The organism is Vibrio sp. HM8-C, assembly GCF_058630515.1.
The window spans coordinates 57,672-141,950 of record NZ_JBMMKS010000014.1 but is presented as its reverse complement, the minus strand read 5'-3'; the positions used below and the strand labels follow the sequence as shown (position 1 = coordinate 141,950).

The following is an 84,279-nucleotide window of genomic DNA, read 5'->3' as shown; positions in this document are numbered from 1 at the left end:
TGATTTTCATCAACGAGTGCCCACACAGATTGATAGGTTTAAATTGTTAAAGAGCTTGGTTTTGCGAGTCATTCCTCTCAAAACGGACGGTCATTTTAGCGAGTAAACATTCAGAGTCAACCACTTTTTTAGTTAATTTTCTTTAGGTTAAGAAATTTAACTTTCCGTCATATTTCCCAACATTCTTTCATTCAGAATTGCTGGTCAACGGAGGCGCATTATAGGGAGGAAAAAAAAGTTGGCAAGAGGAAATCAGCCTAAAAACCAAGTTTTCAGACTGATTGATTAATAAAGACACAAATCGAGTTTTATATAGGCGATTTCACCACAAATAAGCTTATAGAGCCTCTAGCTTTTGCACTCGCTGGTTTAATTTGGCAATAGAGTGACGTACTTCTTCAACTAAATTGAGATATTTGGCTTCATCGCTATGGCGATAGGCAATCTTACCGTTGATGAAACTCGCTTTAATATAAGAAGGCTCTCCCGCCATTATTGGAGACATTGATAAATCGTGGCAACCAGACAAGCGCGGTTGGTTTAAATCGTATAAGACAATATCCGCTGCTTGACCTACCTCGATTGTTCCTACACCTCTCAAACCTAAAATATCTGCGCCACCTTTACTTGCCCAAGTAAGTACTTGTTCTAACGTTGTAGCTTTAGGACCGTTTTGCGCTCGATGAATCAGCCAAGTCAGGTTCAGTTCTTGAAGCATAGAACCCGATTCAGCCGATGCAGAGCCATCCACACCAATAGAAATTGGCATTCCGGCTTTAGCCATGTTAATCACTGGAGCGATACCACTACCCAATCGACAATTAGACGTCGGACAGTGCGCGATACCTGTTTTTGTTTCAGCTAATAGCTTTATATCCTGCTCTGTCGCTTTGACTAAGTGTGCAAACCAAACATCTTCGCCTAGCCAATCACAGCTTTGTGCGAATTCAACAATGCCCTTGCCATATTTAGCCAACGACTGCTCATTGTCGAAATCTACTTCTAACATATGTGAATGCATACGTAACTTGTGGCTTCTTGCGTATTCAGACAATAAGCGTAAGTCACTCGGCGTTGCTGAATGAGCAATTGTGGTTGGGGCGACCACCAGCTTACGCATGGCGAAATCCCCCTCTTGGTGATAACGAGTACGGGTTGATTCCAAACGGTTTATCATCAACTCAACGGATTCTGGTTCAACGCCTGCTTTCGCTAACCCCTTATGAGTTCCTTTAACTGTCGCACCACCTCGACATAAGACCAGCCGAATACCCATTTCATCTGCGGCTTGCCAAACCGCCTCTTCTAATTCCATTGAAGAATTAGCGTGGTAAAGATAATGGTGGTCAGCACAGGTTGTCGCTCCAGAGCGTAACAACTCATAAAACCCAAGCTTCGCCGCTGAATACATAATCTCCGGCGTAATCTGTGGCCAGTAACGATAAGGGACACTGGCTAACCAGTCACCCAATCCGTCATTAAGTCCTGCGGGTATGCCCTTCAAAATAGACTGTGCAATATGATGGTGTGTGTTGACAAAGCCGGGATAGATAACGCAATCACTTGCATCGATAACGTCTTCGCCTTGCTGAGGCAATAAGTTTTGTCCTAGTTCAACAATCAGACCATCGTGGATACGTATATCTTTAATATCTTGCTTAGGCGAAAAGACACTGTTGGCATTCTTAATTAAGTAGTTCATCAAAGCTTCCTTTTAAGTAAACCGATTTTGTTTCATCGGTTTATTCGCTTTTGAGCAATGTCCCAGAGTTTGATTACTCTTAACCGCTTCTACTCATTTAACATACACAAAACATTATCTGTTCTGAGCATTAATTTTTAATGTATACAATGCAAATTGCAGACCAGTCCCACACCCTCAGTACTTGCAAATTTTGCTCGTCATTCTTGCACCAATATTGAGCCAAGCCTACTTGCAATGCATTACAAAGGTGCAATTGCATACAATATTTATCCAATCACAGTTAAACATTGTATACAAAGAAGACTATTACCGAATCCTCTGCAAAGCCCATCTGTTAACGGTTGGTTAGTGTACAGTTAATAACCAAATCGCTAGTTTGAAATTTATGGCACACCGATTGCTCTGTAATCATCGGAAGTGTGAGTAGAAGCGGTTAGATGCCAATGATGGTGTCGGGACATTGCTCATAGTTAGCGAAAAGATGCAGCCCACATAAGTTGCACTTTAGAGTGAAAAGGAAGACACGGAGTAACTATGAAAACTATTTCGAAATTCAACAAACTAAGCCTGTCGCTATCTTTGCTACTTACATCAGCAAGTAGCTTCGCAGCAGATAAAGTCACGTTTCAACTTGACTGGCTTCCTGGTGGCGATAAAGCACCTGTTTACGTAGCAGTTCAGCAGGGATTTTTTGCAGAGCAGGACCTAGACGTTACCATCCTTGGTGGTAAAGGTTCGACCGACGCAATTACTAAAATTGCTACAGGTACAGCAGATATTGGTTCAGCAGACATTGTTTCGTTGTTAGTGGCGAAAGCAAATGACAACGTGCCAGTTAAAGCTATCTACTCACTATTTAGTAAAGCTCCTTACGCGTTTTATGTTTTGGATACTTCAGGTATCAATTCAGTAAAAGACGTTTCAGGTAAAACTATTGCTACTTCTCCGTTCACTTCTGCGAACGTATTCCTTCCTTTAATGCTTAAGAAAAACGGCATTGAAGAACAAAGTGTCAAAGTATTAAAAGCAGATCCAGGCGCGCTTAACCCAATGCTGATCACTGGTCAATCTGATGTGATGATCTCTTGGATGACTGACCGTGTTAAAAACGAACAGCAAGCCGCTGAAGCAGGTAAAAAACTTACTGTGTTGCCTTGGTATGACGCTGGTCTAGAGTTCTACTCATCTTCGATTATTGCTAGCGAAAAATTCATGGCTAAAAACCCTGATGTGGTGAAACGCTTTGTTAAAGCTTACGCCAAAGCAGTGGAATACACTTGGGCACATCCTGAAGAAAGTGGCGCTGACGTAACGAAAATGGTTCCAGAAGTGGATGCCAAACAAGCAGCTGACACCATCAAGTCTATCCATGGTCTAGTGTTGAACGAAGTTTCACAACGTGACGGTGTTGGTCAGTTTACGCCATCTCGTCTGAACGAAACATGGAAATGGACAGCAGAAGCTCAAGGTTTAGATCTCAGCAAACTGGACCCAGAAACAGCAGTTGATCGTCAGTTTTACGAGGGAGTGAACTAATGCAACCATTTGTTTCGTTCAAGCGTATAGGTCATACCTATAACTCTGACAAACATTCGGTTACGGTTCTCAACGATGTCGACTTCAATGTTGAAAAACATGAGTTCGTCGCCATCGTTGGTCCTTCAGGTTGCGGCAAGTCTACCTTGCTGCGCCTACTGTCAGGGTTAATCATTCCAACACAAGGTGAAATTTCCGTTTTTGGACACCCAGTAACTGGACCACGTGAAGACATCGGTATTGTTTTCCAAAAACCAACGTTACTGCCATGGAAAAACATCCTCGATAACATTCTGTTTCCACTTAAACATAAGTTTAATTATGTCAGCCAGAAAGACCGTCAAAATGCACAAGAGCTATTGAACACGGTTGGACTAGCAGGTTTTGAAAACAGTATGCCTGACCAACTTTCCGGTGGTATGCAACAGCGTGTGGGTATCGCACGTGCATTACTGCTCAATCCAGACATTTTGATCATGGATGAACCTTTCTCGGCTTTGGACGCATTAACGCGCGAGGAGATGGGATTTGAACTGCAAAAAATCTGGATGGAGAAACCAAAGACGGTTCTGTTCATCACTCACTCGATTTCAGAAGCAGTATTGCTCGCGGATAAAGTACTGGTTATGGGACCTCGTCCAAGTACCGTGCTAGAAGAGATCAAAATCGATCTTCCTCGACCACGCAACATACATACTCTTCAAGACGCTAAGTTTGGTACTTACACCAACAAAATTCGCGAGTATTTCTATCGTTCAGAAAAAAGCGACTCAGCAAGCAGTGAAGAAATGGAAAGTAAGAATAACGACAACGTTGAGCCGATTCGTAAAACCGTCGCTTAACGGCACTTGTCTAAGGGAATAGATATGAAACGATTGTTTTCTCAATGGTCACAAAACTGGCTGCCACTGATTGCAATATTAGCGATCATTCCTATCTGGGAAGCCATTTGTAAAATTTTCTCCGTACCAACGTTTATCTTGCCAGCGCCTAGCGATATCGCTATCGCTTTCACTCAGGTACCAATGGAACGTTGGCTCGATAACCTATGGGCAACTTTGCGTATAGCGTTATTAGGTTTTGTTATCTCGTTCTTGATTAGTATTCCTCTTGCTATCTTGATGGTGAACTCGAAGTTTCTCACTCGTGCATTGTTTCCAATTCTGGTGGTGATCCAATCCACACCTGTGGTGGCTATCGCTCCACTACTGATTGTGATTTTAGGAACGGGTGATGCGCCGCGTCTGACGATCACTTGCTTAATTACCTTCTTCCCTCTAGTGGTTTCAGCAACGACAGGGATGCTAGCAACACCGCCTGAACTGATTGAGTTGTCTCGTTCACTCAGTGTGAAAAACAGTAAAACCATTTGGCAAATTCGCCTACCTTACGCTATTCCTCACATTTTCAGTGGTGTGAAAGTTGCTATCACGTTGGCAGTTATTGGTTCGGTTATTGCTGAGTTTGTCGCAGCTGAAAAAGGTCTAGGTTACTTGGTTCAGTTTTCAACGTCTTATTTCAAGATCCCACAAGCTTTTGCAGCTCTGGTGTTCCTATCTCTAGTCAGTATGTTGCTGTTCAAAGCCGTTAGTTGGGTGCAAAAAGGTTACTTCTCTTGGAGCCTGACTGAAGAAGAAAAACAACGTTAAGTGCAAAACAAACAAGGACAAGAAATGTTTAACCAGGAAACGGATTTTAGATTTTTACGCTACAGCTTCTCTTTGGCAGAAGATGCAAAAGCGAGGGGCATTCACCCATTTTCAGCGGTATTGGTCGATGAACACGGAGAAATTCTGTTGGAAGAAATCAACGGTTATCTACCGGATTTCGATATGACGGGCCATGCGGAGCGAGTGATTATGACGCGTGCAAGCAAGCTCTATCGCCCAGATTTTCTTAACCGCTGTACTTTGTATGTATCTGCAGAACCTTGCGCGATGTGTGCGGGTGCCATTTATTGGGCAGGTGTTGGACGCGTAGTCTACGGTCTGAGCGAAGCCAAACTAAAAGAGTTAACCGGCAATCATCCAGAAAACCCAACCTTGGCACTTCCATGCCGAGTGGTTTTTGAATCAGGTCAGCGTGAAGTGGAAGTCATCGGTCCGCTGCTTGAAGACGAAGCTGAACAAGTCCAACACGGAGTTTGGTAATAACTCTCGATGAATTAACCTACAAATATTCAATTTGCTCTAACTGGTTAAAGCAACACTTTGATTAGAAGGAGCAAGTAACGGAGTAGAAGCGGTCTGTAATACCAAGAATAAGGTTCTTGGCTTATTGCTGGACATTGCTCCAATAACAAGCAAATGCTTAATTGGAGAAAACAATGAGTCAATCATATCTTTTAGACGAACTTAACTTTGAAACAACCATCGGTGGCAAAGGGTTAGAAACCAGTGACACCGTGATCCCTATGATCAACTTGCATGACTTTGATAATCGCCGAGAAGAGATCACCGAACAACTTTGGAAAGCCGCAACAGAAGTTGGTTTTTTCCAACTGGTTGATCATGGTATTACTTTAACCGATATCGAAAAATCCTTTAAGTTAAGCGAACAATTCTTTGCACTTCCTATCGAAGAAAAGCAACAGTTCCCTTTAAAAGAAGGGTTAAATGCGGGCTGGGAATTTAAACAGCAAGTTCGTCCGTCAACCGGTACAGCCGATCAAAAAGAGTCTTACCAAATCACTCTTCCTCATATGAGTGACCTGTGGCCAAGCAATGAATTAGTGGAAGACTTTGAATCACACCTTCTTTCATTTGAGCATCAAGCTTGGCAATTGGGTATGAAGATCCTCTCTTGCTTTGCCGACAAACTAGGCTTTGAGCGTGACTTTTTCACTAAAGCGCATCAAAGAGAGTCTGAAAATTACCTTAGCACTTTGCGTATGCTTCACTACTTGCCAATGAAAGAAGTTCCGCAAACAGGTACTTTCTGGCGTGCAGGTGCCCATACCGACTTTGACTGCTTAACCATGGTATTCCAACAAGAAAACCAAGGTGGATTGCAAGCAGCTGCAGGTAAAGATGCGAAAGAGAATCTGGTGTGGAGCACTGTTGAACCTAAAGCGGGAGTGATTACGTGCAATATTGGAGATATGTTGATGCGTTGGAGTGATGATTTGCTCAAATCAACTCTGCACCGCGTACGTATGCCAACCGCTGAAGAAAACCAAGATTCACGCTACAGCATGGCGTTTTTCTGCCAAGCAAACCGCGACCAAATCATTCAAGGACCAAAGAAAGTTTACGAGCCAATCACTGCGCAGGACTATTTGAAAATGCGCATTAACGCTAACTTTGCTAAATGATCTTAACCCAGTATTTGGGTTGATAGATGAGCCCTATAAACTCAATACGTAGGAATACAAAAAAGCCATGCTTTCGCATGGCTTTTCTACGATTATCTTTCGAAAATTACTGACTGGCGATGATATTGCCATCTCGAACACCAAGTTGGATCGGTTTGCCCGGTAAGAATTTTCCAGACAGAATCGATTTCGCTAACGGGTTCTCTATATTCTGTTGAATCGCGCGTTTCAATGGACGAGCACCGTAAACAGGGTCGAAGCCCACTTGAGCAATCAGCTCCAATGCTTCTTCGTTAACCGCTAACTCGTAGTCTTTTTCAGCTAAGCGCTTATGTAAACGTTCCAACTGAATAGAAGCAATAGATTTAATATGTTCTCTGCCAAGCGGATGGAACACTACCGATTCATCAACACGGTTTAAGAACTCAGGACGGAAATGTTTGGTCACGGTTTCCATCACCCGCTCTTTGATACCCTGATAATCCAGTTTTGCGAAGTTTTCCTGAATGCTTGAAGAGCCTAAGTTCGATGTCATAATCACGACCGTATTACGAAAATCCACCGTACGACCTTGACCGTCAGTCAAACGACCATCATCAAGCACTTGCAACAAGATGTTGAACACATCTGGATGCGCCTTTTCCACTTCATCTAACAAGATTACAGAGTAAGGTTTACGACGAACCGCTTCTGTTAAATAACCGCCTTCTTCATAACCCACATATCCCGGAGGTGCACCGACCAAACGAGCCACAGAGTGTTTCTCCATAAACTCGGACATATCGATACGAACCATCGCGTCTTCGCTGTCAAACATAAAGTGAGCCAACGTTTTGCAAAGCTCGGTTTTACCCACACCAGTTGGACCTAAGAATAGGAACGAACCAATCGGTTTATTAGGGTCAGACAATCCGGCACGGCTACGACGAATCGCATTCGCCACCACTTCAACCGCTTCAACTTGCCCAATAACACGTTTATGCAGAACGTCTTCCATGCGAAGCAATTTCTCTTTTTCTGCTTCCAGCATTTTCGAAACAGGAATACCCGTTTGCTTAGACAGCACTTCTGCAATCTCGGTATCTGTCACTTTGTTGCGTAGTAGAGTCATCTCTTGCATTTCAGCTTGAGCTGCAAGATCAAGCTGCTTTTCCAGCTCTGGAATACGACCGTATTGCAGCTCAGACATACGGCTTAAATCACCTGCACGTCTTGCAACCTCTAAGTCCATTCGAGCTTGTTCAAGTTCCGTTTTAATGTGCTGAGTACCTGATAATGCCGCTTTTTCTGTTTTCCAAACTTCTTCTAGTTCAGCGTATTCACGCTCTTTTAGCCCCAACTCTTCGTTGAGAATACTTAAACGTTTTTCGCTGGCTTCATCCGTTTCATTCGACAGCGCTTGCTGCTCAATTTTCAACTGAATGATACGACGTTCCAGTTTGTCCAACGCTTCTGGTTTCGAGTCGATTTGGATACGAATGCTTGAAGCCGCTTCGTCAATCAGGTCAATCGCTTTATCTGGTAACTGGCGATCTGACACATAACGATGAGACAGCGTTGCTGCCGAAACAATCGCTGGGTCAGTAATCTCTACGTGATGGTGAAGTTCGTAACGCTCTTTCAAGCCGCGCAAAATTGCAATGGTGTCTTCCACGCTCGGCTCATCCACCAGCACTTTTTGGAAACGGCGCTCAAGCGCAGGATCTTTCTCGATGTATTGACGATATTCATCAAGCGTTGTTGCCCCTACACAGTGAAGCTCACCGCGCGCAAGTGCAGGTTTGAGCATGTTGCCTGCGTCCATTGAACCTTCGCCTTTACCCGCACCCACCATGGTATGCAGCTCATCGATGAACAGAATGATGTTACCTTCTTCTTTGGCTAACTCATTCAACACCGATTTCAAACGCTCTTCGAACTCACCACGGTATTTTGCACCCGCCACGAGCGCGCCCATATCAAGGGATAAAACGCGGCGTCCACGTAATCCTTCTGGCACTTCGTTATTAATAATGCGCTGTGCCAAACCTTCAACAATTGCCGTTTTACCAACGCCCGGTTCACCGATGATCACAGGGTTATTTTTGGTACGACGTTGCAATACTTGAATGGTTCGACGGATCTCGTCGTCACGACCGATAACAGGGTCAAGTTTACCCTGCTCTGCTCGCTCAGTAAGATCGATAGTAAATTTTTCCAGAGCCTGACGCAGCTCCTCCGCATTCGGGTCATTCACTTTCTGACCACCGCGGATCTTTTCAATCGCATCTGAGATTTTTTTCTCAGTTAAACCAAACTCTTTAAGAATTTGACCAAGCGGACCGCGATCTTCAATCGCAGCCAAAAGATAAATCTCAGAAGATATGTACGAGTCTTGGCGCTTTTGAGCCACTTTGTCACACAGGTTGAACAAAGTACCTAAGCCGCTAGAAAGCTGTACATCACCGCCGATCCCGCTCACTTTTGGTAAACGATCTAACGTTTCCCCCAGTTTAGAGCGAAGCTGCATGACATCGACGTCAAGCATGGTCAGCAATGGACGAATTGGGCTGCCATTTTGATCTAGCAGCGCAACCATCAGGTGCACAGGTTCGATGTATTGGTGATCTCGCCCAAGTGCGAGTGACTGGGCGTCGGAAATCGCTATTTGAAATTTGCTGGTAAATCTGTCGAGACGCATAACAACCTTCCTAACCTCAACTGAGATGAACTAATTACGTTAGGAAAGATGGTTACATACGCACCACTTTTCAAGGTGGCGAAGGAAAGTTTTTAGAGATTGCTAATTTTCTGCAATCCAGATGAAGGTAGCTTGTCTGCCTGTCACGCCATCGCGGCGATAAGAATAAAAACGCTGTGAATCTTGGTAAGTGCACAATCCGCTGTCGAAAACCTGATCGATTCCCAGTTTAGCCATGCGTAAACGAGTCAAGGTAGCCATGTTTGCCAACCACTTACCGTTTTGTTTACCCGGCACAAATGCTTCTTCTGCTTTTGAGTCGTAATCTAAAAATGCTTGTAAAACATCTTCGCCGACTTCGAATGCTTCAGGACCAATGGCAGGACCGAGCCATAGCATCACATCATCAGAAAATTGCTTAAGCGCATTTTCAACAATGCCTCCTGCTAAACCACGCCAGCCAGCATGAACAGCAGCAACTTGTGTTCCAGATGTGTTAGTGATCAACACTGGTAGACAATCGGCAGTCATTGCAGAACAAACCACATTCGGTGATGAGGTAATTACACCATCGGCATCGAGCACATCATTTGTTGGCTCAGAGACATTCAACACTAGTGTTGAGTGAGTCTGGTTAAGCCACACGGGCGAGCTCGGCATCTGAGTTTGTTGCAGTAATAACTCTCGATTACGTTGCACAAGAATAGGATCATCCCCGACATGCATTCCTAAATTCAGTCCTTCGTAAGGCGCTTTTGATAAGCCACCAATACGAGTTGAAGCCAGAGCTTTGACTTGTTTAGGCGCATTCCAGTTAGGTGTGATCCAATTCATGTTAGAACCCTTCAGGATTAATACTCTTCCGTTTTGTTCTGCTGTGCGTCTGCGCGTAGTGCTTCAGTCATGATAACCATGTCTTCTGGCACTGGTGCGTGGAACTCCATTTCTTCACCAGTCACAGGGTGATTGAAGCGCAACATAACAGCGTGCAGAGCTTGGCGATCAAAATTACGGATCATATCCGTTAACTCTTGTGACGCGCCTTTAGGAATACGCGCACGACCGCCGTATGCAGTATCACCTAGTAGAGGGTGCTGCAGATGCGACATGTGAACACGAATCTGGTGTGTACGACCCGTTTCAAGACGAAGACGAAGACGTGTATGCTCGCGGAAATGTTCAGCGACGCGATAATGTGTTACCGCAGGTTTACCCATTGGTGATACAGCCATCAGTGTACGTTTAGTTGCATGACGACCAATAGCTTTGTCGATCATGCCACCAGCTGTCATTCTGCCAATCGCAATCGCTTCGTATTCACGGGTAATGTTACGTTTTTGCAGTTCACGTACTAAACGAGTTTGCACAGGAACGTTCTTCGCCACTACCATCAAACCAGTGGTGTCTTTGTCTAGACGGTGCACAATACCCGCGCGTGGTACTTCTGCGATTGGTGGATAGTGGAATAACAGCGCGTTAAGCACTGTGCCATCTGGAGTACCAGCACCAGGGTGAACAACAAAATCACGAGGTTTGTTGATAACGATAATGTCGTCATCTTCATAAACGATATCTAATGGGATGTCTTGCGCTTCCCAACGAACTTCATCTTCAAGTTCAGCCTGCACAGTAATCTCTTCGCCGCCCATCACTTTCGTGCGCGGTTTAGTGACAACTTGTCCATCTACTGTTATTTTGCCGTCAAGTAACCACTCTTTCAGACGTGAACGAGAAAAATCGGCGAACAATTCAGCCACAGCTTGATCTAAACGTTGACCAAGCTGGCTATCTTTTACTGTTTGAGTTAATTCAATCTGCTGAGCCATATCGAACTTTTTTAAAAACCGTGAGACTAATACTCACTAGTATGGATAAAATAATGGCCGCTATTGTATCTGTTACGAAAGAGAAAGTAACCAAACGATTTTGAGGAGCCCTGTTGTTCGAGCTAAAACAAGAAACTATTTTTCTGGCTTAAAACAGTTGCTCCAGCTTTAAGATGCTTTATTTTCAAGGAACCCACTCCTGACATGAAATACCAAACTTTATCAGGCTTACTTGCACTATCACTGTTATTTGGATGTTCAAGTAAAGATCATATTGTCCCTGACGTACCACCTTCCGAGCTATACACAGAAGCTCAATCATCATTACAAAGTGGTAATTGGTTAACAGCCATAGAGAAACTTGAAGCTTTGGATTCTCGCTATCCATTCGGTGCTTACTCTGAGCAAGTTCAACTTGATCTGATTTATGTCTATTACAAAAATGACGATCTTGCTCTTGGTTTGGCAACTATCGAACGTTTTAGCCGTTTAAATCCGACTCATGAAAAAATGGACTGGGTTCTGTATATGCGCGGTCTGACACACATGGCTCAAGATCGTAACTTTATGCACGACCTGTTTAACATCGATCGTAGCGATCGCGATCCTGAACCAGTAAAAGCCGCTTTTGCAGATTTCAAAAAGTTACTACAGCGTTACCCAGACAGCCCATATGCAGAAGATTCGCAACGTCGAATGTTTGCTCTGAAAAACCGTCTTGCGGAATACGACTTAGCGACTGCGGATTTTTACTTACGCAGAGAAGCGTGGATTGCAGCGATTAAACGCTGTCAGGAACTGCAAAAAACTTACCCTGACACTGAAGCAGCAAGAAAGTCGCTCCAAATTCAGCTAGAAGCCTATCAACAATTAGGGCTTGAAGATTCTATTGCACGCACAGAGAAACTGATTGCGTTAAACCCTGAAGAGTAATTGCGAATCCCTTCAAATGAGCCACTGTTTTTTACAGTGGCTTTTTTTCGTTTCAATTTGCTGATTTCTCCTTTTGTTCATAAGCTTATCTTTATTCACACCGATTGATATGAATGCAAAGGAGCTGTATTTGCGTTGGTTATATCGTGGTCTAATAAGCCTGCTTGCTTTGCTTATTAGCCTCCCCGTAAGCAGTATTGAACTATCGCCATTAAGCGATAAGCCCTACAAAGGTGACTGGCCAGTTCTTAAAGAAAAAGGCGTCATCCGTGTTGTTGTATCTGCTGATTTAGGCTTTTATTACGTAGAGGCTGGACGCCCAAAAGGTATCGGTGCAGAACTGCTCTACCATTTCGAAAAGAGCCTTAAGAAACAAGCTCCTTATGTCCATATTCAGATCATTCCTGTTCTGAGAGACGATCTTATTCCTTCTGTCGAATCAGGCTTTGCTGATCTTGCTGTCGCTAACCTCACGATTACACCAACTCGTTTAAAGCAAGTGGATTTTAGTAACCCTCTCACCAAAGATATTCAGGAACTGATTGTTACTAACAAAAGCTACCCAGATATCATTAGCCTGACGCAATTAACGGGCAAAGATATTTGGGTCAGAGCCAGCTCTAGCTATCTGGAAAGTTTGGAAAAGATCAACAGCTCACTGATTTTGCAAAATTTAAAACCGATAAAAGTTCATTACGTTGAAGAGGCACTACAAGATTACGAGTTACTAGAAATGGTTAACTCCGGACACATCCCAGCAATAGTACTCGATAACCATAAAGCCGAAATGTGGCTGCATGTTATGGAAGACATCAAAGCGCATACCGAACTGCCGTTAAGAGAAAATGCCCAAATCGCATGGGCTATGCGTAAAAACTCCCCGGAGCTGAAAAAAATCGTTAACGGATATTTGAGAACAGCAAAATCAGGCACCTTGTTGGGGAATGTTATTTTCAGCAAATACATCGACGATACACGCTGGCTAACTAAAGCACTCAATCCAGACAAACTAAAACGTCTCGATGAACTCGCAAAAATTTTTACTGAATACTCCAATCAATACGATTTCGAGTATCTGATGATGGCAGCACAAGGTTTTCAGGAGTCGGGGCTAGACCAGAGAAAAGTGTCACACAAAGGTGCAATTGGCATCATGCAAGTATTGCCCAGTACAGCCAAAGACAGAAACGTCAATATCAAAAACATCGATAAAGTTGAGAACAACATACACGCAGGCGTGAAATATATGCGCTTCATCAAGGACCGATACTTTTCAGATCCAACAATAAGTAAAGATGACCAAGTTTATTTCGCATTGGCCGCATACAATGCAGGTCCAGCGAACATCGCCAGAATGCGCCGCCTAGCCAAGAAGCATGGTTTTAACCCCAACATTTGGTTCAAAAATGTAGAAGTAATTACCAGAAGGAACATAGGTGCAGAGCCCGTTACTTATGTTGCAAACATCAGTCGCTACTACGTGGTGTACAAACAACTTGAACAGTTAAAACAAGCCAAAGAAGAAAGTTTGACAGCAACTTTAAATGCAATAGAAGGTATAGATTCAGGAGCAACGAACGTAGAAATGAAAGCAGAGTGATAGCAATCGCAAAAATATGTTGTTCAGGAAATAGTCAGAAGTGATTAAAGGGCCGAATTAACTCCCTAAAAATGGATGAATTTTCAGTAAGCTACCTTTCTAAATTTAGTCATAAACAACAAAATCTCAAGCTTTTTTTGCCCCTTACAAGACAACATTTTGCGGAAGATCACGTTTAAAAACGATCGGAATTAACCCACAAAAAATAGTGATATAAATCACTATTTTTTATTTAGGAATGGGTAATCTGGAGTTAACCCATGAGGGATGACACAGAGGAAAAAGCATTATGAAAATGAATATCACTGGTAAAAACATCGAAATTACCTCTGCAATCCGCGACCACATTGAGAGCAAATTAAAAAAACTAGAGAAGTGGCAAGTCGACATCACAGGTTGTCAATGCAGCTTTAGTGAAGAACCAAACAAACAGATGAAGTTTGAAGCAACAGTTACGGTACCAAAAGGACAATTAGTTGCTTCCGCGATTCACGAAGATCTATATGCAGCAGTGAACGAAGTTGAACAGAAACTAGAACGCCAACTAAATAAACTTCGTCATAAGCCAGAAGCAAGACGATCTGAAAAACCAGAATTGGAAGAAGAAAGCGAATAATTAATAGATTAGAAAATAGCGCCTGCGGGCGCTATTTTTTTGCTTGACGCTCTATGCCGCCTTGCTTATTGTGGGACTACCTTAACGACTTACTCGAAAATAATGACAAATACTCAACTGTTCTTTTTTGACTTCTTTTTTCTCCAATAACCTTTGGAGGCTAAGTCGTTTAAGAAAAAAAAGTCAAAAACGAACAGAAAGCCTCCCACTGGGAGGTTTTTTTATAAGGATAATTTTCAATGACAGACAGACAGTACTCTCTCGATGAGATTCGTTTAAGACTCAACGAGCTTGATGACCAATTATTAAGCCTGCTATCAGAACGACGTAAACTCAGTATTGAAGTAGCCAAAAGCAAAGTAGAAACATCAAAACCCGTTCGTGATGCCGTTCGCGAACAACAGCTTTTGGTTAAACTGATCAACTCAGGCAAAGATAAATATCAGCTTGATGCTCAATACATCACTAAGCTTTTTCACACCATCATTGAAGATTCCGTACTGCTACAACAAGCTTACCTACAAAACTTAGCTAATCCGCAGAGCAGAAAGCCTCTAGCTCGAGTCGCATTCCTTGGCTCCAAGGGCTCCTACTCTCATCTTGCGACTCGTGAATATTTCAGCCGCAGAAACACAGAGCTGGTTGAACTCAACTGTGACCAATTCAAAGAAGTGACCAAAACAGTGGAATCGGGTCATGCTGACTATGGTGTTCTTCCAATTGAAAACACCAGCTCAGGTTCAATCAATGAAGTTTATGACCTACTTCAGCACACAACTTTGTACATCGTTGGTGAAATCACGCAACCGATTGAACATTGCTTGGTTGCAACCAAAGACATTCGCTTAGAAGATCTGAAGGTTCTTTATTCTCACCCCCAACCTCATCAGCAGTGCAGTGAGTTTTTAAGTCGCTTGAAAGGCGTGAAGTTAGAAACATGCGCCAGCACAGCAGATGCTATGAAGAAAGTTCAACAACTGAATCGCAATGATGTTGCTGCTATCGGTAACTCTTCAAGCGGTAAACTGTATGGACTTCAGGCGATTCAAAGCAATATTGCCAACCAAACAGAAAACCACACTCGTTTTATCGTCGTTGCACGTAAACCGGTAGAAGTGTCAACGCAAATCCCAGCGAAAACAACATTGATTATGTCAACGTCTCAAGAAGCTGGTTCTCTAGTTGCGACACTTTTGGTACTTCAACGTTTTGGTATCAATATGACCAAGCTAGAGTCTCGTCCAATCATGGGTAATCCTTGGGAGGAGATGTTCTATGTGGATTTGGAAGCGCATCTTGATTCTGAAAACATGCAGCAAGCTTTAGGTGAGCTCACCAAACTAACCAAACATCTCAAAGTTCTTGGTTGTTATCCGAGTGAAAACATCAAACCTACACAAGTACGTTTAAGCTAACGAAGTGCTTATATATCAATTAAAGTGCGGTTATTTAGCCGCACTTTTTTTATCCTGACTCACCGAGTTTGACCTAAGTTGCATATTAGAACTTTATGATACAGAAATAGTTATACAATTCAGTTCAGATCAATTAGTGTGCTATTGAGTGTTTTGAAAGTGAACACAGGGAAAACACAATTGCTTAAAGTCATATAAGGCGCATTATTTGTGGTGAAGATAGGACGACTCATCTCCCTTATGCTCAGCGCTACTGGTCTCAGTAGCCATGTCATTGCTTCAGAGCTAAACATCTACCTTTGGGAAGACACCATTTCTCCACGGGTCATTGAGGCATGGAACAAAACTCACGATACTAAACTCAATTTCTATCATTTTGACAATGACGATGAACGCAGTTTACTCATGCTCAGTAGTGAACAAATCCCGTTTGATGTCGTGATTTTAGATAACGTTTCTGCACAACTTTTCTCTCATCAAGAAACCTTTGAAGATCTCTCCACCTTTAGCGCCAATCAATATAATGGCGCCATGTGGCAACAAGCCTGTGGTACACACAGTATTCCTTATTTCTGGGGATACGTCGGTATCGCTTACCGCAAAAGCAAAGTATCTAAACCACCGACTCAGTGGCGAGAGTTAGTGGATATTGACGAAAATATGAAAGGTCACGTCGGCCTGATACAGGACAGTATAGAAACGTTACTTCCGGCACTCTATAGCCTGAACCTCTCACCACTCACCGCTTCAGTCAAAGAATTGAAGCAAGCATATGAAAAAATGGAAGCGGCGACACCAGATATTCTGACCTACGAATACGCACTGAGTTATGTTCGCAGCCACAGCAACAATGATGGCTTGTATATGTCGTTGAGTTACAGTGGCGACCAGTTTTCTCTCAACCGCTATTTTGAGAATAATGACTGGGACTTTGTACTACCTGAAGGCAGACCTTATATCTGGGTCGATTGCTTAGCCGTAAACAACGCTTCACAAAACAAACAACAAGCTAAGTTGTTCCTTGAGTTTTTAATGCAGCCAGAAATTGCGGCAATCAATGCCCAAGACATTAAAGCTGCAACGCCCAATGTTAACGCGATGGCGTTCATGCCAGAGAGCTACATTAAAGACAAAACCATATTTCTAACTGATGATTTGCTAACGCATAGCATCATTGATAGTCAGCTTTCTTCATCCAATTTGAGTCAGCGGGCAAAAATCATAAACAGCCTGATCAAACAACATGAAGCTAAACCATAGAATTCTCTTACTCATCGCTCCGGTGATCATCATAAGCTCGGCTGTTTCTGGCTATCTTATTTACGACAGCCAGAAAGATGCGCTCGTCAAGCGTATGGACAGCTACTTACAACTTGATATGGAGAAGCTTGCTAGTCATTTCCGACAGACGAAATCTCTTGTCAGCAGCTATACCTTTACTCTCGCAAACAGTGACATTATTCGTCACTACTTCGAACACAGTAATAATCCTTATCGTGAGTTAGAACTGGCTGAAAATATTGAAAAAACCTTCAATGTAATGAAATCAAACGAAAGAGATTCTGTTGCTCTTTCGATATTGGATGGGGATAAAGACATCCTCTATTTCGCAGACAACAGCGAAGATCCATTCAGCAAGATTGACCCTACCGTTTTCAAGTTTGTGAAGAATCGTTTTAACCAAACCTTGAGAAGGTCTGATATTAGCTACACCGAAAACTCCAGCGGCGATGGAGTGTTAGTTCGTTACGATGTATTAGACACTCGTACTCTTGATACTCCACTTAGCTATAACCGAGACAGAATCTTCTTTATTGTCGTTTACGTTGTATTGGATGAATTCAATGCACTACGTAACAAATTGGAGTTTGATAACCAGAGTCCGATTTTCTTTAGTAAAAGACCGCAAGGGTTCCCTGAAGGATTAACTCAAAGCGTTGAGCTTCAACCAGGCATGTTTGCAACACTCTCGCCAGCCCCAATGCTGATGCGAAATAAACTCAATGAAATCAGACAAAGTTTAGTCGCGGCTTTTGGCGGTTCAGCGCTGTTTAGTCTGATTTTATTGCTGTACTTGCTGTATAGACACGTGATTAAGCCTATATCTCGCTTAGATAAACAGCTTCAGGAAGTCGAGAACAAACAAAGAGACAACATAGAAAAGCTCCGTTCGAATGACGAAATTGGACGTCTTTCTTCACGTTTCTACGATATGTACAACGAATTAAACAATACCTACCAAGAAACCAAAACCTTGGCGGAATTTGACCACCTCACCAAGCTATCAAACCGTTATCAATTTCAGCTTCAAGCTCAAATAACGCTTAGAGAATCACCAATGAACAGCCACGTTCAGGTGCTCTATATCGACTTGGACAATTTCAAATACGTTAATGATAAATACGGTCATCAAGTGGGTGACTCGTTGTTGATAAGCTTTGCCGCTCACGTGCGCTCGCTTTCTGAAGAGTTCAATCAGAATCAACATGTCTACAGTCTTGCGGCGCGCCTATCGGGCGATGAGTTTGCGATTTTGATTTGCGCTCCAAGCCGTCTGTCTGACTTTGCAGAAGAATTTTCGAATCGCCTACTACAACCAATTCAGGAGCACCACGATTCTCCACTGGGACGTTTTCCGATTACAGCCAGTATCGGAATTGCAACCTATCCGATGGATGGGGTCGATATTGAAAGTTTACTCATCAACGCTGATACCGCTATGTATCAGGCAAAAAGCGCTGGCAAAAACCAGATAGCCCACTACTCAAAACAATTAGATCAGCAAGTTCAACGCAGAAATGCAGTGGAACGAGCTCTGAGAATGGAGAATTTTGATCAAGAGTTTACTCTGGTTTACCAACCTTATTACTCCTGCAGCAACATGGAGATAGCTGGTTTCGAGGTACTGCTACGTTGGGATTCCGAGCAACTCGGCGAAGTTTCACCAACAGAGTTTATTCCGATTGCAGAACAAACAGGTCTGTTTGGTAAAATTGACCGTTGGGTTATTCGTCATGCATTTGAAGAGTATTCCACGCTGTCTAAAAGCTTTGATTATCCGATACACATCTCTATCAATCTCTCGTCTGCGGAACTTAACTCTGTTGATTTAGCCGACTACATCCGCGAACAGGCGAGCAAATACAAGATTCGTCCTCGTTGGATCGATTTTGAGATCACAGAGACATTCGCTGCCGATTCCAAAGCGATCCCTCTGTTGTATGACTTAGTCGATCAAGGCTATAGCCTGACGATCGATGATTTCGGCTCTGGCTATACCTCGATTGTTCAGTTAGTCCAATACCCGATTAAGCGTATCAAGTTCGATCAAGGATTCTTGGAAACCATTATAGAAACGGGTAAGCAGTCTGTACTTGAGCCGCTTATCCAACTCTGTCATTCTCAGATGATGAAAGTCACGGCAGAAGGCATTGAGAGTCATGAGATGCAGCAATGGTTAACACGTTATCACTGCGACTACATGCAAGGTTTTTACTTAGCACCGCCAATGTCTCTACGTGAAATCCAATATTGGAACAATGACGAAACAGAAATCAGTTATGAAGAATGTAATTATCGCTTCTCTTAATCCTGCCAAAATTAATGCAGTAAAGAGTGCTTTTGAATCCGCGTTTCCTGACCAAACATTTCACTTTCAAGGTATCAGCGTACCGAGTGAAGTAGCGGATCAACCGATGACAAATGAAGAAACCAAAGCGGGTGCGTTAAACCGCGTGCGAAATGCCAAACAAGAAATCAGCACTGGTGATTACTATGTTGGGCTAGAAGCTGGCATTGAAGGAAATGTGACGTTTGCTTGGATGATTATTGAATCCAATACTCATCGAGGAGAATCTCGATCTGCGAGTTTAATGTTACCGCCAGAAGTGCTTAACAAGTTGCAACAAGCCAATGAACTTGGCGATGTGATGGATGAAGTATTCGGCACCGATAACATCAAACAGAAAGGTGGTGCGATTGGGCTATTAACTCAGCATCAACTTACCCGTAGCTCGGTCTATCATCAGGCATTAATACTGGCTCTGATTCCATTTACCAATCCTGAGCACTTTCCTGCTAACTTGCATTAGGTCGGAAGATATCAGCGACAAAAAAGCCAGTCATAAGACTGGCTTCCTACTATTTGAGGATCAACTGACTCAGCGTCTCTTTTTCTTGCTCTGAGCGAGATTTCAGTTCATTCGAACCACGAGTAATGGTTGCAATACCAACACCGAGCATCTGGCTCACTTGACGCTGTGACATCTCGCCCTTGAGTAGCTCACAAAAGATGTTTACGCGTGCAACAAGCGCTTCTCTTTCATCCGGCGTCATTAACATCGTTAATAACATCTCATGTTGATCGTTATCTGCTGCTTGTTTAACTAAATCAATTAATTGAGACCAATCACTGTATTGTGGTTGTTGAGACATAACTGTACTCGTTAAGTGATACACTCTCGCTATTTTAGTGATACCTCGAAGATAATCAATATTTTGTCTTCAACTCATTTTCATTGAGAAACTCACCTTGCAGTCCCATCAAATCTCGGTAATAGGTTTCAAACATCAATATGTTTTGCACATAACCACGAGTTTCTCTAAATGGTATCGCCTCAATGAACGCATAAGCGTCAAGCTTTCCTTGAGTTTGTTCACGCCATCTATCCACTCTCTGCGGCCCAGCATTGTAGGCTGCAAAGGCAAAAATGCGGTTATTGTCATACTGCTCTAGCAATCCGTTTAAATAATGACTGCCAATTTCAATGTTCTTACCTACTTCATACAAATCATCTGCGCCACTGTATGTGAGCTGATACTTCTTAGCGGTGTACTTGGCGGTAGCTGGCATAATTTGCATAATCCCGCGAGCCCCTACTGGCGAACGCGCTTCCGAATCCATGGCACTCTCTTGACGAGCTAAAGACATCAGCATGATTGGGTCAATACCGTGTTTATTGCCGTAAAAATTAAACCACCATTGATGAGCCACAGGAAAACGTAACTGTAGGTTATCCCATAAACTTGCTGATATTGAAGCTGTAACCGTTAAGTGATACCAGTGTTGGCTAGATGCATAAGCCGCGAGCATCTCTTTATCACTTTGATTGACTCGGTCTAACAACCAGTTCCATTCGCTCTTTGCTGCCGCGATTTTATCTCTATCAATCAGTTCTTGAATGCGTTCTAAGCTTTTTTGATAAGGCTTAACCTGATTAAAATCCAGTTCAAAGCTACTTTTCGGATACTGAATAGACTGTTTTACAATTTTGGCCGCAGCCACACTGTAAAAATTACGTTGGCCAACAATAGCAAACAAACGCTGCATACCTTGTTCCACGTGGCCATTTTCAATTTCGCTACGTCCCAACCAATACTGCCAGCGCTGAGATTTAATTTCCTCTTCTGGTAAGCGATTTATCCAGAATAAAACTTCCGTCCAATCAGCTTTTCTCAATGCTACACGAATACGAGACTCTGTAAGCGTGACGTTATCGCCCATAGCAATCACTTTATCTCGCCAACGGATAAGCTTTTCATCTTCAGTGTCCATTAAACGCAAAGCGATAAACTGCTCAATTTCTGCTTTCTGCTGAGCTGTCCATGCCGGTTTCTTGGCCACTTTATCCACTAGAGGCTGCGTTTTTTCACTGTTTGAGCGAGCAAGCTTTTCGAGAGCAAATTGTGCCTGCTGAACGGATAAGGGATCAGAATATTTATTGGCAAAACTCACTACAGTTTCAGGTTTGTCATAAAGCGCTAGCATCGCTTTACCTTTCTCCTGATACTTGGTCGAACTCAGCTTTTTAGATAAATAGACCATTAAACTTCGGTTTCTGCCGTCAAACGCCAGCAACATACGTTTAAAAATCAGCTCATCATTGAGGCTGCCTGATTTTTCCCAAGCGTTAAACAGTGGATCACATGCATCTGCAATGCTTGCGCCACTCATCCATAATTTATTAGCACCACTAAACGCTTTTTCACGTTTACCTACCTGCAAATGTGCATTGTAGTAGTGGCATTGATAAGTCTCACCATTGGGCTCGGACGTTTGGAATTGCAACAACGTACTCCACTCTTTTTGCTGTGCTAAAGCATCAAGATAAGGAGCACTAATACGACCGGAAAAGGGAAATTCTTTATGCCCGTCGATAAAAACTCTGACGGTGATCGGTGGCTTCTTACCAATATCGATGAGAAATGCCCGATAGTCTAAATACGGTGTCAGCGGGTAGCTTGCAAGTTTAGGTCTCGCCGTTTCAAACTGAGAGACATTCTTGTCATCTAGCCACTCCTGAGCTTGATCGTAAAGATCACGCTGAGCATTGAGATCGATAGAGTCTGAAAACGCTGTGCCGCTAAACAATGAACTGAAAGCAATCATTGAAAACAAAATACGAGACGGCTTTGAAGAATGCATGGGCGCCATGAACTCTAATCCTTTACTGAGTACTACTTACTATCCATTACGCTAATTCTAGTGACAAATGTAAAGGGGGTGGATGTAAAGTTGATGTGAATAATGTGACATAAATAATAATTAACTAATATATACATTCACACGACTAATAATCGCCTATTTATTACCTTTGAAATCGTATAACAAAGGGCTTAAGCCCCTAGTAACAAATGCCATAACTTTGGTATAGAATAGCGACTTTATTCTGAAAGATAGATTAGGAACAATCGGCAATGGCTGAATACGTATATACCATGTCGCGGGTGAGCAAAATCGTCCCGCCTAAGCGTCAAATTCTAAAAGACATCTCTCTAAGTTTCTTCCCAGGTGCCAAAATTGGTGTTTTAGGTCTAAACGGTGCGGGTAAATCTACCCTACTACGTATCATGGCCGGTATCGATAAAGACATCGATGGTGAAGCACGTCCACAACCAGGACTTAAAGTAGGTTATCTACCTCAGGAACCCGTTCTTGATGAATCTAAAACAGTTCGTGAAGTGGTTGAAGAAGCTGTTGCAGATGTTGCTGGCGCACTAAAACGCCTAGATGAAGTTTATGCAGCTTACGCAGACGAAAACGCAGACTTCGATGCTCTTGCAAAAGAGCAAGGTGAGCTAGAATCACTGATTCAAGCTAAAGATGGTCACAACCTAGAAAACGCTCTAGAGCGTGCTGCTAACGCACTTCGTCTACCTGAGTGGAATGCAAAAATTGCTGTTCTATCCGGTGGTGAGCGTCGCCGTGTTGCTATCTGTCGTCTGCTGCTTGAAAAGCCAGACATGCTATTACTCGACGAACCAACCAACCACTTGGATGCAGAGTCGGTAGCTTGGCTAGAACGCTTCCTAGTTGATTACTCGGGTACTGTTGTGGCTATCACGCACGACCGTTACTTCCTAGATAATGCTGCTGGCTGGATTCTGGAACTTGACCGTGGTGAAGGTATTCCATGGCAAGGTAACTATACTTCTTGGCTAGAGCAAAAAGATGAGCGTTTGAAGCAGGAATCTGCACAAGAAAGTGCTCGTCAAAAAACGATCGAGAAAGAACTTGAGTGGGTACGTAAGAACCCTAAAGGTCGTCAGGCAAAATCTAAAGCGCGTATGGCTCGCTTTGAAGAACTACAAAGCGGCGATCACCAAAAACGTAACGAAACTAACGAACTCTTCATCCCGCCAGGTGAGCGTCTAGGTGACAAAGTTCTTGAAGTTCGTAACCTGACTAAGTCATTCGATGATCGTGTACTGATCGATAACTTATCGTTCAGCATGCCTAAAGGTGCGATCGTCGGCATCATCGGTGCTAACGGTGCCGGTAAATCAACATTATTCAAGATGCTAAGTGGCGTTGAACAACCAGATTCAGGTGAAATTGAATTAGGTACAACAGTTAAACTAGCGTCTGTTGATCAGTTCCGTGACAGCATGAACGACAAGAACACTGTGTTCCAAGAGATTTCTGAAGGCGCAGATATTATTAAGATCAACAACTTCGAGATCCCTGCTCGTGCTTACTGTTCTCGCTTCAACTTCAAAGGCGTTGATCAACAGAAAGTAATTGGTGAATTGTCTGGTGGTGAGCGTAACCGTGTGCACTTAGCAAAACTGCTAAAAGCTGGCGGTAACGTACTGTTACTCGACGAACCAACCAACGACCTAGACGTAGAAACACTACGTGCTCTTGAAGAAGCACTACTAGAGTTCCCTGGTTGTGCAATGGTTATCTCACACGACCGTTGGTTCCTAGACCGTATCGCTACACACATTCTAGATTACCGCGATGAAGGTCAAGTGAACTTCTACGAAGGTAACTACACAGAATACATGGAGTGGTTGAAACAAACGCTTGGTGCTCAAGCTGCTGAACCGCACCGTATCAAATACAAACGTATTTCGAAGTAATTGCATAAAATTCAAGGCCGCTTTCATAGCGGCCTTTTTTATCTCGATAGATAATCTCATCCTGAGTGGAATAGCTTCAAGTAGAAAGAAGGATTCGTGAATCAGGTTTCTGTTCAATAGACTATCCTTTGCTATGCTTTTGAGTAGGCTTACTGAGAGATAAACTTATGATTGAACGTCGACGTTTTTCACGCATCATCTATCAAGCACCAGCTACGCTGACTCAAGGCAACTATCAGCTGACAACCTGCATTCAAGATTTATCATTAAAAGGTCTATTGCTATGGGCGGTGGATGAGCCCGAACTCGATACCAACAGCATTGTGGACGTGACCTTTACCCTCCCTGACAGTGATATTTCGATTAACCTCTCAGCAACGCTCATCATGCAAGATGAACGTATTTTGCATCTAAAAATTGACCACATTGATATTGAAAGTGTTGGGCATTTACGTCGCTTAGTTGAATTGAATGTAGGCAGTGATGAACTGCTACACCGCGAACTTGAGCACTTGGTGGATTTAGCTGACTATGTTGATTAGGAGCAGACTAAGCTGATCAATAAAAACTTTTGGTTAATCAATACGAACAAAAAAGCGCTGACTAATAGGCAGCGCTTTTTTAGGTTCTTCTAGTTATTCACTTTAGCTTGAATGAGGACGGTGAATAGAGTCATTCGCTTGTTTCAACAGATTCTGGCTCTCGGTCATAAACTGCTGAGAGTAATCACCAAACCACTGGCTTACCTGCTCAAAGCTTTCAACAAATCCAGCTTTATCTCGGCTTTCAATCAAACTCACGGCTTCACCGAAACTACGTTGGAAACGCTGAATCATTTCAATGTTTTCGTCAGACGATAGAATAATATCGCCGTAAAGATTTGGATCTTGGCCAAACAAACGTCCAACCATTGCCAACTCAAGACGGTAAATTGGCGAGCTTAATTTCAGTAGCTGAGCAAGATTTGGCTTCACTTTAGATAAGTGGTAACCGTAAGCAAATGAAGTAAAGTGGCGTAATGCCTGAATCAACGTCATACCGTGATCATGCTCTTCAGCATCGATATTACACAGGCTCGCTCCCCAAATAGAGAACTGCTTTAGCAGCCATTCATACTGCTCTTTACCACGTCCATCACAGTGAACAATGACCTGTTTCGCCAAGCTAGGTACATCTGGACCAAACATAGGGTGAAGACCAACCACTGCTCCTTTGTGAACCGCCATCATAGCTTTCAAAGGCTTAGATTTGATGGACGTTAAATCACACAAAATGCAATCTTCCGGCAGATTGTTAAGCTTCTCTATCACACCAAGGGTTTTATGAATTGGAACGGTGACCACAACAAGACCAGCATCTTTCAATAACTCATCTGCTTTGCCCCAATCTTGACTGCCAAGAACTTTCACTTGGTAACCAGATAGTTTGAACATACGTCCAAACAATCCACCAAGTTGACCATTACCACCAATGATGACAACTGAACGCAACTCAGGGTTTAAACACTTAAAACCTGAGTCTTTTTCACTGGCATAAGATTCACGCATGGTACGACGAAGAATATCTTCAATTAATTGCGGTGGAACACCTTGCTTCTCTGCTTCTTCACGACGTGAAGCCAGCATTGCCGCCTCACGATCTGGAGCATAAATAGGAAGACCGTGTTGGCTTTTGACCTCACCCACTTTTTCCACCAATGCTAAGCGACGTGCAAGCAGCTCTACCATCTGCTTATCAACAGCATCTATTTGATCACGCAATTCATTCAATTCAACAGCCATGGTTAATCCTTTTTATCCTTTCAGGCGGTTTTCTAGAAACGGAGTCAGCTCTCGGTGAGCTTTACGTAATAGTGCCTCAGTTGAATCCCAATTAATACATGCGTCAGTGATTGAAACGCCGTACTTCATCTCACTAATTGGTAGATCTGAAGACTGATTGCCTTCGTTAATGTGGCTTTCGATCATCAAACCTATGATTGAGCGGTTACCTTCGCGGATTTGGTGAATCGCATCTTCCGCCACAAGAGGCTGACGACGGTAATCTTTACGTGAGTTCGCGTGGCTACAGTCGATCATCAGCGCTGCATCTAGCCCTACTTTTGCTAAATCTTCTTCGCACTCAGCCACTGAGACTGAATCATAGTTGGTTTGCTTACCACCACGTAGAATCACATGACCATTCTCATTGCCTTTTGTTGTGAGTAATGCCACGTTACCTTCACGGTTGATCCCCATGAAACGGTGGCTTGATGATGCAGCCTGCATAGCGTTAATCGCCGTTGAAAGACTACCGTCAGTACCATTTTTAAAACCGATAGGCATTGATAAACCACTTGCCATTTCACGGTGAGTTTGAGATTCCGTGGTGCGCGCGCCAATCGCAGCCCAGCTAAAGGTATCCGCTAGGTATTGTGGGCTAATAGGATCAAGTGCTTCTGTGGCCAATGGAATACTCATCGCAGCCAGATCCACCAGCAATTCACGACCAACATGAAGACCGTGCTCGATATCGAAAGTGCCATCAAGATGTGGGTCGTTAATTAGCCCTTTCCAGCCTACCGTTGTACGTGGTTTTTCGAAGTAAACACGCATAACAATGTAAAGCTGATCGTTCAGCTCTTCTGATAGTGCTTTAAGACGTTTCGCGTACTCTTTCGCCGCCTCCACATCATGGATAGAACAAGGGCCACATACCACTAACAAACGATGATCGCGTTTATGGATAATATCTGCGATAGTTTGACGAGATTCACGAATGAAGCGGCGGCTATCATCACTTAAAGGTAATTTCGCTTTTAACGCGTCTGGTGTGATCAATATTTGTTCATCAATTATATTGATATCACTCAATTCACTTTTTTTCATCTCGCTACCTGTATTTAAATCTTTACACTATATTTCTGTACTTAAGTACAAACCGAATAGAACACAACTTAACAGGCTAAAAAAAGAATTCAAGTGTAAATTTAAAAAAACACGTACGTAAATATTTATTTACACAAATAAATTAAGCGCTTTTGGTCACTGAATGCGATTAAAACGTGTTTTATTGCTGATAACTTTCATAAAATACCCTTAATCACAAACCTTTGCTTGATTGGCTGGACTATGGATTTGATCCTTTCTTTACTACAACAGATGTGTGTCTACTTAGTTTTAGCTTACATGTTAAGTAAGACGCCACTCTTTCTTCCGCTGCTTAATATCTCCAGCCGCATTGATCATAAGATAAGTGTCTATGCCCTATTTTCCCTATTTTGCATTATGGGCACCTACTTCGGTCTGCAAATTGATGACGCCATAGCCAATACCCGAGCCATCGGCGCGGTAATGGGAGGTCTGTTCGGTGGACCTGTGGTTGGTTTCTTCGTTGGGCTAACGGGGGGAATTCACCGCTACACTCTAGGTGGTTTTACCGATTTAGCCTGTGCTATTTCCACTACGGCAGAAGGTCTTATTGGTGGTCTGCTACACACCTATTTACTGAGAAACAGTAAAGGGCGACTGGTTTTCAGCCCGAGCATTGTCTTTGCTGTGACTCTGTTTGCTGAAATTATTCAGATGCTGCTGATTCTTATCGTCGCCAAGCCGTTCGATGAAGCCTATGATCTTGTTTCGACTATTGCTGCGCCAATGATCATTGCAAACTCAGTAGGTGCAGCACTATTCATGAGTATCCTACAAGACAGAAAAACCATATTCGAAGAGTATTCAGCCACCTTTTCTCGCAGAGCATTAAACATCGCAGAGCGCTCTGTCGGTATCCTCGCGCAAGGTTTTAACCCTAAAAATGCAGACAAAATTGCGCGAATCGTTTATGAACTGACGAACGTCGGCGCAGTCTCCATTACCGATAGAGAAAAGATTCTCGCTTTCGTCGGTATTGGCGACGACCACCATAAGCCGAATACTCCGATATCCTCTCAAAGCACTCTAGATGCGATTTCAGGCAATGCCATCATCTACCTTGACGGTAAAGAACAACCTTACCAATGTTCGTTATCACCGACCTGTAAGCTAGGCTCGGCACTTATCATTCCTCTTAGAGCGGGTGACAGAGTGATTGGCACCATTAAGCTTTATGAGCCAAAGCGTAAGCTGTTCTCAACCATCAATATGTCTATGGCACAAGGTATCGCTCAGTTACTTTCAAGCCAGATTCTTTATGGTGAGTATCAACAGAAACAGATTCTGCTTTCAAGGGCAGAAATTAAGCTGTTACAAGCACAGATCAATCCGCACTTCCTTTTTAATGCACTCAACACCATTAGTGCGGTGATTCGCAGAGACCCAACTAAGGCTCGTGAACTAATCCAGCACTTGTCGCAGTTTTTCCGTAGTAACTTGAAACAGAATATTGAAACCGTGACACTTCGCGACGAAATCGCCCATGTCAACGCCTACCTGACCATAGAAAAAGCCCGTTTCAGTGACCGACTCGATGTAGAGATTGATATTGATAGCTCCTTGCTAGAACGCAATGTGCCTACTTTTACTTTGCAACCTTTAGTAGAGAACGCAATCAAACACGGTACTTCCAACCTGCTTGAAGATGGCAAAGTTCGCATATACAGCGAGCAGACAGATAATGGTTACAGAGTGGTTGTGGAAGACAACGCAGGCAGCTATCAACCACCTAGTGACGATCATGACGGGTTGGGAATGCAAATAGTCGCCAAACGACTGGCCAATAAATTCGGTGATGACTCAGCTCTGAAAATCGAAGTCGAACCGGGACAATACACACGAATGAGCTTCCTCATTCCCAATCAAGAAAATTCTTAATTTAGAAAAGAAGTAAGGGTTTAGAATGCTTTCAGCACTGGTCATTGACGACGAACTTTTCGCCCGTGAAGAACTAACAGAATTACTTGAAGAGAGCGGCGAAATTAATGTCGTTGGACAAGCGAATAACGCCATTGAAGGCCTTAAGAAAATAAACCAACTGAAACCTGATGTGGTATTCCTTGATATTCAGATGCCTCAAATCACAGGCATTGAAATGTTGAGTATGCTTGACCCTGATACTATGCCCAAAGTTGTGTTCGTTACCGCTTATGACCAATATGCTTTGCAAGCGTTCGAAGACAATGCGTTTGATTACTTACTGAAACCGATTGAAATTGCACGCTTGAATAAAACCATTCAACGTCTGCAACGTAGCACAACTCAGAAACAAGACTACTCACCCATCGCGCCAACCACCTTGGACCAAGTACCATGCATTGGTTTAAACCGCATCGTGATCATTCCAACCACAGAGGTTGAATACGCGTTTACTGATATTAGTGGTGTGCATGTTCAGACCCATAACCAAAGAGCCACCAGCCAACTTACGCTGAAAATATTGGAAGAAAAAACGCAGCTTCTGCGCTGCCATCGCCAGTATTTAATTAATCTCAAAGCGATTAAAGAGATAAAGCTGCTTGAAAATGGATTAGCGGAAATCATTACGCGTTCAGAGCACAAAGTGCCCGTCAGTCGTCGATACTTAAAAGAGCTAAAAGAGAAACTCGGATTTCATTAAAAAAGGCTCCTTATGGAGCCTTTTCTTTGCTGTACAGATCGCATGCTAATTAGCTGTGCTGTTCTATGATTCGTTGCATCGCAGACACAGCTTGCTTCCACTGTTCCGCTGATTTTAAATCTTGATAGCTAAAGTTCTGTTTCTTCAGCAGTTGATTAGCTTGATCAACCTCAACAATCGCTAAGTTATCCAGCACTTCAACGGCAGCTTCACGCTTATTGCACATTAAAATCATGTCGCAGCCTGCATCAAGCGCTTGTTGTGAACGCTCTGCAGGCGATCCCATGATTGCAGCGCCTTCCATACTTAAATCATCAGAGAAGATAATGCCTTTGAATCCCATATCTTGGCGTAAAACCTTTTTCAACCAATAAGGTGAGCCACTAGCAGGCTGGTCATCAAAATGCGGGTAAATAACGTGAGCAGGCATCATGGCATCAAGAATTCCAGCTTCAATCTGAGCTTTAAAAATCGAAATATCATCGCTGATAGCTTCACGCTCATCATAAGGAGTTTCTAAATGAGAATCCGCAATCACCGCACCATGTCCAGGAAAGTGCTTACCTGTTGTCGCCATACCTACAGATTTCATGCCTTGCATAAAAGCACTGCTGTGTTTAAGTACTGTTGCGACATCTTCACCAAACGCACGGTTGCCAATGGCACGACATTCAAAGCCTTTATCAAGCACTGGCGCAAAACTCAAATCGACATCGTGAGCAATCAGCTCCGCAGCCATTAACCATCCACCTTGCTTTGCTAACTCTGCGCCGTTTTCGCACTTCGCATACAATTGAGCGGCTGGGATTTTACTGAAACCTTCGCGAAAACGCTGAACTCGACCACCCTCTTGATCAACACCGATTAAGATAGGACGCTTTGCTGCTTGGCGAATCGCTTTGTTTAATGCCAACAACTGTTGATTGTCGTGGTAATTGCGAGCAAACAATATGACGCCACCAACCGTAGGATGCTGCAAAATTTCTCGATCTTCTGCGGTCAATTCATAGCCTTCCACATCAAGCCATAACGGTCCCATTATTTCTCCTAAGTTCAAAATTTGTCACTGCGAGTGAGGTTATTCAGTTTATTTTTCAATTACAATGAGTTTGTTTAGATATGACGGCGAGATTACATAATGAATGAACGTGAACTGTATATAGGAATTATGTCTGGAACGAGTTTGGATGGTGTCGACACCGCTTTGGTGGCGATACAAGACGATAAAATCGAACTTATTGAGCACGACTTCTTTCCATTTCCTGCAGATCTCAAATCTCGCGTGTTGAATATTTGTATTGGTCAGGCAACTCACTTACCGGAAATTGGCGAGATCGATCATGAGCTTGGTCATCTGTTTGCTGATGCTGCATTGGCTCTGGTTGAGAAATCGAACGTTGATAATCAACAGATTCGAGCTATTGGTAGCCATGGACAAACCGTTTTCCACCAGCCTAATGGAGCCAAGCCATTTACGATGCAACTCGGTGACAGCAACATCATCGCAGCTAAAACGGGCATTACCACCGTTGCAGATTTCAGACGTAAAGATATGGCATTGGGCGGTCAAGGTGCTCCTTTGGTTCCTGCTTTTCACCACACTATTTTCCAAGTTAAAGACTCCTGTGTTGTGGTACTTAATATCGGTGGCATCTCGAACATCTCAGTTCTTAAACCTAATGGTGAAGTAGTTGGCTACGACACAGGTCCGGGCAACATGTTGATGGATTCGTGGTGTCAACTTAACTGGAATGAGAGTTATGACAAAGACGCCTCCAGAGCCAAACAAGGCAAAGTTATACCTGAATTGCTAGAGCATTTTTGCCAAGAATCTTACCTACATGAGCCCGCTCCGAAGAGTACTGGGCGCGAGTTATTTAACATGCCTTGGTTAGAACAACATCTCGAAAACACCCATTACTTACCAGAAGATGTTCTTCGCACTTTGTGTGAATTTACTGCTGTAACAATTTGCGAAGAAGTAGCAAAGTTCACGATCGGGTCACAACCAGAATTGTTAGTCTGTGGCGGTGGAGCGCAAAACCCACTGCTTATGGAACGAATTCAGTCTCTTCTACCAAACTGGGCAGTTGCTCCGACGATGAGTAAAGGGGTGGACAGTAACTACATGGAAGCCATGGCATTTGCATGGCTTGCTCAGCGCAGAATGCATAATTTACCAAGTAATTTGCCGGCGGTTACAGGAGCCTCTCGCCTTGCAAGCTTAGGCGTCGTATACTTTTCGAATTAATATTAGAACTCAAAAATAGCAGTAACCATCACGGCTTAAATTAGAGGTTATTGAGGTGATTAATGGCTAACGACGCACTTTTATCCGCGCTTTCTCATATTGTGTCTAAAGAACAGGAACTGAATGATTTGGAACAGCATTTTCAGTCTCCTAAACCTCATCATAAAACGGTCAATGACCAAGAAAAGTTAAAACGACGTGCAGTTCGAATCGTCATGCAGGCCACAGATTGCGATACTCAAACCGCAGAGTCTTTATTATTGGAATGTGGTTACAGCGCGAAAGTCGCCATTTTGATGCTATTGACTGGTGTGGATGCAGATCTTGCGAAAGAGAAACTCTCGGAGTCTGACGGGGTTCTGCATAAAGTGATTAAAGATCAGTAACTCTTCCCCATTCTTCTTATCTAAAAAGAGCCTCTTTTGAGGCTCTTTTTGTTACATAGTCGTCAATTAAACATTCATACAACCTAAGCTGGAACCCAACTAGGCTTTAATCAATGAGACAACCGTCTCCCCTTCCTTTGGTGCAAATGAGTTTAGGTCAGAACATATTTGCACTCGATTACGAGAATCAACCAAGAACAGTGGCAAAACGTAGCTATCCTGATGTTTCTTTAAGTAATCCTCATAAGTGAAGTTTTCACTTAGTTTCGTGTGTTTAATTTCACCACCCTGATTGATTAAGCTTGCAAGCTTTTTGTAACTGACATCAGCCCCAAGAAAAGACAATCCATGGTATTCCTGTGCGACGACGTGTTTATCTTTAGTATTTCCGTTCACCTTGTCATGCAAACAAAACACCCGTTTATCTCCAAAGTCAGATACAAACTGCATACACGCCATGATGTTGAAGTGTTTATCTGGGCTGAGAGCCACCACATGCCCTATACCAATTAAGTTCAGATACTCATCGGCATGACTTGAAATCGGATTCCCATAGTAGTTCTCTAACCCAGCCATTCTTGCTTGGCGAATATAGTCCCAGTTCGAATCGGTGAGCACGACTCGGCAGTCGTATTTCATAATCGCCAAACCCAACTGGCGGGCGACATCATTAGCTCCAATGATAAGAAAACCTTTCGGTGCAGGCTCAGCCACTTCGAGCGCTAATGCCATCGGCCTTGCCGTAGCACTTTGTAATACGACCGTACCGATGATAACCATAAAGGTAAGTGGAACTAATAACTCAGCTTCCGTCATACCTACAGCGCTAAGCTTAATTGCAAACAGTGACGAAATAGACGCAGCCACAATACCTCGCGGTGCTACCCATGCAAGAAAGAGTTTTTCTTTAAATGCTAAGCTGCTGCGCAAGGTTGAAAGCAATATTGAAACCGGACGGGAAACAAACTGCATCACCGCAAACAGCAACAGTGCGCTCCAGCCCAATGTGGTGAAGTCATTCAATTGAATACGAGCTGCCAGTAAAATAAACAGTCCGGTAATCAACAATATGGTGAGGTTTTCTTTGAAATGTAAAATATGGCGGATATTCACATCCTTGGCGTTCGCAAGCCACATCCCCATCACAGTAACAGTTAGCAGACCTGACTCAGATTCAATGTGGTTTGAGAATGCAAATATACCCAACACGACACTAAGAACGGCAAACGGCTGAAGGTATTCCGGAATGAGCCCTTTTCGAAGTACATACGCAACAGCAGCGCCAGATAGCACGCCAAATGCTAAGCCAACGCCAATAATTAAAGCAAAGACCTGAAGACTATGAGCTTCGCTGCTTGAGACGATGAACTCGTACACCATGACAACGAAAAGCGCACCTAAAGGATCTATCAAGATGCCTTCCCAGCGCAGGATGTTCGACAGACGAGTGTTAGGTCTCACCGTTCGCAGCAAAGGAACAATGACCGTTGGGCCAGTCACAACCGTCAAGCTACCAAAGAGAAAAGCAAGCGGCCAATCAAACCCAAGTAAGGCGTGAACCGCAAAAGAGGTGATCGCCCATGAGATAAAAGCACCAATGGAGACAATACTCCAAACGGTGTTACTGACACCTCGTATCTCTTTAAAATTGAGCGTTAAGCTGCCTTCAAACAAGATGACGGCAACCGCTAATGAGATAAGTGGGAATAGCAGTTCACCTAACAGTTGCTGAGGTACCAAAACTCCCGTCAATGGGCCAGCAACAATACCAGCCAACAATAAAAATAAAATGGCTGGCAAGCGTAAGCGCCAAGCCAACCACTGACAAAACAGCCCAACTACACCAACACTGGCTAAGGCTAAAGCGAGTGATTCATCGTGCATCGAGGTACCTCAACATCCCAAAACTAATCAGTAACAAAGGATAAAGGAACAAAACTTCCGTTAGTTGTTGTACTCACTCCAGCCACGTTGCCATTCCATACGAAATTGCTGAGCTTGATCAGTTCCTTCACACACGCCTTCGTAATACTGGCCACTCACACCAATCTGGTAAGCAAAGTTAGGATTACAATATTCCGCGATACCTGCCGAATAACCATTTTCGTAATCAGACTCTTGAACATCGCCCAATTCAGATAAGGTTTTGTAGGAACGTTGAGAGTGCCCAATCATTCCATCCTGATAACCGATTTGATACCAATTGCCCTCTTTTGCTAGTTCGCTGTCGCTCGCCGCACAGCCAAAGAGTCCTAACACCGCCAACATCATTATTGTTTTTTTCATTATTTACCTTCACTTAGCCAAAATTCTTTAGCTCTTTAGGTATACCACTGATTGGTCATTCTTTCCTGTTAAATCAGCAAACTGAACCACTTAACCTTTTTAAGAGACCTCTTACAAACATCAGAAACCGCTTATTTACATCAGAAACCACTTAATTCTCTATTTGACCACTCACTAGGAAAGCGAATGTTTCTGGCCTAGCAACCGATTACTATGCAAATTGAGCTTATTTCATAATCCAATAACAAAGGACAATCGCTATGTTGTGGTTCCTAACCTGTGTAGCAGCACTGCTAGCTGGATATTTCGTCTACGGTGCTATCGTAGAGAAAATCTTCGGTATTAACGAAAAACGTAAAACCCCTGCCCATACTAAAGCTGACGGTGTCGACTATGTTCGTATGTCAACGCCGAAAGTTTACCTTGTTCAACTATTAAACATCGCTGGTGTTGGTCCAATCTTTGGTCCAATCATGGGTGCTCTATACGGCCCAGCGGCAATGCTATGGATTGTTGTTGGTTGTGTGTTCGCAGGTGCGGTTCACGACTACTTCTCAGGCATGCTTTCAATCCGTAACGGTGGTGCTTCAGTTCCAACCATGACAGGTCGTTACTTAGGCAATGGCGCAAAACACTTTATGAACATCTTTGCCATTGTTCTACTACTTCTTGTTGGTGTGGTATTCGTATCAGCGCCTGCTGGCATGATCACTAACCTAATCAACCAACAAACAGGTCTGACTGTAAGCATGAGCACTATGGTTGTGATCATTTTTGCTTACTACATTCTTGCTACTATCGTTCCTGTAGATAAAATCATTGGTCGCTTCTACCCACTATTCGGCGCACTACTGATTTTCATGTCTGTAGGTCTGATTACAGCTATCGCATTCTCCAGCGAACACCAAATCCTAGGTGGCTTTGAACCAAGCGACATGTTCAGCAACCTGAACCCTAAAGATATGCCTTTATGGCCAGCACTATTCATCACAATCGCTTGTGGTGCAATCTCTGGTTTCCACGCAACTCAGTCTCCACTAATGGCTCGTTGTATTGAGAACGAAACTAACGGTCGTTTCGTATTCTACGGAGCAATGATCGGTGAAGGTATCATCGCCCTAATCTGGTGTGCTATCGCTCTATCATTCTTCGACTCTCTTGAAGGTCTTCAAGCTGCAGTTGCTAACGGTGGCCCAGGTAACGTTGTTTACAGCGCATCATTCGGTCTACTAGGTGTATTCGGCGGGGTCATCGCTTTCCTAGGTGTAGTAATTCTACCAATCACTTCTGGTGACACTGCATTCCGTTCAAGCCGTCTGATTCTTGCTGAATACTTCAACATGGAACAGAAAACGCTACGTAACCGTCTATTTATGGCGCTACCTCTATTCGTTATCGGTGGCATCCTGACTCAAGTAGACTTCGGTATCATCTGGCGTTACTTCGGTTTTGCAAACCAAACAACAGCAGTAATGATGCTGTGGACAGCTTCTGCATACCTACTACGTCACAACAAGTTCCACTGGATCACTACAGTTCCAGCGGCCTTCATGACTGCTGTATGTATTACCTTTATCCTGAACAACGGTACGCTAGGATTTGGTCAATCAATGCAACTATCAACTATCATTGGTGTTGTAGCGGCTCTAGCAATTACGGCTTACGTAATCAAAATCTCTAAAGGTAAAGGCGATACAGAGTACGCTGACGAAGAGAAACCATCAGGCGTGACTGAAACTGTTTAATTCTGATAAACAACGTTTTTGTAGAAATTAAGAAGGGCTCCGATTGGAGCCCTTCTTTTTTGTTCAACGAAAGTGAAAACAGTGAGAAAAGAGATTAATCAATCTGCTTAATCTGTAACTCTTTTGGCACTTCGAAGAACATATTTTCTTCACGACCTAGCACTTCTTCCACTGAAGTCGCACCAAGTTCTTTAATACGATCGATAATTTGGTTAACCAACTCTTCTGGTGCTGAAGCTCCAGCCGTCACACCCACTTTGCTCTTACCGTCAAACCATTCTGAATGCACATCTTCAGGACAATCGGTTAGATATCCCGGAGTACCCAGCTTTTCAGCCAACTCTTTTAGACGTGTTGAGTTTGATGAGTTTTTGGAGCCAACGACGATCATCACATCCACTTCGCTTGCAAGAACACGCACAGCATCCTGACGATTTTGAGTCGCGTAGCAAATATCATCTTTACGTGGTCCCTGAATATCAGGGAAAACTTCACGCAGTTTATCGATAACATCAGCGGTTTCATCAACAGATAACGTGGTCTGGCTTACATAGTGTAGATGAGTTGGGTCTTTCACTTTATCAAGCAAAACAACCACATCTTCTGGTTTCTCAACCAGATACATACCGCCTTTATCACTGGCATATTGCCCCATAGTACCTTCAACTTCAGGATGCCCCGCATGGCCAATTAACACCACTTCCATATGTTTACGACTCGCGCGAGCCACTTCCATATGAACTTTGGTTACCAATGGACATGTTGCATCGAACACCGTCAAGTCACGCTCTTTCGCTTCTAACCGCACCGCTTGAGACACACCATGAGCAGAGAAGATCACAATGTTGTTATCCGGAACTTCATGCAGCTCTTCAACAAAAATCGCGCCACGCTGCTTTAGCCCTTCAACCACAAAACGGTTGTGGACGACTTCATGACGAACATAGATAGGTGGCTGATACATTTCTAATGCACGCTCTACAATGCTGATGGCACGATCAACACCAGCGCAGAAGCCGCGAGGGTTAGCTAACAGTATTTTCATGTTGTTGCTCATGGGTGTATTTATAAATAATCAGTTATTCGACAGACAAAATTTCGACATCAAAGATAACATCTTGTCCGGCTAACGGGTGGTTGAAATCAACCGTCACAGAGTCGCCAGCGATCTCTGTGATTATTCCCGGAATTTCCATACCGTCAGGGCCACTAAACGCCATGATAGTACCCACTTCCACCTCTGATTCGCCGATAAATTTCGCGCGATCCATATGATGGATATTATCTGGATTCGGCTGACCAAATGCATCATCCGCTACCAATTCAATAGCTTGGTTTTGTCCTGCTTCCATCCCGATAAGGCATTGTTCAAAGTTTTCACTTAGGCTGCCATCGCCCATGACAAACTTAGCAGGTTTACCTAAGTTATGTGTGCTGTCAGCGACAGAGCCATCTTTCAATTTGATAGTGAAGTGCAGAGTCACAGCAGAGTTCTGATTAATCGTTGTCACGTTGGGCTTCCTTTGAGTTAATGCGAGATCTTTTTGTCTCGTTTTCTTTGTTTCATTTATCGAGTGTTCTTCTAACAAAAAGCGCTCTCCGAATCAACGGACAGCGCTTAGGGTTATTAGGGTTCGATAGAACTTACGCCGCTTTTTTACTGCCACGAAAACTATCTAAGATAATCATCGCAGCACCGATACAAATCGCACTATCGGCCAAATTGAATGCTGGCCAGTGATAATTACCCCAATAAAAATCAAGATAATCAACAACAAATCCGTGAACAACGCGATCAAACACGTTACCCACCGCACCACCAATGATCAGCGCGTAAGCAATGTTGTTCCATTTGTCGCTTGCAGGAAGACGTCTCATCCAAAATGCGAGTAAACCGGTCACAACAAAAGCGATTGCAGTAAAGAACCAGCGTTGCCAGCCAGCTTGATCACTCAAGAAGCTAAATGCTGCGCCATAGTTATGAACATACAACAGGTTAAAAAACGGTAGGATTTCAATACGATTCTCCCATCCGTAACCCATGCCATTCATTACCACCAACTTAATGCCGATGTCTGCTACAAACACTAGGAGGGCTAGCCATAGCCAGCGCACTCCTGATTGTTTTAGCGTTAATGCTTGTTGAGTCATGTAAACGCCTTTGGTTATGCGAATTTACGAACTTCGCCTTCGCCGTCAACGTTTGACACACAGCGACCACAGATTTTTTCATGGCCAGCGATGGTGCCAACATCTGCAGTGTGGTGCCAACAACGGTCACACTTCTCTGCTTCAGTTTTAGTTACTTGAACAAACAGACCTTTAATTTCTGTTTCATGTGCAGACTCTGTCTTCTCAGAAACAGGCTTAACCGCTGCTTTAGAAGTCAGTAGAACAAAGCGAAGTTCGTCTTCAAGTTTGTTGATTTTCGCTGCTAGAGCATCTTCAGCAAACAGAGTCACTTCAGCTTGCAGTGAACCGCCAATGGTTTTCTCGTTACGAGCATTTTCAATCAGTTTATTCACAGCGCCACGAATTTCTTGGATTTCAGTCCAGAATTCATTGTTAAGCTCTTCACCTTCAACAAGACCAAACAGACCTTGGTACCACTCACCAGTAAATACAAACTTACTGCGATCTTCGCCGTTTTCTTGCTTCGCTGGCATCTCGTTCCAGATTTCATCTGCAGTGAACGACATGATAGGAGCCATCCAACGAACAAGTGCTTCTACGATGTAGTAAAGCGCTGTTTGACAGCTACGTTGAGCGTGGCCACCTTTCTTCGCTGTGTACTGACGGTCTTTAATCACGTCTAGGTAGAAAGAACCCATTTCCACAGAACAGAAGTGCATTAAGCGCTGAACAACCGCGTGAGTGTTGTACTCATCGTAAGCTTTAACAATTTCTTGTTGAGCCGCTAGCGCGCGAGCAACAGCCCAACGATCTAACGCCACCATATCTTCCGCGGCAACCATATCGGTTGCTGGGTTGAAGCCATTTAAGTTCGCAAGGAAGAAACGAGCCGTGTTACGGATACGACGGTAAGAGTCTGCGCTGCGTTTTAGGATTTCATCAGAAACCGCAACTTCACCAGTGTAGTCTGTTGAAGCAACCCATAGACGCAGGATATCTGCACCTAGCTTGTTGGTGACATCTTTAGGAGCAACTACGTTACCGATAGATTTAGACATCTTACGGCCTTGACCATCAACCACGAAGCCGTGAGTCAAAACTTCTTTGTAAGGTGCTTTACCCTTCATCGCGATAGATGAAATCAGAGAAGACTGGAACCAACCACGATGTTGGTCAGAACCCTCTAGGTACATATCCGCTTCCGCACCGTTGAACTCTTCGCGGTTATCAACCACAGCGTAGTGAGTAACACCTGAGTCAAACCATACGTCTAGTGTGTCTAATACTTTTTCGTATTTCTCAGCATCTGCACCAAGTAGTTCAGCAGGCTCAACATCCCACCATGCTTGAATACCTTTCTCTTCTACAAGCTTAGCAACTTTCTCAATCAGCTCAGCGCTGTTTGGATGTAGCTCAGATGTCTCTTTGTGAACGAATAGAGCAATTGGCACGCCCCAAGTTCGTTGACGAGATACACACCATTCAGGACGACCTTCGATCATACCTTCGATACGGCTTTGACCCCATTCAGGCATCCATTGAACGCTCTTGATTGATTTCAGAGCTTGCGCGCGAAGACCCGCTTGGTCCATTGAAACGAACCATTGTGGAGTTGCACGGAAGATGATTGGTGTTTTATGACGCCAGCAATGTGGGTAGCTGTGCTCATAAGCGTGATGATGAAGAAGAGCACCTTTTTCTTTCAGCACTTCTACTACATTGTCATTCGCTTTAAATACGTGTTGGCCAGCAAAGAACTCAGTATCTGGAAGGTATACACCGTTTGAACCTACTGGGTTTGCTACTTCTAGACCGTATTTTTGACCGACTGCAAAGTCTTCTTGACCGTGACCAGGAGCTGTGTGAACCACACCAGTACCTGAATCTGTTGTTACGTGGTCGCCAAGGATCGCAGGAACTGTAAAGTCATAGAACGGGTGTTGGAATTGAGTCAGTTCTAAATCACTACCTTTCGCAAAGCCTAGGTTATGGAATTGCTCAATACCAGCGCGATCCATAACTTGTTTCGCAAGTTCAGAAGCAACGATAATACGCTCTGGCTGCTGACCTTTTTCAGGAGCGCCTTCTACTTGAATAAGAACGTACTCAAGATCGTCACGTAGACACACAGCACGGTTTGCTGGAAGCGTCCATGGTGTTGTTGTCCAGATTACGATTGAAACGTCACCTTCGCCTGCGTGATCAGACTGAAGAGCGAACTTATCAAGTAACGCAGCTTCGTCAGCGGCTTTGAAACGTACATCAATCGATGGAGATACTTTGTTTTTGTATTCCACTTCTGCTTCAGCTAGTGCCGAGCCACAATCTGTACACCAGTGAACAGGTTTGAAACCTTTTAGTAAGTGACCGTTATCGGCAATTTTGCCCAGCGCACGAATAATATTTGCTTCAGTAGCAAAATCCATAGTGCGGTACGGTTTATCCCACTCACCAAGAATACCAAGACGTTTGAAGCCTTCTTTTTGGCCTTCAACTTGACCCGCTGCGTATTCACGACACTTTTCGCGGAACTCAGCAGCAGTCACTTTTTGACCCGGTTTGCCCACTTTCTTTTCTACCATCAATTCGATTGGTAGACCGTGACAGTCCCAACCTGGAATGTATGGTGAATCAAAACCAGAAAGTGTTTTAGATTTAATAATAATGTCTTTAAGAATCTTATTTAGTGCGTGACCAATGTGAATATCACCGTTGGCATATGGAGGGCCATCATGCAGGATGAAAGATTTTTTGCCTTTTTTAGCTTTACGGATCTCACCGTATAGATCTTCTTGGTACCAACGCTCTAACATTGCTGGCTCACGATTAGCCAGATCACCGCGCATTGGGAACCCTGTCTCTGGTAAGTTCAGGGTATTTTTATAGTCACTCATCGATTCTTAATTCCGTTGTATTGGGCGAAGTTAGACATTATTTTTAACCAGTGGAATCAACTGGCTAATTCTTAAACTGAAGCAACCACACCCTAGCCGCTTCAGCATCCAATTCTATTTGTTGTTTAAGCGCATCAAATGACTCAAACTTTTTTTCATCTCTTAGCTTATGCAAAAGTGCAACTTCTAGCTGCTTTCCATATAAATTGCCTTGGAAGTCAAATAAGTGCACTTCTAGCTGCTGACGAACACCGTTTACAGTTGGTCGCTGACCGATATTTGCAACGCCACCAATAGGTTGCTCACCTAGCCCATAAGCTTTGACAACATACACACCAGACACAGGTGAAACACAGCGCTTTAGTGGAATATTTGCCGTAGGAAAACCAATAGTACGACCCAGTTTTCGACCATGGGAAACTCGACCGCTGATACTATAGTCTCTTCCTAGCATTTCTGATGTTCCCATCAGATCGTTTTCGGCCAACGATTCTCTGATCGCCGTACTACTCACGCGAAGCTTTTCTAAGCAGAAACTTTCTGTGCTGACGACTTCAAAACCGAACTTTTGTCCAGCCTCTTTGAGCATAGCAAAACTACCTTTGCGCTCACGGCCAAAACAAAAATCGTCACCAACAACCAGAAACTTAACACCCAAACGTTTTACCAACAAGTCACGGATAAAAGTGTCCGCCTCTAAGCTGGCAAAATGATGGTTGAAATTCACACACAACAGCCTATCAATATTGAGTTTACTCAATTGAACAAACTTATCTCTCAGGCGAGTTAACCGAGCTGGCGCTTTGTCTTTTAAGAAAAGCTCCATAGGCTGCGGTTCAAATGTCATTACGACCGAAGGTAAATTCAGCAACTTTGCTTGTTCAGAGACTTTCTGAAGAACTTGCTGATGTCCTAAATGAACACCGTCAAAATTACCAATCGTCAACACACAACCATTATGTTGTGGTTTGATGTTATGAATACCGCGTATTAATTCCATTGGAATACGTTTAAAACCTATAGTTCTCAGTTATATTGGTGCGAAACTGGCGGATTATACCCTAATTAACATTATTCTGTCGCCGCTTTTAAATCCTTTAGGCGTAAGCCCAGAAGCAATGCGGTTATCAAATAAACAATCGCACCTAAACCGATAAGCGCAGCCAGCATTAGTGCACGGTGATGGAAGCTCCACTCCAACCAAACAGACATGTCTTCTAACTGCCATAAAATCGCCGCAACCATAGCGCCACCAGCGACTATTAATCGCACGAAGAACAGCACGGTTTTACGCGAAAGCTGATACACGCCCTGTTTATGCAAGCCGTTATAAAGCAGAGCCATATTAATGAAAGCTGACAATGCAGTAGCTGCCGCTAACCCAACGAAGCCATAAAACCAAGCAAAAATAGCATTGAATACCATGTTGCTCACCATCGCGATAATGCCGTAACGAACCGGAGTTTTGGTATCTTGGCGAGAGTAGTAACCGGGCGCGAGTACTTTTATTAACATAAAATTCAACAGACCTGATGCATACGCCAATAGCGACATAGAAGCTTGCTCAACATCACTAGGAGAAAACTCTCCTCGCATGAAAAGCACCATCAACATAGGCTTGGCTAGCACCATCAAACCAAGCATGGCGGGAATACCTAATAAGGTCACCATGCGCACGCCCCAATCCATCGTATGTGCAAAGCCTTCACTGTGCGCATCAACGTGTTTACGTGATAGCGCAGGCAAAATTACGGTTGCGATAGCAATGCCAAACAAACCAAGTGGAAACTCCAACAAACGATCAGAGTAATAAAGCCAACTGATTGAGCCGGTTTGTAGGAAACTGGCAACAAACGAATCAAATAACAAGTTAATTTGGCTAACCGATACACCAAACAGCGCAGGAATCATTAGAGTGCGAATTTTAACCACACCAGGATCTTTCCAACCCCATTTCGGCTTAACTAACGCTCCAGCTTTGATCAAAAAAGGCAGTTGAAATAAAAACTGAGCTAAACCACCTAAAAATACACCTATTGCTAAACCAATCTCTGGCTGTTCCAAATTTGGTGAAATGTACCAAGCCGAAAGGATCATCATTACATTGAGAAATACCGGCGTGAAAGAGGACACCGCGAACTTTCCGAGGGTATTTAATATGGCACCAGATAAGGCTACAAAGGTAATGAACCATAAATAAGGAAAGGTAATTTTGAGAAGCAGACTCGCCAACTCAAATTTTGGCGCTGCCGGACCATCATTAATCCAGTCAAGAAACCACCCCGCACCAAACACAGCAGTAACAACGCCGGAGAACACAATGCCAAGCAGTGTCACTATAGAAACTAAGACGCCCAGTGTACCTGACGCTTTGGCTATCAAGTCTCGCGTTTTTTCTTTATCACCAGAAGCGTGATATTCCGTCAGAACCGGAACAAAGGCTTGAGAGAACGCCCCTTCTGCGAATAAGCGACGTAAAAAGTTAGGAATACGGTTGGCGAAGAAGAAAACGTCTGCGCTAGCCCCTGCTCCCATAAGATTTGCAACTACGATATCTCGTACTAATCCCAGTACGCGGGAGATAAGTGTCATAGCACTGACAATCATGCCAGACTTGAGTAAGCGTTTGCTCACGATAACCTCGAAAAACAAGCTAAAACAACATAGTTGCCCCCTGAATGAAAAGAATGTCATCCAGAGTGCAGATAAGTATTAGCATTGAAAAAAAAATACTGTTAGAATCCACGCCATCTTAACCGCGAAGACCTTTTTATACCAAACTTGTTTGGTGCAGGTGGGTTTTTGCACAAATCATTTGACATTTTAGAGCAAATAGGGGATATTCCTTGCCCTTAAAATGTTACCTAACGAAAAGTTTTTGGGAGTTAGACCCTTGGCAAATAGTCAATCTGCTAAGAAGCGCGCTATCCAAGCTGAGAAACGTCGCCAGCACAATGCTAGCCGTCGTTCTATGATGCGCACTTACATGAAGAAAACTGTTGCTGCTATCCAAGCAGGCGACAAAGAAACTGCAACTGCTGCTTTCGCTGTAGTTACACCAATCCTAGACCGCATGGCGACTAAAGGCCTTATTCACAAGAATAAAGCAGCTCGTCATAAGTCTCGCTTCGCTGCAGCTATCAAAGCTCTATAATTCTGGCTTGAATTATCAGCGATGAAAAAAACCGGCTTCTGCCGGTTTTTTTATATCTGCTTTTTATATCTGAACGTTATCGTCTTACAATTTTAGAATCAGCTGCAGTACAAACCGTGCAGTAGTTCAATCATCTTCTTCACTTCATCGCTACTTAACGTATAAAAGACTGTTTGAGCAGATTTACGAGTATTCACTAACCCGTCACGTCTCAACCATGCTAAATGCTGCGATAGTGCTGATTGGCTTAGCTCGAGTTTTCCGCATAACTCTCCAACCGACAACTCATTGTTGTGCAACAAGCAAAGAATTTGTAAACGCCTTTCATTCGCCATTGCTTTCAATAGAACAACAGCTTGAGCGGAATTCTTTTCCATTTCTTCTAAATTCATGAATTAAGTCCCCTAGGAACAACTTCTAAACGCTCTTTAAGTCGACATGATTAACTAATTCAACTAGTTATGCGGCATATTAGCGGGGTAAAGTGTTTTGGTAATATCTGTTAATGTTATTTCTGCGACGCATCTGAATTCTTATCGATTCATAACTTGCATCGTTATTACTGCTCGAATTAATTAGCACTGTGTAATAATTGTTCTTTTTATCAAATTGTGTGAAGTTAATCCAACTGTAAATAATGACATAAGTCTCATTCAAACAATTTAGTAAAATCTGCGTCACAAATATTTTTAACTGCAGGATGCTGAATCATACGTTCAGCAAAGATAACGTAATACTCTTCTTTTACTTCTTCGATAGGAGCAATCAGCTGCAATGAAGAATCATCAGCCACTTCCGTGACATATAGCAACGGCGCTAGGAAAATTGCTTCTGGATGGTAACGAGCAAAAGCTTTCATTAGGGCCGAATCATCAAACTCACCCAAAATATTTGGCTGGATACCTTGGTGATCGAACCACTGGCGCACTTTTCTTCCCATTGATGTGCGACTTCCCGGCATTAGCAACTTACGTTCTTCTAAAACAGCAGGAAATGAAACTTTACCCAGATGATTTCTTGCGAAGAAACCCATATGGCTTTCACCTAGCTTTTTGCTATACAAACCTGGGCTTTGACTGGAATCCACAGGACAGTCTGAAAGAATCATGTCCAGCTTGTGTTGTGATAGCTGTTCAAGTAAAAGCTCGTGTGTCGATTCAAAGCAACGCAGATGAATGCTGTTATTTTCAGGAATTGTAGTCATCAAGATTTTACTGACCAATCTTTTGGAAAGTGCATCGGCAACCCCCACGTCAAACAACACGTTTGAACGTTGGCTGTAGTTAACGATATCCAACATTTCGTAACTCAAGCCAAACATACGATCTGCATACTTAAAAACTAGCTGCCCGAGTTCGGTTGGTTCAATGCTTCTGCCATTTCGCTTGGTCAGCTTGCCATCCATACGTTCTTCAAAAGCTTTGATCTGCCCCGTTACCGTTTGTGGTGTTAAGAACAAAGCATCAGCAGCTTTGGTAACAGAGCCTTGCTTGCAGACCATCCAGAAGTAATAGAGATGGTTATAGTTAAGATGTGACATAGTGCTGGGAACTCGGTAGTCAAATAATCGATAAGGTTATCTCAAACGGTAGCCCACAATCAACAAACTCGAAAAAGACGAAACATAAATAGGTAAACCACGATATTTCCGATGATTTTAAATTTATTTATGACATAAACGTCATCTTTTCATCTGTAAATATCAGAAAACCCTAGACAGAATAATCAAATCTACGCTTCTAAATAAATGAAAATAATCATTAAATTTCAAATAGATAAAACAAACTGTTATTAATCACACACCTCCAACTTGAATCTAATTAATAAAAATATCGATTTATTACAGAACTGTCATATTACTGAAATATTCGTTCTCTACTATCGCCGACAGATTCAACAACAGACCCAAAGTAGTTAATAAGGTCAATGGAGAAAACAATGATAAACCAAGCAGCTTCTACAGCGGCTCCGATTTCGTCAACGACTCGCGCGCTTCGCTGGACAAACTTGGCTTTCATGATTTATTTGCTATTACTTGCTGTAACAATGGTAGGCGATGGCTTCAAATGGGCAGCCGCGGAACAAGCAAAAGTTCTTTTTGAGTTCGCTTCCCACCCTATCGCTGGACTAATGATTGGCTTAGTTGCAACGGCACTGATCCAATCTTCAAGCACAGTAACCTCTATCATCGTAGGTCTGGTTGCCGGTGGTTTACCTATCGAAACTGCTATTCCTATGGTAATGGGCGCAAACATTGGTACCACAGTGACCAATACAATTGTTAGCCTTGGTCATATCCGTAATAAAGAAGAGTTCAAACGCGCATTCGCAAGTGCAACTATTCATGACTTTTTCAACTTGCTTGCAGTTTGTATCTTCCTGCCTTTAGAGATCATGTTTGGCCTGCTAGAGAAAATTTCTCACTGGTTAGTATCACCATTCCTTGCTGGCGGTGATATGAGCATGAAAGGTCTGAACTTCATTAAACCAATCACCAGTCCTGTAGTTGGCGCACTAAAACACCAACTGGCTATTCTTGGTGATATGTTTGGTGGTATTGCTCTAGTAGTACTAGGTATCGCAACAATTTTCGTAGCGATTACTGTGATTGGTAAACTAATGAAGAGCCTAATGGTTGGTCGTGCACGTGATATTCTGCAACACGCGATTGGACGTGGCCCACTACACGGTATTGCTTCTGGTACTGTTGTAACTGTATTGGTTCAGTCTTCATCGACTACAACAAGCTTGATGGTTCCGCTTGTAGGTTCAGGCGTATTAAAAGTACGTGATGTTTACCCATTCACACTTGGCGCAAACATCGGTACCTGTATTACAGCTCTACTGGCAGCAACAGCGGTTTCAGGTGAATTTGCAGTATTCGCACTTCAGATTGCTCTAGTACATCTATCATTTAACGTGCTTGCGACTCTATTAATTTATGGTGTCCCATTCCTACGTGAAATACCACTGAAAGGCGCAGATTACATTTCAGACATGGCGGTGAAAAGCAAAGCTGTAGTGGCTGGATACTTGCTCTCAGTATTCATCGTTATCCCAAGTGTGATTCTTGCTCTGTCTTAAACACAAATGACTTTAGAAAGCTCTCCTTATAGGGGAGCTTTTTTTATACCTGAAATTTGAGCACAAGCTTTGCTAATTGCTATCACGCTCGACTTATTGTTAAAAGTGGCAATTACAAATAATTGCGTTATCATTTGTTTAAAGTTTCTTATTTTTATTTTTGACGATAGTGGATGCTGTTAAACAGTGTATGCTGGCAGCGAGCACAGCCAACTGAAGAAATAAAAATAGTATAAGTTGCTTCGTATAACCCCACTGATACGGTGTGGGGGTCTCTACCAGAATCCGTAAAATTCTGATTACGAAGAGTTAAGCGAATAGGTTGTCGCTTTCTCTTTGTATGGGCTCCATTTACCCCACGTACCTAAAAAGGTAATAAAGGTAAAACACCACTCAAAATGAAAAGCGATTAATCACATGAGGATTAAGAGCATATATGAAACCATTTATTCAAAAACTTCCGAAAGTCGAGCTGCATTTGCACATTGAAGGTTCTCTTGAACCTGAGTTGATGTTTGAACTGGCAAAACGTAACAACATTGATATTCCTTTCTCTTCGCCAGAAGAGGTGCATGCTGCTTATCAGTTTTCCAATCTACAGTCATTTCTCGATATCTATTATCAGGGTGCTAACGTTCTGATTCACGAGCAAGATTTCTTTGATCTAACTTGGGCATATATGCTTCATTGCAAGCAAGATAACGTTATCCATACTGAGATTTTCTTTGACCCGCAAACCCATACTGATCGTGGTATTGCGTTCGAAACAGTAATTACTGGTATCAGTAAAGCTTTGGAAAAAGCGCAGCAAGAACTGGGTATTTCGAGTCAAATCATTATGTGTTTCTTACGTCATCTGAGCGAACCAGCAGCAATGGAAACCTTGCTTCAGGCATTACCATTCAAAGATAAAATCATTGGTGTCGGGTTAGATTCATCAGAGCAAGGTCATCCACCAGAGAAGTTTGTGAATGTTTTCCGTGAAGCGAGAAACGCGGGATTCATTACTGTCGCACACGCAGGTGAAGAAGGTCCGGCACTCAATATTCGTAATGCCATCGACCTTTTGGGTGTACAACGTATCGACCACGGTGTGCGTTGTGTTGAAGACGCCGCATTAGTGGAAGAACTGAAACAAACTCGTATGCCGTTGACGGTATGCCCTCTTTCCAACTTGAAACTGAAAGTTTTTCAGCAAATGGAGCAACACAACATAGTGCAACTGCTACGTCAGGGGCTTTGTGTAACCATCAACTCTGATGACCCTGCTTATTTTGGTGGATATATGGCTGATAACTTCAACGCGGTTGCGGATTCTCACCCGATGTCATACCAAGAATTAGCGCAATTCACCTTGAATGCGATTGAAGCAAGTTTCATTTCTGATCAGGAAAAAGCGCGTATGACTGAACAAACCAACGCATACTTGGCTCAATACGTTTAGTTACATACGTTTACTTACATACGTTTACTTACATACGTATAGAGTTACGAAGGCAATTTGCCTCTCTGATTCCAAAAGAACCGAGAGAGGCAAAAACTAATAAATTAAGACACTTTAGGGGTAATCACCACACAAGCGGTATGTTTCTGTTTACCAAAACCTAAGATCTGGCAGAGTGCCTTTTTACCTAATGGCACAAACGCTGACGCAATTGCGTGTTCTTCGCCTTCAGCATGTGGGTCATGAAAAAAGAAAAACTTCTCACTCATACCGCTCAATACAATCCAATGTGGTTCTTTCTTGCCATCAAAACGATAAGTACTGATAAGAAGCAGTACACATGCGCCTTGTCTTACCCACTCTTCCAACTGTTCTTGGCTTGGTGGAGCATCAATAGTCGTCACATCTTGTGTTTCCAACTGCTGACAGAAATCCTGATGAACCAATTCAATCACAGCTTTCTTATTGGCATCACGAACACTATCGATGAACGGGGTGCTCTTAGACTGGCTCCATAGTTCAACATGGAAACCTCGACGAGTCGCAGCAAGTGCTAACCCATGCCCGCTACAACCACCATGTCCAGCAGCCATGAAAATGGTCGTTGCTTCACGCCACAGTTGCATCTCCTGAATTCGAGAAGGCTCAAAGGTTTTATCAAGGTAGGAAAAGCTCATTAATAAACAAGCAGCACCGCAAGTAAAAGGCGTTGTTTGAACATACAACGGCATAGGTAACTGCACTTTTGGACCATGAGGCATAAGGCGCTTTTGTAGACGACGACCATTACATAAATCATCGTAATAATGGATCAATAATTTCAGGGTTTTATAACCCATTTTTTCATATAAATTTATTGCTGCCGTATTGTCTTCACGGACTTCTAGCCTTAATGTAGTAGAGCCTTGATCAAGAGCTGCACGCTCACATTGCTCAACCAAATTTTGAGCAATTCTCCGTCCTCTGAAATCGGGTTTAACGGCAATTGAATACAATCTTGATAGCTGTGTACCTTGATGAAATAGTAGCAATGCATAACCAGCCAGTTCCTCACCCGAATCTGCCACAAAAATGACAGCTTGGTTGGAGTGTAAAAAACGCTTCATTTGACGTGGAGAGATCTTATCTCCGTCAAATAGCTGTTGTTCTAACGCATTAAGCGCAGAGAGATCAGTACTTTTCGCAAGACGAAAGTCCATACGATGTCCTTAAGTGGTGTAGGGGCTGTTGGCCATTCAAGATTGTTTTTGCAGTATTTTGTACGCTCTTTATACAAGGCAGCGCTTATGCAATGTAGTCATCTACATAAATAAGCGATAACGCAGTAGAAAGGGCTTACAAAAACTGCCCAAAGGGTTCGGTTAAAAACGCTTTACTCTTCGTTGTAAGTTAGTCTCTTAGAATGACTAAGCTTCCTAACTTACGCCTCGATTAAAACGTTTTTAACTCGAACAAAATGCAATATTGAAAGGCCAGCAGCCCCTAATAGATTGCAACTCAATAATACACCCAAAGCAACTAAGCATGCAGCTAGGTAATGAACAATAACCTTCAAACGATTGTCTACACTTGATCGTATTGAACCGTTGGGAGTGATGAGCAGTAAAGCTGTTTACTGTGAAGCGGGAATCTAACTTTAGCTTATATAGACTCTAGCAATAGGAATCAAAATAATATGGCAAATCTTTTAATCGTGACTGACCAAGCAAGTGACTGGCAACAATACTTCCCTTCAGAACAAGTTGTCAGCGTCGCCCAATACCTTGATGCAGACTGGAAAAACAACTTCCGCAGCGTTCAAGTGGTCAATTTGTGTCGTGATTATGATTACATGAGCAACGGCTATTACTGTTCTTTAATGGCAGAAGCTCGTGGGCATCGCGTTATTCCGCGCGTAATGGCAATTAACGATATCAACCAGCCATTTCTGCTTTCTTCTGGCTTATTAAAACTCAATAAGCTGTGCAAAAACACCGATTCTATTCAATGTAAAATCTACTTCGGTCGTACACCAGAGCCGGGGCTAGATAAGCTTGCTCGTCGCCTGTTCGAACAATTTATGGTGCCTGTAATTGAGCTGAAAATGCACAAGTACCAAGGACAATGGCAAATTAGCCGTATTGCACCATTCCCATTCCAAGATTTAGAAGATCAAGAACAAGACTTCTTCATTGAGTCTCTGGAAATGTTCTCAACTAAGGTTTGGCGTAAACCTAAGCAAGAGAAAAAATACCGCTACGATGTGGCGATGTTAGTGGATGCTGAAGAAAAAATGCCTCCTTCAGATGCATCAGCTCTCAAACGTTTTGCAAGAGCAGCAAACCGTCTAGGTATGAACTTAGAAACGATTTCACCGGATGACTTATCACGCTTAGGCGAGTTTGATGGCTTGTTCATTCGCGCAACCACCAATATCAGCAACTACACCTATCGCTTTGCAAAAACCGCAGAAAAGATGGGCTTGGTGGTCATGGACGATTCTGAATCCATAATGAAATGTACCAATAAGGTCTTTTTAACAGAGCTTCTACAACGCAACAACGTTCCTGCACCGAAAGGTGTGATTGTGAAAAGCTTCGATGAAGACTGGAAAGAAAATCTGCTTTCTCAACTTGAACTGCCAATGGTACTGAAGATTCCAGATGGTGCATTCTCTCGTGGCGTTGTGAAAGTTCGCACTGAAGAAGAGTTACAAAAAGAAGCTTCAGCACTGTTTGAAAAGAGCGCGCTTATTTTGGCTCAAGCCTTTATGCCGACTGATTTTGACTGGCGTATTGGTGTGATGAACCGCCAACCTATCTTCGCTTGTAAATACATGATGAGTCGCGGTCACTGGCAGATTTATCAACACCACAATAGCGGACGAGTTTCTTCTGGTGGTTTTGAAACTCTAGATTTAAAACAAGTACCGAAAAATGTCGTGGATGTAGCGGTTAAAGCAGCCAACCTTATCGGTAGCGGCTTGTACGGTGTTGACTTAAAAGAGATTGACGGTCAAGTTTATGTTATTGAAGTTAACGACAACCCAAGTATTGACCATCACGTAGAGGATGCTTTCTTGGGAGACTTGCTATACGACCGAGTCATGACAGAGTTCCTGCGCCGAATCCAAATGCGCGGCTTCTAACCAAACTCGTCAATAGCCCAAGGTCATCTTGGGCTATTTTGTATAAGAGACTTATTCATACAAAAGACGTCGCTTTGCAGAAATAAAAGTTTCAAAAGGAACACTATGGATTTTTTAATAGACCAATGGCAGTTTTCAGGACAACAAGCAACTCAGGTAACGGAGAAGCAGGCCCAGCTACAAGCACACCATTGGTATCATTGCCAACGAGATGTGCTGGGCGTTCGTGAATGGCTTATCGAAAATGCTATTCCCGCATCGATTGTCGATAGCTTGTTGGCAGAAGATACACGTCCTTTATTTGAACAATACGACGAACAGAATTTCTTGCTGATTCTAAGAGGTGTCAACCTTAATGAAAACGCAGATCCCGCAGATATGCTCAGTGTCCGCATACTGTATTATCAAGGTGTGCTGATCTCTACTCGCAAGATCCCATCTAAAACGATCAATGCGATCCGCGAGTCTTTACGTGAGGGGCAAGGTCCAAAAACCATTGCAGACCTGGTTTTGAACATCATCGATGGGCTAAACAAAAATATCGATAATTACCTCAATTCCGTTGAAGACAAAATTGAAGCTTTTGACAGCGAGTTAGAGCTAAGTGATGAATTAATGGATACTCACAAAGCGCTGCTCAAAATCAAACGCTTCATCAAACCTCAGCAATACGCGATTGATGACTATTTATCTTCAGATGTACCGTTGGCTAACTTCAAGAATATGCGCTTACGCCACAGCGTAAACACCATTACCCGCATTAATGAAACACTCGACTTTTTCCTCAGCGAGTTAGATATCATTAAGGGTGAGTTGCGCCAATACCACGCAGAAAAGATGAACCAGAACACTTATCTGTTCTCTGTGATTGCCGCTATCTTCTTACCGACCAGCTTTTTAACCGGTCTATTAGGTGTTAACGTAGGAGGCATTCCGGGAACCGAATCCCCTATTGCCTTTGCTCTATTCTGCTTCGGATTAGTAGGAATATTCGCTGTAGAGTTTTGGATACTAAAACGCCTACAGTTTTTCTCGAAAAATTAATACTAGTCACAAGCAATAAATGAATTCTGCCCTAGGAACATAGGACACTATGTAATTAGGGTGAATGAATGCAGTCAACGCAGTTACAGATTCAAATAGGATGAGTACATGTATATTTTTGGCTACGGAAGCCTAATGAATTCACACTCTAGACAACTGACTGGACAAACGGGAAAAGCCATTCCTGTTATTGCACACGGTTTGGTTCGCTCATGGGGAAAAATAGATGATAGCTACACCATCTCGCCTCTTGTTGTGAATTCAGGAGAAGGTCAAGTCAACGGCGTGCTATTAGAAATTGATGATTCTGCACTGGTTGAATTTGACCGTCGTGAAAGTGGTTATCAACGTGTTTCTCTTCAGCCAAATCAGATTGAAACAGACCATGAGTTCGACCCAAGCAAGCCAATTTGGGTCTATGTCACCGAGCAACATCTTCAACCCTGTGAAAAAAGTCCGATAGTACAAAGCTATGTGGATACGGTGATTTGTGGTTGCTTAGAAGTCTCCGAAGCTTTTGCCAAACACTTTGTTGAACATACTTTAGGTTGGCATCATCCACTGATTAATGACCGCCATAACCCCATCTATGTGAGACTTGCTGGAGTTTGCCAATCTAAGCATGCTTTGATTGATAATCTGATTGCCAGCGTTCGTTAAATACCGTTTCTCCTTCTATTTTCGGATAGGAGGAGCTTAATCGTTACAGCGAACGTTTACTAAAAACGTTTACACCCTCCATAACCCCTTCTCAAATCTAAGCTTAGCTTCTCAAATCTGTACATTACTTAACTGATTAATTGCCATATTTTCACTCACATTGTTAAATAAAGACTCTTATGTAGCGAGGTCTGTCATGGCAACCATAAAAGACGTAGCACGTGAAGCGGGCGTTTCAGTGGCAACGGTTTCACGCGTGATCAATAAATCTCCCAAAGCGAGCAAAGCTTCGATCGATTCAGTAACGAAAGCGATGAAAGACCTTGGCTACCGACCGAATGCAGCAGCACGAGCGCTAGTGAGCCAAAGCACCAATACTATTGGAGTGCTAGTGAGTGATGTGTCTGACCCTTTCTTTGGCACCTTGGTCAAAGCGGTCGATAATATTGCCCATCAAGCTGGCAAACATTTATTGATTGGTAATGGATATCATCAGGCAGAAGAAGAACGCCGAGCCATTGATTTGCTTATCAACAGCCGCTGTGATGCATTGGTTATCCACTCAAAAGCGCTTTCGGATGAAGAACTCATCGCCTACGCTCAAGAGATCAAAACCATGGTGCTGATCAATCGTCACATCCCTGAGCTTGCTGATCGTTGTATTTCTCTTGATAACTATAAAGGTGCTTATCTCGCGACAGAATTTTTGATCCGACACGGACATTCAAAAATTGCTTGTATCAGTTCATCTCACCACATTGAAGATGCTGACCAACGTATTGAAGGCTACAAAGACGCTTTGGCAACCCATAACATTTCATTGCCAGCGAGTTACCTAGAGCTCGCTTCTCCGGACAGTGAAGGCGGTGAAGAAGCCATGACCAATTTGCTAACCAAGTCTTTGGAAATTACAGGTGTCGTTGCCTATAACGACAACATGGCAGCAGGCGCTCTTTCTGTGCTGGAAGAAAATGGTGTGAAAACACCTCAAGATGTCTCTGTTATTGGCTTCGATGATGGCTTAATTGCACGATATGTACGTCCTCGTCTAACTACAATTCGCTATCCAATTCAAATGATGGCTGAAAAAGCGGCAAAACTTGCGTTACAACTGGCAAAAGATGAACTGTTGGAACAAGAACCAATGTGTTTCTCGCCAACGCTGGTACGTAGAGATTCCGTAGACAAAGCACCGTCTAGCACCACGGTTCAATAAGAAAAAAGCCCTCACTTCATCAGAAGTGAGGGCAAACTCGCTTTCTCCTAAGAACTGTAAACCTTATCCCCCCAGCCCTTAGGTTCACTATGCACCCTACGGGTTATACCCTTCCTACTTGAAGCTGCAGAGGCGTTGGCTACGTTCGTTCACCCCAATCACATAGTTATCTATGCTCATGAGGATTCACTCACTTGCCGCCTACCTGCAACTCCAACTAGTTTAGGTATAGTTCGCCAATACGTTGAACTTATACACAGTGGTAAAAGCGTATTCTTCGCCGGGGAGAGTCATGCAACTCTCCTGTGGCCAATCTGCATGATTCGGTGAATCAGGCAAAAACTGAGTTTCCAGAGCAAGACCTTGATACTGTTCGTATGTAGAGCCTTTTCTGTTAGGTGTACCTTCTAGGAAGTTACCACCATAAAACTGAATCGCGGGTTTATCGGTAAAGACTTGCATAGAAAGGGAAGCATCAGGTGCTTCAACCGCAGCAACGCTTTGACCTGTTTTACAGCTGTCATCAAGTAAGAAGCTATGGTCATAACCTTTGCAGTTTTTCTGCTGTTCATCAGCCAACAAGTCTTCTCTAACTGTCTTAGCAGTACGGAAATCAAAACTGGTATTTTCAACGCTCGCCAGCTCACCCAAAGGAATACCTTCAGATGTGGTTGGCAGATAGTAGTCAGCATTAACTTGCAGTTTATGCTCGAGAATATCTGCGCCAGATTCTGCGCCAAGTAAATTGAAATAGGCATGGTTAGTCAGGTTCAACGGAGTCGCTTTATCTGTCGACGCTTTGTAGCTAATCACGACTTGATTATCGTCTGTTAACTCATAAGTCACCGATGCAGTCGCATTGCCCGGAAATCCTTGGTCACCGTCAGCAGAAAAGATTGAGAATTCTACTTTCTGTTTGCTTTGAGCCACGATATCCCAGCGACGATGGCTCCAGCCATCTTTACCACCATGTAAACAATGCGCGCCTTGATTACCATTTAAATGATAGGTTTCGCCTTGCCATGAGTATTGTGAATTGGCGATACGGTTTGCATATCGACCAACCGTCACACCTAAGAAACTGCCGTGTTGCTTGAAATCTTCCATAGTGCTTAAACCAAGCAACACTTCGCGCATTTCGCCTGCGACAGGAACGACACAACTTAACCATGTTGCGCCGATATCCATAAACACCACTTTCATACCGGCAGCGTTGGTTAGCTCTACTAACTTCGCTGGCTGACCATCGTAAGCCGGTGACTGTGGCATGGTTTCAAATAAAGAATTCGTCATCGATAGAGCCCTTATTGAATCAAACCAGCACCAGCTTTTGCCTGACACACATAGAAGGTTGCAGTAAGACCACTTTGTTGTGGGTATAGAGCTTCAACCGCTTTTTCCACATCATCAACCAATGATGGTGGAACTAAAGCGACAATACAGCCACCAAAGCCGCCGCCCGTCATACGAACACCGCCCTGTTCACCAATCACATCTTTCACGATGTCTACTAAGGTATCGATTTCTTTCACTGTGATTTCAAAATCGTCACGCATAGATGCATGAGATTGCTCCATCAACTCACCCATACGTTTCAAATCTCCTGCGCTTAACGCGTCAGCGGCTTGCAAAGTACGTTCATTTTCTGTGATTACATGACGAGCACGTTTAGCAACAACAGGATCCAGTTGTTCCACTTTGTCGTTAAACATTTCAAGAGAAACATCACGAAGGGCTTTCACACCAAAGATTTGTGCCGCTTCTTCGCATTGTTGGCGGCGAGTGTTGTATTCACTGTCGACTAAGCCACGTTGCTTGTTTGAGTTGATGATGACAACAGACATATCTTCTGGCATTGAAACCGCTTTGGTTTCTAGGCTGCGACAATCGATAAGAAGCGCAGAGTTCGCTTGTCCTTCAGCAGAGATCAGTTGATCCATAATGCCGCAGTTACAACCGACAAACTGGTTTTCAGCTTGTTGACCATTTAAGGCGATTTCCGCTTGGCTAATAGGTAAGTTGTAAAGCTCTTTAAATGTTTGACCAATAACCACTTCTAGAGCAGCTGAAGAGCTTAAACCCGCGCCTTGAGGTACGTTACCGCTCACTGCGATATCCGCACCGTTAAAAGAGTAGCCGCGTTCCATCAAGTATTTCACTACGCCGCGAATGTAGTTCGCCCACATTTTGTTTTCAACAAACTCAATCGGCTGAGTTAAACCGAACTCGTCCGTAGCATTGCCATAATCCACAGCCACAACTTTTACCTTCGAATCAGAACGAGGAGAAGCGGCAACCACAGTTTGATAGTTAATGGCACAAGGCAAAACGAAACCATCGTTATAATCGGTATGCTCACCAATTAGATTTACACGACCTGGTGCCTGAATTAGGTGGGTTGCCTTGTAACCCAGTACTGCTTCGAATGCAGCTTCAACACTTTTAATTAAGCTCATAATTTTGTTCCACTTATTGTTCTTTATAATGTACGTCTGATAGCGAGCGTAGACGCTCTGCGGCTTGTTCTGCGGTGAGATCTCGCTGTGTTTCAGCCAGCATTTCATAGCCAACCATAAACTTGCGAATACTCGCGCTACGCAGCAATGGCGGGTAAAACAATGCATGCAGTTGCCAATGTTCTATGCTCTGACCATCAGTAAAAAACGGCGCATAATGCCAGCCCATAGAGTATGGGAATGAACACTGGAACAGGTTGTCATAACGACTGGTTAACTTCTTAATCGCAATCGCAAGGTCATCACGCATTTCATCGCTCAGCTCGCTGATACGACGGATGTGCATCTTAGGTAACAGCATGGTTTCAAATGGCCAAGCAGCCCAATAAGGAACCACAGCAACCCAATGTTCTGTTTCAACAACAATTCTTGAACCATCTTTCAATTCTGCTTGTACATAATCCACCAGCAGATTTGAACGATTCTCTTGGTAATAAGCACGTAAGTTATTGTCTTTACGTTCTATTTCATTAGGTAAGAAGCTATTTGCCCAAATCTGTCCGTGTGGATGCGGTTGAGAACAACCCATCGTTTCACCTTTGTTTTCAAAAGCTTGAACCCAAAGGTAGTCTTTACCTAACTCTTCAATCTGATCATTCCATGTATCAATCACGCCGCGTATCGCTTGCGGAGCCAGCTCAGGCAAAGTCTTACTGTGATCAGGTGAAAAACAAATAACACGACTTAAACCGCGAACACCCTGCACCTTGAATAGGGGGTGTGCATTCTCAGGTGCATCAGGAGAATCAGGCATTAGCGCAGCAAAGTCGTTATTAAATACGTAAGTGCCTTTGTAATCTGGATTTTTATCTCCTGAAATACGTTCGTTAGTTGGACACAAAAAGCATTTAGCGTCATAAGAAGGAAGATTCGCAACCGATGGTTTTTCATCTTGCCCACTCCAAGGACGCTTAGCTCGATGAGGAGAAACAAGAACCCATTGTCCAGTTAATGGGTTATAGCGACGGTGAGGATGATCAACAGGGTTAAATTCAGTATTCGACATAGCGTTCATTCTTCTCTAAAAACTAGTAACCTTGCGGGTTGGCAACCTGCCAACGCCAAGTATCTTCTGTCATTTCTTTTACGCTGCGAGTTGCTTTCCAGCCCAGATCTCGCTCAGCTTTTTCAGTGCTAGCCCAACATTCAGCGATATCACCAGCACGACGAGGGCAGATCTCATAAGCCACATCTTTGCCACAAGCTTGGCTAAATGCACCAACCATATCGAGTACACTAGAGCCTTTGCCTGTACCCAAATTATAGAGATGCAATCCACTCTTAAGACCGACATGAGTTAATGCGGCGAGGTGTCCATCCGCCAAATCCATCACGTGGATATAGTCTCGAACGCCCGTACCATCAGGGGTTGGGTAATCATTCCCGTACACTGAAAGTTTTTCTCTGCGCCCTACTGCTACCTGTGCGATATACGGCATGAGGTTGTTTGGGATACCTTGTGGATCTTCACCCATTAAACCTGATGGATGCGCGCCAACAGGGTTGAAATAGCGCAGCAAGGTAATGCTCCAACTTGGATCCGAGGTAAAAAGATCCGATAGACACTCTTCCACCATATATTTACTGCGACCATATGGGTTAGTCGTAGCACCTGTCGGGAAGGATTCAGTAATTGGCACAGATGCAGGGTCGCCATACACAGTGGCTGATGAACTAAAAATAATATTTTTCACTCCAGCCTTGCGCATTGAGCGAGCAAGAACCAAAGATCCATTGACGTTGTTATCGTAGTATTCCAGAGGCTTAGCCACCGATTCACCCACAGCTTTCAAGCCAGCAAAATGAATCACCGCTTTGATATCATGCTCTGCAAAAATAGAATCCAGTAAAGCTTCATCACGGATATCACCATGATAGAAGGCTGGTGCAACACCCGAAATCATCTCAATTCTGTCCAACACCTTTTCTTTGGCATTACACAGATTGTCGACAATGATGGGCTCCATGCCCGCTTCAATCATTTGTACGCAGGTATGACTACCTATGTACCCCATACCGCCAGTGACCAATACTTTCACTTCACTTACCTCAAACAACATCTCATTCAATGCACAAGAGTGTAGCAGGCTATATCGTCAGCATTCTGTGATCGTCACTGCAATGTGGAAACGTTTACACCAATTACACTAAATTGTCATAAACAAGGGGCAAGTTTAGAAATCAAACATCTATCTAATTCTGACCTCATTGCTCTATAAGCCTTACCCGTCAATAGGTAAACGATTTCATCAACATATTTTGAAGCATTTTTATTGGCTATAAATCGAACAGCGAACGTCAACCTAAACTAAACTTATTGAGTAACTGTAGGCTTATAGATCTAGTTGTCGTTAAGAGAAAATGTTGGGGGATAAAATGGACACGTACAGCAAAAATAGTGACCACAGCTATTTCGCTTCAACCGGAACGCTGAATAACCAGCTTGCTGAAATTCATCAGCGATTACGCGTGTCTGCTCCAGAAATTGATCGTATTTCTTTTGCACTTTATGACGATGAAAATGATCACCTTAAAACCTATGCAGACAGCACATTTCATGGTTTTGAACTCATGCATTATGAGTTTCCTTTATCAGAGCTACCGGCATTAAAAATTTGTGCAGAGACAGGGGAATGCCGTTATTTAGGTGATATTCCTAATCAACTTAATGCCAAATACCCCCATACAAAATGGCTGATAGAACAGGGCTATCACTCCTCACTTGCTGTTCCTGTTTTCCAGGGCCTTTCTGCCGTCCAAGCTAATAAGGCTTTTGAGGACAAGAAATTTATCGGATTCATCTTTTTAAACTCATGTCAGCAACATTTGTTTAATGAGTCGATTACCAACTCTCTAAAGCCATTCTTGGATATTATTCGCTTCATTGTCACTTCTGAATATGACCTAGTGCACTCGCTAATTGACTCTGCCAGTCTCGTTCATTCTCAATCAAGGGAACACTGGCAAGAATCGGCAGAACACAAGGAGAGGATCAGTCGCTATGCCAAGGTCATCGCACTTGAAGTCGCCCATGTTTACCATTTAGATGACGAAATCATCGAGAACATAACTCAGTTTTCTAAATGCCATGACATCGGTAAATTGTCAGTACCAGCAAGTTTATTGACGAAATCGAGCTCTCTGGGCAATGAAGAACGGGATCAATTGCAAGATCATGTCGAAAAAGGCGTAGAGATCATCAATCAAATTATTGATGAAATGGGATCACCCGATCACCCCTGCGTAGCGGTTTTAAAAGAGATCGTCGCATACCACCACGAGTTCTTAGATGGCAGCGGATATCCTTATGGCTTGACTCAGGAAGACATTCCAATATCAGCACGCATCATTACCGTTGCTAACGTGTTTGATGCCTTGACCAGCCACAGACCTTACAAACAAGCTTGGTCAGTACCATTCGCACTGCTTGAATTAGAGAAAATGGTCGCTAATGGCAAGCTCGACAAGCACTGCGTTAACGGGCTTAGATATCATCAAGAATATTTGAAAAGAGTAATTGAAGCCTATCCTGAGCCAGATCCCAAGGATAGGCCTGACCATCATTGAGAGGCGACTGTTGAATTAGCCGGTGCTTTTGCTCGTACTTCAGCTAACGCTCTCTCTAGATTTTCATTGGCAATCTTGTAGTAAGAAGGCTTTTTGTCGATAGCTTGTTGTAAATATGGAATCGCCTCTTCTGGCTTGCCTTGAAGCATTAAAAAGTATCCCACGTTATTCAACGCTTCTGGAGCTTCCATTCTGCGCATAAACACATTCAGAGCACGCTGAGTTTCACCTTTAGCTAAGTGGATTAATGCCAAGTTATTCAGCGCTTTCTCGTTCTCTGGCTCTTGTTCAAGTGCAGCTAGAGTAAAGCGTGTCGCATCCGTATAGTTGCCACTCATATAGTATGAATAGCCCATGTTCATCAGCGCTTTTGCTGATTTTGGCTGAATTTTCAATGCATGCTTGTAAAACGCCTGTGCGACTTCGTGCTCAGCTTTTACGTCATCCAATACGCCCAACCCCATATAAGCAGTTGCTGGAGACATGTTATCGCTACTCAAGGCATCAATTTCAGTGACACTCGCATCATCATCCAAAGTTAATCTTGAATTTAAGCGCAACTGATCCGCATTGATAGCGCGTAGAAAGTAACTTCTACCTTCATCAACTTTACCTTGCTTGCTGTAATTTGAACCCAACTGCTCTAACACTTGAACATTATTAGGATTGTGCTCCAACGCTAACAAATATGCTCTTTCTGCTAGCTCGTAGTTGCCACGGGACTGATGAATTCGACCAATGGTATACAACGTCTTATCGCTGTATTGCGGATTGGGAAAATCGAGGGAACGAATATACTCGTAAAGTGCCAGATCCGAATTATTTTGCCTCAACGCATAGTCACCACGTTTTATCGCTTCCGTTTCTGTTAAAGGAGCTGCGTCAGTATCAAAAGTTTCAACAGGACGACCATCATACAGTTCACTGTCGAACTTAGATTGCTTATCGGAATCACTCGCACAGCCAGCTAATACTGAGATCAATAAAAGAGTGGCATAGTTATATTTGTTTTTCATATTGATTCCTCTTTTAAAGCTTACTAAATACATCCATGAGATTGATCATTGCAGGGCCAATTACCACAATAAAGAAGCATGGCCATATACAAACTAATAGAGGGAATATCATTTTTGTTGGTATTTTGGCTGCTATTTCTTCCACTTCCTGTGTTCGTTTATCACGAAAGTCTTCGGTATAGTCCCTTAGCGTTTGTGACAAGCTGCCACCAATTCGTGCGGCATGAGAAAGCATGCTGATTAACCCGGCCAACTCATTCACCCCAGTCCTTTCTACAAAACCTTGAAAAGCTTCGGACATGTCGTAGCCCGCTTTGATTTTTAGACACACGGTATCGAGCTCATCAGCTAAATCAGGATGAGACATCGCAAGCTCTTTCGAAACACGCATCAAAGACGCATTTAACCCTAACCCCGACTCAGTACATACAACGAGAAGATCTAGCATGTCTGGGACGCCAGCTTTGATTCGAGACTTTCTCTTTTTCACTAATCGGTCTAATAGAATATTCGGTATAAACAACCCTATACCAAGACCAAATAATATACTTATCAAAGGATTAGAGTCACTTTCAGAAAACACAGAGTAAATTAATGCACCAAACAACCCCAACAGAGTCGATAACGCTTTCAACACATAAAAGAAAGTCAACGCAGTTTCGTTGTGAAATCCAGCGTGCATGAGTTGGTGACGAATACTCTCTTTCTCTTTCGAGCTTCCTGCAGCAAAAATAGGAGATAAAGACTCTAGAGCATTGTCGATTTTTGTTGTTCTTCTCGGTAACTCTGCTGTGTTTTCAGCTTTGTAAGTTTGTAAACGGTTACGTACTACTGATTTACTGCCCGATACCACCAAGAATATTGTTATCACGATCAATACCGTAGAGAACAGTACCATCATCAAAATTAGATTTTCTTGTGTCAGTTGAAAGTTTTCAAAATAAGCTAAAATAGCATCCATAATTAAACCTCAAAATTGATGATTTTTCGGATCCACATAGCCCCAATAAACAGCCCAACTCCACCTACCATTACAAGTTTTGTTCCTCTTGGGTCGGTATATAAAGGGTCCAAATACCCCGGGCTAATAAAACTCAGCATCACAAAAATCGCGAAAGGTGCTAAAACCAATATCCAAGCAGAAAGTTTACTTTCAGCGGATAAGGTTTTGATTTTTCGCTGCAACTTAAATCGAGCACGTAATACCTTTGACACTTTATCTAAGTTTTCAGTTAAATCGCCCCCAGTCTCTTTCTGCAATAAAACCGCACTTGAGAAAGCAAACATAGAAACCGTTGGATTGCGTTCTACCATTTGCATCATCGCTAGGCGGATATCGTACCCATAGTTCAATAAATTAAATGTGGTTTTAAACTCACCACCAAGAGGATCAGGCATCTCTTTACCCACTTCACTAAAAGCGTAAGTTATCGGATGCCCAGCAGATAGCATTCGCTTCATGACATCTAGAGCATCAGGAAAAAGTTCTTCAAATTTGCTTAGTCGCTGAGAAATTTTGCTCGAAATCATGAAGTACAGCACCAACCAGACAAGAAAACTGACCAAAAAGGCGATATAAAAGCGAGCCCCAAGGAAAAAAAATACGATAAACAGAGCAATTTGACTCAAAGAGGTGATGGTCACGACTTGAGTTAGAGAAGAGCCTATACCAGCAAGCTCCAAACTTTTTTTCATATTTGAAAAGGCAGAAAAGCTAACGAGTTTCTGGTCGATAGGTGAAAGGCTGCGAAGATAATGTTCATTCAACAGTGAACGACTTTGCTCATCAACTAAAGACTGACTCTCTTTCAATCTTTTACTGATTGTTTTATGTTTGGCTTTATTCCCGGCAGCAGGCAATAGAAATGCCTGCGATATTAAGAAGACGGCAAAAAACAGAAAACCGAAGAAATATAGGCTGTCTTGCTGCATGTGCGTTACCTCCTATTCAAACGTTTCGTTGAAAATTTCATAAGGCAAATGCCAACCACGCTTAGACAATGAATCATGACACTGTGGGATAACACCAGTCGCAGTAAAATATCCGATGACATTTCCTTCTTCATCCATGCCCTGCCTTTGGAACTTGAATATTTCTGACATAGTAATAATGTCACCTTCCATGCCATTTATTTCTGCAATGCTAACCATTCGACGTTTACCGTCTTCCTGACGTTCCATTTGAACAACCAGATGGATAGCTGATGCAATTTGAGCTCTCAAGTTCTTGGTCGATATATTCCAACCAGCCATAGCAAACATGTTTTCAACACGACTCAATGCATCACGAGGAGTGTTAGCGTGGATAGTAGCCAATGAACCATCATGACCAGTATTCATAGCTGCTAGCATATCCACAGCTTCACTACCACGAACCTCACCAAGTACTATTCGGTCGGGTCGCATACGCAATGAGTTTTTAACCAGATCCCTCTGAGTAATTTCACCTTTCCCTTCAAGGTTTGCAGGGCGTGTTTCTAAGCGAACGACATGGGGTTGCTGCAATTGCAACTCAGCAGAGTCTTCAATGGTGATGATTCGGTCATCACTCGGAATAAAGCCTGAAAAGATATTCAATGTGGTAGTTTTACCAGAACCAGTACCACCAGAAATAAGAATATTAAGTTCACCTTTTACAGCAGCTTCAACAAAACGAGCCATTTGCTCAGAAATAGAGTTGAAAGAAAGCAAATTATCCATCGTCAGTTTATCAACAGCGAAACGACGAATGGATACCGATGGTCCATCCAATGCGAGAGGCGGGATAATAGCATTCACACGAGATCCGTCAGCCAAGCGAGCATCCACCATTGGTGAAGATTCATCGATACGACGGCCAACTTGGCTTACGATTCTGTCAATAATACTGCGAAGATGTCTGTCATCTAAGAAAGTATATGGGGTCCTTTCAAGTTTACCTCGGCGTTCGACAAACACACTTTTTGCACCATTGACGAGAATATCTGAAACTGTGGAGTCATTGAGAAGTGGCTCTAATGGACCTAAGCCAAACACCTCATCTTCAATTTGTTTAATGACTCGTTTACGACCTTCAGCGCTTAATGCATGACTTTGATCCTCAGCCATTAGTTGCACTACCGCATCATGAAGGTCTTTTTTAGCTCTGTCTTTTTCTAAACTGGACAGCAAAGCCAAATCCAACGTTTCTAACAAGCGACGATGGTAATAATGCTTTGTGGCCTGTTCTTGCTCAAGCTGCTTACGAGTATCATCAATGACCTTATTTTTAGCTTCTGCTTCTCTAAGCTTACGCTGCAGAGGACTTTCGTCTTGCTTTGGAGCTTCGCTCTTTTCGACTTTTCCTTGCATAGGTGTCGACTTAGGTATCACTTGCATATCAGAATTCTGAGAGCGCTCTTCCTTTAGAAGATCATCCTGAAAATCAGAACTAATACCTTTACGTTTAAAAAACATATTAATTAACTCCCTAATCCATCAGGAAAATAAGCGCTTTAACCAACCCTTCTTAACTTTCACTGGAGCTAATGTTTGAGAGAGTTCTGCTACTGATTTGGTTATCGAGCTATTCTTGCGTGACTCAACAAACGGTTTCCCCAAATTAGCGCTCTCAATTGCAGCTTTAAAATCATTAGGAATTACGTGACTTTTAATGCCTGTTAATGTCTGCTCAATATCTTTCAATCTTATTTGTTGTCGCTTTTCATAACGATTGATGATTAATTCTATCTGCTCTTTAGCTATCCCATATTCCAGAGTCAGTGCTTTGGTAATTCTAGATGCGTTTTTTATTGCTACAAGATTTTGCTGAGTAACCAAAAATACTTTGCTCGCCTGAGACAAAACTGGAGCAAACATTCTGTCTACTCCGGAAGATAAATCGATAAATACGTAAGGATAAAACTCCAACAACGTTGGTAATAACCGGCCCATTTGCATTGCTTTATCAAAGTTTTCATTGTGATTTTCATGCTTAAAACTTAGAACATGAAGACCAGAAGGATGCTTAGAGACCAAAGAGTGCAAAGATATTTCGTCTAAATCCTTAACATTTGCTATAGCATCATTAATGCTATATGCAGGATTAATATTTAGATAATCCATCACAACACCAAAGTGAATATCCAAGTCAAGTAGGAGTACTTTATCTTTATTTTGTAACGCTACTTCTACAGCTGTATTCAACGCTATAGTAGTAGCCCCTGAACCACCTTTAGTATTAAGAAAAGCAAACAGTTGACCAAGCTTACGTGCTGATATTTTTTCCTCAGCTACATTTTTTAATAACGGAACAAGATCGTTAATAGTTGAACTATCAGAAATAAAGTCGGCCGCCCCTAATCTCAATGCAATTTTTAGCGCTCCATTATCACTCTCATCGCCAAATATGATTAAAGAAGTACTAACCTCTGATGTTTCTAGCATTGGACCATCATAATTTTGCAACTCGACAACTTTTTGAGCCCAGTTGGGGCCCGTTTCTACAAAAATAAGGTCTGGTGGTGTGAAATTTTTGAAACTGTCAGCCATAACTCCATGCAAAGATATAACTTCAAAACTAAGGCTAGGACACAATGACAGCTCATTCATCATATGCAATTTAAACGCGTCACTGGAGTATAAAACCCAAACAGATAGATTAGTTTTCAACCTTATATTATTACTGTCACTACGAGACAATTTTACTGCTTCCCCCATAAAAATTCCTTTATAGTTATTTTTTACAATCCGTATAACGTTCTTCGCCATCACTACTTAATCGTTCAACACCTAAAGATTCCGCAGCTAAAATTGTTTCAAATTTAGGTGTCGTTATTACTCCGTTGTCACCTAAGAAATTCAAAACACCTGAAAATCCATAATTGTAACTTTCAACCCTTGCGCTTACATAATAGATATCATCGTAATTATTAGTAGGATCTAAAACTGAACCACCGTTTTTATCTAAGTAATCAATAATGATATTTCCTGCAGTTAAACCTTGAGGCTCTCGCTCACTTAGCGCAAGTTGCTTTATTTCCGGATCATTTACTTGGCAAACAGCAGCAATACGGGCAGCTCTACGAGTCAAGTCATTAATAGACTGCAAATTAAATATAAAAACACCAAGTTCAAGTATCGCAAAAATAATCAAAAGAACCGTTGAACCAACGATAGTAAACTCAACTAACGTGATACCTTTCTGCTTATTGTTGGTCTTCATGGCTCTGTCCTCAAAAGAGCTGAGGAGCTAAATGTTAAATCCAACAAAGAATCTAATGGTAAAAAGTTGAGTATTGGAGAGTAAGTATAAGAGGCGGTTACAACAACATATTTACCATCGATAGTAACCTGAACATTTGAAGTTTCTAAACCATCAAGTACAACTGGTGGATTATCACCTGCCGGCTGTGTTTTATTACCATACACAACCATATTTTTGATCGAGTCAAAATCAGCTACTGCATAAGGATCAGCAGTGCCATAAACATCCCGAACAGAATAACGAGCTGCATTTTGAACAGTTTTACTCAGCGTATTGTAGCTAATAAACGCATTACCAAACTCTACAATAATCGTTAATATCAGTAGCAACACTGGTAAGGTAATAAGAAACTCAACGGCTGCAATACCTGATTGCCTCGACTTTAAAATACTCATATTAAGACCCATTACTGTAAGGGTCTTTATAGAGAACGATTCTATAACTACCATCATTATTACTAGTAGCATTGGCAAGGGTACTGGAAGTCGGGCAGGACTCTATATATTCACCATAAACTTCTTCTTTTGAACCATTACTTGTAGGAGCTTGTTGCAAAAGATAAAAACAACCTAAGCCCGTTACTCTAAACGTGCTTTTACCTGTAGGGGTAGGATCATTGTTACTTGAATCTTTTGAGCAATCCAGAATAGGGACTGACATTATCCTACGTCCGCTACCTTGATTTAATGAATACAATGAATTTGTGTCATTAATTAACGTTGCATAATTTTCATAAAAACTATCATTAAGTTCATCAGCAGATAATTGACTATAATTTTCTTTCAACGCTACTAGAGCTTCATATTCACTTTCTGAAACAGATTTTTTGTCGTCAGAACCATTGGTTTCGTAATAAGCAATTTCTTCTTCCGCGGTAGATAAACGATCAAATACGTCTGAAATGGTGGTAATTCCCAACGCAATAAATGTATCGATGTCATCCTTTAATGATGCTGGAGTATCATAGTCTTCTTGGGTAAAAGTTCCTTTAATACTACCGCTTATTTCGTTAAATCTGGTATTCAATCCCTTACCAACGGGACCAATAGTATTCCCTGTTTTGGTTTCTACTTCACCGCCAACAGTCGCACAAGTGTTATTGTTTAAACCAACGCCTGTAACTCCAGCTAACTGTTCTGATAGATTATCATCAGAGTCAAAGTCTAGAAGCTGAAAATTCCCAGGGCCCATTAGTGAACGATTGGTTACCAACTTCAAAGCATAAACATTTTGAGCGACATACCCACGGTTTGCATCAGATTCATCAGCATCAGGATCTTCACAAACTGCAATAGGTACAATATTACAAGTGCCACCACCTGTACTTCTTCCAGCAACTGCACTATTTGATAATTTCTTATCAGTAATCCCTAGTACTTGAATAAAGAAACTTTCCAACTTCAAATTAGATACCGCAACACGTACATATCGATCATACATAGTAGATGCAGAGCCGCTGGAAAAATCAGAAGGGTCATTGGAAAACATTACAGATATATCCACTCCTTCATCAAAAAACCTTAACTCACTATTACCACCAGCTTCAGCCATTTCAGTTAAAGTATCAGTGACAGCCGCTCTTGCATCATCTTCACTCCCGCCTCGGTCAAGTACTAAAGCGGCAGCTAGTGCTGCGGCATCAACACTGTTTTGAAGCCGAGTTCTATTCATAAAAGCATGGTTGATATCGATAGCTAATGCCGTAACGCCAAGAAAAGCAAACAACGCTATAGTCACCATCACAGCAACCAGACCTCGCTGTTTCCGCATTCCGCGAACTGGGTGATGTGCTTTCATATAAGCCTCAACTTAGTTGGCAAAACCTGTTAATACTTGGCTATTAGCACTTTGTAATGATTCGCCTTTCTTTCCCGTATAAGTGCTGTAAATGCCTTCCATTTTTTCCCCGTTACCGGTTGGAAGAACTTCCAAGTTTTCCATCGTGGCATTCGGGTTGTAAACTTGCTCCTGCCTCACCTGAGCCATATAAGTTCCCAATGGAGCTGGGTTGGAACAGCCCGTAAGTGCTAAAACTGAAACCAACATAACAAATAGGTATTTCATTCCATGCTCTCCTTACATCTCATGTCCAAACGAACCTTCACTACCACCTTTTTCAGACTGTTCCAATCCTTGCGGTTCATCCGATTCTGCTTGGTGAGTTTCTTTAGGATTTTTAAGATAAGCCCCCTTACCTAACAGGTAATATTTGACATCATTAGGCTCAACGAAAGCATCAGTAGGTAATTTAATTTTAGAACGATCGATAGGTTTCGCCAGTCGAGGCGTAACAAGTATCACAAGTTCAGTTTCACCAGATATGTACTCTTTGCTACCAAACAGCTGCCCTAATACTGGAACATCGCCAAGACCAGGGACTTTTGATGCTGAATCTCGTACATTTTCACTAAGTAAACCTGCGATACCAATGGTTTGCCCATCAGCTAACTCAATTGTCGAAGAGGCACTACGGCGGGTAATTGGTGGAATGTAATAAGTAGCATTCGTACCTGAAGCACTTAAAGACAAACTGGTTGATGCAGCTATTTCACTTACATCTACAGCTAAATTGAGGTTGATTTTTTTATCACTTAACACGGTAGGAGTAAACTTCACGCCTACACCATATTCCTTATACTCGACGGTAATACCATCTTGATTAGGTACGGGGATAGGGAACTCGCCACCAGCTAAAAACTCAGCATTTGAACCACTTAATGCGGTTAAATTTGGCTCAGCAAGTACTTTTGCAACACCGGTTTCTTTCGCAATGTCCAAAGCCAAGGTAAACAAAGTATTACTGTCAATAAAAGAGCTTAAAATCCCTGTACTATCTACACCAACAGTACTCAAAACTGGACCTATCGAATTAATTCCACCTCCAACGGTAGTACCACCAATTGAAAATTTGCCATTGTTTTGAAAGAAGTTGAAATTGGTACCAAAGCGGCGAACCAGACTGCGTTGAACTTCAGCAACAGTTACTTCAAGCATCACTTGTTGCGCTCCACCAATACTCATTAAGTTGACAACACCAGTACTACTGGCTTGAGAGTTTCGTGAACCAGTAGCCCCGTCAGCAGCTTGACCAGCAGCATAAGTTTCAGCCAAACGTAGAGCTAAATTCATTTTCTCTAAAGAACTTACCTGTCCGCTTAAAATTAAACGGTTTTGGGCACTTTGTACGTTGATAGTCTCATCGGGCATGAGTTCAAAGAGCTTCGTTTTGAGATTATTTACATCATGAGTAACTTCAATATTAATTGACTCAATGAGCTCACCTCTACTGTTCCATGCCATTAGGTTGGTTGAACCGAGTTTCTTACCAATTAAAAACAGCTCATCAGCTTTTAACATCACAATATCGAGAACTTCTGGATCCCCTAAAGAAACCCGAGTCGCTTTTCCTGCTAACTCAACAAATGTGGATTTATGATGTGGAACATTCACTGTTTTACCACTTTGAGTAGCAGCCAGTACTTCGTGACTTAACGCGAAACACAGAGTCAGTGCCATTATTATTCTTTTCATCACTCACCTCATTCCTTGACACGAACACTGGAAGAATTCGTTCCTTTTATGATTGTTACTCTCGGAGCCACATACTGTTTGATAACTTTAGGCTCCACAGCATTCGGATTACGCAATGCTAATTGAATAGAACCTTTGCTATTAGCACTTAACAATTTCTCCGCTTCTTTTGGGGACACTTCCAAAGTCACGGCTCGTACAATAATCGGTTTGTTCTCTTTTGTTCTTGCTGTCTGATCGACTGCTAATACCTTAATATCTTTCAAAACTGTGGTGGTGTATGCGTTAACGGTGTTTAATATATCCACTCGGTTACCAGGGAGTAGAAAGCCAGCGACCCCAATAACGTCATTAACTCTAATGGTCAGTGCCCGCTTGTCTTCAGGAATTAAGGTCGCCAAAGTCGCACCTTGACCTGGAGCGCTAATATGCTCTGCAATCACAATTTCATCGGGATACATATTGTCCGTTGCGACCATACCGACAAGAGTCGATACATCAGTAAACTGGTTTTCTGCACGCCAAGCTTTCTCAAGTTGTTTGATCGTGAAATGTTGTTCATCAAGAACCGTCCCTGCCGCAATTTCAATGGCTGCGACGATAACTGGCTCCCGCTCAACAACTTCAACTTTAGTCTGGGGTTGTGCTTGCCGATCCATCCACTGCTTAGCAAAAAAAACGGCTCCTAGACCAAAAATGATCGACAGCAAAAACAGTAAAATAATCTGATTGCGACTCATCGAGCTCCTCCTCCTTTTCCATCCGCCGTGAAGTAAACTTCCCATGCACGCTCAAGTATTTCTGGCGTAATAATCGGTTCTGCTTCTTCAAAAGCGATGATATCTCGACTGATTCCGATAATGTCTTTTGGTAAACAAGGATAAAAGCCCACACCATGTAAACTGTGTAAGTTATATAAGCTTTCAAAAGACGCTTGCTGTACTGATAGCGAACGACCACTCGCCATGCTTTCCCACAGAGCGTGGTATTCAGATTGATGTAAAGGGTGGAATTGAATTTTGTAACCCAAACGGCGAAGAAATGCGGGATCACTAATTTTCTCAGGATCCAAGTTAGTCGAAAAGGCTAAGGTCAAAATAAACGGGATCGTAATTTGTTGACCATTAGGCAGAGAAAGATGGTCAAAAAAATACTCCATAGGCACAATCCACCGGTTGAGAATGGTGTCAACAGGCATAGGCTGACGACCTAAGTCATCGATAACCAAAATTCCATTATTCGCCATCATTTGCAATGGTGCCATCCATACTCTGTTGTGCTCAGTATGGTTAACCTCAAGCATATCCATAGTGAGCTCACCGCCTACTTGAATACTTGGGCGCTCACACAATACCCAACGACGATCATATTGATCTTTATAGGTTATGCTTTGCGGTTGTGCATCGTTGTCGACTACCGGTTTATGATGCTGCTGTGAAAGTACTTTTATAATGTTACCCGCAGCATAAACCGCATAGGGAATGTAAACCGAGGTATTAAGTGAATTGAGCAACCGAGTAGCTACATAAGTTTTACCAGTGCCCGCATCACCATACAGTAATAACGCACGCCCCGAATTGATGGCAGGTCCCAAAACAGAAATCATCCTATCGGCACCAAATACATCACTCATAGCACGAGTAACATCCGGTCTAGTAACTAGTTTGGCCCGCACATCTTGCGCCTTCACCATCGCATTATAGTCTTGTAATGAAACAGGAGCTGGTCCTAAATAGGCATCTCGTTGAAAAGCATTGTCAGCCTCTTGCATACCTGTTTCTGATAAACCATAGCGCACATGTCCAGAAGACTGAGCTAAATAGGAGTTGGACTCAGCTTGATAGACCTCAACTAAGGATTTCTTACGCAAAACCGCTATTAACTCTTCAATCATATGGCTGCTAATCGCCATCAAACGAGTTAATTGTAATATGTCGGATTTAGGATAAGCAGCTAACTGCTTAAGTAACAAATTTTCAAGTACCGCTTGAGGGATATGCAACTCATTAAACGTAGTGGGTACTTTGGGCGCTGAAGCTTGGGGAGACAGCACTGTTTTAGTAACTTCCTTTTGTAATGCTTCAGCCATAGCTACTTCCTTAGCTCGACAAAAATTAGTGTTGAAAATATTGATACATGGCTAATGCAACTATTACTATTGGAGCAAATGGCATGTAAGATATATCCGCCTTTGTGTTGAAGTCGTTTTTAAATCCCGATGAATAATTACCTAAACTGCAAGTAAGCTTAAAACTTCGAGCTGTAGTTTTTTGGGGGCAGGAAGAATAGAACATTTGTCTATTAAGTAACCAGTACATCCCCCCAATAAAACAGCAACAAAATAAAAGGTATATAGTGAATGTATATAAACCGCTATAGCCAACTAATAGACCAATTATGGCAATCAGTTTAACGTCGCCTGCAGCGACAACTTTAAGTATGTAAAAAGCAATCCCAACAAAAAAAGCGAAAAAGAATCCTAGAACATGTCCTCCAGCTACATTTAAATTGTCGGTCGACCAAGAGCTAAATAATGTAAACACAACAGATATAGAAAAAAGAAAAATAATCAAGTAATTAGGTATCCGATACTCTCGAGCATCAGATACACCAATTACTAATAAAGTTAACCATATGGTCAATAGCATACAAACCTAACTACCTTCAGGTCATATTTAGCCTGACGTAATCGTAGTCGTTATTTCGCCAACACCAGTTTGAATCGCGTTACCTAATCCAGTAAATGCAGCAGCCAAACCTGCAACAATCAAAGAACCAGCTACAACGTACTCAACAGCACTTAGCCCGTCTTCGTCTGCCCAAAAAGCTTTAACTTGCTCAATAAACTTATTCATTAGAGGCCTCCTTTTTAAATGGCTCATTTCTAATGTAGAGAGTTCTTAAGTTAGAGGTTAGGACTTTTTTGCTCTCTTTTGGTACTTTTTTATTCAAAAAAAGTAGAGGATCAATAAATTCAAACCACTCTTTAGGATGAATTTGTACTAATCGATTTGATTAATATTCCTCTCCAAGCCTTTAAGAAACTAGTTTCAAATAAGATAGGACAAACAGTTAGAATTGAGCATTACCTCTATGTCGCAAGCCAGTTAACTTATACTTGCACTTTCTCATTCTTGAAATTAATGAAAAAAATTACATTCGTAATATGAAGTAGTGTCACTATTAATAATCCCCGAATAAACTATTTTTGGGACGGCATTCTGCAACTTTTAGATGACAACTTGCACTTTCTTTCCATAACTCTACTCTTACATTGTCATGACACAAAACTGACACCATGACAGTTCCTTGACAAAAATTGCTAAACTTTTAGAGCTTATCTACGGAAGGATAAAACTCATCTATGGCAGCTAAACACGTAGCTCACTGGCTTGGGAGCCCTGTGAATCAACTACCAAAACGAGTTCAAGACGCATGTAACTCTTTTTTTACCGTGATTGAGCACGGTAATGATGTGTCTATTCTTAGTGAACCCAACATTCACTACGCTGTGTTTTTTCTTCACAAGGAAAAATGCCAAGAGTTATTGCTCACAGCACTAAGAATATGTGCAAACCTTAATAAGTATCTTGTGGTTATCCATGAAGGTAACTTTTTAAACTCTATTAATAGAAATGATGCTATTTTTGCTATCGTCGATATTTCAAAAGACGACCCACTAATTGCAGCCAACACCATTAGTGAAAAACTAAGCCTAAGCTTTTCTTCTGGTCATAGAGCATTTGACCCGAGATTGCAGCATGCTCCTGCTTCTCCTCATACAATGAGCAAAGAGATGTTGGATATTTTGAGACATATCGATCTGAATCTTACGCAGGAAATCAGAGAGGAAGATGTTGCAGGTTACTGCCATTACTCCATCTCCTACTTTTCCAAGCTATTCAAACGAATGGTTGGGGTTAGTTTTAGAGATTACATCTGCAGCAAACGAATCACGTTAGCAAAACGTCTATTGCTGGAAGAACCTAACGCAAAAATTGCCTTTGTTGCGTATCAATGTGGCTACCACGACGTTTCTTATTTCTCACGTATCTTTAAAAAGAAAACAGGAATTAGCCCCGGAGTATTCAGGCAAATTAATTCCCCTTAAAGTTACAAATTTTCACGTTTTGATCTTTTTCGAACCTACACACCCGTGCTAATGTTAAATTGAGTTAACATTTTTATAACAACAATTATTTTAATAACCAAGCGCTGTTGTATGGAGTTCGAAAATGATTCTGCCAAATGAGTCACATCAACCTTACTGCTCTCTCCCACCACCAAATGAAATGATATTGAAATGGGCTGACGAGCGTCCTAATGACGTTTATCTGAAACAGATTATTAACCGGCAATTCGTTGAATTCACCTATTCAGATGTTGCAGATAAAGCCTTACGTCTAGTTTCCGCCTTGCGAGGTTTGGGTGCAAATCCTGGAGATAAAGTTGCCCTGATTTCCAAAAACTGTGCTGAATGGTTTATATGCGATTTAGCTATGATGCTCGGTGATTATATCAGTGTTCCAATTTTCCCAACTGCGGGAGCGGATACAATCGAATACTGCTTAAACCATAGTGGCTGCCAACACATTATTGTGGGTAAGTTGGATGATGGAGAAGCGATAACAACAGTTTTGCAACAGATGCCTAATATCATAAGCATCTCATTGCCTTACGACTCAGCACCAAAATGCCAATACATATATCAAGATCTTATTAAACAATACCCACCAAGCTCAGAGAGAGTTCAACACCACGATGACAAACTAATGTCTCTGGTTTACACCTCAGGTACTTCCGGTCAACCTAAAGGGGCTATGCTTACATATGGTGCGTTTACTTGGTCAGTACAACAACTCATAGATTTGATTAGCATAAGAGAAGATGACCGCCTTTTCTCCTATCTCCCATTGGCACACATTACTGAGCGAGTTTATATATTCGGGACTTCCATTCAGGGTGGAGTACAAACTGCATTTCCAGAATCACTAGAAACATTTATTGAAGATGTAAGAATGCAGAGACCTACTTTCTTCATCTCTGTTCCCCGCCTATGGACCTTATTCCAACAAAGAATCCTTGATAAGTTACCACAACGTAAACTGAATATTTTGTTGAAAGTCCCTTTTGTAAACACATTAATTAAACGCAAAATATCAGACAGTTTGGGGTTAGATAATGCAAGGATTTTAGGTTGCGGCTCTGCACCAGTCTCACCAGCTTTGCTTAGTTGGTATCACCAGATTGGATTAAATATCACCGAGGCTTGGGGGATGACTGAGTCTTTTGCTTACAGCACCATTAACTACCCATTTAGAGCAGATAAAATCGGTACAGTCGGAAATTCTGGGCCGGGAGTGAAGATTAAAATTGCTGAAGATGGAGAGATACTGGTTCTTAGCAAAGGACTTTTTTCTGGATACTACAATAACGATATCGCCACTAAAGAATCGTTCGACAATGAAGGATGGCTTCACACAGGTGATATTGGTTCAATAGACAAAGACGGATATCTAAGCATTCAAGGACGTAAGAAAGATACCTTCAAAACAGCGAAAGGTAAATTTGTCGCTCCTGTGCCTATTGAAAAGAAACTCTTTGAATACTCTCGAGTAGAAATGATGTGCATGATTGGTCTGGGGCTACCAGCGCCTATTCTGCTAGTTGTACCCCATGATTTCCCTAACTTTGACCGTTCTCGCTATGAAAGAACAACGGAAAAAATCATAAAACGTATTAATGCTGAAGTCGAAACCCATGAACAAATCAAAGGCGTATTAATGATCAAAGAACCTTGGTCAATAGCCAATGGCATTCTTACTCCAACGCTTAAAATTAAACGTCATGTTTTAGAAAAGAAATATCATGAAATTGGGCAAAACTGGCCTAAAGGTCAGCTAATTGTTTGGGAAAAATAACGTTTCATTTGACTAAAAAGTAGCGATAAAAAGAAGCCCCATCAGCTTTCACTGATGGGGCTTTCTAATACTTATTAACTAATTATTAGTTAACTAGGCATTATTTCTTAGCGTTACGCTCTTTAACTTCAGCGATAACTTTTTCTGCAACGTTAGCAGGACATGGTGCGTAGTGTGCGAACTCCATAGAGAACTGACCACGACCAGAAGTCATTGTACGTAGAGTACCGATGTAGCCGAACATTTCAGATAGTGGAACGTCTGCTTTGATACGTACGCCAGTAGCCGCTGCTTGTTGGTCTTTGATCATACCACGACGACGGTTAAGGTCACCGATTACGTCACCAACGTGATCTTCTGGAGTAAACACGTCAACTTTCATGATTGGCTCTAGAAGTTGCGCGCCAGCTTTTGGCATAGTTTGACGGAATGCACCTTTCGCTGCGATTTCAAATGCAATAGCAGATGAGTCAACTGCGTGGAAGCCACCGTCGAATAGCTCAACTTCAACGTCTAGCGTAGGGAAGCCAGCTAGAACACCGTGAGCCATCATGCCTTCAAAGCCTTTTTCTACTGCTGGCCAGAATTCTTTAGGTACGTTACCACCAACAACTGTTGATTTGAACGTGAAGCCAGAGTTTGGCTCACCTGGTTTGATACGGTAGTCGATCTTACCGAACTGACCTGAACCACCAGACTGTTTCTTGTGCGTGTAGCTATCTTCAACAGCTTTAGTGATTGTTTCACGGTAAGCTACTTGAGGAGCACCAACAACTAGTTCAACACCGTAAGTACGCTTAAGGATGTCTACTTTGATGTCTAGGTGAAGTTCGCCCATACCTTTAAGGATGGTTTCGCCTGAATCTTCGTCAGTTTCAACTTGGAAAGATGGATCTTCTGCAACCATTTTACCGATCGCGATACCCATTTTCTCAGAACCGTTCTTATCTTTAGGCGCAACAGCGATAGAGATTACTGGCTCTGGGAAGATCATTGGCTCTAGAGTACATTCGTGCTTAACATCACATAGAGTGTGACCAGTTTGAACGTTCTTCATACCAACGATAGCGATGATGTCACCAGCTTGAGCTTCAGTGATCTCAGTACGGTCGTTCGCTTGCATCTCAACCATACGGCCGATACGCTCAGTTTTACCAGTTGCAGAGTTAAGGATGGTGTCACCCTTCTTAATGCGACCTGAGTAAATACGTACGAATGTTAGAGCACCGAAACGGTCATCCATGATCTTAAACGCAAGAGCTTTAAGTGGAAGTTCAGCGTCAACGATCGCTTTTTCGCCAGTTGGTTCACCAGTTGCTGGATCAGTTAGATCTTGTGGCTCAACTTCTGTTGGGCTTGGTAGGTAATCTACTACTGCGTCAAGAACAAGTTGCATACCTTTGTTTTTGAATGCAGAACCACAGAATGTTGGGAAGAACGCTAGGTCACGAGTACCTTTACGGATACAAGCTTTAACTTGCTCAACAGTCGGCTCTTCGCCTTCCATGTAAGCCATCATTAGCTCGTCGTCTTGCTCAACTGCTGTTTCGATCAGCATTTCACGGTATGTTTCTACATCGTCAACCATGTCAGCAGGAACGTCTTGGATAGAGTAGTTCTCTGGAAGACCAGAGTCATCCCATACGTATGCTTGACGGTTTAGGATATCAACAACACCTACGAAATCGTCTTCACGACCGATAGGTAGAGTCATAACTAGTGGGTTTGCACCAAGTACGTTTTTAACTTGCTCAACTACGTTGAAGAAGTCTGCACCCATACGGTCTAGTTTGTTTACGAAAATGATACGTGAAACTTCAGATTCGTTAGCGTAACGCCAGTTAGTTTCTGACTGAGGTTCTACACCGCCAGAACCACAGAATACACCGATACCGCCATCAAGAACTTTAAGTGAACGGTATACTTCAACTGTAAAGTCAACGTGTCCAGGAGTATCGATAACGTTTAGACGGTGATTTTTCCACTCACACGTTACAGCTGCTGACTGGATAGTAATACCGCGCTCTGCTTCTTGAACCATGAAGTCAGTAGTAGACTCACCATCGTGAACCTCACCAGTTCTATGGATTTTACCTGTAAGCTTTAGAATACGCTCAGTGGTAGTGGTTTTACCCGCGTCAACGTGCGCGAAAATACCAATGTTTCTGTATTTCGATAAATCTGCCATTGTCTTACTCTGTTAATAGGATATAAAATGCGCGCAGAGTATATCACAATCTGTCAAGACTGATACCCCTGCAAGCCGCTGCCCTTAAAAAATATTTAACTACAGCTAATGATCGTGAAATATAGGCGATTCCTGCCCAAGACGCGAGCGAATTCAAAAATATTTTCTTTTACTCTCATCTTTTAAGAATTGAACACGCTAAAGCTCATCGAATGCCTCAATAGCCTCTGATAATTTCTTAACGCCATGTATCTGCATTCCTGCAATACCGCCTTTAGGCATATTCGCCGCAGGAACAATTGCTCTTTTGAAGCCATGTTTAAAGGCTTCATTTAGACGCTCCTGACCACTTGGTACCGGACGAATTTCGCCAGCCAGACCTACTTCACCAAAGATCACGACATCTTTAGGTAACGGTTTATCGCGGAAACTGGATAGTAGAGCCATTAATAATGCTAAATCCGCGCTGGTTTCAGTCACTTTTACGCCGCCAACCACATTCACAAACACATCTTGATCAGCCATTTGCAGTCCGCCATGCTTGTGTAAAACCGCTAGTAGCAACGACAATCGGTTCTGCTCCAAACCCACAGCCACACGTCTTGGATTTGCCAACTGTGAATAATCCACCAGTGCTTGTATCTCAACTAATAGAGGGCGAGTGCCTTCCCATACCACCATTACCGAACTTCCCGATGTATCCTCTTCACCACGAGAGAGGAAAATCGCAGATGGATTACTCACTTCACGCAACCCTTGCCCTGTCATTGCAAAAACGCCGAGTTCATTTACTGCGCCAAAACGGTTTTTGTGGCTACGTAGTGTTCTGAATCGGGTATCAGAACCACCATCCAGCAATACTGAGCAGTCGATAATGTGTTCCAGTACTTTAGGCCCTGCCAAAGTGCCATCTTTCGTTACATGCCCAACGATAAATACCGCGACATTGTTCTGTTTGGCATAACGGGTCAGCGCAGTTGCTGACTCTCGCACCTGAGCAACAGTGCCCGGCGAAGATTGAACATCTGCAACATGCATCACCTGAATTGAGTCTATGACCATGATTCTAGGCTGCTCTTTCTCTGCCACCTGACAAATCTTATCCACGTTGGTTTCAGAGAGCATTTTCAGATGCTCTTTCGGAAGACCTAGACGAGATGCTCTCATAGCGACCTGTTGAAGCGATTCTTCACCGGTTACATAAAGCGTCGGCATTTGAGATGAAAGTAAACACATGGTCTGTAATAGAAGTGTGGACTTACCAGCCCCCGGATTACCACCAATTAAGATTGCCGCTCCTGGGACAACACCACCACCTAACACTCGATCTAGCTCTTTAAAACCGCTGCTAAAACGTGGCACTTCCTGCAAATTGATTTCTGAGAGAGTTTGAACCGTAGACTCCACGCTCCCCGCATAGCCACTGAGTCGCTCATTACGCGCAACTTGTGGTGACGCTGCCATTCTTACTTCAGATATGGTATTCCATGCTCCACAAGCGTTACACTGACCTTGCCAACGGGGAAAATCTGCGCCGCAATCGTTACACACATAAGCGCGTTTTGCTTTTACCATGGTTCCTCAAATTCATCTAAGTTGTGACAGAGAGACTTTAATAATATGTTGAATCAATGCAACATATTACTAAAGAAATCATTATCAATGCCGATTGTACTAAGAGAACACTACTCTAACAGAAAACTATGCAGCAATCTGAAATTCTCTCCCTCGCTGAACGGCTAATTCCCGCTTATAAATCAGCCGACTTTGAGCAACTCCTGAACAAATTCACCGGAGGGCAGCCACCGTCTGTCAAACTTCTTGTGAAGATGGAACTGAATCGCGTTATGGCTCCGTGCACGAAAAGCATCGATCTGCGCGGTCGAGTTCAAGGGGAATGCAGAGAATATGAATTAGATGGCCGGAAACATTGGCTTGATGATGTTGCATTTAATACCTATCACAAGAGTATTAAAAAGTTTGGCGGTTACACTGAAGGTGTTTGGGAAAACTTAATTAACACCCGTAACAACTTCCGAGTAATGAAACAGCAAGGAACGTTGAACAAAGGAAAAAGCGCTTCCATCGATGGGACTTTTGAAGTCGAGCCGATCAAACTAGGCTATGACCTTAAACGTTTAGAAAACCGCTTAAAGCTCAATACTCAGGTCAAAATTCATCTACCCAGTAACGAACAGGTTGTTCATGGGCTAAGTGTTGATTTGTCGGCATCTGGTGCAAAATTTAAAGTGCCTTCTGCGTTTAACTACAAGCTTGGCGATACAATTTGGGTTCAGTTTACTGAACTGGGTAAAAGTACTCAGGTTGAAGGGCTAAATAAACCAATTGAGTATCGTATTCTCGGTGTCGATGAGTCTTATGATAATGACGCAGTCAAATATTTACGTGCGTTAAAACTCTCAGATAGCACTATTATTGAACAAGTGATTGAAGAGTCGCTTAAAAACAATAGCCAAAAAGCTCGTCATGATAATCAGGATAAAATTATCCGAGCCAGAACTCGTGGCTATGAGCACAGTTATCTAAAACACACCTGTAACTTACCTGTATTTTTCAGTGGCAGTGAGCTGAAATTGGCGCTGCTTACCGAGAACAATCATCCCCTATGGCAATACTGGCACGATGAGCGAAACCAACAATCCTTGAGCAGTTTGTTTAATCAAACACGAATGGAGATGTTGACCAGACCAGGAGTGAGCGGCAGTAACAACGTACTTTACGCGTTTAAACATGAGCATCAGGATAAAACATTCTTCTTTTCTATGATGATGCCCGAAGCGACGAGCGAACAGAGAAAACTGTTTTGGCATATTGGTGCACGCAAAGAAAGCTGGAAAGCGTTTCGTCTTTCAGTCTTTGAACTTTCTGACATTGAACGTGAAGAATTGGCAAATCATTCAAGCGAGCTTGCCAATCAATCTAAGCAGCTAACGCACTGTGGCGTTTTACAAGAAATCAGTGATTTCAGCTCGGCAAAAGATTACTTGTTGGTTGATAAGCCTCAAATGCCAACCAGTGAACTTAATCCGTTCCGCCATCCACGCAAAGTTATCGGAGCGCCAACTGGTATCTATTTTGATGCTCGTTCACGTCGAAAAGAGCCTCGCTACAATTTAAAAACTCCGGTAAATGTCATTCAGAATGGTGAAATACTGTCTGAAGGTGCAACAGTCGACCTGTCTAAGCGCGGATTAAACGTGATTGTGAATACACCAGTGCACTTCAAAGCCGGTGACATGATCAACATCGATTACCTTGAGCTAAAACTGTATGACAAAAACTTACCACTTAATGCAGTCCCTTATCAGGTAATACGAATAAGCCCAGAAGGACAACGTCTACATCTGATGATCGATGAAAATGCTCAGACCATGAAAACCATCGCGTTTTTCAATAGCATCATTGAAAGTAATCAGGACAAGTTGAAACCGAAAGAAGAAATTTTGCCAAGCCCTCAGCTACTTGAAGGTCTACACAACATTTTGTTAGACAAGATTGTTAGCGCGCCTATTTTCGTAGAAAAAAGTGGTCCAAGCTTGAAACCTAGAGTGATTGGAGTGAACTACCCTCTTCCACCACATTTGGCCTTGCTAGCAAAACTCGGTCAAGAAGGACAACTCTCTTTAGAGCCAATATTCAAAGGGCATACCAACACACTGTTGGCAACGCCAATGAAGAAAATTGATGGTGCAGAACCTCAGTATAATGAAGTCTATATTTCAGCCATTAAGTTCGGTTCTCGTATCCAATCTGTTGAAACACAATTGTTATCAGATTTTCCCAATACAAAAGAACGAATTAAGTTTATTCAGAAAGCGCAATTGATGGGTGAAATTTTTGTCTTACGCCTGTGTGGTGCCCCAGTATTCGACCCGTTTACTGTTTTGCTGAGACGTGATTTGGATGAGCTGGCACAAATCAGCCTTCATCAAGCAAAAAACTTAGAGAAAGAAATCAGTTCGATAGCCGGCTATGGCGAAATTATCGATATAACTGAAGAAGTTCTTATTCGCTTAGAACTGACTAATTAAGTTTGCTCACAAATAAAAAATCCAGTGCTTCAACACTGGATTTTTTACGTAATTACTAGGTTATTCGCTAGCCGTAAGGTCGGCTTTCTCTTTCGCTTGCTGAGCTTCTCGCACATCTTTGTAGATGCGTCCCATCTCAATAAACGAATAGCGATGTTCAACGTATTCGTAAACATTGAATGAAATAGCCAACTTGTAGAGCGATACTGCGTGCGCATAATCACCCTGCATTTGATAGCGTTTGCCCAGATAGAAATAAGCTTCCGTTAAACGCTGTGCTAACAAGTTGTTGTCGCGAGTGCTTGCTAACACGACTTTAAACAACTGCTCTTCTGATATTTCATCCAACATCATAGCAACCAATAGCCAACCCCACTCTTCATTGTGAGATTTGAACTGTTCGCTAAGTTCTGATTTCGCGGCTTTAGGATCCAGATCCATTTTGATGATATAGCGCCACAAAGCTCTGAAGGGATCATTAGGATCCATTTGGTAATGTTTATCCGCTTCGTCAAACGCTAGCTGTGGACGTTCACCATAATAAAGAGCGACAGCTCTGTTACGCATTGCGTATTCATTATTAGGGTCGAGCTCCAACGTTGAATCAAATGACTCATAGGCTGCGTCAAATTCACCCGTTTCGGTGTAATACACACCTAACAAGTTAAAAATATCAGGTTGGGCGGGATTAAGCGCTAGTGACTGAGTGAAATCCAAACGAGCTAAGTCACGTAAGCCAACACTGTCATACGCATTACCACGCTCAAAAAGCATTTTTGCTCGAACTTCATCCGTTAAATCCGGTCGCTGGAGTAGCTGCGTCAAACGCGCGATTTGCACTTCCTGCTGAACACTTGCCTGTAAAGGAATAGCCATTGGTGGATAAACCCATGGTACCGATTGATCCGATTCTGATGAATTGCTCGCACATCCAGCTAATAGCATCAATGCAGCACTGGCTGCTGCTGTTTTGAACCATTTCACTAATAGATACTCCTGTATACCCAATGCATGAAAAAGGGAGCGAATCACGCTCCCTTTATAACACGCTTTTTAGATAAAATGCGAAAACAGTTCGCATTTCCATCTTTTACGTAAACTTATTCTGCGTCTGAAGCTGAATCAGTTGCTGCTTCTGCTGCTGGCTTTTCTACCGCTTCTTTCATGCTCAGACGAACACGACCTTGGCGGTCAATTTCAAGTACTTTAACTTGAACTTCTTGGCCTTCAGTTAGGAAGTCAGATACTTTCTCTACACGCTGATCAGCGATTTGAGAAATATGAACTAGACCGTCTTTACCTGGAAGAACCGTTACAAATGCA

At 42.6% G+C, this 84,279-nt stretch carries 72 protein-coding genes, 1 riboswitch and 1 other annotated feature (1 of these 74 cut by a window edge); of the genes, 30 read left to right on the top strand and 42 right to left on the bottom strand.

Annotated elements, in window-relative coordinates; translation table 11 throughout:
* Positions 1-337 precede the first annotated feature (337 nt).
* Positions 338-1,702, bottom strand: coding sequence for an amidohydrolase family protein (locus ACOSVQ_RS16025; RefSeq protein ID WP_491983502.1), 1,365 nt, complete (start codon positions 1,700-1,702; stop codon positions 338-340).
* A gap of 537 nt (positions 1,703-2,239) precedes the next feature.
* Between ACOSVQ_RS16025 and ACOSVQ_RS16020 the strand changes: the two genes are divergently transcribed.
* The 5 genes from ACOSVQ_RS16020 (at position 2,240) to ACOSVQ_RS16000 (ending at position 6,554) form a co-directional block, all read left to right on the top strand.
* On the top strand, positions 2,240-3,241 hold the full coding sequence (locus ACOSVQ_RS16020; RefSeq protein ID WP_165310438.1) for an ABC transporter substrate-binding protein: 1,002 nt from the start codon (positions 2,240-2,242) through the stop codon (positions 3,239-3,241).
* Positions 3,241-4,083, top strand: a complete 843-nt coding sequence (locus ACOSVQ_RS16015) for an ABC transporter ATP-binding protein (RefSeq protein ID WP_491983501.1) — start codon at positions 3,241-3,243, stop codon at positions 4,081-4,083. Before ACOSVQ_RS16020 ends, ACOSVQ_RS16015 begins: the two co-directional genes overlap by 1 nt.
* A 24-nt stretch (positions 4,084-4,107) precedes the next feature.
* Positions 4,108-4,890 carry an ABC transporter permease gene (locus tag ACOSVQ_RS16010; protein ID WP_165310436.1) on the top strand — a complete coding sequence of 261 codons (783 nt, stop codon included), beginning with the start codon at positions 4,108-4,110 and terminating at the stop codon, positions 4,888-4,890.
* Positions 4,891-4,914: 24 nt separating this feature from the next.
* The gene (locus tag ACOSVQ_RS16005) at positions 4,915-5,391 is read left to right on the top strand and encodes a nucleoside deaminase (RefSeq protein ID WP_491983500.1); all 477 of its coding nucleotides are present in this window, start codon (positions 4,915-4,917) and stop codon (positions 5,389-5,391) included.
* A 176-nt stretch (positions 5,392-5,567) separates the two neighbouring features.
* Positions 5,568-6,554 carry an isopenicillin N synthase family dioxygenase gene (locus ACOSVQ_RS16000; protein WP_491983499.1) on the top strand — a complete coding sequence of 329 codons (987 nt, stop codon included), beginning with the start codon at positions 5,568-5,570 and terminating at the stop codon, positions 6,552-6,554.
* A 106-nt stretch (positions 6,555-6,660) separates the two neighbouring features.
* Here ACOSVQ_RS16000 and clpB read toward each other — a convergent pair whose 3' ends face one another.
* The 3 genes from clpB to rluD all read right to left on the bottom strand — a co-directional run bounded on the left by clpB (position 6,661) and on the right by rluD (position 11,060).
* Positions 6,661-9,234, bottom strand: a complete 2,574-nt coding sequence (clpB, locus tag ACOSVQ_RS15995) for an ATP-dependent chaperone ClpB (RefSeq protein WP_165310433.1) — start codon at positions 9,232-9,234, stop codon at positions 6,661-6,663.
* Positions 9,235-9,336: 102 nt separating this feature from the next.
* Positions 9,337-10,068, bottom strand: a complete 732-nt coding sequence (gene pgeF / locus ACOSVQ_RS15990; protein ID WP_491983498.1) for a peptidoglycan editing factor PgeF — start codon at positions 10,066-10,068, stop codon at positions 9,337-9,339.
* A 17-nt stretch (positions 10,069-10,085) separates the two neighbouring features.
* A complete protein-coding gene (gene rluD / locus ACOSVQ_RS15985) occupies positions 10,086-11,060 on the bottom strand; it encodes a 23S rRNA pseudouridine(1911/1915/1917) synthase RluD (RefSeq protein WP_491983497.1) in 975 nt (324 codons plus the stop codon).
* A 204-nt stretch (positions 11,061-11,264) separates the two neighbouring features.
* On the opposite strand from rluD, the gene ACOSVQ_RS15980 reads away from it, so the two are divergent.
* The 7 genes from ACOSVQ_RS15980 (at position 11,265) to yjjX (ending at position 19,715) form a co-directional block, all read left to right on the top strand.
* Complete coding sequence (locus ACOSVQ_RS15980; protein ID WP_491983496.1) at positions 11,265-11,993, top strand: outer membrane protein assembly factor BamD; 729 nt, start codon at positions 11,265-11,267, stop codon at positions 11,991-11,993.
* A gap of 130 nt (positions 11,994-12,123) precedes the next feature.
* Positions 12,124-13,593 carry an MltF family protein gene (locus ACOSVQ_RS15975; protein ID WP_491983495.1) on the top strand — a complete coding sequence of 490 codons (1,470 nt, stop codon included), beginning with the start codon at positions 12,124-12,126 and terminating at the stop codon, positions 13,591-13,593.
* Positions 13,594-13,882: 289 nt separating this feature from the next.
* Positions 13,883-14,209: a ribosome hibernation-promoting factor, HPF/YfiA family gene (gene hpf / locus ACOSVQ_RS15970; protein ID WP_491983494.1), complete on the top strand. Its 327-nt coding sequence runs from the start codon at positions 13,883-13,885 to the stop codon at positions 14,207-14,209.
* A gap of 104 nt (positions 14,210-14,313) precedes the next feature.
* Positions 14,314-14,434 (top strand) — a sequence feature (Phe leader region).
* Between the two features lie 14 nt (positions 14,435-14,448).
* Complete coding sequence (gene pheA / locus ACOSVQ_RS15965; RefSeq protein WP_491983493.1) at positions 14,449-15,624, top strand: prephenate dehydratase; 1,176 nt, start codon at positions 14,449-14,451, stop codon at positions 15,622-15,624.
* Positions 15,625-15,864: 240 nt separating this feature from the next.
* Entirely contained in the window at positions 15,865-16,884 is a 1,020-nt protein-coding gene (locus ACOSVQ_RS15960; protein ID WP_491983492.1) for a polyamine ABC transporter substrate-binding protein, read from the top strand.
* Positions 16,868-19,213 (top strand): putative bifunctional diguanylate cyclase/phosphodiesterase, encoded by a 2,346-nt coding sequence (locus ACOSVQ_RS15955; RefSeq protein ID WP_491983491.1) that lies wholly within the window; start codon positions 16,868-16,870, stop codon positions 19,211-19,213. The genes ACOSVQ_RS15960 and ACOSVQ_RS15955 overlap by 17 nt, the downstream gene beginning before the upstream one ends.
* Positions 19,185-19,715, top strand: coding sequence for an inosine/xanthosine triphosphatase (yjjX, locus tag ACOSVQ_RS15950; RefSeq protein WP_491983490.1), 531 nt, complete (start codon positions 19,185-19,187; stop codon positions 19,713-19,715). The genes ACOSVQ_RS15955 and yjjX overlap by 29 nt, the downstream gene beginning before the upstream one ends.
* Positions 19,716-19,764: 49 nt before the next feature.
* On the opposite strand, the gene trpR is transcribed toward yjjX, so the two are convergent.
* Together trpR and ACOSVQ_RS15940 are read right to left on the bottom strand one after the other, a co-directional pair.
* Positions 19,765-20,058 (bottom strand): trp operon repressor, encoded by a 294-nt coding sequence (gene trpR / locus ACOSVQ_RS15945; protein ID WP_491983489.1) that lies wholly within the window; start codon positions 20,056-20,058, stop codon positions 19,765-19,767.
* Between the two features lie 55 nt (positions 20,059-20,113).
* On the bottom strand, positions 20,114-22,057 hold the full coding sequence (locus ACOSVQ_RS15940) for a transglycosylase SLT domain-containing protein (protein WP_491983488.1): 1,944 nt from the start codon (positions 22,055-22,057) through the stop codon (positions 20,114-20,116).
* A gap of 263 nt (positions 22,058-22,320) precedes the next feature.
* Here ACOSVQ_RS15940 and ettA point away from each other — a divergent pair, with 263 nt between their 5' ends.
* Both ettA and ACOSVQ_RS15930 read left to right on the top strand, forming a co-directional pair.
* Positions 22,321-23,988 carry an energy-dependent translational throttle protein EttA gene (gene ettA / locus ACOSVQ_RS15935; RefSeq protein WP_491983487.1) on the top strand — a complete coding sequence of 556 codons (1,668 nt, stop codon included), beginning with the start codon at positions 22,321-22,323 and terminating at the stop codon, positions 23,986-23,988.
* A 167-nt stretch (positions 23,989-24,155) separates the two neighbouring features.
* On the top strand, positions 24,156-24,530 hold the full coding sequence (locus tag ACOSVQ_RS15930) for a PilZ domain-containing protein (protein WP_491983486.1): 375 nt from the start codon (positions 24,156-24,158) through the stop codon (positions 24,528-24,530).
* Between the two features lie 102 nt (positions 24,531-24,632).
* Here ACOSVQ_RS15930 and tyrA read toward each other — a convergent pair whose 3' ends face one another.
* Together tyrA and ACOSVQ_RS15920 are read right to left on the bottom strand one after the other, a co-directional pair.
* Positions 24,633-25,769, bottom strand: a complete 1,137-nt coding sequence (gene tyrA, locus ACOSVQ_RS15925) for a bifunctional chorismate mutase/prephenate dehydrogenase (RefSeq protein WP_491983485.1) — start codon at positions 25,767-25,769, stop codon at positions 24,633-24,635.
* Between the two features lie 12 nt (positions 25,770-25,781).
* Positions 25,782-26,855 carry a 3-deoxy-7-phosphoheptulonate synthase gene (locus ACOSVQ_RS15920; RefSeq protein ID WP_491983484.1) on the bottom strand — a complete coding sequence of 358 codons (1,074 nt, stop codon included), beginning with the start codon at positions 26,853-26,855 and terminating at the stop codon, positions 25,782-25,784.
* Positions 26,856-27,098: 243 nt separating this feature from the next.
* On the opposite strand from ACOSVQ_RS15920, the gene ACOSVQ_RS15915 reads away from it, so the two are divergent.
* Entirely contained in the window at positions 27,099-28,775 is a 1,677-nt protein-coding gene (locus ACOSVQ_RS15915; protein ID WP_491983483.1) for a LytS/YhcK type 5TM receptor domain-containing protein, read from the top strand.
* A 25-nt stretch (positions 28,776-28,800) separates the two neighbouring features.
* On the top strand, positions 28,801-29,517 hold the full coding sequence (btsR, locus tag ACOSVQ_RS15910; RefSeq protein ID WP_491983482.1) for a two-component system response regulator BtsR: 717 nt from the start codon (positions 28,801-28,803) through the stop codon (positions 29,515-29,517).
* Between the two features lie 49 nt (positions 29,518-29,566).
* Here btsR and nagZ read toward each other — a convergent pair whose 3' ends face one another.
* Positions 29,567-30,556, bottom strand: coding sequence for a beta-N-acetylhexosaminidase (gene nagZ / locus ACOSVQ_RS15905; RefSeq protein WP_491983481.1), 990 nt, complete (start codon positions 30,554-30,556; stop codon positions 29,567-29,569).
* Positions 30,557-30,655: 99 nt separating this feature from the next.
* Here nagZ and ACOSVQ_RS15900 point away from each other — a divergent pair, with 99 nt between their 5' ends.
* Complete coding sequence (locus ACOSVQ_RS15900) at positions 30,656-31,768, top strand: anhydro-N-acetylmuramic acid kinase (RefSeq protein WP_491983480.1); 1,113 nt, start codon at positions 30,656-30,658, stop codon at positions 31,766-31,768.
* Positions 31,769-31,830: 62 nt separating this feature from the next.
* Positions 31,831-32,154, top strand: coding sequence for a hypothetical protein (locus ACOSVQ_RS15895; RefSeq protein ID WP_491983479.1), 324 nt, complete (start codon positions 31,831-31,833; stop codon positions 32,152-32,154).
* A gap of 99 nt (positions 32,155-32,253) precedes the next feature.
* On the opposite strand, the gene ACOSVQ_RS15890 is transcribed toward ACOSVQ_RS15895, so the two are convergent.
* Positions 32,254-34,038, bottom strand: coding sequence for a cation:proton antiporter (locus tag ACOSVQ_RS15890; protein ID WP_491983478.1), 1,785 nt, complete (start codon positions 34,036-34,038; stop codon positions 32,254-32,256).
* Positions 34,039-34,098: 60 nt separating this feature from the next.
* Positions 34,099-34,440 (bottom strand): DUF2799 domain-containing protein, encoded by a 342-nt coding sequence (locus ACOSVQ_RS15885; protein WP_491983477.1) that lies wholly within the window; start codon positions 34,438-34,440, stop codon positions 34,099-34,101.
* Between the two features lie 260 nt (positions 34,441-34,700).
* Here ACOSVQ_RS15885 and ACOSVQ_RS15880 point away from each other — a divergent pair, with 260 nt between their 5' ends.
* Positions 34,701-36,185 carry a carbon starvation CstA family protein gene (locus ACOSVQ_RS15880; RefSeq protein ID WP_491983476.1) on the top strand — a complete coding sequence of 495 codons (1,485 nt, stop codon included), beginning with the start codon at positions 34,701-34,703 and terminating at the stop codon, positions 36,183-36,185.
* Positions 36,186-36,279: 94 nt separating this feature from the next.
* Here ACOSVQ_RS15880 and ispH read toward each other — a convergent pair whose 3' ends face one another.
* From ispH to murJ, 6 genes are all read right to left on the bottom strand, one after another.
* Entirely contained in the window at positions 36,280-37,242 is a 963-nt protein-coding gene (gene ispH, locus ACOSVQ_RS15875; protein ID WP_491983475.1) for a 4-hydroxy-3-methylbut-2-enyl diphosphate reductase, read from the bottom strand.
* A 22-nt stretch (positions 37,243-37,264) separates the two neighbouring features.
* On the bottom strand, positions 37,265-37,696 hold the full coding sequence (gene fkpB / locus ACOSVQ_RS15870; RefSeq protein WP_491983474.1) for an FKBP-type peptidyl-prolyl cis-trans isomerase: 432 nt from the start codon (positions 37,694-37,696) through the stop codon (positions 37,265-37,267).
* A gap of 133 nt (positions 37,697-37,829) precedes the next feature.
* On the bottom strand, positions 37,830-38,336 hold the full coding sequence (gene lspA / locus ACOSVQ_RS15865; protein ID WP_167410840.1) for a signal peptidase II: 507 nt from the start codon (positions 38,334-38,336) through the stop codon (positions 37,830-37,832).
* Between the two features lie 14 nt (positions 38,337-38,350).
* On the bottom strand, positions 38,351-41,212 hold the full coding sequence (gene ileS / locus ACOSVQ_RS15860; protein WP_491983473.1) for an isoleucine--tRNA ligase: 2,862 nt from the start codon (positions 41,210-41,212) through the stop codon (positions 38,351-38,353).
* A 64-nt stretch (positions 41,213-41,276) separates the two neighbouring features.
* Complete coding sequence (gene ribF / locus ACOSVQ_RS15855) at positions 41,277-42,212, bottom strand: bifunctional riboflavin kinase/FAD synthetase (RefSeq protein ID WP_491983472.1); 936 nt, start codon at positions 42,210-42,212, stop codon at positions 41,277-41,279.
* A gap of 71 nt (positions 42,213-42,283) precedes the next feature.
* On the bottom strand, positions 42,284-43,846 hold the full coding sequence (gene murJ / locus ACOSVQ_RS15850; protein ID WP_491983471.1) for a murein biosynthesis integral membrane protein MurJ: 1,563 nt from the start codon (positions 43,844-43,846) through the stop codon (positions 42,284-42,286).
* A gap of 259 nt (positions 43,847-44,105) precedes the next feature.
* Here murJ and rpsT point away from each other — a divergent pair, with 259 nt between their 5' ends.
* Positions 44,106-44,366 carry a 30S ribosomal protein S20 gene (rpsT, locus tag ACOSVQ_RS15845; RefSeq protein WP_491983470.1) on the top strand — a complete coding sequence of 87 codons (261 nt, stop codon included), beginning with the start codon at positions 44,106-44,108 and terminating at the stop codon, positions 44,364-44,366.
* Between the two features lie 98 nt (positions 44,367-44,464).
* Here the strand turns inward: rpsT and ACOSVQ_RS15840 are convergent, their stop codons facing one another.
* Both ACOSVQ_RS15840 and nhaR read right to left on the bottom strand, forming a co-directional pair.
* Entirely contained in the window at positions 44,465-44,758 is a 294-nt protein-coding gene (locus ACOSVQ_RS15840) for an ArsR/SmtB family transcription factor (protein ID WP_491983469.1), read from the bottom strand.
* Between the two features lie 257 nt (positions 44,759-45,015).
* The gene (gene nhaR / locus ACOSVQ_RS15835) at positions 45,016-45,906 is read right to left on the bottom strand and encodes a transcriptional activator NhaR (RefSeq protein WP_491983468.1); all 891 of its coding nucleotides are present in this window, start codon (positions 45,904-45,906) and stop codon (positions 45,016-45,018) included.
* A gap of 398 nt (positions 45,907-46,304) precedes the next feature.
* Here nhaR and ACOSVQ_RS15830 point away from each other — a divergent pair, with 398 nt between their 5' ends.
* Together ACOSVQ_RS15830 and ACOSVQ_RS15825 are read left to right on the top strand one after the other, a co-directional pair.
* Complete coding sequence (locus ACOSVQ_RS15830; RefSeq protein WP_491983467.1) at positions 46,305-47,450, top strand: Na/Pi symporter; 1,146 nt, start codon at positions 46,305-46,307, stop codon at positions 47,448-47,450.
* 222 nt (positions 47,451-47,672) lie between these two features.
* A riboswitch (purine riboswitch) is annotated at positions 47,673-47,772 on the top strand.
* 114 nt (positions 47,773-47,886) lie between these two features.
* Positions 47,887-48,894 (top strand): adenosine deaminase, encoded by a 1,008-nt coding sequence (locus ACOSVQ_RS15825; RefSeq protein WP_491983466.1) that lies wholly within the window; start codon positions 47,887-47,889, stop codon positions 48,892-48,894.
* A gap of 104 nt (positions 48,895-48,998) precedes the next feature.
* Here ACOSVQ_RS15825 and ACOSVQ_RS15820 read toward each other — a convergent pair whose 3' ends face one another.
* Positions 48,999-50,093 carry a GNAT family N-acetyltransferase/peptidase C39 family protein gene (locus ACOSVQ_RS15820; protein ID WP_165310400.1) on the bottom strand — a complete coding sequence of 365 codons (1,095 nt, stop codon included), beginning with the start codon at positions 50,091-50,093 and terminating at the stop codon, positions 48,999-49,001.
* A gap of 476 nt (positions 50,094-50,569) precedes the next feature.
* Between ACOSVQ_RS15820 and ACOSVQ_RS15815 the strand changes: the two genes are divergently transcribed.
* From ACOSVQ_RS15815 to ACOSVQ_RS15800, 4 genes are all read left to right on the top strand, one after another.
* Positions 50,570-52,021, top strand: coding sequence for a RimK family ATP-grasp domain-containing protein (locus ACOSVQ_RS15815; protein ID WP_491983465.1), 1,452 nt, complete (start codon positions 50,570-50,572; stop codon positions 52,019-52,021).
* Between the two features lie 105 nt (positions 52,022-52,126).
* Positions 52,127-53,065 carry a zinc transporter ZntB gene (locus tag ACOSVQ_RS15810; protein WP_491983464.1) on the top strand — a complete coding sequence of 313 codons (939 nt, stop codon included), beginning with the start codon at positions 52,127-52,129 and terminating at the stop codon, positions 53,063-53,065.
* Between the two features lie 108 nt (positions 53,066-53,173).
* Positions 53,174-53,725, top strand: coding sequence for a gamma-glutamylcyclotransferase family protein (locus ACOSVQ_RS15805; protein ID WP_491983463.1), 552 nt, complete (start codon positions 53,174-53,176; stop codon positions 53,723-53,725).
* Positions 53,726-53,921: 196 nt separating this feature from the next.
* On the top strand, positions 53,922-54,941 hold the full coding sequence (locus ACOSVQ_RS15800) for a substrate-binding domain-containing protein (RefSeq protein WP_491983462.1): 1,020 nt from the start codon (positions 53,922-53,924) through the stop codon (positions 54,939-54,941).
* 222 nt (positions 54,942-55,163) lie between these two features.
* Here the strand turns inward: ACOSVQ_RS15800 and galM are convergent, their stop codons facing one another.
* From galM to galE, 4 genes are read right to left on the bottom strand one after another with little or no spacing between them, the layout of a single operon-like run.
* Positions 55,164-56,234, bottom strand: a complete 1,071-nt coding sequence (galM, locus tag ACOSVQ_RS15795; RefSeq protein WP_491983461.1) for a galactose-1-epimerase — start codon at positions 56,232-56,234, stop codon at positions 55,164-55,166.
* Positions 56,235-56,245: 11 nt separating this feature from the next.
* Complete coding sequence (galK, locus tag ACOSVQ_RS15790; protein WP_491983460.1) at positions 56,246-57,397, bottom strand: galactokinase; 1,152 nt, start codon at positions 57,395-57,397, stop codon at positions 56,246-56,248.
* 13 nt (positions 57,398-57,410) lie between these two features.
* Positions 57,411-58,463: a UDP-glucose--hexose-1-phosphate uridylyltransferase gene (locus ACOSVQ_RS15785; protein ID WP_491983459.1), complete on the bottom strand. Its 1,053-nt coding sequence runs from the start codon at positions 58,461-58,463 to the stop codon at positions 57,411-57,413.
* A gap of 22 nt (positions 58,464-58,485) precedes the next feature.
* Positions 58,486-59,496 carry a UDP-glucose 4-epimerase GalE gene (galE, locus tag ACOSVQ_RS15780; RefSeq protein WP_491983458.1) on the bottom strand — a complete coding sequence of 337 codons (1,011 nt, stop codon included), beginning with the start codon at positions 59,494-59,496 and terminating at the stop codon, positions 58,486-58,488.
* Between the two features lie 337 nt (positions 59,497-59,833).
* Here galE and ACOSVQ_RS15775 point away from each other — a divergent pair, with 337 nt between their 5' ends.
* Positions 59,834-61,024: an HD-GYP domain-containing protein gene (locus ACOSVQ_RS15775; RefSeq protein WP_491983457.1), complete on the top strand. Its 1,191-nt coding sequence runs from the start codon at positions 59,834-59,836 to the stop codon at positions 61,022-61,024.
* Here ACOSVQ_RS15775 and ACOSVQ_RS15770 read toward each other — a convergent pair.
* Genes ACOSVQ_RS15770 through ACOSVQ_RS15705 form a run of 14 tightly spaced genes read right to left on the bottom strand, consistent with a single transcriptional unit; the run spans position 61,018 to position 73,650 of the window.
* Entirely contained in the window at positions 61,018-62,040 is a 1,023-nt protein-coding gene (locus tag ACOSVQ_RS15770; RefSeq protein ID WP_491983456.1) for a tetratricopeptide repeat protein, read from the bottom strand. The two genes, ACOSVQ_RS15775 and ACOSVQ_RS15770, sit on opposite strands and share 7 nt — an antisense overlap.
* Before the next feature lie 13 nt (positions 62,041-62,053).
* Positions 62,054-63,001 (bottom strand): type II secretion system F family protein, encoded by a 948-nt coding sequence (locus tag ACOSVQ_RS15765; protein ID WP_491983455.1) that lies wholly within the window; start codon positions 62,999-63,001, stop codon positions 62,054-62,056.
* Between the two features lie 2 nt (positions 63,002-63,003).
* Positions 63,004-63,972, bottom strand: a complete 969-nt coding sequence (locus ACOSVQ_RS15760) for a type II secretion system F family protein (protein WP_491983454.1) — start codon at positions 63,970-63,972, stop codon at positions 63,004-63,006.
* 12 nt (positions 63,973-63,984) lie between these two features.
* On the bottom strand, positions 63,985-65,475 hold the full coding sequence (locus tag ACOSVQ_RS15755) for a TadA family conjugal transfer-associated ATPase (RefSeq protein ID WP_491983453.1): 1,491 nt from the start codon (positions 65,473-65,475) through the stop codon (positions 63,985-63,987).
* A gap of 21 nt (positions 65,476-65,496) precedes the next feature.
* Positions 65,497-66,717, bottom strand: coding sequence for a CpaE/TadZ family protein (locus ACOSVQ_RS15750; protein ID WP_491983452.1), 1,221 nt, complete (start codon positions 66,715-66,717; stop codon positions 65,497-65,499).
* 16 nt (positions 66,718-66,733) lie between these two features.
* Positions 66,734-67,222, bottom strand: coding sequence for a TadE/TadG family type IV pilus assembly protein (locus ACOSVQ_RS15745; RefSeq protein ID WP_491983451.1), 489 nt, complete (start codon positions 67,220-67,222; stop codon positions 66,734-66,736).
* The gene (locus tag ACOSVQ_RS15740) at positions 67,219-67,659 is read right to left on the bottom strand and encodes a TadE/TadG family type IV pilus assembly protein (protein WP_102986340.1); all 441 of its coding nucleotides are present in this window, start codon (positions 67,657-67,659) and stop codon (positions 67,219-67,221) included. The genes ACOSVQ_RS15745 and ACOSVQ_RS15740 overlap by 4 nt, the downstream gene beginning before the upstream one ends.
* A gap of 1 nt (position 67,660) precedes the next feature.
* Positions 67,661-69,061: a TadE/TadG family type IV pilus assembly protein gene (locus tag ACOSVQ_RS15735; RefSeq protein WP_491983450.1), complete on the bottom strand. Its 1,401-nt coding sequence runs from the start codon at positions 69,059-69,061 to the stop codon at positions 67,661-67,663.
* 12 nt (positions 69,062-69,073) lie between these two features.
* A complete protein-coding gene (locus tag ACOSVQ_RS15730; protein ID WP_491983449.1) occupies positions 69,074-69,328 on the bottom strand; it encodes a hypothetical protein in 255 nt (84 codons plus the stop codon).
* Between the two features lie 12 nt (positions 69,329-69,340).
* Positions 69,341-70,795 carry a type II and III secretion system protein family protein gene (locus ACOSVQ_RS15725; protein ID WP_491983448.1) on the bottom strand — a complete coding sequence of 485 codons (1,455 nt, stop codon included), beginning with the start codon at positions 70,793-70,795 and terminating at the stop codon, positions 69,341-69,343.
* Between the two features lie 8 nt (positions 70,796-70,803).
* Positions 70,804-71,535 (bottom strand): Flp pilus assembly protein CpaB, encoded by a 732-nt coding sequence (cpaB, locus tag ACOSVQ_RS15720; RefSeq protein ID WP_491983447.1) that lies wholly within the window; start codon positions 71,533-71,535, stop codon positions 70,804-70,806.
* A complete protein-coding gene (locus ACOSVQ_RS15715; RefSeq protein WP_491983446.1) occupies positions 71,532-72,884 on the bottom strand; it encodes an ATP-binding protein in 1,353 nt (450 codons plus the stop codon). Before ACOSVQ_RS15715 ends, cpaB begins: the two co-directional genes overlap by 4 nt.
* Positions 72,885-72,909: 25 nt before the next feature.
* Positions 72,910-73,443 carry an A24 family peptidase gene (locus ACOSVQ_RS15710; protein WP_491983445.1) on the bottom strand — a complete coding sequence of 178 codons (534 nt, stop codon included), beginning with the start codon at positions 73,441-73,443 and terminating at the stop codon, positions 72,910-72,912.
* Positions 73,444-73,470: 27 nt separating this feature from the next.
* Positions 73,471-73,650, bottom strand: a complete 180-nt coding sequence (locus tag ACOSVQ_RS15705) for a Flp family type IVb pilin (RefSeq protein WP_491983444.1) — start codon at positions 73,648-73,650, stop codon at positions 73,471-73,473.
* Between the two features lie 509 nt (positions 73,651-74,159).
* Here ACOSVQ_RS15705 and ACOSVQ_RS15700 point away from each other — a divergent pair.
* Both ACOSVQ_RS15700 and ACOSVQ_RS15695 read left to right on the top strand, forming a co-directional pair.
* A complete protein-coding gene (locus tag ACOSVQ_RS15700; RefSeq protein ID WP_491983443.1) occupies positions 74,160-74,906 on the top strand; it encodes a helix-turn-helix transcriptional regulator in 747 nt (248 codons plus the stop codon).
* Between the two features lie 124 nt (positions 74,907-75,030).
* Positions 75,031-76,716 (top strand): AMP-binding protein, encoded by a 1,686-nt coding sequence (locus ACOSVQ_RS15695; RefSeq protein WP_491983442.1) that lies wholly within the window; start codon positions 75,031-75,033, stop codon positions 76,714-76,716.
* Positions 76,717-76,816: 100 nt separating this feature from the next.
* On the opposite strand, the gene fusA is transcribed toward ACOSVQ_RS15695, so the two are convergent.
* Both fusA and radA read right to left on the bottom strand, forming a co-directional pair.
* On the bottom strand, positions 76,817-78,904 hold the full coding sequence (gene fusA / locus ACOSVQ_RS15690) for an elongation factor G (protein WP_491983441.1): 2,088 nt from the start codon (positions 78,902-78,904) through the stop codon (positions 76,817-76,819).
* 198 nt (positions 78,905-79,102) lie between these two features.
* Entirely contained in the window at positions 79,103-80,479 is a 1,377-nt protein-coding gene (gene radA / locus ACOSVQ_RS15685) for a DNA repair protein RadA (RefSeq protein ID WP_491983440.1), read from the bottom strand.
* A gap of 128 nt (positions 80,480-80,607) precedes the next feature.
* On the opposite strand from radA, the gene ACOSVQ_RS15680 reads away from it, so the two are divergent.
* Positions 80,608-82,956 carry a PilZ domain-containing protein gene (locus ACOSVQ_RS15680; RefSeq protein WP_491983439.1) on the top strand — a complete coding sequence of 783 codons (2,349 nt, stop codon included), beginning with the start codon at positions 80,608-80,610 and terminating at the stop codon, positions 82,954-82,956.
* Between the two features lie 60 nt (positions 82,957-83,016).
* Here the strand turns inward: ACOSVQ_RS15680 and nlpI are convergent, their stop codons facing one another.
* Entirely contained in the window at positions 83,017-83,940 is a 924-nt protein-coding gene (nlpI, locus tag ACOSVQ_RS15675; protein ID WP_491983438.1) for a lipoprotein NlpI, read from the bottom strand.
* Between the two features lie 116 nt (positions 83,941-84,056).
* Positions 84,057-84,279: the 3' portion of a polyribonucleotide nucleotidyltransferase gene (pnp, locus tag ACOSVQ_RS15670; RefSeq protein ID WP_491983437.1), read on the bottom strand. It continues 1,910 nt past the right edge of the window; the window shows 223 of its 2,133 coding nt (coding positions 1,911-2,133); its start codon lies beyond the right edge, outside the window — the gene reads right to left on this strand; its stop codon occupies positions 84,057-84,059.

Excerpts from the sequence above, each read along its gene's own strand:
- ACOSVQ_RS15755 (WP_491983453.1), bottom strand. The coding sequence starts at position 65,475 with ATGTTTTTTAAACGTAAAGGTATTAGTTCTGATTTTCAGGATGATCTT.
- hpf (WP_491983494.1), top strand. The coding sequence starts at position 13,883 with ATGAAAATGAATATCACTGGTAAAAACATCGAAATTACCTCTGCAATC.
- cpaB (WP_491983447.1), bottom strand. The coding sequence starts at position 71,535 with ATGAGTCGCAATCAGATTATTTTACTGTTTTTGCTGTCGATCATTTTT.
- ispH (WP_491983475.1), bottom strand. The coding sequence starts at position 37,242 with ATGAGCAACAACATGAAAATACTGTTAGCTAACCCTCGCGGCTTCTGC.
- ACOSVQ_RS15940 (WP_491983488.1), bottom strand. The coding sequence starts at position 22,057 with ATGGCGCCCATGCATTCTTCAAAGCCGTCTCGTATTTTGTTTTCAATG.
- btsR (WP_491983482.1), top strand. The coding sequence starts at position 28,801 with ATGCTTTCAGCACTGGTCATTGACGACGAACTTTTCGCCCGTGAAGAA.
- ACOSVQ_RS15880 (WP_491983476.1), top strand. The coding sequence starts at position 34,701 with ATGTTGTGGTTCCTAACCTGTGTAGCAGCACTGCTAGCTGGATATTTC.
- lspA (WP_167410840.1), bottom strand. The coding sequence starts at position 38,336 with ATGACTCAACAAGCATTAACGCTAAAACAATCAGGAGTGCGCTGGCTA.
- ACOSVQ_RS16010 (WP_165310436.1), top strand. The coding sequence starts at position 4,108 with ATGAAACGATTGTTTTCTCAATGGTCACAAAACTGGCTGCCACTGATT.
- pgeF (WP_491983498.1), bottom strand. The coding sequence starts at position 10,068 with ATGAATTGGATCACACCTAACTGGAATGCGCCTAAACAAGTCAAAGCT.
- ACOSVQ_RS15805 (WP_491983463.1), top strand. The coding sequence starts at position 53,174 with ATGTATATTTTTGGCTACGGAAGCCTAATGAATTCACACTCTAGACAA.
- ACOSVQ_RS15900 (WP_491983480.1), top strand. The coding sequence starts at position 30,656 with ATGAATGAACGTGAACTGTATATAGGAATTATGTCTGGAACGAGTTTG.
- ACOSVQ_RS15750 (WP_491983452.1), bottom strand. The coding sequence starts at position 66,717 with ATGGGGGAAGCAGTAAAATTGTCTCGTAGTGACAGTAATAATATAAGG.
- ACOSVQ_RS15770 (WP_491983456.1), bottom strand. The coding sequence starts at position 62,040 with ATGAAAAACAAATATAACTATGCCACTCTTTTATTGATCTCAGTATTA.
- ACOSVQ_RS15800 (WP_491983462.1), top strand. The coding sequence starts at position 53,922 with ATGGCAACCATAAAAGACGTAGCACGTGAAGCGGGCGTTTCAGTGGCA.
- ACOSVQ_RS15700 (WP_491983443.1), top strand. The coding sequence starts at position 74,160 with ATGGCAGCTAAACACGTAGCTCACTGGCTTGGGAGCCCTGTGAATCAA.
- ACOSVQ_RS15955 (WP_491983491.1), top strand. The coding sequence starts at position 16,868 with ATGAAGCTAAACCATAGAATTCTCTTACTCATCGCTCCGGTGATCATC.
- tyrA (WP_491983485.1), bottom strand. The coding sequence starts at position 25,769 with ATGGCTGTTGAATTGAATGAATTGCGTGATCAAATAGATGCTGTTGAT.
- ACOSVQ_RS16015 (WP_491983501.1), top strand. The coding sequence starts at position 3,241 with ATGCAACCATTTGTTTCGTTCAAGCGTATAGGTCATACCTATAACTCT.
- ACOSVQ_RS15760 (WP_491983454.1), bottom strand. The coding sequence starts at position 63,972 with ATGCAGCAAGACAGCCTATATTTCTTCGGTTTTCTGTTTTTTGCCGTC.
- ACOSVQ_RS15890 (WP_491983478.1), bottom strand. The coding sequence starts at position 34,038 with ATGCACGATGAATCACTCGCTTTAGCCTTAGCCAGTGTTGGTGTAGTT.
- ACOSVQ_RS16000 (WP_491983499.1), top strand. The coding sequence starts at position 5,568 with ATGAGTCAATCATATCTTTTAGACGAACTTAACTTTGAAACAACCATC.
- ACOSVQ_RS15920 (WP_491983484.1), bottom strand. The coding sequence starts at position 26,855 with ATGAAAAAAAGTGAATTGAGTGATATCAATATAATTGATGAACAAATA.
- ACOSVQ_RS15785 (WP_491983459.1), bottom strand. The coding sequence starts at position 58,463 with ATGTCGAATACTGAATTTAACCCTGTTGATCATCCTCACCGTCGCTAT.
- ACOSVQ_RS15815 (WP_491983465.1), top strand. The coding sequence starts at position 50,570 with ATGGCAAATCTTTTAATCGTGACTGACCAAGCAAGTGACTGGCAACAA.
- ACOSVQ_RS15710 (WP_491983445.1), bottom strand. The coding sequence starts at position 73,443 with ATGCTATTGACCATATGGTTAACTTTATTAGTAATTGGTGTATCTGAT.
- ACOSVQ_RS15765 (WP_491983455.1), bottom strand. The coding sequence starts at position 63,001 with ATGGATGCTATTTTAGCTTATTTTGAAAACTTTCAACTGACACAAGAA.
- ACOSVQ_RS15915 (WP_491983483.1), top strand. The coding sequence starts at position 27,099 with ATGGATTTGATCCTTTCTTTACTACAACAGATGTGTGTCTACTTAGTT.
- ACOSVQ_RS16020 (WP_165310438.1), top strand. The coding sequence starts at position 2,240 with ATGAAAACTATTTCGAAATTCAACAAACTAAGCCTGTCGCTATCTTTG.
- galM (WP_491983461.1), bottom strand. The coding sequence starts at position 56,234 with ATGACGAATTCTTTATTTGAAACCATGCCACAGTCACCGGCTTACGAT.
- ACOSVQ_RS15725 (WP_491983448.1), bottom strand. The coding sequence starts at position 70,795 with ATGAAAAGAATAATAATGGCACTGACTCTGTGTTTCGCGTTAAGTCAC.
- ACOSVQ_RS15980 (WP_491983496.1), top strand. The coding sequence starts at position 11,265 with ATGAAATACCAAACTTTATCAGGCTTACTTGCACTATCACTGTTATTT.
- nhaR (WP_491983468.1), bottom strand. The coding sequence starts at position 45,906 with ATGTCACATCTTAACTATAACCATCTCTATTACTTCTGGATGGTCTGC.
- pheA (WP_491983493.1), top strand. The coding sequence starts at position 14,449 with ATGACAGACAGACAGTACTCTCTCGATGAGATTCGTTTAAGACTCAAC.
- nagZ (WP_491983481.1), bottom strand. The coding sequence starts at position 30,556 with ATGGGACCGTTATGGCTTGATGTGGAAGGCTATGAATTGACCGCAGAA.
- ACOSVQ_RS15830 (WP_491983467.1), top strand. The coding sequence starts at position 46,305 with ATGATAAACCAAGCAGCTTCTACAGCGGCTCCGATTTCGTCAACGACT.
- ACOSVQ_RS15930 (WP_491983486.1), top strand. The coding sequence starts at position 24,156 with ATGATTGAACGTCGACGTTTTTCACGCATCATCTATCAAGCACCAGCT.
- ACOSVQ_RS15895 (WP_491983479.1), top strand. The coding sequence starts at position 31,831 with ATGGCTAACGACGCACTTTTATCCGCGCTTTCTCATATTGTGTCTAAA.
- ACOSVQ_RS15695 (WP_491983442.1), top strand. The coding sequence starts at position 75,031 with ATGATTCTGCCAAATGAGTCACATCAACCTTACTGCTCTCTCCCACCA.
- yjjX (WP_491983490.1), top strand. The coding sequence starts at position 19,185 with ATGAAGAATGTAATTATCGCTTCTCTTAATCCTGCCAAAATTAATGCA.
- ACOSVQ_RS15735 (WP_491983450.1), bottom strand. The coding sequence starts at position 69,061 with ATGAAAGCACATCACCCAGTTCGCGGAATGCGGAAACAGCGAGGTCTG.
- ACOSVQ_RS15810 (WP_491983464.1), top strand. The coding sequence starts at position 52,127 with ATGGATTTTTTAATAGACCAATGGCAGTTTTCAGGACAACAAGCAACT.
- galK (WP_491983460.1), bottom strand. The coding sequence starts at position 57,397 with ATGAGCTTAATTAAAAGTGTTGAAGCTGCATTCGAAGCAGTACTGGGT.
- ileS (WP_491983473.1), bottom strand. The coding sequence starts at position 41,212 with ATGAGTGACTATAAAAATACCCTGAACTTACCAGAGACAGGGTTCCCA.
- ACOSVQ_RS15820 (WP_165310400.1), bottom strand. The coding sequence starts at position 50,093 with ATGGACTTTCGTCTTGCGAAAAGTACTGATCTCTCTGCGCTTAATGCG.
- ACOSVQ_RS15825 (WP_491983466.1), top strand. The coding sequence starts at position 47,887 with ATGAAACCATTTATTCAAAAACTTCCGAAAGTCGAGCTGCATTTGCAC.
- ACOSVQ_RS15680 (WP_491983439.1), top strand. The coding sequence starts at position 80,608 with ATGCAGCAATCTGAAATTCTCTCCCTCGCTGAACGGCTAATTCCCGCT.
- ACOSVQ_RS15885 (WP_491983477.1), bottom strand. The coding sequence starts at position 34,440 with ATGAAAAAAACAATAATGATGTTGGCGGTGTTAGGACTCTTTGGCTGT.
- ACOSVQ_RS15775 (WP_491983457.1), top strand. The coding sequence starts at position 59,834 with ATGGACACGTACAGCAAAAATAGTGACCACAGCTATTTCGCTTCAACC.
- ACOSVQ_RS15840 (WP_491983469.1), bottom strand. The coding sequence starts at position 44,758 with ATGAATTTAGAAGAAATGGAAAAGAATTCCGCTCAAGCTGTTGTTCTA.
- ACOSVQ_RS15705 (WP_491983444.1), bottom strand. The coding sequence starts at position 73,650 with ATGAATAAGTTTATTGAGCAAGTTAAAGCTTTTTGGGCAGACGAAGAC.
- ACOSVQ_RS16005 (WP_491983500.1), top strand. The coding sequence starts at position 4,915 with ATGTTTAACCAGGAAACGGATTTTAGATTTTTACGCTACAGCTTCTCT.
- ACOSVQ_RS15745 (WP_491983451.1), bottom strand. The coding sequence starts at position 67,222 with ATGAAGACCAACAATAAGCAGAAAGGTATCACGTTAGTTGAGTTTACT.
- clpB (WP_165310433.1), bottom strand. The coding sequence starts at position 9,234 with ATGCGTCTCGACAGATTTACCAGCAAATTTCAAATAGCGATTTCCGAC.
- ACOSVQ_RS16025 (WP_491983502.1), bottom strand. The coding sequence starts at position 1,702 with ATGAACTACTTAATTAAGAATGCCAACAGTGTCTTTTCGCCTAAGCAA.
- rluD (WP_491983497.1), bottom strand. The coding sequence starts at position 11,060 with ATGGCTCAGCAGATTGAATTAACTCAAACAGTAAAAGATAGCCAGCTT.
- ACOSVQ_RS15960 (WP_491983492.1), top strand. The coding sequence starts at position 15,865 with ATGCTCAGCGCTACTGGTCTCAGTAGCCATGTCATTGCTTCAGAGCTA.
- ettA (WP_491983487.1), top strand. The coding sequence starts at position 22,321 with ATGGCTGAATACGTATATACCATGTCGCGGGTGAGCAAAATCGTCCCG.
- trpR (WP_491983489.1), bottom strand. The coding sequence starts at position 20,058 with ATGTCTCAACAACCACAATACAGTGATTGGTCTCAATTAATTGATTTA.
- fusA (WP_491983441.1), bottom strand. The coding sequence starts at position 78,904 with ATGGCAGATTTATCGAAATACAGAAACATTGGTATTTTCGCGCACGTT.
- ribF (WP_491983472.1), bottom strand. The coding sequence starts at position 42,212 with ATGGAATTAATACGCGGTATTCATAACATCAAACCACAACATAATGGT.
- ACOSVQ_RS15730 (WP_491983449.1), bottom strand. The coding sequence starts at position 69,328 with ATGAAATACCTATTTGTTATGTTGGTTTCAGTTTTAGCACTTACGGGC.
- ACOSVQ_RS15740 (WP_102986340.1), bottom strand. The coding sequence starts at position 67,659 with ATGAGTATTTTAAAGTCGAGGCAATCAGGTATTGCAGCCGTTGAGTTT.
- ACOSVQ_RS15715 (WP_491983446.1), bottom strand. The coding sequence starts at position 72,884 with ATGGCTGAAGCATTACAAAAGGAAGTTACTAAAACAGTGCTGTCTCCC.
- radA (WP_491983440.1), bottom strand. The coding sequence starts at position 80,479 with ATGGTAAAAGCAAAACGCGCTTATGTGTGTAACGATTGCGGCGCAGAT.